Below are 103,636 nucleotides of genomic sequence, written 5' to 3' on the forward strand. Positions count from 1 at the left end.
CACGTCGGCCGGCTTCTTGTCGTGCTCGCTGCGATCGACAAGCTGCGTCCTGCAACAGCGACGACCGTTGCAGAGTTGACGGGCCTCAGCAAGGGTAATATCGATAGCTACGTGGCGTCCCTCAATGCTGAGTTGGGAGTGTCGATCACTAAGAGTGGTCCGGAGTACGTCATTCAATCTTGGGGCGATCTACTCAAGAAAGCCGGCGTAAAGAAGGCTTTGACGGTTCTAATTAACAGAACTAATATGGTTTCGTGACTGTCGCGAGGTGTCTATGGAAAGTGCAACTCTGTTGGTTATGCTGATCGCCCTGGTGGCGGTTACCTATCTGTTCCGCTCTGTGTTTTCGTTGGTCAAGCTTTCCGGCGATGTAGATTACGTCAACATTGTCATTGGGCTCGTGGGGGCCTGTATTGCTGTTGCCGGTATTCAGTCGGGGCTGAAGCCTGACTATGCCGCCAGCTTGGCCATCGTAGGGATTGCCATCTTGCTTTACTCGGCATTCGATGCTCGTGATTCTATCCGGGATGCCCAGCATGAGCTTTCGAGTCAGCGACAGAGCCTCGGCGAGTCGCACTGATTCCACTGGCGCCGCTCCTTGTCTTATACCGATTTGCCCAGGTAATCACTCATGGCTTTGATCACGGGTTTCGCAATTGACGAAGCTGCTGAGATGGAGCTCGCGGACGGAGGTCGCTTCGGCGACACGCTGTTTGGCAGCCAGGTTATCGAGGCCGCCCGTGAGCTCCTGCAGCAGTCGGAGCAAACGGATGATTCGCTCCCTCTCGGTGAGTTCTTCGAGCGGCGAGAGGACATGGGAAACGGCCGGCTGCGCCTGATCCTGGATGGAGATTCCGACGTGTGCGTAGCGGTCATCAACGACGAAGGGGAGATGGCAGATGTCGAGTTCTGCGTTCCCTTTTCAGGTGGAGGACGATCGCCGAAGGTGCGCCAGGCGCTGCTCGACCTCTGTCGCGCGATTCGGGATGAGAACGCGAGCAACCCGATTGGATAGGAGAGGACATATGTCAGCCAGTAACGTTACTCACAGCTTTGACGACGCCGCTTTGGAAGCTTTGCTGACCAAAACCTGGTGGGAAGGCTTCAACTCGTCAACGGAACGGTGCAATGGAGAGTTCCCCGATGGCGAACTGGAAGCCAGTTGTGCGGCAGATGTGCGCGTGCTTATGAACGAGCTAAGCGATCAGAAGGGGGATGCGGGTCCTTGCTAACGGCGAGGACTTTCGAAGCTTACGTCACGTAGACGAATTCAATCCGAGTCATTTCTGACTCAGCAGTACAGCCGCGGTGGGTGCGACAGAAGAATTGCACGAACTCGGCGGGCTCTCGCAGGGTAGGGTGATCACCGAACCCCTCTTTGATGCATTCCTCAAGCCCGTATGCCGGATTATCAAGCATTGCGCGAAGTGGCTCTCGGCGCACATCTACTACCTGGATTGTTCTCAGTCGGTTGAGTTTCTCGCCGGCGCGTAAGCCCTGGCATTTCTCAACCGCGCAAATGAAGTCACCGACTTTCAGATGGAGCCACCCTGCTCTGCGGGTGACCGATTTGGTCCCGCTTCGAACTTGGTCGGTGGTCAGCATGAAGCTCATGTTGCGCATGGCGAGCAACCTCAGAAGCGAAAATCGAAGTCGCTGTCTGGCGGGTTTTCACGAAGCTTCTTCTGGGCCCGCTCGATCATGCTCTCGGCTGCTTTTCTCGCGTCCTCGATCCAGTGTTCCGGATGATCTTTTCGGTAGGACTTGAGGAGCCTGTGGCGCTCGCCAGGTGCTGCCTGGGCGACTTCTCGCGCCATCTTGGAAACGCTCATGCCGCGTTGCACCGTTGCGCCCATGGTTTGATTCAAGCTGCGAAGGGCGGAAATGAGTTCGGCCTGGCTTTCGTGAATGCTGTCGACGCGTCGATGCTCCAGGTAATCAATCGCCGGCCCATGAAGGTACTCCGGTAGCGCCATAATCCGGCCGAAGAGCGTGATGGAGTTGACGCGTGGCGGCAAGTTGTTCAGCAGTCCCGCCAGGAGTTGCTTTTCAGCTGCAGCGGTGTCGAGCTCAATGGGGCTTCCGGACCTAGGGCTAAGGAAGTAGGTCGCGGTATCCTGCAGGCGGACAGACAGATACCAGTGACGTGACTCCTCGACTACGGGGAACAGCGACTGGTGCCCGTGCGGGATGTCGAAATCAACCGGGTGCATTTCTCGGTCTTTTGGTAGAGCGTTTCCCTTCTCAAAGGGGAACGACCAGGTGCTTGCCGGGTTCTTCATGCTGCGCGGCCTTTTCAATTGAGACTGCAATAGGAAAACATGAACAAAAATAGCACATCGTTACGGTGTTGCCACGTCTTGCCGCTGAATGATTGTGGGTGTATGCTCGCGGATATGCGTTAGTAAATAATCGGAGCTTGTCCGGTGATCAAACCCCTCGATAGCGCGCGCCTCTCGGACATTGAGAGGGCCCGCAAAGAGCACCAGAAAACGGCGGTGGCGCTGGCCAAGGCTGTTGCTGCTGCATTCCCCAGGGGAACGCGGGTTCGCGTGCCGATGGGAAAAGGAACTACCGAAGGGATTGTCTGTGGCAAGCCATCCCCGGAAGAGCCCATGCGGGTTCCGGTGCAGCTCGACTGCCGGCGCGACTTTCAGCGCAACATCCTCTTCCAGGAGGTAGAGCTGCTCGACGATCTCTTCGAGGGCCAAGGCGCGCCGGCTATCGCCCCACAGTGATAGTCGGGCAATGCATCCAGGTGCGGGGTGCTGGGCGGTGGGTCTTTCGTGCCGTTTCAAAGCCGTTCTTATTCAATTCTGTCTCTGTAGCCAGGTTGCGATTCTAATCGCTGTACAGAATGTCACAAGCCTAAAGCGACTTCGGTGGAATAAGGGCGGGATTGACACGGCGCCTGATGGTATAAAAAAGCCGCCCGGAGGGCGGCTTTTCTCATTCTCTGATGAGAGTGGAGAGTAACTACATCGAGACTCGGAAGTCGGCGGCGAACACTGGCTCATCCTGGTCAAGGATGCTGTTCCGCTCTACCACCTGATAAACCGAGTAGCGCAACTCGGGCACGTTGATGGTTTGCTCGTGCTCCAGGGGCACTTGGCTCAGGATCACTCCGCGGCCGGTGATCGCCAGGCCGTCGCTCAGATCGAAACCGGTTCTGATCTTGGAGTTCAGGGTTTCGTCCGTGGGCTCGAAGTTGCTCTGGTTGTAATGGTCGGAGAACTCGCCCGAGTACGAGCGAACCGCCACCGGAATGTTCAGGCGTCGGCTGAGCGTCAGTGCCTGGATTGCGGGGTTGGTGGCCACCTCGGTGACGCGCAGCATCTGACCGGCCATGCTGGTGAGCGATAGGCGGGTTGTCTCAACCTGAATGGCGGTCTGCACCAGGGGCAGGATGTTGCGAATGCCTGGTGCACCTTCTTCGGCGCCTTTCGCGACGTTGAAAGCAGCCAGCAGGCGATCGGGTTCGGGTGCAAACGAATGCAGCGCGAGTTCGGCCGAGCGCCGGGTGATCGGGGTCTTTCCGGCGTTGCGGAGTGCTTCAGCCATTTGATCAGCCATGGCGAAGATCTGACGGTCCGCCTCGATCTCGGTCGCTTTCGCCCGGGTGTAGTAGCTGGCCCGGGGCAGCTCGCCAGCCGCACAGCCCTGATGCTTCTGGATGTAGTTCAGGGTTGCGTTGGCGACCTGCCGTTCATGTGGATCCTCGGAGAGGTAGAGAGGGGTCAGTCGGGCGGCTATGTAAAGGTCCCAAGAGCCAGCCAGTTCGGCCTGCGCAGTGAGCGTATCGATCTCGCTTTCCAGATCCTTCTTGAAGCTGCTCTCAAGCGCGAAGGTGTCCCGCTGGAAGTAGCCGGTCTTGCCGTGCTCGGTGTCGACGGTCAGGTTGATATTGGCGATCCGGCTGATTTCTGCATCGTGAAATGTCAGGTGCCCGGGCGCCTGCTGAGCCTGCAGCAAGTCGGAAGAGTGGTCAGGGTTGAAGTGGCTGATGGTCAGGCTGGTCAGCCCCGCGACAACCGCTGCCTGGATGGCGCGCGATAGCGAAATATCGCCATGCCAGTAGCTTACGACCGAGGTCACCCCCAGGGTTTGCAGTATGCTCTTTTGAGGTTTACGCATTTCGTTTACCTGCTTACAGAGTTACTGGCACGAGGGCTTCATAGCTGGAAGCTTCGTGTTTCAGGACTAAGGGTTTCCCCGCCTGCAGCTCTTTGCAGAGGGCAGGCGCGAGTTTCGTGAAATTCAAGGTTTCGCTGCCATAAGTGACGGTCAGCTGGTCGCCGGTCAGGCGAGCGCTAACGGCTTGGTCCTTTTCAGGGGCCGTGGCGGCGATTCCGTCAGTAATCAGCATGACGCAAACCGGCACCTGGCTGTCATTCAGGCCTAGTTGGGCTGTGTAGCTGCTGATATTCATGGGTGAGCCTCGTAAAGGGGCAATATTCGTTTCGACATTGGGCAAGTATAGCTGATCAAGGGCCTACAGTGTCCATTGGTTGACCTTCCCGCTTGCAAAGCCAGCCATCATTGTGGTTACTGATCGCCGTTCGATTTTCTTTGAACATTGCGATACTGTAACCGCATAAATTCTGGCGAATACATCGAATGAGACAATCCACGCGCACCGCGGTGCTGAAGGCCTTGGACGCCTTTGCGACAAAGGGGGTTTGGGTATTTAACGTCCGGGCCCTGTCTCGCCTGAGCGGCGTAGATGAGCACGGGCTTGTTGTTTACCTTGGACGCAACGCCGATATCGTCGGCGTCCGTAAGGTTTTTCGAGGACATTATCTTAATCCTCGCGTAGATCCGCCTATCCATGGCCTCGCCCAGTTAGTCGCAATCCTTCGACCAGGATCGCCGTCGTATTTGTCCCTGGAGTCTGTTCTTCATGAAGTCGATTGGATCAGCCAGATTCCGAACCGCATGACCTTCGTTACTACGGGGCGTTCTGCCCTTTATCAGACCCCCCTGGGCATCATTGAGTTCAATCGTGTATCCGGCGATAAATTTTCGGAGTCGCGACTATCGCAAACACGATTCGATCCTATCCGTCAGATCCGGGTTGCAACCCCCGAGCTGGCTCTCGCTGATCTGACCGCGATCGGAAGGAATCTTGATCTGGTGCGTCCGGAAGCTGAACGCAACTACGACTATCTACTGGAGGAGCGGCACCCTTGAGCCCGTACACACTGAAGGACCATGTTGCGAAAGCGATGAGCTTGACTGACAACCAGCTGGCTCAGCCGGTTGTGCTCAAGGAGATCCTGCATTACGAGATACTGAATGCCTTGTCGAACTCCGATCTTGGCGATCGTCTGGTCTTCCAGGGAGGGACTGCGTTGCGGGCCTGTTATGACGGCACGCGCCTGTCCGAGGACCTCGATTTCGTGTGTGGAGCTGGCTCCCCGGAGCCGCTTGATGTTGGGCACCTGGCATCTGTCCTGCAGAAGGCTATGCAGACCCGGTACGGCATTGAGTTCGATGCCGTCGCAGGCCCCAATACCGATCTCGGCGATGGCGTTGGGGTCAAGCGCTGGACGTTCAAGATCAAGGTGCCCTGGGAATCGCAGATGCAGCGCATCAACTTCGAGGTATGCAACGTGCCCTCGCTCGATGCTGTCCCGGTTGTGTTGCGCAGCCCCTACGAGCATCAGCAGGGCCTGCAGGGGATCGTTGTCCTGGCCGAGAGCCAGGAAGAGATTTACTCGGACAAGCTCGTCGCGCTCGGGCTTCGCTCCCACCTGAAGGCGAGGGATGTATGGGATGTGCACTTCCTGGCGCAGAAGGGGATCCAGCCGAACTACGACTGGGTGGCGCAGAAGGTAGCGTCCTACGGACGTTCCGATGATGAGTTTCTCGCGGGTCTTGATGCCGCTGTTGAGCGCATGCAGTCGCCGGATGCTGCTGAGAAATTCTGCTCGGAGATGGTTCGCTTCGTAGACAGTCGGATGGCGACGATGTTTGCCAACAAGCCGGCATTCGCAGGAGCGTGGCTTCGCCATGCGGTTGCCGACCTGGTGAAACTCAAGGAAGCCTATCCAGATTTCGCCCGGGCACGGGATGAGCTGTTGTCCTTGGCGGGGCCTGGATATGACGGCCCATGATCAGGGCTGTTGGAGAATCCGCCGAAGTGCTTCTTCGTCCGGAACTGCTGCTCCAGGAGTTGTATCCCAGATGATTCGCGGCTCACCGTCGGACGCAGGGATGCCTGGGGCGCTCGGCGCGGCAGGTTGCTGAGCCGTTTCCAGTTCTCGGGGCGGCGCCTCGGCAGGAGTGAACGGCTCAGGTGTAACCGCAACGAGCATCTTGGTGTTCACGCGCGCAACAAAGGCTTCGCCGTTGGCAATTTCGGCGGGGAAGCTGGTTCTACTAATTGGCTCGGCCGGCCCCGCGTCGGCGCGTGAAACCTGAACCCCCACCCACACTTTGACCCGATCGCCTTGGATGCTTGTGGTCTTGGTGCGGATCAGCACGCCTTCACCGCCGATATAGGCCTCCAGCGCTGTATTTGCTTCTCGCGATGGGGGCAGAATTCTCTCGGCAAAGATTGAAGGATGGGTTGAGCCAAGGGCGGCGATGAGGCTTTCTGGACCCTGATCAACAGGGAATAGAAATGCGTTGCCTTCGCCGGCCGTGCTATGCAGCGCAAGGGCAGCGTCAGTTTCGACTGCATTGCTCGCTGTGCTAATGAGCATGACGTGTAAGCCTGGCAAGTCGGCTCCTTCCTCCACAGGGGCGGCGAGTGCGATGAATGGCCACGCAATGGCAAAGGCCAGGCCGGCTCTGACCTTCATTGCTTTGGTTCTTCCTCGGTTGGTGCTTGATTGACTTGGAGCTGCGCCATGGCCAGGCGTTTATCTGCGCACTCCGCGATGGAGGACATCGTGTCCGGCGTGATGCTCGGCGTGCTCACGTCGCCGAGGCAGCCTTGCATGGACTGCATCCACTTCAGCTGATCGAAGCCCTTATTCTTGGCGCGCTCTGCCAGCTCTTGTTGAAACAGTAGGTAGATGCGGGCGATCGCTTCTGCGCCGGCGGCGGCCTCATCTGCAGGCTCGGCCTGCGTGGTCACCTCCTTCGGCGGCAGCGGGGTTTCCAGGGGGGCATTCTCCGCGAATGCAGAGCCGGCAATGATCATCCCCAGTGCGACCGCAGCGAAGGATCCGCCAAGAACCAGCCATGGAGCAAACGGCTGCAAACCGCGGGGCAGCCTGGTGTACAAGATTTCCAGCAGCACGAAGATGCCGTACGCCAGGATGCCGCCCAGCGCGAAAACCGTTCCGAACTGACGGGCAAGCAGAACGGCCGTCAGGATGGCGGCAGCCATGTAGAGCAGGTTGAAACGCGTGGGATTCATGCGCAGGGTCATGAGCCGGTTCCTGTTTCGGTTGGTAGTCTCAAAAGAATACCATTGCTTATAGTTGCGCGCCATCTCGCTTTTCGTTAAGACTAGGCACGAGTGCCTATTTATCGAAGTCAGCGAGTGCGTGATGAGTGAGTTCAAACTGCCGAACTGGCTTGAGGCTTATCGTTCCGGGGCCAGACAGGGCTATGCGCAAGCGGTGTTGGCGTATGCCGATTACTACTGCCTGGATGGCTCGGCAGATAGTGATCCATCAATTGAGGAGAGGCTTGGCTATCAGGCCCCGGCAATGGCGGCCTACGCCAGTCGTACTGGCACGAGGAGAAATCTCGATGCCATGCGTGCCGCTGGATGGCGGCTGCTTGTTTCGGCCGCGGGCGTGCTGCGGACTGAGGGTTTCAGCCGCTATGCGCTTGATAACGGCGCCTGGTCGGCCTTCCAGCAGGGGCGGCCATTTTGTGAAATCGCGTTCTGCCGGGCTGTAGACAAGCTGGGAGAGGGCGCTGACTGGGTAGTCCTGCCGGATATCGTCGCCGGCGGCCAGGTGTCTCTGGATTTCACCTTGAGGTGGCTGGAGCGACTGAAAGGATTCCCGCGCACGCTGCTGATCGCTGTGCAAGACGGGATGCAACCGGATGAAGTTCGCGACTACCTCAATCCTTCGGTGGGAATCTTCTTGGGCGGCAGTACCGAGTGGAAGCTGCAGACGATGGAAGCCTGGGGGATCCTGGCGCGCCGTCGGAACTGCTACTTCCACGTCGGGCGCGTCAATAGTGCCAGGCGCATCGCGATGTGCGCCGCGGCGAACGCGAGCTCGTTCGACGGTACGAGTGTCACCCGGTTTGCCAATACCCTGCCCAGGCTTGATGGGGCGCTGAAACATCGCATCGATCAGGCGGACCTGTATGCGCTATCAATGGCGTCGATTGAAGACACGCCATACGACTGTCGGTGGCCCTTGAGGCCGGAGTGAACGAATGGACAACCAGGTGGCCGCCGGTCAACTCAACCTCTTCCACCATGTGGCAGAGGTCTACAAGGCCGCGCCAGATGTCGCTCTCGATAACGAGAGTCTGTACAAGCTCGTCGCAAAGCGTGCAGGTATCAACGACGCAACGTTGAACCACCGCATGCCGATTGGCACCGCGGGAAAGCTGCGCAGCAAGGCGAAGAGGGCTATTCGCTGGCAGCAGCAGCAACTCAAACATCTCCAGGTCATCGAGCGTGTCCCAGGCGAGCGAGGGGTCTGGCGGCTCACAGAAAAAATGCGCAGCGGCCTTCACAAGGCGCGGCCGGGGATGACGCTACTGGCATTCAGCACCGATCTTGGGATGGCTCTCTGGGGCACAAGCCCGCAATCGCTGGCAAAGCTGGATGAGCCCATCGAGTTGCTGCTCACCTCAGCGCCCTATCCCTTGCGAAACCCTCGGGCTTACGGCAACCCTCGCTGTGAGGAGTACGTCGACTTCATCTGCGCAGTTCTGGAGCCGATCGTGCCGAAGATCGCCCCAACTGGCTCCCTGGTCCTGAATCTGTCGAATGATGTCTTCCTTGAAAAATCACCGGCGCGCTCAACCTATCTCGAACGGGTTACCATCGCTCTGGAAGATCGGCTTGGGCTGTACCTGATGGACAGGGTGATTTGGGCAAATCGCTCGAAGGCGCCTGGCCCGGTTGCCTGGGCGAGCAAGGCGCGAAATCAGCTGAACGTGTGTTGGGAACCCTGTTTGTGGATGGCGCCGGATCCGCTGAGGTGTAAAGCCGATAATCGCCGCGTGCTGTTGCCGCATACGGAACGACACCAAAAGCTGATGGCCGCCGGCGGGGAGCGGCGCGATGCTGAGTATGGCGATGGTGCCTACAGGATTCGTCCGGGCAGCTATGGGAACCTCACCACTGGGAGAATCCCACGAAATGTCCTTGAAATGGGCCACGCCTGTTCGATCGGCAAGGCGCACCGACGTGTCCTGCAGGCGCTGGATCTGCCCACACACGGCGCCGGGTGGCCGCTATCGGTTCCCGATTTCTTCATTCGATTCCTGACCGAGCCGGGAGATCTGGTGGTTGATTTATTCGGTGGCCGTTGTATGACGGGCCTGGCGGCGGAGCTTAATGAGCGCCGCTGGCTGTGCCTGGAGTTGATGCTTGAGTACATCCGCGGGGGGGCCGAACTCTTCCGGCCGTTCAAGGGGTTCTGGATCAATCCCTCTCTGGGCGGCCCTGGTGAGCTTCACCCTCAGGGGTGATCGATTGGAGTTTCTGATGGCGAAGCAATCAGCCCGCGACCGGGCGAACAGATTGAGGAGCGGATGCTGTCCGCTGCACGGGCTTGCCATGTCGCAGGTAGGACTGACTGGCGATGAGGCCCGGCCGTTCTTGGTCGAGTGCACTCGGAAAGACTGCGGCATCCGAGGTACATCGGCTGAGCCGTACGGTGAGGTTTTCCTGCTCGATGATTTCAGGCACCTACTTGGGCCGCGTTCTGTACCTGGCTGAGGTCACGATCAGTTACTGTAGGCCGCAGTGGTTCAAGTCTGAGCCAGCCGACGAGCCCGCATAGGACCCGCAACATGAAGTCAGTCAAGCAGCCCTCACCGATCCCTTTCAGGCTCCCCTGCGTCATCAATGTGCGAGACCTGCCCCGCGAGCAGATCGATGCGTTGGTCGACTCCATGATCCAGGATCTTGGCGCCAAGTTCTTTCGCGACAAAGAACTGTTCATGGCCGTGCTCGACGATCACTTCGAGGCTGCGCGTCAGCCTTGTTCATTCCTCTATGGCCCTTTCATCCAGCTCGTGTGGGTGCCATCTGGCGATCTTCGAATCACTACCTGCGACGCTATGGTTGGCGGCGAGACTTGCTATGCAGTTGACCAGTTTCAGGAGCTCGTGAGTTCTGGAGCGGCCGGTCAGCATATCGGGTTTGAACCGGCCTCCGTTGATGAGGCGGCTCCTGGGCGTTGACTTGCTGACGTTAGGGCGGTGCCCGATCAGCGTCGTCTGTCGAAGAAATTGCCGCCCCGGCGAGGATATGGCGCTGTGGCCAGGCGTTGTGCGGCCGTGCCGGCCTGGGCCAGGCTGACTTCCTGCTGCTGATAGCCGACGTGCAGAACCTCATCGCCCTCGACACCAGAGAGGACGATCATGGCGGCGAGGGGAGGCCGCTCTATTTCGTTTCCCTCGATGTGCTGTGCGATCGCCCGGAACCACTCGGCGAGCCGTTTGCGCTCGGCCTGGTTGGCCATGACTTTGGCGTTGTGAGTTCGGGATGTCTCTGGGAAAGGGAAGATTTCTGCCATGGCGGTGGGTCTAGTCTTGGAGGGAGATATCAAGGCCGTCGACTTCCAAGAAGAAGTCTCGTTGACTGAAGACCTTGACCATTACCAGCTGAGGATCGTGTCGGCATGGCATGCTCAGGTCAAGCGCCTCGCCGCCGCGGGCGGTGACGGCTGCAGAAAGCACCACGCCGAGCTTGCGCCAGGCCTCGAACGCCACCTCAAGTAGATCTCGTCCAGGGAAGTCGCTGATTACCCAGGTACGCCAAATGGCAGGGCATGAATCGCAGTCAGGGCCTATGAGGCCTCGCATGAATTTGTCGGTGCGGCAGACCTGCTTGTAGCGGACGTAGGCCTCATCGCTGCTCTCCCAGGGGGCGACCTTGAACGGGAAGGAGATCTTGAGCTTCCTCCCCTCCATCGTGCCTGCGCTGCCTGTGCTCTCCAGTTCGAGCATGCCCTGGTGCACCAGATAGTTCCGCGTCTTGCTGAGCTGCTTGAAAAGAGCGCTGTTCTCCAGGTCGGTCAGTTCCGGTCGGATCAACTCCTTCAGCCCCTTCTCGTTCTGAATGGTCATCTTGAGTATCTGGGGAACTTCTTTCAGAGCCCGGATGAAGCTGTTGAGCGCGTAACGGAAGGCGTCCGGTTGGTGGTAGTGCGCCTCCATCTGATGCAGATGCCAATGGCACTCTGACCATCGGTCGAGTGCTGGGCCAATAAGGGCATGGGGGCAGGTCATTCCGAGGGCTCTGCTAGAACCAGAAAGTCTGGATTGAACGCATTTTCAGGAACGGCTACACCCCACCATTCCAGCGCCTTGTCCCGAAACAGCTGCCACTCAACAGCACCGGGGCGGCCGTGAGTGCATAGCCTGCATTGTGGCAGGCCCTGCATTTGCTCGCTGACGGTGTTGTGGAGGTCTACACCCATCCTGCCAAAGCGACCGACGGTTGAGCCATCCGAGGCGTGGATCCAGATCGCGTCACGCCTGTGGGAAATCTGAAGCTCGTACTCCACCGGCATTGTTCCCTTGTTGTTTGAAGTGTTCGACGAGCTCGGGCTCGGCTCCGGCCCATTCTAGCGCTTCGTCCATGTGCACAAACGCTCTCTGGCGGGGATCGGATTTGCTGATCCGAACCTCACGCTTCTCTACCTCCAGGATCCAGGCCTGGTTGGTTTCTTCGATCAGTTTGGCCGCGGATATTGTGCCGCTTCGGGATGCGATGAGCATGTGGCTCTCCCATGATATTGAGTGAGGCGTTGCTGATTTGTGCCTATTGCGCCTGTTGCCGCTGCTGTGCGGCCGGCGAAAGCGAGCGGCGAAACTCTTTCCCGCGTTGTTTCAGAAGGGCATCGAAATCCTTCGCATTGGCGTCGATCGGCGGGTTGAGTCCCTTGCCCCAGGCTTGATAGCTCGGGCAAGACGTTTCGCTGCACTTGGACGCGATCATCTCCAGCAGATACTGACAGTACAGCTTCTGGTTGTTGTCGGCCCGGACCGGCTGGGTCGGGTTCTGGACCTCACTGCAGCGGTACTCAATGAACTTCGTCGTGAGCGCATCGCGCTCGGCAGACGGCTGGTAGGAACTGGCGATCGCCGGCGCAGACATGGCGATCAACAGGGCGGTGATCATTAGGTTTCGAGCCATTGAATGCTCTCCTTCTGGTTGGTAGATCGGCTGCTGTCCAGCCGACAAATTGTCATGTGGGGCGCCGCCGGCAGCGCTGCAGTACCACATCTGCAGGTTCGACTGCGAAGCACTCGGCGCTGCAGAATTTCGCGATGGTTCCGTCGTCATGGTCGCGGTAGCTGCCGTACCAGATCCACGATGGCCCCCATTCTGCGCAGCAGTGGCAGACGCTGCACCGGTGTAGAAGTGGCTGACCGAGCTCGCGGCGGTTCAGATTCTGCTGGAACAATGACTCCGGATCGATCCGAACCTTGGTGATGCCTGTGCGGATCCGTACGACCGTCATCGCAGACGCCCTCTTGTGATCGTTACGCGATGCCGGCTCGGTTGGGGTGTTTGCCGGCGGTGCCTGCGAGGAGGTCCTGCTTGTATTGAGCTGAGCCATAAACCGGCGGCTGACCGCGGGAAATCTTGCGCAGATCCTCCGCGAACTCGGCGTGCTTGGCGGCGGCCGCCATGGCGGTCGAGTAGGCCTGCTCGCCCATCTTCCCTTGCCTTATGTTTTCGGCGTGCGCCAGGTAGCCGCGGCGCAGTTCTTCGTGATACTCGGCGGCGGTGGCGAAGGCTTCGGCGCGAGCGCGCTGTGCGAGATCGCCCGGATTCATCTCCAGGATCTCTTCAGCCTTCACGAGCTCGCAGCATTCGCTGCAGCTGCTCTTCAGCTGCGCGATATCGGCTTCGGTAGTGTCGGGCCCAAGAAGGTGGAGGCTCACTTTCCCATCGTTTTCTGCGGTGAGCATCAGGGCGGTTGGGGCGGGCATTCTGAGGTGCGTCGAGGTCATCGTTCTCTCCAGGCAAAGACGCGTCCTTTCGCTTTTAGGCGGTCGGCGCTATTCTGTTCAAGAATATACCGCATGTTGTGGTATTACAATTTTGAAAGAATATAGGTGGTCGGCATGGCGCAATCGTTTCGGTGGTCCCGCGGCAGCGAAGTATCGCCAGATCAGTGGCGAGTCTTCTGCCTGGCTGTGTCGGTGATGCTCTCCCGGAGTGCTTCCATTCCCCTGGGCGATGAGCATGGCAGCTTGGTTGAGGCGGACGCTGCCTTTCTGCGAACGCCCCCTCTGGTGGGCGGCGCCGATGCGTTTGATGCCCTGCCAGTCGCCGTTCGGATCAACGGTGTCGATTCTGAATCGGACGCCCCGTTCGCGCTGCAGCGCGATAGCTGTGAAGGCGCATTTTCAACAGAGCATGCGCATGGCCACCTGGTGTATGGAGCGTTGCTGCTGGCCGCCAGCACTCTCAGTGGCTTCGAGCTGCAGGTGGAATGCACGGAGCAGGAAGGCGGTTACGGGATGGCTCTTGCCCAGGCGGCGCTGGTTGAGGTTTTCCCGAACCTGCCGCCGGCGAGCGTCGAGAGTTTCTTCGCCTCTTTCCCCGGTGCCGAGGAAGCGCAAGCGATGGCCGGACGAGCCGCTGGGTATGGAAAGCTGATCGCTCGTGTCGACGAGTTGATTGCCTCCGTGGATGGCAAGGAGCCCGCTGGCCGATTTGAAGTGGTGACGCTGCGCACCGCGCGTGCCGTTCGCCATCGGCTGCAGATCGGCGTTGATCACAAGTTCGATGCCGAATACTCGTTGCACAGCCTGGAAGGCTTCTTCAACCAATCGAAATTTCTCGAACCCGCGCCCCAGTGGGCCGAACTGAATCCGTAATGTCGAGGGCGGGCCAATGAGAGCTATCAAGGTTTTTGAGCTGTACCACCTGGATGTATCCCTGTGGCGCGACGTGCCGCTTTCCAGCGCAACGGCTCAGGAGTTTCAGGCCTTCTATGAGGCGGCTAAGAGCGCTGGGAAGCTGACGCATGTTGCCTCAATCCGCGCGGCCGGTCTGTCTGACGTTTTCCGCCTGAGCAACACGGTCGATATGCCCTGGTACGAAGCAGCCGGCATCGCGATGCACGTCGCAGGTGGAGTTCGTTCCACGTCTGTTGGCGACCTGGTTGTTGCCGGCGGCGTGGCTCACCGTGTCGCCAGTCTCGGGTTCGAGCCGGTGGAAGGCCTTGCCATCGGCGAGCCGAGCCCGCGCAGAGGCTTTGCGCTTGTGCATGCTACCGATGGTGTGTTCCTGGGCACGGCAATGGGGTTGGCCTTCTGGAGCAACCTCGATCCTGTCGGGCAGGAGGCGGCCGTGTTGTTCCCGTCCGAACAAGAGGCTGCAGAGTTTGTGTCGACCTGGACGCTGGGCGGCATGACTGAGCAGCAAAAAGCCTCCTTTCTGGGTGCGCTGCGCGTGCATGAAGTCGAGGCAGATGCCTTCAATGGTACGGCCGCGTCGATCGCTGCTTGTGCCAAGGCAGGGCTACCGGCCTGGGATCCGGCTGTCGAGGAAGATCTCGCGCCGACGTTGCATTGATAAGGGATTGACCAAGTAGGCACAAGTGCCTATCTTGTTTCGAAAGCGATGAGGAGACGAGCATGAGATCACCAGAGCAGTCGCGCCGCCGTGAGGTTCGCGTGACTTTCGAGGGCGGTAAGACGCTGGAGACCGCGATCAACGGCACCGAGGAAGAGATCGTCCGTTACTACAAGGACAACTCCTTCAATGTCGGCGTGGCTGGCAACGACGACATGCAGGCGGTCACCTCCGTCGAGTTTATCGATGTGCAGCCAGGCATGAGTTGATACTCATGCCTGACTTCTACTATCAGATCAAAGGCCGCAGGCCGCCTGAGTTCGAGGGGGATTCGCCCTGGGCCTGGCCCCCGGTTTTCAGTGGGCTCGTTTCTGCAGCTGATCGCAAGGCTGCCAAAGCGATGATTGACGAGGAGTACGGCCGGGCGTTCCCGCTTCGAGTTCTTCGGGTTGACGTTGAGCAGCATGAGTACCTTCTCCACATCCAGGAAGTGGACCCCAGCAACGACTACATCCTTCGGCGGTTTCGCGATTCGGTATGCAAGGAGTGCGGTAGCACCTTCAGGCTGATCGACAAGTACAACGACCACCACGCCGATCACAAGGGGCCTGATTACTGCTCGCAGCGGTGTGCTGCGGATGGAAAGGCCCGTGAGGTTCAGGAGTTCCGGCTGACCCACGAAGGGAAGTTGCCTGCGGTGATCTACCAGATTCGGCAGCGGTCGACCGGGCGAGTGTACGTGGGGCAAACAACCCAGCCGTTTACGCTGCGCTGGTGGCAGCACATGACGAACCAGACAGGCTGCAAATTCCATGAGGCGATGCGATCGTCTCCTGTGACCGACTGGGAGTATTCGGTGCTTGAGGTGATTGAGTTTCCGAAGGGTTGCTCGACAGCCGATTACCTCACGGACCGCGAGAGCTACTGGATCGCGAAGCTGAACTCCATTGAAGCCGGCTTCAATACTGCCAGGCCCAGCGCGGTAGATCGCTACTCGGTGCAGGGCGATGCCTGTATCGAGGCTGTGGCTTGAGTACAATCCGGGCCTGAAATCCCCAAGGAACTGAATATGCCAACCCTCAAATCAACCCTGATCACCGGTTCCAAGCCTGAGGCCGGCACCTTGCTGCGCGTCCAGGAGCAGATGGGCCTGCGTCCCGGGCAGTCCATGCAGTTCATGGTCTACCAGGTCGAGTTCGACCGGAAGAAATACTACTGCTGCTGGTCTGGCGGTGAGATGAAGGGCGGTGAGCCGCACATGACGGTGGTCGGTCAGGCCGCGATGGAGGCGCTCGCCAACCTGCCGCTCGGCAGCAACGACGCACTGATCATCCAGGAACTGAAGCTGGGACCCACGCCGCTGCGGAACAAGATCAAGGCCACGCTCAAGCGTGCGCCGGCGAACTCGAAGATCTGCTTCTTGGGTGATATGCAGGGTGAGCTGGATGGGCACATGCATGTCGCCTTCAATATCCAGCCTGGGACGCTCGATGTCGCACACTAGCCCTCTGCAGCTGACTCTTGCCTACGTGGTGGCCACTGCCGGCCTGCAGGAGGTGGTCTTTGCCATTTCCTCTGGTCAGGCGCGGGAGCTGTTCTCGGAGGCGGCCGGAGTTGGATTGGAGGCTGTCACCAGCTGTGCGCGTGCCCCATGGGCTGACCAGTACGCAGCGGATCGGAGAGTCCCGGCGAGAGCTCGTGTTGCGCACGGTCTCCCGGTGGCCTGCGCCTGCTGCGGCGCCGCGGCGAATGATGGTCCCGGCGCCTGCTTCGATGAGTACCAGGCGTATTGCTCCCAGGCATGCCTGATCAAGCACGATGAACAGAACCAGGAGCGTGAGGTGGCCCTGCTGGAGGCGCGTGAGGTGGCCCTGGCCCTTTGGCCGGAGGCGAGGGTGGTCAAGGTCGAGGAGTTGGGTGGCCGATACAGGGTGCACTTCATGTTTGGTAGCCCTGAACGCCATGCATTTTGGTTCGCCGACGACGATCAGGTTCAGGTGGCCCCCGTCGACATCGAGGCATGGGCGGACTTCAATCGGCGCATGAGGTTGTCCCGCCAGATCTGACTGGGGTGGACCTGCTCACGTATATTTTTTGTGTTATGTCTAGTTGCCTGGCTGCGCCAGGCCATGGAGCGCGCCGCTACGCGGCAAGCAGGGATTGCCCCATCCCATGGCCAAGGTTGCCTCACCCCAAGGTGACTGCGTTGCTCCCCATCTGTTGATCAAGTTCCGCTGGATCAAAGCCCGGGTTTACCCCCGCCTCAGCCAGGTTTTCCAATGCCCGATCGCACTGCTGGCAGACCAGCTGGCGGACGAGTTTCACCTTGTCCCATTCGCCTTCGGCCATCCAGGCCTTTTCCATGGATTCGCGCAACTCATCGCTGTTGGCCAGTTCGCGCAGCTGCTGTGCCAGGCCGGCTAGCATGCGCAGCGCCCGGGATGGACTTACCCCCATGTCGGTGGCCAGCGCTTCCCAGTCTGCCGGGGTGATCCTCTCCGGTTCATGGTTGTCGGCCACGGCGAAGGCGAGATGACGATCATGGGTGAAGGGTAGGGTGCACATCAGGTCATAGGCCGGGGCGAGCGCCCAGTTGCCGCCGGCGTCCTGGATCACCGAGAGGTTCTTGGCGTGGCCATCGCAGTTGCCGGTCAGGACGTTGAACATTTGCCACTGGAGCAGCTGCTCGACCTGCTGATCTGGATGCTGGGTGATCCCGCGCAGGAGCGCCGCGCACGCGGCGAGGGAGGGGCCCGAGTTGGTCTCGCGCTTCTGGGCGGAGGATAGGCCCAGCGCCTGGCAGAGGTCCTCCTGATGCAGGCGCTGCAGGTTGCCGGCTTCGTCGTACTGGCGGTCGTAGCGGCGCACGAGGAGGTACAGACCCTGATCGGTGCGCCCGACCTGCGTCCATGCGGCGGGGACGCTGGCGGCACGCGCCAGGTGCGTCAGGTAGAGCTCGTTGATGATCAGCGAACTCCAGGGGGCGAACTTCAGCAGGTGCGATGAGGCCTGGCTGCCGGTGGGTAGGTAGAGTTTGCCGTTCTGCGCGAGCGCGGGGATCTTGTCCTGGTTGCCGGGGAGCGTCAGGCGAGTGTCGCTGAGGTTGCCGGCGCCGTAGAGCGCGTAGCGCTCTTTCCCACTCGCCCATAGGCCGAGGGCTTCGAGGTCGATCTGCCGGCGGCCTGCAGGTTCTTCTGGGGCGATCCCGTCCGGTATGAGGCGCACGGCGCCCGGGCAATCTCCGGCCAGGGTGGCGAGAAGGTCGAAGTCGGTGTCGGGGAGCCCGAGGCGTGCGGCCAGGGCCTGGCGGGCACCTTCTTCAGGCAGCAGGTTGGCAAACCAGTTGTGGGCGCGCAGATCCCAGTGGTCGAAGGATTTCGTGGCCAGGGGCAGGCTGTTCGAGATGGCCAGTCCAGGAACGGGGTCGGCGTAGGTGAAGGCCATGGTTCGCTTGTCACTGGTCAGCAGCAGTTCGCCTACTCGATGCGCGCCGCGCCAGACCTGCAGATGTTCGGCCATGATGATCCCGCTCCTTTCAATTTGATCCATGAAGAGTAGGTGAGACAATCCCGGAGATGAAGAGTTGGCCGCTAATGCGATCGGCGCCGACGGCGGGCGCCTGCAATTGGTGGACGAATCCTCGGTTCTGTCCACCAATGCGCCTGAGGGGGGGTGGCCGCTTGACATATAGGCACAAGTGCCTAATTATGAGCTCAAGACTACCTGCCGCTTCATCCAAGGATGAGAGTCATGCCTCGCACCATCGAAAGCATCGTCGAGAACCACCGGGTTGCAGCTGAGCGTCGTGCCGCCGGCAAGCCCGTGTGGGATCGCAGAATCGACATCAAGGCGATCCTGCGCGAAGACCAGGCGAACACCTCGAATGAGCATGCTGCACGGGTGGCCAACCGCATCGGCGCATTGATCCGTAGCAAGGTGCCGGCGAGCTGGTTGGATTGGGAGTCGTCCGATTTGGATGAAGATCTGACCAACATCGTTGAGGGGATGGAGGCACTGAAGCCTGATAGTTATCACGGCGAGGTGGAGATCACCCCGTTGAAAGACCTGAACGGCATGCTGGATCAACTCTACGACTGGGCTGATGGCAAGCGTGTTTGGCTCGGCCATTGATGAAAGGAACCAAGATGCAAATTTTTGGCGTACAGCTTCGCCAGCCTGGGCTTTCAGACCTCCCGTTGGTGGGATTTATTCTGGCCTTCGCTGCTGCCCTGGTCGGATTCTCGATGCTCGTCCTGGGATGGGATATCGGGCGATCAAGCGCGATCATCTACGGCTTTACAGCGGCAGCCATTGCAAGCGCTTGTGGTGTCGATTTTCGGGCGCACGGTCTCCGTGGCTTGCTCGTGGTCATCGTGATTATGGTCTCGCTGGTGGTATCCACCGTGGGGCTTCATTTGTTGTTCAACTAGGAAATCTCCGTGCATCCACTCCAGCGCATTTTAGGGCGCAAAGCCTACGGCGCTTTCCGCCGCGGTCTCTGCTGTCGACTGGGCTTCCACGGGCCGAAGGTCTGTCCGGATGGTTCTGCTGCAAACGTGTGCAGCTGGGGTTGTGGCTTGGTTTACAACCCGAATATGTGGCAGGACTACGTTGTGACACTCAAGGATGGCGAGAGTTATGAAGTTCGCGCTACCAACGAGTTTCATGCTGGTTCGGTGGTGGTGTATGGCCTGCAAAACGGTGGACAGGCGAAGCTCAATGGCCGCACCGGAAGGCCGTTGCAAGACGTTAAGGTGCATCGAGAAAACATAGCCAGCATCAAGCTCAAATTGATCGAGGAATCTAGCGGTGAAGAATGCACAGACCTTGTATCGCGGCCTTAACTGGCAACAATCGTGGGCGTTGCGACTGAAGCTGCGGGGGGCGGACCGTCTGCCGAGAGGCTTCAAGCCAATCACCATCGAGATCGAGGGTCCAGAAGAGCGTGCACTGGAAACGCTGGGCCGGTCGGTTGTCTCCAGCATTCGTGATGCGCTGAAGCCGGATGAAGCGGCAGCTCAGCAGAAGCCTGTCGGTGAAGCTCCTTTTCTACTCATCAAAGACGAATTCCATCTCTAATCTCACGCTGATCAAGGAGCTACCTGATGGGCGAACAACTCACACTTGATGGAGAGCCTTCTGTAAAGGCTCACAACCTGAGCGTCTATCAGGTAGGTGACCACGACTACTATGCGGCCAATTCGGCGACTGAGGCTGAGCAACTCCACCTGGATGTGAACGAGTTGGACGAAGTGGATCGTGAGCCTGCTCAGCTTGTGTCTGATGATGTTTTGGATAAGCCCTGGCAGGAAGAGGATCATCCAGGGGTTGCTGCAGGAACGCTCCGCGAGTGGCTGTCAGAGGCAACACAGCCGTGCTGGCTGTCTGGCACTCAGTAATCGACTGTTTGAGGAAAGCATCCATGAAGCAAGATCAGCATGAACTTCAGTCGAGCGAATCCGCGAATGATGCCACTGCCCGCTCCGCGGCGGCGCTGGCTTCCGAGCCCTGGGTCTTCTGGGCTCTGATGGGACGATGGGGCTTCATTGCGGCTGCTGTCCTGTACTGGGTCGGCGTGATCAATGTCAGTCCTCTGGATCTCGCCGAGTGGCTCGGCAGTTTGGCGCCCGGTACTCGTGTCGCTGAGGTAGAGCCATCCCAGTTCCTTTCCGGCCCGCTGACGTTTATTCACCGATTCGTGGGTGGCGTGAGTTGGGCGGCTCTGGTGCTCCCGTGGGTGGGCTATGTCCGCTATCGCGTCGGCATCATCGAGGCCGGCTCGAAAGAGGCATATCACCAGCGCCGCTGCGAGGAGGCGGCGCGCGCAGCGCGGCCTGCGCCGGTCGGTGTGCTGGTTGGAATTAGCATTGCCAAAGGTGGCTTCTTCTCGTCCAGCGAGACCCTGGTGGAGACCTCGGAGGGCTTCTTCCGCGTGTCAGGGCTGTTAGGCACCGTCAAAAAGGGCGAGCCCGTGTTCAAGCAGGGCGGCCAACTGCTGGTCGGCGCCGAGGGCGCCCAGAGGCGCTACACCGTAATCAGCTGATGCAGAGAGGTTCGCCAGCATGGCCGCGCAACTGATCCACAACGCCTTCGCCAAGGCGGGTGTCCCGCTTTGGGTCACCCCATACGATGCCCGCGTGGCCCTCCGGCTGCGGAACTACCATTCCTCGGTCGCTGATGAGCTGGCCGAGTGGATGGCCAGGCGGCTGAGCATGAGCTTCGCTGCGGGCTACCTGGGTCGCAAGCCGTTGCCGATTCGTGGCGAGGATGTCACTCGCCAGCTGGCGAAGATGGGCTATTGCGAGCAGAACGCGGCCGAGATCGCCGGGATGATGTGTGAAAGCCAGCAGCTCCTTCATCAGAAGGGGTGCGATCGCCGGTCGTTGTCCGCGAAGGACGCAGCCCTGTTCAGTCAAACGACTATCCAATAGACGCGGAGCGCAGTATGGAAAATCGACTCAGTTCGATGGTTGTGATGGGCCTGATGTTCACCGTCTTTGCCGGTGTGGTTGCAGCAATGCTCGGTGTTGCTGCTGTCATGGGCCAGGCCGAGGCGGTCCTGCGATTCCAGGGCGTGAGCGAGCTACTCAACCGTCACTGGGTGGATGTGATGATTCTGGGCCCCGGGATGTGTGTCGTCTTCGGAGCCGCCGGCGGAATGATGATCGGACTCGGCGCAAGTGCTCGTCGCCGTCCGCGGGAGTTCGCGTACGCGCTGCCCGCCTCCGAGAAGGCGGGCGCATGAAACCTGCAGACACGCAGATGCTCGGGTTGGTCAACGCCGTCCGGGAGTTCACCGGGGAAGGCATGATGTCTGCCAAAAAGGCGCTCGCCGCTACCGGTAATGACCCTCTTCTCGCCTGTGGCTATCTGAAGTACAGCGGCTGCCTGATCAATCTGAATGGCGGTGACCGTGAGGCGTGGACTCTGAGAAATGCTGAGGCGTATGCGAAGCTGCTGGCTCTCGCTGAGGATGGCCGGATCGTATGGCGCGCAGCGCCTGAGTCCGCGCCCGCCGACGCCTCAGTCAACCAAACTGATTTAGAAGGACCTGGCCAATGATGACCCAGCTCGAAACAGCCATCGTGAATGCTGCTCAAGGCCTTCTGGCCGATGAGGTGCGGTTCTACCTCATGCTCAAGGATAGGGCTGACACGGAAGAAGATCAGCGGGACTACGATCGGGCTCGCGGTGGCCTAACAGCTCTGCTTGCCCTGGCCCATCAGGCCGACAGCGGACTGTCTGCAGCTGCTGTCGAGGCGTTGCACGATATCGAGGCGAAGGAGATTGCCGCAACGAATGAAGCGCGCGAGGCGCTGGGCACGAGCCCGCTGCGCGTCGGGGATTGAGGGTGTTGCACACTGTAGTGCAACAGGATGCAACATCAAGCTCATGAGATAGGTGTCCAGCATGGCCGAAACCAAGACGAAGCCCTTCACAAAAGAGGACATGCTCTGGGAGTTGGATTCCACCATCAAGGATCTGGCTCGGCAGAACTCGACCGAGTTCCGCGGGCGCTACTTCGGTGAGTGCCGAGGGATTCTCCGCACGCTCTACCTGCTTGGCATGGTCGATGAGGTGGAGCACGCAGAACTCAAGGTCAAGATCGATACAGCTCACCAGCAGGCGATCGCACAATGCGAAGCTGCTGGCGAATCGCTGGATCCTGTCGTGGCCCAGAAAGAGGCTTTTCGGAGCCAACTCAACGTCGACCAGCTGGCCAGCCAAAGGGCAGGGGGCTGACATGGCGTTGATTGAGATCGCCCTGGAGCGCGCGTTGTCGGCTTACCGCGGCAAGCGCGACAAGGCTGGCCAGGCGTATGTGCTCCATCCCCTGCGCCTCATGGCGAAGATGCACGACGAGATCTCCCAGGTCGTCTCGCTCCTTCACGATGTCATTGAGGACTCGGATGTGACGGCCGAGGATTTGCGGGAAGACGGTTTTCCAGAGGTCGTGATCGAGGCGGTCGTGGCGTTGACGCGCCAGGCCGGCGAGTCCTACATGGCATTCATCGAGCGGCTGAAGCCGAACGACCTCGCGCGGAAGGTGAAACTTGCCGATATTGAGGACAACCTCAACGTGCTCCGCCTGGTCGAGCTGAACGAACAGGATCTGCGGCGCGTCCAGAAGTATCACAAGGCCTGGCATTACCTGCAGGCTGTGTGAGCCCCGGTGGCCGCGCCTGACTGCGCGGCTAGTTCCAGAAGGCCCTGGTGTCCCATCCAGGGACCAACCCGAGAATGGCCGGGGTCATCCCGGCCTTCGCTAGCGTTGCCGTCGGCAACGTGGCCATCAGCCCCTTGAACTTATCCTTCCAGTCCGCCGTCGGGTCGACGACCCGCAGCAGGGCCTGCACGGCTACTGCCCGGGCGAACACGCGCCCCCGGTCGGCGTGAGCCGGAAACTCCTGCTTGATCGCCTTCGCGAAGACCGGTGTGTCCGAGGTGATCGAGGTGTTCCACAGCCGGCCGTGGTGGGCGCTCAGGTTGCGCAGCAGCGTGAGGCTCTTCAGCCAAGAGCAGACGACCGATTCATCGTAGCCAAAGCAGGCGGCGATGCTCTTGCGATGATCCAGGTGCAGGCCGGCCAGTAGCCGGGACAACTGGCCGATGCTCATGGCCTCCAGCACCGCCCAGATTGGCGGAAAGGGCGGGCTGTTGTAGGTGTCGTAGTAGTGCCGAATTGGCGCGTTTTTGATCCTCAGCCCGAGGACGTTCTTCAGAAAGTCACGGTGCTCATCGAGCCCCTGGAAGTGAATCGCGTCGAGGTAGAAGTGGGGGCCGCAACTGCGGTCATTGGCCAGGGTGTTGGCGATCGCCGCGCGGAAGGCGACCTCAATACGGTCGATCGCGTCGAGGCAGACGAGTCGCAGGCGGCGGTCGAAGTCGTAGAGCGCCAGGATATCGTCGAATCGCACGCCCGGGTGAAACTGCTTGGCAGCGTCCTGGAGAGGGCGCATGTAGATCAGCAGGCGGAAATAGCCGATGAACTCCAGGGCCTTGATGGCCTTGTCGCGTTGGCCGCGGGTGTTGAGGCCTTTCGTTCGGAGGTGACGCAGCAGGGCGTGAGGGGTTTTCGCAGGCTTGGAATAAAGCGTGGGGGCATGCGGCATGCCGAAGCTTCCTGCTGGCAGTAGAAAAAACTAACCCCCTGGTGCGCAGTACGGGACGAGTCCCGCCCGAGGCGTGGGGGTTATTCTTGGGACGAAGTATTGCGCAATACTGCGCGTGATGCAAGGTGAAGTGCGGTTATCCGGCGTGAAGTCCCGTGAACCCCGTCATTGCACTTGCGGCGGTGCATAGCGCCATACGAGGCCAGCGATGGGCACGTAGAGGCCAATCAGCGCGAAGAATGCAGCCTCGTGCACTGTGGCTGACGGCACATAGGGCGCGATCACGGTAACGGCTGTGAAAGCCAGGCCGAGGCAGCTGAACAGCTTGAAGGCGGCGCGCTTGGACATGATAGACCTTTCGGTTGTGGTGATGCGTGGAATATAGCGGCCTGGGCGGCCGGTTCAATGACGGCGAACGATCTCGTAGCCGGCGCCAGTTCCGGCGCCGCGCGGCGCCGTCTACTGCGGCGCGGCCCTGGCCGTTCGTCGGGAACCTCCTCTGAAGCTCTCGGCGCCGGCCGTCGGCGCCGTGGACTACTTCGCCAGCCACCCACAAAAAAGCCGGCTTGCGCCGGCCTTTTACTGCACTGAAGGAGTTGGCTCAGAGTTTGCGGCTGAAAATCGGGGGGCTGGCTGGTGTCGGCTCGGCACCCTCCACTACATCCAGCGCCTGCAGGTCGACCAGCAGCGCTCGGCGCGGTGTGTTCGGGTTGTCGGGGTTGGTGTTGTCTTGGGTGGCGATGATCAGGCCGTAGAGCCATATGCCATGGTCGTTGGCCAGGAACGCGTCCTGCAGGCGGCGGGCGGTAGCTTCGTCTTCGACCTTCAGGAAGTTGGCGGTCGGGCCGTTCTCAAAGCCGAGGCTGTAGACCCGGTTGTCCGAGAAGGTGATGTAGGCCTTCTCCGGCGGCATTTTGCTGTACGCGTCCCAGCCGACGGTTGCCTTGCGCTTGGCGTTCTCCAGCTCCGGCCGGAACAGGCGGTTCTGGATCTCGAAGCCTTTGCGCTCGAAGTCGTAGGGTTGGAATTCCATCTCCTGAGCCGTGAAGAACATCTTCACGTAGCGGTCCTCGGGCGCGGCGAGGATCTGCTGCTGGATGAATGGCTGAATGGCTTCCACGGCATCGCTCTTGGTGAACGGATTGCCAGCGTTCTCGGCCTCTTCCAGCTGCTTGAGCAGCGGCTGGAGGTCGGGTTCGGCCTGCTCGATGTTGATCGACTTGGCGATGAACTCAATGCTGTCCATCTGCTCTGCCTGCTTGTTGTACATGAAGGCCAGCTGGTTGCCGGTGGTGATCTCCAGGTACTGGTCGAAGCTCGGCGCCGGCCCGGGCGCGCCCAGCCGGAATTTCGAATCGGCATTCACTTCGCGCGGGTTCTCCGCTACGGCCGGCTCGGCAACCTTGGTTGCCGCCGGCGCTGCCGGTTGAGCCTTGGCCTGCGGTGCTGGCGACTTGTCGTCGCCGCATGCAGAGAGGAGCAGGGCAGTGCAGAGCAGTGCGCCGATCGCGCGGCGCTGGTGGTGGTGGATCATCTGGGAGTCCTTGTTGGTTGGTCAGTTAGCCGGGGGCAGCGAGGCTTCGCTGCCCGTCGCCGGGCCATAGTTGAAGAGATCAATCCTCCCTTCGGCCGGAGTTTTGCAGTGGGCGCGAATCAGCTCACCAACGGCCTTGCGGTATTCATCCTGAGCGCCAAATCGTGGCCCAAAAATCGGGGCCACGCCGACCATAGAAATGACAAGTAGGATAGTGAGCGTCTGCAGCGTGCTTGTTAGCCCTGCGGTCAGCTGCGTCGTATCTGCTTGCACCATCTGGGCAGCTACCTTCTGCACCGATTCGGGGCTGATAACAAGCATCAGCACGGAGCCCCAGAAGAGTGCCAACGGAATGGCCGTCAGGTACATCGAGAAGACGTTCATCGCAACCTTGAGGAAGTTCTTGCCTTGGGCGACTGCTACTGCCGGCTCTTGATGAACTCGCTTTTGCAGCTTGGCGTAATCAGCATCGCTGAGGTGGCCCACCGCAACGCCATTCACCTTGACCTCCCAGTTGAGAGGTGCCTCCGCATTGATCCGTTTTTCGTAGCCGGCGGCGACACGACTTCGTGCATAGCCGATTGCCAGTGTGAGTGCTGCCGTTAGAAGTAGGGTGTAGGTAATGCCATAGCCGTTGCTCGGGGTGCCGTACAGTAGTACCAGCAGCAGTGCAACTGGGACGGCCATGCCGATGTTGATCATGAGCTTCTGGATCGCTGCTTTGGTCATGCTTGTGCCTGCTCTTCAGTGCTTGGGGTTAACGGGGTGGCGAGGCTGTAGCCACCCTCTTGGAGGCGCCGGTGGAGCATCTCTTGGGAGCCGCCCCAGAACCCGGTGTCCTTGGCCCACTTCACGCGGTGCGAGTAAACGGTGCGGCGCACTGAGATGCCCGGTGCGCCGCCGTCGTACTGGGGATTGCCTGGGAGCATGACGCGCTCGATGCGCAGCGCGTCAATGGGGCCCATTTTGCGCCAGACCTGGCCGACGGCCAGCGGGTGCGGCTCGAACTCGGCGACGTGTTCCCAGCCGCCTGGCAGATCATCGGGTAGTCGGTCGCTCATGGCGTGCTCCTGGTGTCAGTCGTGCTTGATGGGGTCAACGGCCTCCAGCTGCAGGAGCAGGGCGTACTGTTGGCCGTCGTGTTGCCAGGTGTAGGTGGCGTAGTCGCCGGCGCCGAGCGTCTTCTGGCCGCCGACCTTATAGGTGGCTACGCCACCTTTTTCAGCCTTGATGTAGTGGAAGAAGTTGATATCGGAGGAAATCTTCTTGGCCGTGGTGGCCACTGCGGGAGCGATGTTCATGACCTCGCCAATGGTTTCGGAGATCTGCCGGCCGCGCAGGCCTCCAGGGATCTCTTCAGGCACGGTGCGAGTATGGGTAACCAGGTCCTTATGCGTTGCCGGCTCGCCGTCAGTGGTGTGGAGACGCTTGTTCCTGAGGATGGTGTAACCATCGGCGCCGGCGATCGCGGCAGGCGCTTCATCCAGGGGCGTTCCGCTCTTGACGCGCAATTGCTCCTCGGTAACCGGCTTCTTGAGCTTGATCAGCAGGGCGCGGTATTGCAGCAGGTACTTCGAATTCAGGTGAGGGTTGACGCTGGGCGGGAGCTGGTCGGTAGCGCTGACCGGACCAGCAACCAGTGCCACGGAGGCGAACAGGGCGGCGCACAGGGAAGAAAGGGACTTTTTCAAGAGAAGCTCCATGTTTTCGGGTTGAGTCTCAATAATATAACGCGAAAGGCGTTCGCGCTTCTATTCAACTCGCTGCACTTTGTTCTTGCTCGCTGGCCTTGATCGCGTAGCGGTACTGGAGGCGCCATTCAATGGCGTCGTCAGGGCTGCCCAGCGAGCCGGTCACCTGCCGGCGCCTTACCATCGATGCAACCTGTTGCGCGGTGATTTCCAGGGCGCCGCGTTTCACTGCAAGCGCGCGCTTGGTCAGGGCGATGTCGAAGTGCGATTTGTAGGTGCCCTGGTACTGGTGATGCCTCAGTTGAACGCCAATGGCGGCCGCCATGGCGCGCAACTCGTCTTCGCCGTCGGCGATCATGTGGCACATGACATAGGTGCGATTGCCGACCTTCAGTGAGGCCCGCATATCGTCGACATAGACAGCCATTGGTCCCACCTCTTGGCATGACCGGCCGGAGCCATAAAGCTGCCGGTCTGTGTTTATTTGTGAGTCTCAGTAATATAGCATTGCGTGCATATTAAGGCGATTTGCTAAAGGTGCAGCCTTTAGGAAGGACAGCATGCAATTCCAAACCACTGAACAATTCAGCCAGGTGGCCACTGCGCTACTGCGGCATCACTACCTTGCCCAGCTGGCCGGCACCTACCTGGCCAACCCTGACGCCCAGCTGGCGTGCATTCATCAGGGCATTCAGCCATTCGAAGCGGTCAACGCCGTGGCTCGTGAGTACGGGCTGCCCCGTATGGAGATCGGGCTGTTTGGGCTGTCGCTGGCTTCGCCCGATCGCCCTCTGGTTGAGGGCGACCAGCTGAACGCCTGCGAGCGGCTCGGCCTGTTCGAGCTGCTGCAGGATGTCCCCCCTTATGCAGAGCGCGCTTCGGCGTAGGAGGTAAGGGATGCTGCTGGATGGAGCGGTGTCGGAGCTGGTTGGTCCAGGTGGTTCTCCGGCGGCGTCCGCCGGCGGCGCCGGGAATGATGCAGTCGCCGCGGTGGCGAACACCTGGGCTGACCATTTCAACGTCAATCCGGATGAGCGCGATGAGTTCATCGCGCGGTACGTTCGCCGGGTTCAGGAGCACCGCTTCTGGGCGGTTGGTGATCAAGTGGCAGGAAGGACGCATGCAGCGTGCCGCCTGGGAGAGATGCTGTTCTTTTACGACGGGTGCACCGTGCAGGTTAGGCGCCTCGGAGAAAGACCAAGGCCGACCTGGAACCGTCGATCTGACAGCATAAAGTGTGAGATTGAACGGTGGGGAGGTCAGCTGTACACGAAAGTGCAGTTGCCATCTGTGACGCCGGAGGGAGCGCATGTCGGCAAGTTGGTCAGGCGCCTGAAGCCAGTATTTGCGAAGAAGGTGGCCTGCTCTGCTGTCTTCGACAGCATGACTACCTTTAGCAAGGCCTATCGAGCTGTCGCTTACCAGCAAGTTACCGCCGATGTGGGGTCGAGCGGCCTTGCGTTGGAGAAAAGCCCAGACTGCCGATATACCAGGCCAAGGTTGCGTTTCTACATGCGACTCGGCGCCGGTACATTCAAGCGCTTCTTTGCGTTCCTCAATCAGGACATCCTTCGGACTGTCCGCGGTGTTGGATGCCCGAGCTTCACTCTCTACAACTGGATCGCAGCCGGCGATGTTGATCGGAGGATTCAGGCTGTCAGGGCATATCCACTTTTAGTTCCTTACATCCTTCTTCAATGGGAACAGCACAAGCACTCGTTCCTGAAAACCAATGCGGTTCAGCCATTCGGTATGCACGCAAAGTCCATGCGCCTCGGTGAGTTGGTCGATAAGGGCGAGAAGATTCTGCCGTTGCTGGCTGAGGCATATAGTTGGCCTGAGCGGTGGGTGAAATCTGCTAGCGCCTTCCCGTTGCGACATACCGGGTCCGCGCTGCGGATGATTGGCCAGCATGGCTGGGATGACATGCTCTCCCCCGTGATCAGGGCTACAGGCCTGGGTAACCGCAAGCCAAACGGCAAGTCAGAGTGGGCTGTTTGGTTCCGATTCCTGGAAGCACTGCCTTGGGCCCTCATGCATTCCGTTGATGAAGGCGACTGGGCTCGTTTTCTTGCGGGTTGTCCTGAGTGGTCCGCGCCGGAATGGGAAGAGATCCTCCCTCGCTGTCGCGACCTCGGGGATCTTAACTTTGATGACGCTGGCTTCGGGCACGACGATCTGGGCCTTCCTAAGCTTCCAGCGTGGCCGCTGCGTCGATATCTGAATCTCAGCGCCCAGTGGCACAAAGCGCGTGATGAACTCGTACGCGAGCTTGCGAAGGAAGATGAAGAACACGCTGCTAAAGGCGACTATGCATGGGCGCGCATGCTGCCGCAGAACCTTGTGCATGAAAGCACTGATGTTGAAATCGTCGAGTTAACTGTTCCGGAAGAGTTGTATCTAGAAGGGCGTGCACTCCACCACTGTGTCGACGGCTATAGCAGCTACTGCTACTCCGGAGACAGCAGAATTGTCTCTTTCCGGAAGAACGGCAAGTCGCTGGCGACGGCCGAATTCTGCCTTCGCCCTTGGAAGGACAAGCCATCTCTTCGAAATTTGTATTGCGCCCAGTTTCGCGGAAGTAGAAATGCCGTTGTTCCGCAAGCTAGTGATGCTGGCCAAGCATTTGCCTGGCTGATAAAGCAGATTCGTGTGCGCAAGGTTCCCGCTGAGGTCATCTGGCCAAGTGTGCCTGAGCATCTGAGGCCTGCGCGGATGCAAGATCGAGATGATCAGGTAAAGAAAAGAATGATTGTATGGCTGGGTAATGCAATTAAAAAATAAACATGGGGATTGCATTTAATGATGTGTTCTGATGTGTCACTCTGTGCTGTTTGCTCTTCTGAGTTAAAAGTGGCGGCAAACCTAGACAGCGTGGAATCCATGTATTGCAGCAACTGTATCGGCGAAGTCGGGTTGGATGAGGTTTTTATAATTTTTGCGAAGCGTTACTCGATGGGGGAGTTTCGGAAGTCAAGAGTCTTCAGCAACTCTTTACGAATTTTGGAGTTAGCCCGCTCGGGCCTGGACATGTTCTTTCGGGAAGAAACCCAGCTTTTCGATTATGATCCAGGGTTTCTGGCGATTTATGATGTGTATGGGCGATGCCATCGGCTGATTTCATCGACGATGAACTCAATTCTCAGGGATGATTTTGCTTCCGCAGAAATATTGGCTCGTGCGTCCACTGAAACCTGCGTAAATGCTCTTTACTTATTGAAGGGAGACAGAACAGAGAATGTCGTCGCTTATTTTAATCACCATTTGGCTGCCAAAAAGAATAATATAAATAAATGGGAGGAAAGCCTCGCCAGTGATGACTCATCTCAATATCAAAAATTCATGCGGAGAAAGATTAAGAAAGCGCGGGAAGATGTGGCGTTGTACAAGCGCCTTTTGGTCGACGCATTCTCTATGGATGGGGTTGACTTCAAAACTTATAAAGCATGGCCAAACCACCATGATAGATTTAAAGCGGTCGGATTCGCCACTCACTATAGGACAGTTTACTCGGCGCTTTCAAATCAAGTTCACGGTGATGCCGAAGACACAATAAACAGATTTATAGAGGCCGTGCTTAATCCTGATATTGCAAAAAAAGTTAAGGTGGTTCGCAATGCTGAGTCTGTGACTTTCGCTTATCTAATGGCCCTTGGCACTGTTCAGCTATTCGTCACGCTTACGCTGGCCTATATGAACGCATATATTTCTGAGGAAGAGCGTGCATGCGGCAGTAAATGGTCAGTGTTCTTTGAAGATCTTCTCGTCCAGGCAGAGGGGAATTCAGCATTAATAAATATGGCGCATGATCAGGTCAAGGGTCTTGGCTCCTAGATAGGAATTCCAAAGGCCACTACGGGTAGTGTACATATGCGCAAGGCTTTTCAGTCAACGCCGCCTCTAGGTCGATTTCAATCCATGGGTGATCGGCTGATGGGCACCCCAGGGCTTAGCGATCATGCGGCCGCCGCAACTAAGATCTGGCAGGCCCGCGCCAAGGCCAGTGTCGCTCTCTGGAACCGCGAGAATCCCGACAACCTGACCACGATTGAGGCTTGGGCGGCGCGCTACCCGGTCGAGATTGTCCGCGAAAGCTCCACCGACCCCCAATCAGGCGCCCGGGCGCTGTCCCAGTTCGCCGGCGCGCGAGCCCGGACCGCTGACCTTGCCCGGCTTTTGCTCGCGCAGGAGGCGGAGGACTCGGGTATACCGGCCGAGCAGATTCGTCTGCAGACTGGCTGGCACCGGGGTGTCGATCGCGCTTGGCGATTCGAACTCGACGACTCCGAGGCCTGCCTGGGGCCCCAGGTGCTGCAGCGTCAGCAGCAGGCCTCCGCCGAACTGAAAGCCGCACTGGCAGCGTTCAACGCCCGTGCCGATCAGCTGCGATCGCAGGTGCGTGCGGGTGAGTTGTCGGCAGAAGCTGCCGAACAGGCCTATGAGGTAGCGCGTGCACCGGTGCTCGCGCTCCAGGATCGACTGCAACCGTTGCTGGCGATCGCTCCAGGTGCAATGCGCGGCCTGACCGCCGGCGCAACGCGGCGCCTGGATGAGGTGCTCTTCCATCCAGCACTGTTTGCGGCCTATCCCGAGCTGGCCGTGCTTGAGGTCCGTGGCTTCGACGCGGATCCGTTCGACGAGACGCAGGGCTACTTCGACGGCCGCACGCTGCACGTTCGGGTGGGCGGCACGACGGCCGATCACCAACTCGACGTGATCATCCACGAGCTGCAGCACACCATCCAGCACATAGAGGGGTTCGCCAACGGTGGGATGGTCGAGTATTTCAAGGACATCTCCCTAGTCGAGCCTCTGACGGCACCGATCACCAAGCGCCTGCATGAGCTGCTGGATTCTGATCCTGAATTCGGAAGGCTCAAGCGCCTGCAGCATCGAACCTTTTCGTCGATCATCGGCGCCTACGGCACCGACGCGGCGCGTGGGCGCGCCCTGGACTGGGATCAGGTGCCGGATGCCGATCGGGAGGCCTACTTCGGCCTGGGCGAGCAGCTGCAGGCCTTCGAGCAATACTGGGAGTACATGGATCTCGAAGACCAGCGCAGCCGCATCGAGCGCGACAGGCCGGTGCTGAGCGCTGTCGAGCAGTACCGGCGACTGGCGGGAGAAGTGGAAGCGCGCAACACCGTTTCGCGCCGGCGGCTCGATGCGGCCGCTCGGCAGGCCACCCCGCCAGAGCAGACCGAAGATATCGCGCGTGACCTGCAGTCCGTCGATATCCCCGGGCGCCGGCCGCGCCTGGCGGCCGACCAGGCCCCAGATGGCGTTCGTGTGCTGTCACAGTCTGCAGCCCTGCCCGCGGCGACCCTGCGCGAGATGAGCCTGCAGCGCTGGAGCACGGAGCGCCCCGCGCTGCGCGCGGCCGATGGAAGCCTGCAGGTGCTGTATCACGGCACGCAGGCGGGCGAAGCCCTGACGCACTTCATCCCGGGTGGCGTCGATGGCGTTCAGCTGACCGGTGATGCATACGGCGTGGCCAGCTACTTCACTTCCAGCCCGGGCGAGGCCAGCGCCTACGGCACCGACGGCGCGGTATTTCCGGTCTATATCCGCGGCGAGCTCCTGGACCTGGCGGCGCCGGAGCTGCCGGCCGAAGAGGTTGCCCGTCTGAGCGCATTTGCCAACGAGGTGCTGCTGCCGGCCGATCGCGCCCGCTTCCCGGTGGGCCGGCGTGAGCGCCGCTTCACCGAGGAGCAGCTGGAGGAAGCGAAGGCCTTCTTCCAGTCCTGCCGAGATAGCTGGCAGCGCCTGGGCGATGGCATGGAGCGGGCCAGGCCCGAGGTGGACAAGGACGGTGATGAGTTCATCGTCCGGTTCACTGACTTCGATGCCCAGGTCGAGATCCGCACCGGTGAGCAAGCGCACACGCTGTTCAAGGCGATCGGCTGGGACAACCTGCCGGCCGCCGGCTACGACGGCATGGTGATGACGCGCGAAGGCGGGCAGAGGTGGGTAGTCATGCACCGTCCAAGCGGCAACGTGAAAAGCGCGATCGGCAACTCGGGCGAGTTCAATGGCTTCGACCCCCACATCCTCCACCAGGTGGCCGGTGGTGGAGTCGAGCGAGGCCAAATCCGCTTTGGTCGAGACCTGTCCTTCCAGATTGCGTTGTTCGAGCATGCCGACGCGAGCACCTTCATCCATGAATCAGCGCATGCCTATCTGGAGATCCTCCGTGATATGGCCGCGCGCACCCGCGCCGCTGATTCGCAGCTGCGAAGGGACTGGCAGACCGTCAAGGAATGGCTCGGCATTGCAGCGCTTGGCGATAACGAACCCATTCCCGAACAGGCTCACGAGCAGTTCGCCCGCGGCTGGGAAGCGTACATGCGGGAGGGTATCGCGCCGAATGATGACCTGCAGGGCGTCTTCGAGCGCTTCAGCGAGTGGCTGTGCGAGATCTACCGGTCAATCCGGGATCTGTTCGTCGAGCTGACACCAGAGGTCGTTGAAGTCATGGATCGGATGCTCGATGCCGGCCTTGATCATCCGGCATTCGGGGAGGACATCAGCTTGGCCTAAGGGCCAGGCGAAAGGCAGGGGCCTTCGCCGAGTGGCTCAGGCCAGGCGTAGCCGGGCTTGGGCTCCTCGTAATTCGCGCAGGGAACGCCGGCTTTCTCCTCTACTGCGGCATGAAGCGCGGGCATGTGGGGGAGCAGCCAATCAGGGTAGGGAAGGAACGCCCTGACGTTCTCTGGGATCTCGGCGCACATGTTCCCTTCGCCCCAGTTGTCGTAGACGATGATGCCCAGGTTGCTGAAGGAGACCGTCGCGTAGAAGCAGTGGCAGCTGGTGGACGAAATGCCGCCATCAGCAGGGTCTCTCTTCTGCGAAGCGAGCATGAAGGGCTCGTCGACCACTTTGTAGTGGCTCAGCAGCGCATGGCTGATCTGCTGCAGTGGGTGCTCCCAGGTGCAGTGTTCCTGCCGGGTGAGGGCCTCAGTCTGTGCCTGGCTCAAGGGGAATTCCTCCTTGTTTTCAGTCAGCACCGTTGCCCATTTCCGCATTGCTTCGCGCACAGCGGCACTTTGCTCGCCAATCCTTCTCATTCGGTGCCTCCGGCTTTCTTGATCAGTACGGGGAGGGGGCTTCGAGATAGAGCGCAGGCTCGTTCTCTAGAAGCCTTGCGGCTATCGCGTCGCACGTCACAACGCGGCCCGCTTCATCTGTGAGTTGCGTCGGTACTGGGATGCAGTAGCCCTTCCGTCGAACGGCTTCCAGCAGCTCGATCCCCTGTGTGCAGTGCAAGCGGCCGGCAGCATCGAGCACGAACGCCGAGTCGTGCTCCAGGTTGCCGACCTTCAGGCCCCAGGTCAGTTCCTCGACGCGCGCCGGATCCGGCGTCTCCGCCGGCGCCGATACCTCGCCGAGGGCGAGGCTATCCAGCGCGGTGGCCACCATGATCGGTGCATCGCCAGGGCGGCCGGCGATCGCCTGATCGAAGCGCTCCTGGTGGGCGGCGATGACCCCCGCAGGTACTTCATGGCCGAGGGCGAGAGCCCGGACGGTCTCGCTGAAGTGCCACTGGAGTAGATCCTCGGTGAGGTACTGCTCAGCTGTGCGCGGCCAAGTCGACGAAAAATCTCGATGCCTCGCCGGAATCACCCGGACAGCGCCTGCTTCATGCAGGGCCTTCATCGTGCTCGCCGAGAACCCGATCGAGGTGTGGCCGACGTTGCCCATGATGGGCGACTGGCAGAAGTCATGGATGCGCACAGCCTCCTTGTCGGCCTGGAAGGCCTCTCGGAACGCGTCGACCAGGTGGTACTGCGGATTGGTTAGGTCTGGGTCTTCGCCGGTGCTGAAGTCGTGGGCTGCTGCTTCATCAGGGCGGGGGATCATCACCAGGCGCCCATACGGTGTGGCCGCCGCGGCAACCGCGACATATCGCCTGCTGCCGTCCGGCATCTGCTCGAATGAGGTCTTCACACGAAAATTTTCGTTGCCGTAGCCGTCACCGATGTAGCCGAGGCCTTCAAGGTAGCTACGGACCTCCTGAAAGGTGACCTTCTTGCCGGAGCTCCAGCTCTGGGCCCGGCCGATGTTGTCCTTCTTGTGCACCGTCGCCGTGGCGCCCAGCTGCTGCGCCACGTCCCAGGCGAAGCTCTGCTCATCAGGCGGGACGGGAGAATCAAGTTGGTGGCTGCTGATGGTGAAGCCGATGCTGGAGTACCAGCTTGGAATGTAGATCTGCGCGATGAGCGGCTGCTCAGCTGTCCAGAACACCTTGTCGTATCCGCCGGGGCGAGGCACAGGGTTTTGCCAAGGCTCGCAGCTGCCGTGGAACAGGGCGGTCTCAGCGAATTGGAGTGGGGTCAACAGCCAGGGCTCAGAGAAGCTCATGGGGGCACCTTGTGGCAATCAGAGGCCGTACGCCGGCGCGGGATCGGGCTGGTAGTCTTGCTCCGCTTCTGCCTGGCACTGCTCGACCAGGGCATCGAAGGCGATCTGCAGGAGCGGCTTGTGAGCCTCGGCCGATTGGTCGGTGTCCATCTGGTCGAAAGCGGTGACGGTATCGAACCAGGTGAAGAAGGCCTCGAAATTCTGGAATGCGAGCAGCTGGCGGACACCTTCGTCATGGCCATCGGCATCGAGCAAAGCCTGAAGCGATTCGATCATCTCCTCAAAGGAGGGGAGAGGTTCATCGGCGGGGATCTGTGCGGCCGCAGCCTCGTAGGCTTCGCGGTAGCGAACGTCAGACATGGCGACTCCTTTGGTCAGAAAGCACAGGAGCGGCACATGGCCGCCCCTGAGGTTCGTGGTGGTTAGCGAGAAGGGCCGGCAGGCTGATCCCAGTTGTCAGGGATGAAGTCCTTCGGTCGATTCCAGTCTTCCGGAACCGGTTCGCTCGCCATCAAGGTCTCGGCCTGGTGGCCGAACATCTTGCCCTGCTCGACGATCGCGTGCCGCTTGTCCATGGACTCGGAATGGAGATCCAGGGCGCGTTCGGCGTTCTGCTTGGCGTCGGTCAGTCGGCGCTCGATCTCGGCGTTGCCTGGATCGTTGCGCAGGTCGGTCTGCAGCATGTAGACGATGTTCTGCGTCTCACGCAGTTGACGCTCGGTATGGCCGAACTCAGCGCGCGAGGCTTTCTCGCTACGTGTCCAGTCTTCGAAGGCGGCGTCCACGTTGCTGTGGGTCTGGGTGATCGGGACCGAATTGATCTGCAGCAGGCTCATCAGATCGGTGCCGGCCCGAGCAGGCTCGGAGGAAGGGTTCTGAAGCGCCTGAAGCTCGGTCTGCTTCTGCTGCAGCTTGCGGGTGTTGTCGGCGATCTGCGACTCAAAGTCGGCGATGAGGCCCGGATGAACGCCCGGGGTGCTCTTGGCCTTGTCGAGGTTGGCTTGAAGGCCGCGGCCCACGTCCTTGGCGAGCTGAATCTCCCATTCGAGATCCAAAACTTTTTCGTCAGCCGGGCTGCGCGGCGTGGCAGCGGCTGGAATGGCGGTCTCACCGGCCTTGATCAGGTCGCCGAGCGGCGTCTGGTTATGGGTTCGGGCGCTGGCTTCTTTAAGCGCCGAGGTCAGCCTGCCGAGCACGGTGATGGCCACGGCGAGGGCCGGGGCCACCACGAATGCGGCTTTCATCAGGAAGCCAGACTTGGCGTTATCGTTGCTCAGCAGGCTTTGCACGAAGCCGGCCTTGCTGCCATTGCTCAGCTGGTCCTGCAGCAGCGTCAGACCCTTCCGCTTGAAGAGGTCGACCAATGCATTCGAGGTGGTGGACTTGTCCGGGCCATCCGGAGAGATGAGGTCGGCGCCCTTGGCTACCAGGCCCTGGAGGCGAGGGCTGTCTTTGAAAAGGCCAGACATCCGATTGAAGATGGCGCGGCTGCCGGTGTTCATCAGGGATTTCGTGATGCCCATACTCAGGCCTCCTGCGCTGCGGTCTGTTCAACCAGGTCGCAGAACTCGTCGAGGTTGACGATGGCAGCGACCACATCCGGTTCCTCGTCAGTTGCGCCGTCGGCCTCAACGCCTTTGAGCAGGGCGGTGTAGCTGGCGATGTAACTCAGGCTTTCAGCCTTCGATTCATCGGTCTCGCTGCTGCCCTGGATGAGCTCAGCGCAGCGCTCCAGGCGCTGAAGGCGTTTTGCGGTTTCGATTTGCATGGTTCACTCCTTGAGGTCGCTTATTTAGGTCCGGCTTCAAGATCGCTGGCAGGGTATTGCTGATCTGGCGTTTCGAATAGTTGGGCTGCCGCCTCCTGGCTCTGATCAGCCGGGGTGGGGGCAATCAGAGAAGCGAGAGGGGTTCCCACTGTGTTTGGTGATGACGAGCGCATTGCATCGGCAAGCTGCTGCACTTCGGGAGTCAGGAGGGCACGAACATGGGAATAGGCAGGGTCTTGAATCAGTTGCGGGATGATCTGCTGCAACTCTTGAGGGCTCATCACATCAAACATAACGCGAAACTGCCCTCGGAGATCTTCGACTGCCTCGTGACGCGATGGGCCGAACAGCTTGGCTGCAAGCGACGGATTGTTGATCCGTTCTGCCTTATTCTTGAGGTCACTGAGCGCTAAGTCCCAGCCTGCGCGAGTGTGGGCGTATCCCAGGTAACTCATCGTCGAATCCCCTAGGCCGCGCCGCGGATCTTGTAGTGGTGGCGCTCGCGTGCTTCCTGGCGTTGCTTGGCTTCGATGCACAGCGTGGCGGTGGGGCGCAGCAGCAGGCGCTGCAGGCCGATCGGCTCGCCCGTTTCCTCACACCAGCCGTAGCTGCCGTCGTGGATGCGCTCCAGGGCCTTGCTGATCTTGCGGCAGAGCTGCTCATTGCGCTCTGCCTGACGCAGCGCGTTGGTGCGCTCTTCTTCGGAACTGGCCCAGTCGGAGATGTCCGCGATGTTGGGGCGGTCCTGCATGGTCTCGCGCGCGTCGTGGTGACGTTGGCGAGCTTCTTCCAGCTCGGACTGCAGCAGGGTCTCGAAGAACTTCAGTTGGGTTTCCGACATGTACTGATCGGCCGGCATGGCGAGCAGTGCTTCGCGGGTGAGGGTCGACATGGGAGGCGTCTCCGTATCAGCGTGGTGAGGCCTGGCTCAACTCTTCGTTGAACAGGCACTCAGGTTCAGGGATTGGGGTATGAAGCAAGGCCGCTTGCGGGTGCCGCTGCAGCTCCTCGCAGAATGCTTCCAGGGCGCGGAGCAGAACTTGTCGGGATTGCGCGGCCGTAGCGGCGCCCGGAACTGAGTCCTCAATCACCTCACTGGCGACTGTCAGGGCGCGGTCACCGCGGCGGGTGCGAAGGCAGGCGCTGAGATGATCGGCGAGGTGCGTCGATGCGAGCGCTTGCTGCAGGACGCCTTTCGCCGCTGTGCGGGCTTCGCGGCTCGGGTAGCTGCCCAGGCCAGACAGGTGGAAGTTCACTTCGAGAACAGCATGTGGAACCAGATCTTCGTGCTGACCCAGATCTGCCGGGTAGGCAAGGTTCTTCTGGAAGTCGACGTAAACAACTTGTCCCCTCAGCCCCTCTGGCGTGTGGCCCGCCGCAAGCGCCTCGTCCGCAAGTGCGACGCCCACCGGTTGGTCGTCATTCAGCACGACCAATTCTTCAAATTCGGTGAGCGCGCCGGCTTGGTGCTGGTTGCTTCCTGGCAAGTATGCGTTGGGTTGCCTCATTGCTGCTCCTGCGGGCTTCTCGCATGTTTACAAATAGGATTGCGGTAATATAGCAGCGTTGTTTGAGATAAACAAAACCATAAGGACGGCCAGAAATTACCACTAATCCAACAATCGCCTTCCGCGCTCTCCGATCCCCTCTGTTCAACCGGGCAAACAGAGGTGGTGGGGAGGATTAGCGAGCATAGTTGGATTAGTGGTAATCCCCTCCCTGGCCCGGGCGGGCGCCCGGGATTCGATGTCGTAGGGTGTATGGCGCAAAAGCGAGGCATAAAGGCGCATCGTTTGGCATAACAATGCGCGGTTATGCATCAGAGTGACGGCTCGGCCGAATCTACGAGTTCAATGGACCGCTCCTGTAGAAGGATCTGTCCGGCGAGAAAGTCCGCGAATGCGGCCCCCATGCCGCTGCTGCTGATGAACTGGTGCATCTCCTCGGCGTAGTCCGCTGGATCGATGTGTCGTCCACGAAAAATTTCGTCGGCCGGCGTATCCGGGTTCATGCCTTCGGCTTCTGCGAGCAGCTGCAGGTTGACTCGCCCGTCCCCGCGTGCGCGGATGACCTCGCACCACACGTGACCCGCGCCGTTGGCTGCGAACCAGTCCCGCTCAGCTTCTGGCATTGACTCCTCTTCACCCTCAGCGAACAACTCCCATGCGGTTTCCCAGCGAGCCAGATCGGTCTCGTTTAGCCCTGGTAACGGCCGTGGAACACCGTCGTTGAGGCCTGGCTTTGCCTGGCACATGGACCTGAAGTCCGCATACTCGGCGTCGAGCAGGTAATCGGTCAGCGCGGTGACGTTCGGGGCGCGAGCGGCTGCAAGCGCCGCTGCATGGTCGATTTGATTGCTCATGTGGCTCATCCTCGGGGCTACAGACCGCTGGGAAGTGGCTGGTGGTCGAGACCGATCTCTTCCTCTCCCGGTGGAATCATGGAGTCGGCAAAGAGATCCATGGCGCCGATCCAGTTTTCGAGGCTGTGCCCGACGTTCTGCTCGGCCTGGTCGCGGGTTTCATAGGGGCCACGCCAGACCCCGGAGTCGCTATTCCCCCAGTCCGTGCACTGGAGGGTGGCGTAATACACCCGAATGCCTTTCTCGACGCGCGAGCCCACCGCGTAGTTGCCTTTGTGTTGCTCGTCGAGGCTGGTGACTGAAGGGCTGACTGCCTCGACCTGGATACAGTCTTCTTCGGCGGCAAGGATCGCCATGGTCTGAGCGTCACGCTCGGCAAGAGATTCGCTGGAGTAAGGCTTGGTGCTCCAGCGAAGTTCGAGCGGCTCCCCTGGCCGAGACTTCTCGATGCCTGGGTAGAAGCGATCTTCTATTCGGCCAACGAGGGGTACGGCGTTCGAGCCAGGCGCGGCGGTGCCGCGCGCGATGCGATCTCGGTAGCGCTCAGGGCGGTGCCGGATTTCGCTGGCTGAGGCGTTCTGGTTGCGAGTGGCATCAGCTGCATCCTGGAGTTTCCGGCGCATGATCAGTACCGCCCGAAACTGTCGTATTGATAGCCGCGGATGGTGCTGTTGACCTCGCGAGTCGCCTCTTGGGTTGCGCCTCGTGTAGCGGTGGCCATGCCGGAGCGCAGTCCCGCGGCCGGGCCGTTGGTGATGGCTTGCGAGATGCCCTGCAGGAGGGAGTTGCTCAGGATCCGCTTGGAGGCGCTCGCGGTGTAGGGCGCCTGATAAACAGGTGCCGGCGTGTACTGGTAACGCTGTTGAGTCTGGGAAGGCCGGTACTGCTGCGGCTGCTGGTACTGCGTATGGGGTTGCTGTTGATAGACCGGCTGCACTGCGCCGGCGGCGCCAGGTGTCACGGTCATCTCGACTCGACGGTTGGCCGCTCGCCCCTGGGCATTGTTGTTGTCGGCGATCGGTGCGCTGTCGCCAGCGGCCAGGACAGTCAGGCGATAAGGCTCCACGCCTTGGCTCTGCAGGTACACCGAAACCGCATTCGCGCGCAGCTGGCTCAGCTGCAGGTTGGACTGAGGCGTGCCGGTAGCATCGGCGTGACCGGTGATGATCAGGCTGCTGCCCGGATAGCGCTGCAGCGAAGCAGCCACTTCGTTGAGCGCTTGCTGTACCTGGGGAGTGAGGCGGTAGCTGCCGGTCTCGAAGGTGATGCTGTCGGGCAGCACAAGGTTGATCTTGTCACCGTCGCGCTTAACGGTGATGCCTGTCCCGAGCATCTTCGAACGCAGTTCGGCTTCTTGCTTGTCGACATACAGGCCGTAGCCGGCACCGCCCGCTCCACCCAGCACCCCACCAAGAAGAGCCCCCTGGGCTCGGTTGTCATGGTTGATGACTGCGCCGGCGACCGCCCCGGCAAGCGCGCCGATGCCGCCGAACTTCGCGGTGTTCTGGTAATCCTGCGGAATGCTGGAGCAGCCGGTAAGGATCGTGAGCATCAGGGCAGGGGTGATGAGCTTCTTCATTGGAGCGGTCTCCGCGCATGTTTGATGGGCAGAATTTACGCTTCGCTTGCGCTTTAGTCCAATGTTTTGCTATTGATATTGCGTTAGCAAACATTCAGGGCGCATAAGCCCGCACCGAAGGGGATACACCATGTGGTTCCGCAACCTGCTCATCTACCGCCTGACCCAGAACATCAACCTCGATGCCGAGGCACTGGAAGCCGCGCTGGCCACCAAGCCCGCGCGCGCTTGTGCCAACCAGGAGTTGGTGACCTACGGTTTTGTCGCTCCGGTCGGAAAGGGCCCGGACGCCCCCTTGGTTCATTCGACCAATGGATTTCTGCTGATCGCGGCCCGTAAGGAGGAGCGAATTCTGCCGGGCAGCGTGGTGCGCGATGCGCTGCAGGAGAAGGTCGAGGAAATCGAGGCCGAGCAGATGCGCAAGGTGTACAAAAAGGAGCGCGACCAGCTGAAAGACGAGATCGTCCAAGCCTTCCTGCCGCGCGCGTTCATCCGCAAGAGCGTCACCTATGCCGCAATCGACGTGGCCTCCAACCTTATCTACGTCGATGCCTCCAGCACCAACAAGGCTGAAGATATTCTGTCCACCATGCGCGAGGCGATCGGCTCCCTGCCGGTTCGTCCGATCAGCGTCAAAATCGCCCCGACAGCGACGCTTACCGATTGGCTCAAGACCGGCCAGGCCAGCGAGGGCTTTTTCGTCCTGGACGAATGCGAACTTCGCGACACCCACGAGGACGGCGGGGTGGTCCGCTGTAAGCGGCAGGACCTCACCAGTGAAGAAATTCAGCTGCACCTTTCCTCCGGTAAGCAGGTCACTCAACTGGCGATCGCGTGGAGCGACAAGCTGTCCTTCGTGCTCGACAGCAAGCTGGCGATCAAGCGCCTGCGCTTTGAAGACCTCCTGCAGGACCAGGCCGCGCAAGATGGTGGCGACGATGCTGCCGGCCAACTCGACGCAAGCTTCAATCTGATGATGCTCACGCTGCAAGGGATGATGCCGGCGCTGCTGGAGGGCTTCGGCGGAGAGGAGATCCCGCAGGGCCTGGGCACCGAAGCGCCGGCATCGGTTGAGACGGACGATCCGCTCTACGACCAGGCTGTTTCGTATGTTCTCACTTCGCGTCGAGCAGGGGTCTCGGCTGTTCAGCGCAGTCTCAGCATCGGCTACAACCGTGCGGCGCGCTTGCTGGAGTTGATGGAGGCCGCCGGCGTTGTCAGTGCGGCTTCAGCGGAGGGCCGGCGCAGCGTGCTGATGGCGCCGCCGGCAGCTCAGGTGGCCTGAAATGAGTGACCTGTTCTGGCGTGGGGTAGCGTGTGCATTGGCACGCTACCCCCGGTTGCTCAATCGGCTGCTTCAGGTCGCCTATCGGAACCCGTACTTCCACCTTCCGGGATACATGGAGCGCTGGTGGTTATTGCCTGCCCCTCCGAAAGAGGACGAAGCGCACGACTATCCTGGCGCATTGCCGCGGCTGACTCGGCTGGCTAACAGGCTGGGGGTGGCGGCGCGATTCCATCGCATTCTGCGTGCAGATCAAGGCCGGCACGGGCATTCGCATCCGTGGCCGTTTCGAACGCTGATCCTGCAAGGCTGGTACATCGAAGAAATCTACAACCGCACCGGCGAACTTGTTGGTGAGCGCCGGCTCCGTGCGGGGATGACTGCATACAAAACCCCGGATGAGTTTCACCGGATCCGTGCGATATCTCCGGGTGGCGTCCTCACGCTTGTCATTCATGGTAAGCCGACGGGGAAGGGGTGGTTCTTCAACCGTGGTGGTGAGCTGATTCCATGGCGCGTTTATCTCGGGCTGGAGCGTAAATCATGAGTATTCCTGAGGATGTCATTGTGCTCGACGAGATGCGCTCTAAGGTGTACCAGGATCTTCGCCAGCTTTCCTTGCGAATGCCTGTCGGCGTGAACATTGAGTCATGCACTATCGCTGGTCAGCCCACTGGCCAGGGTTCGCTCTTTGATCCTCCCGCGGCGGACGTGGTTGCCGGTTATGAGTGGCCGACGGGTAGCGGGCGGTGCCTGACGGTTCAGCAGCTGATCGACAGCTGCCCCGTTGGCAGAGAGGGTGATCAGATCCCGGTAACGGGGCTCGATCGATACAACAAAGGCGCGCCTTTGGCGGTCGCGCGGATCTTGGCTGTCAGCCTCGGACGCCTGGAGGACATTTCAGATGACGAGATCCACGCTGAAGGCTATGCGAACTGGACGGAGTACGCGTTCCACTGGAATCAGCGCTACCCAAAGGCCCCCTGGGATCTGAATCCGCTGTGCTGGATTATCCGGGTCGTCCAGGGGTGAAGAAAAAAGGCCGGCTGATGCCGGCCTTTTCCGTTGTCACTGCTTTGCCAGTTCCTGCTCGAACGCGTCAGCGAGCTCGTCGTCAGTCACGTAGTCCGGGATCATGTTGCGCAGGCCCTGCATTGCGCGGCCGCACTCAGGGGACCCATGACGAAGGCCATCGGAGAGTGCCGGCTTGAGCATGTTCACCGCGCCTACAAAGCCGGTGTACTGGCCGACCGCATGCCCCTCGAAGAAGCCTTGCTGTCTGCCGGCCTCCAGCCCTTTGGCAAAGGCCGCCTTCGACGCATCACGCGCGAAGCGATCGAACAGTTCGTCAATTTCATCTGGTTTCATAGGATTCTCCATCCATTTCAAGTTGGATCGCGCCCCGATGCATCAGCGTAACCCAGCTTGCAATCAGGCCTTGAAAGCATAGCGCCGCGACTTGCGGCCGACCAGCGCGAGGGAGTGAGATGCTCTTTTTAGCCCAGGCATTGCATCGCAATGCCTGGGGCCCCGCGGGAGCGCTCAGGTTGTGCCTGCTGCAGATCCACTGTTGCCGAGCGCTTGAAGAAGCTGTCCTGCTTGAGCCTCAAGCATGTGCATGGCCACCTGGCCCACGTTGCGGGCATCGTCGATGCCCCGATGATGAGTGCCAACCCATTCAAGCTGCAGCTGGCGGGCGGCCTGGCGCAACCCAACCATCTTGGACCTGTGCTCCTTGGCAAAGCATCTCTTCAGGTTGATGTGTCTCGCCGGCGGTAGAAGCGGCGCAAGCCCATGAAGCTGCCCGTCCTTGATCAGCTGGTTTCGATCGTAGTTCCCCCAGGAGCACCAGAGCCACTCATCTCCGAAGGGCTGGAGGAAGTCATTGACGGCGGCCAGGACATCCAAATACCCAGGGGCCGAGTCCACATCCCGCTGAGTGATCGTGGTGAGCTCCATGCAGAAAGGGGTGAGTAATGGCTTGATCGTCGGCCGTATGAAGCTGCTGAATTCAGCAACAGGCTCGCCCTTGGCCAGGTCAAGCATGACGGCGCCGATCTCGATAGCTTCCATGAACTGCTCGAAGCCTGGGCTGCTGTCGCAAGTAGCCTCCAGGTCAACGCACAGCAGGTAGCGTACCCCCATCTTCATATCCTAGATGCCCATAAACGTGTACTCTCAGGCTAGCAATAATACACAAAGATCAACGGATTCGATCAGATGGCTGCGGTGGATACGGCCCGTGTAGACCCGGTGGCGATAATTGAGGTGCTTGAGCAGATCGAGCACTTCAAGTCGGCGCTGTGCGCGTGGAATACAGCTCACCAGGAGTTGTTTGCCGGCGCGCAGGCCAGCCATCGGGGCGGCTGGATTTCCGGTGCCCGCGGCCTTCAGCCGTTCCAGCCGAACGAGGCGATTCCTGATGATCTGCGCCGCGCTCTATGTGGCCTTGAATCAGACGAGCCAAGCTTCTTCCGCGCCAGTGGCCCTGTTTTTGTCGGTGGTGAGCTGGCAAGCCTGGTGCAGCAAGCACACCAGACTCGGGTTGCCCTCGATGCTGCCAGCAGGCCGCTGCGCCGATTGCGCGCTGGCTTGCTGGCCCGCCTTCCTCAAGGCGGGGAGATCGGTGGCGGCAACCTGCAGCACTGGCTCAAGCTCAAGCCGCACCAGAGCATATGGCGCGCTGTCACTGCGACATGCGGTGTTCCTCGCCTGCAGATCAGGTATGCGGTTCGGCCGCTTCTGCTCGCCGGCGCACAGCCGGTTCTTCCGCGCAAGGCCTCGTTCAGTCTCACTCCGCACCGGGTCATCAGCCGTCGGCATCCCGAAAAGGTTCTACGGGCACTCGAAGAGCAGCTTGAATCCGCTGAACGAGCGGATGCGGCCAGGCGAGACCTTGACCGATTGGCTTCTCTGCTTCGCGCACCAGTTCAGCCAGACCTGGCCTACATCTACAGCGGAGACATCATCCACCATGTCAACTTCACCTGGGGCGATGGCAGTCGCCGCAAGGTGAAGACATCGCTTCCGCTGTTCTGGTGTGGCCCACCGATAGACATCCCTCCGCCGGATCCGGCAGCCGTGCCTCGGCGCCGCCGGTCGGATATCAAGTACAGCAATGTCCCGATCCTGGAAACCCTGCCGATATACGGCTCCATCAAGGGTGTCGATAGGTTGAGCAGTTCCACTGCGCAGCCGGTCGACCGCCCGGTCATGATTTCCGACTAAAGTCGGAATGACGGAGCGGCATGGATCGGTTTCTTTGAATGTGGCGGTTTTACAGCGCCAAACATTTGTAACAAATCGAATTTTTGAATTTATAAGCTTGTTAGAATGTGAGACAGTTCGCACATGGCAAACAGCCATCACTGTCCGCTCCTAGCAGTTTTGAAGCGCCTCTTTATGGATAAAGTATTACCGGTCAGCACCAGGGCCTGGCGCGAAGCTGCTGAACAGCGCTTTGCGAACGAAACAAGCTCTTCCGCACGTTTCACCGCGTACACCAATGACAACTGGATTGCCGCAGAGCCCCCTCTGAAGGCATCGGGAAGCTGCTGGGGCAATGTCCTGGTGCAGTCACCGATTGCTGATGAGGCGGCGCATGATGCCTGGCCGTCTATTCGCTTCCTGTCGACTTCCGGGACCGTTGTGTGGGTGTCTCGCCCAGATGAGCACGGCATCGGACTGAAGCTGCACGACGATGAGTCGAAGGAATTTTTCGTCTCTTTGCCCGTGGCGCATGACGCATTCGCTTTCGGCGAGCGGATCTCCATCGTGCATGCGATCCACCCCGCCACGGCGCCATTGCACCTGGCCAGCGTGAATCTGACGAAGGGGGAGTGGTGGGAGCACCAAACGTCCCGCGGTGTCGCCAACTTCTTCGACGTTGACTCGCCGGCCTTCAGCGATCGGATGGATGCGCGCATCCGCGATCTGATCGGCTCAATGGCGCCTGGGGCGCCGATGAAGCTTGTAGGTGCCAGGGCGAATCTGCGGCTTGCTTGAGTAGAAAGACCAGGGGCTACCTGGCCTTTCTTCGGTGCGTGGGCTAGGTCAGAGCCTGCTTTATCTGGTCAACGCTCTTGGCCATGGAGACCAGCGAGTCCTTGAGCTTCTGCACTGAAGCGCTATCTGCTGGGTAAAGCTGCGGGTTCTTCTCGATCGCTTCGAGGGTTTTGGCGCGCGAGCTCATCAGGTCATCAATGCTCTGCTGTAGCCCTTGCTCAAGATCCTTGGCGGCCAGGGGTGTAATGGTGCCTGTCAACATCGGCGGAATGCCCGCGATGACCCACATCGGATTGATCCCGGCTTTCATCAGCGATTTCAACTCCTTGGCGCTTGGGTCTGAAAACTCCGTTTCCAGCCGCTTGAGCCTGACCAGGCCGATTTCAGGGCACATTGAACACAGCTCTGACTGGGTTCGGTGCAGGGCATAACGTGCTAATTCTATGCGCTTGCCTGGTGTCGAATTGTCAGCCGATTCGCCGGGGGCAGGAGCGAGTTGGATCACTGTCTGCACGTTTGCTTGGATCGCCTCGCCGAAAGCGGTGGACTTGAGAGCATCTCGCTGTCCGGTTGCTTCATCTGCATTCGAGGTTTCAGCTGGCAGCATGGCTTCAGCCGTGCGCCAATTCTTGAATGCGTGCGAAGCGGCTACTGCCTCCAGGGCTTGCGAGTGAGTTATCTCAATGCCTTGGCTGGAGAAGTGTGCGCGCAGGAGTTTTGCCTGCGACTTGAGAGATTTAGTCGTGTGCATGGTGTGCCTCTACGATACTGGCGCGCATGAGAGCGTGTCGCTCCCTCCGTTACGACGTGCCAGCCGTTAAGACCACCACGAAGAGAAGAGCTTGCTTTCGCCATACCTGAAGAGGCGGAGGGGGGAGGCAGCAAGCGGCCTCCGCATAGCCTAAACAGGTCGATACCGTTTGTCACCCTTGAGCATTTGGGGGGGATGTCTCCAACTGCTCGGCGGTCCGTTGCAGCGTTGCGATCCGTTCCGTCAACTCGGCCAGGCGTGCGGACGCGGCGATCGCCTCGGACTGGAGCGCCTGGTTGCGCTGCTCCAGTGTTGATCGCTGAGTCGAAAGGTCCTCAACTTGCCGGCGAAGAGCGGCGTTCTCTCCCTCGGCCTGGGCCGTCTTCTGCTTTGCATCACTGAGCTGCGTCTGCAGACCGGAAACCGATCCGTTCAACACCTTCAGTTCCTTGCGATGTTCGGTGCGCTCCTGGTCGAGCTGCCGCATGAACTTGGCGGTGTCCTTCTCGTAGCGTTCCAGTTCGTTTCTGATCTCCAACTCAAGCCGTGCGACCTTGGCCTGATGCTCGGTCGCCATCTCGGCCACTACCTGGTGGCGGTGCTGGGTCTCTGTATCCAGCTTGCCCTGCCAATGGCGTATCTCTTGATCTTTCTCCGCAAGGGCTTGCTGGTGAGCCAAGTGTGCAGTCGAGAGTTTCTCCTGCTCCTGGACGAGCCGCGCGCCCAGTTGGCGCAACTGCTCTGTAAGGCCTTCCTCGCGCTGCGAGGCCATATCCAGCTGTTGCTGCAGCAGCTCGACCTGCCGGTCTCGTTCCGCGAGCTTTTCCCTGGTCTGCGCGGCCAGCTGCTCAGCCTGGCTGGCTGTCTCCTGGGCGCGCCGGTTCTCCTCATGGAGGAAGGTGCGTAACTCGTCGAGCTCGCCGCGGGCGGCCGCTTTTAGCTCCAGCCAGAGGGTGCAGAACGCATCCTGTACCGGCTTGGGGTAGTCGCCGGCGGAAGCGCGCTCCGCCACCTCAGCGAGGATCTGCTTGACCTCCATGAGGATCGTGTTGCTCGACCCCTTGCCGGTGATCTCGCGAACGCGCCGCCAAGCCGGGGTCTCCCCGGCGCGCAGAAGGGACATGACAGCTTCGAAGGTTTCAGGGCTGTACTTGTTGCGCATCGGAGTCACTCCCGCGCGGGCACGCTGCCGGCGACGCTTGCATTTGGGTGAGGGCGGCCTGCAGCCGAGCGACCTTGCGCGACACTGCATCGAAGTCGGGTGCTGGCATCCTTGGGTAGGTGTTCCGCCAGTCCTCGCCATAGAGCATCTCCAGAATCGCTTCCGGCATCTCGTCGACTTGCTCTATCAGCGGTATCGCTTCAGCGGCTCGGTAGAAGACGCGGGCAGTCGTGAGATCAATGCTCCGCAGGCGACGCCGACGGATGATCATCGACTTCGCCTGGCGTGCGATTTCAACTCGATCAGGAGACGCTCCGCTCCTCTGCGTGAGCAGCTGAGCAAGGTGTTCTGGGGAAGCTTGTGCGATGAATTCAAGAGGCGAGACCGGCACGCTGTGCAGACATGTCCATGCCTCGGACGCCGCGCCATCAGCGATCGTCAGCAGTAGCAGGCTCTGCCCCGGCTGATCGATATAGGCGGTGAATGGTTCACCGCCTTCTATCGAGATGGCGGTGCATTGCTTGAGCCTGGCAGTCATCGGGAATCCTAGTTTTCACGTCATCCCAATATATGCTTTTGCAATGCACAAAATCAATATTTCGGAGTTAGAGGCTGGGCGCGCTGTCGCCGCCCTGAGGTGACCGAGGGTCAGGAAGTTCGTACATGTGTGCAGGAACTTCACTGGCCGCCACAGGCACGTTGGACTTGATACAGGCGGGATTAAAGATCACGCCAAGCACCTCATTGCCCTCTGCGCTCTCAAAGCTGGCATCGATCCCGTTTGCCAGGAAAAGCGCAGCAAGCGCGAGCCCCCGGGCTCCATGGGCCAGGTCAGCTTCCACGCAGAGGTTCAATATCGACTCGGCCAGGCAGTGGGGGGCATCGCCTACCAGAATCCGGGAGGCGAGGTCCCGCCGGCCAGACGCAGCACGGAGCTTGGTCAGGAGTTCCGCCTGGGCACGCTTGGGAATCTGCTTGCGGACGAAGTTCTCCACTTCCGCAATGGGAATAGCTGCGGATTCAAGCAGTAAGCGTGGCTCCAGTTCGAGTTTGCGAACCTGACCATCACCCCTGGCGTTTTTCTGCGCACTGAGGAAGTGGGTTGTGCAGTAGATGCCCGGCGCTCGCTCGTTGCGGCCTTTGCGGCCGGGGTGAATGTCGGCAGCGCCGTCCCACTGCCGGCCGCCATGCCACATGACAATACGGGGAAGCTTTGTGCTCGATGAGTGCATTGTGACTCCTTTCTTGGGCCAAACAACGCGTAATCATCTCATGGAGTCGCTACCAGATCATTGGCCGGAGCTGGGGAGCGCTGAACGAGTTGACCCATCACTCTCTCGGCGCCGTGTTCCCACAGCATGGCCTCAAGAATTCCTGCCGCGGTGATTGCGTCACCGTCGGCGCGGTGCGCCGTCCCTTGCGTCACATCATAGGCCTTGGCGACCGCGGCGAGCTTGCCGCGCTGGGATCCGCTGACTTCAATCCAGATATCCCGGACATCGAGCTGCATTTCAGGCTCACAGATCGGGAGGCCGTACCGAGCCATGCAAGCCTGCAGCACGCCTACATCAAACGCCCGGCTGTTGAAACCTGCAACGACATGCCTCTCGAATACGGTGGAAACCCAGGGGTGAAGGCTTGGGTAGTCACGGGCCCCGGAAACCATCTGGTCCGTGATCCGGTGTACGTCTGTTGCGCTTTCAGGAATAGGGAAGCCGGGGTTCACTAGGGTGGCCTCGCGTTTGATCACTCCGCTCGGCGAGACGCCCAGGTAGCCCAGCTCGACGATTGCGACATCCGGGTCCAGAAAGCCTGTTGACTCACAGTCGATGATGAAGATCGATCGCTTGAGCTCGCGAGCAAGCTTTGTGATCAGAGGGTAAGGGTTCATGTCGCGCCTTGGGCTTATGCTGGAAAAGATTGCTTGATATTCTATCGCAATATCATAAAGCAATGCTGCAGGGCCTTCGGCGCCTTGCGCGACGGTGGATCATGAAGACGCTCAATGCTCAGTTGCCGATTCAAGCAGCAGTCGACGCAGGTAGCTCTGTGCGCATTCGATCGCTTGATCTCATCAAGTGGATGGCCATCGTACTGATGGTTCTCGACCACTTGCGCGCCGTCTGGCCTGCAGCTGAACCGCTAACGGTTCCAGGCCGGATGGCGCTGCCTCTTTTCTGTCTCGCGATGGCGGCGAATGTCACTCGGCAAGCCCAGGGGGAAAATCCCTGGGCGCAGAACCGGCGCTATGCCATCTCATTGATTGTATTCGCAGTGATCAGCCAGGCTCCGTATCAGGCCCTGTTCGGCCCAGGGCTGAACATCATGTGGCTGCTTCTTCCTGCGCTCCTCATTGCCCTGGCAATTCATCACCAGGGGCACGCGGTTTGGCTAGGAATCATTGGTTTCGCGTTTACGATCGCCGCCAGCAGCCGGCTTGGCTACCACGCGAGCGCTGTGCTGATTCCCGCGGCTATGGTGGGAGCCATCACGGCTACGGGCTGGATCCGTGTTTTCTGGATCTGCTGCGCCGCGACCCTCTGTGTAACGGCCAATCTGTTGATACCAGGTGTTCCTGCGTTGGCGTCCGAGGGCGAGCCGTTTGTTCTGCTAATGATGGGGGCGGCCTTTGTAGCCCCGATGTTCGGCTTGTGGTTGCTGCGACAGCGCGTCCAATTCCTCCTGCCCCCGGTTGGGCGGTGGGGTTACCTATTCTACCCAGCGCACCTCGCAGCCTTTGCGCTGCTGCGCCTGCTCACACACTAGGAGTTGAGCGCCATGAAAAAACAAAAGCCAATGCCGACCGAGAAAATGGATAAACCGAAGGGTCAGCCAAAAAGGCGAGATAGTGAGCTTCGCGAGCAGATGGGGCCTTGGCTTTCCTGCCCGCCGGTCATTGATCCCTGGGAGGATGGCCAGGTCGTTCGCTGAAAGCGTGCTCGTGTCTGCTCATCTATGCACGGTGCATAGAGTGCTGGCAGATACAAAAGCACGATTTGCGCAGTTATTTACTATTGCAATTGCGTTGCGATACTTCTAGTCTACTCCTGACCATTACCACAGGAGTTGGCAGCATGCCCATCCGCCACAGCATCGTTCACCTGATCGACAAGAAGCCCGACGGCAATCCTGCAGTGCTGCATGCTCGCGAGAACGAGTTGGCCGCATCGGAAGCCATGGAGAATCTGCTGGCCGACCTCAACGAAAGTTACAACGCCAAGCAGGGCAAGGCCTGGGGCTTCTTCCACGAGGAGTCCGGCGCATACCCGTTCAGTGGCTGGCTGAAGGCCTACCTCAATAACGAGCAGGACTTCACGACCTTCAGCCGCCAATCTGTCGAGCAGCTGCAGAAGCTGATGGAAGAGTCCAACCTGTCCACCGGCGGACACGTTCTTTTCGCCCACTACCAGCAGGGCATGACCGACTACCTGACCATTGCTCTGCTATTGCACAGCGATGGGGTGGTGGTGACCGACACGCTCGAACTCACTCCGTCCAAACACCTGGACCTCGGCCAGCTGCACCTGGCCGCACGCATCAACCTCAGCGAGTGGCAGAACAACAAGCAGTCCAAGCAGTACATCTCGTTCATCAAAGGGAAGAACGGGAGGAAGGTATCGGACTACTTCCGCGACTTCATCGGCTGCCAGGAGGGCGTTGACGCCCCCAGCGAGACCCGCACGCTGCTCAAAGCCTTCAGCGACTTCGTGGAGAGCGAAGATCTCCCAGAAGACGCAGCCCGCGAGAAGACCGGCATCCTGGTCGACTATGCGTCCTCGCAGGCCAAGATGGGCGCACCGATCACCCTGGATGAGCTGTCCGGCCTGATCGATGAAGATCGTCCTCGGGCGTTCTACGACCACATCCGCAACAAGGACTACGGGATGTCTCCCGAGTTTCCAGCGGATAAGCGCACTCTCAACCAGTTCCGGCGCTTCACCGGAAGGGCCGAGGGCTTGTCGATCAGTTTCGAAGCGCACCTGCTGGGTTCGAAGGTCGAGTTTGACGCGGAGCGCAATACGCTCCTCGTCCGCGGCCTGCCGACCCAGCTGGTCGACCAACTCAAGCGTCAGAAGGGCTGATTCCCATGCATCATGCAGTCCTGGCAACACGGTCGCTCTGGCTGAAGCTGAAGTCTCACCAGCGTGGCGAGGTAGTCACCTTGCATCGCGACGAGTTCTCGGCCCGTGAGAAGGCCCGCAAGCTGAACACCCAAAGCAACGCTCGCTGGAAGGAGGATGATTTCGTAGCCGTCCACTGCCCAGATGGCTTGAAGAAAGGTGATATCCGCGAAGATCTGATCGTTGAATGGGAGAAGAAACAGGTCCGCGACAGAGGCTTCCGTCTGATGCAGGCGATCCTGGCGGAAGAGTTGACCGGGAAGCGCGACATGCATGCTGAAGACGCTGGAGTGATCCTGTACGACCTCGGTCTCACCCTGGAGCAATTGCGCGAGATGTACGAGGTTGAAGTACGGGAAAAGCACGCCGTGCAGGTCCAGCAGATGCAGGAAATGGCGCAACGCAAGGCTCGTGGCTTCGAGGCGCAACAGAGCGTCAACTCGCTGCGCAACCAAGTCACCTTCAGCGTGCCCGCTGTGCGCGGCGTCCAGGCAGGCAAAGAGTTCTACCTGACCCAGGTGCCCTACGGCGTGCTGGCGAAGATGTTCGTATTCGATGACGAGCAGGTGCCCGCGGAGCTCCGCGCGCAACGCACTCTGAACCCCAAGCGGGCCCAAGGCATTAGTGAATACATGCTGTCGAATCGGGATGACTATGTGCTGCCGTCCCTGACGGCCAGCGTCGACAAGGCCATGTGTTTTGAGCCGATCGAGGGTAACGACCGCCTGGGGACTCTCTACATCCCCATGGACGCTACCATGCTCATCAACGACGGCCAGCACCGTCGCTACGCGATCGAGTTGTGCCTGAAGGCAGACGCTGGCTTCCAGCATGAAACCGCGCCGGTGCAGATCCACTTCGACCAGGGGCTCAAGCGCAGCCAACAGATCTTCTCGGACATCAACAGCCGCCAGGTGAAGCCGAGCAGCTCGATCAATGCGCTGTACGACCACCGCAATCCATTCAATGCCTGGGTGCTGGATTTGCTGGCGGCCATGCCGGATGTGAAACGCCGGATCGACTTTGAAAACGCGAACCCCGCGGCTCGCTCTTACAAGCTGTGGAGCCTCGTCTCCTTCAAGCGCTTCGTCACCCTCCTGACGGGCGTTGGCGACAAGACGATTGGCTTGATCGATAAGGACCGCCTCGGCGAGGTCAGTGGGTTCGTCGTCCGCTTCATGGAGGAGTGCAGCAACCACATCCCTCAATGGAATCCCATGCTGCAGGCCCAGATCCCCGCGTTCGATGTACGAGAGCAATTCGTTATCGGGCATGCAGTGTTTCTTGAGGCCCTGGGCATGTTCGCGCGCGTGGCGCTGTTCCATGGCACCTACCTGACGGCCGCCGAGCGGGATGCGAAACTGATCACACCGGATCGAGCCAAGTGGATGCGCCTGGCAATGCTGCAGGGTATCTCGCCGGCCAAGGACCATCCTGACTGGCAGGGACGCTGCGTACACCTGGGCAAGATGCAGAAAACCACTGATGGTGTGAAGTCGACCGCAGCGTTGCTGCTCAAGCTGGCCAGCATCGAGCTGCCAGCTGAGATGGCTCAGGTTGATGCCCGCGTGCTGGCAGCCAGGGACGGGAGTTGAGTATGCCCACCTCCGACAATGACGAGACGCTGTACCGCGTTGGAAACTTCCTCCAGCCTCTGCCAGGCGACCCCACGGTAAAAGGGATCGTCATGGCAGGGGAGGAGGCCCGACGCATGGCCAAGGCCGCGTCGTGCACTCCGATCGCCATCTGGGGACAGCATGACGAAACCATCGCGCTCTTCCTCAACGGGGAAGAGTTCCGGCCTGTTTGATCACCAGGGGAACGCTCTCAGTGAAGAAGGGTGATCCGATTTACTGTCGTTGCCCAGCCTGCCGCTCAACGGACGTTAACCTCTATGAGCACTTCACGGTGAGCGACCTGTATGAGGTTCGCGGCGGAAAGCTCGCGGATCGTCTGAGTGAGGAATCCCCACAGGCGACGGGACAGGTTGATGGTCGGTGCGTGAAATGCGGTCACCGGTGGCGGCTGCGGAAGAATGTGATCCAAGAGGCTTACTTTGCAGCTGACGACAGCAGGAAAACAAGCGATGACGACGCCTGACAACATCACGAAGGAAGGGGTTGAGGTTAAACCCGGTCAGGTCTGGAAAGACCTGGATAAGCGCTCCTATGGACGGCAGTGCAAGGTGATTACCGTCGAAGACGGGAAGGCCAAGATGCAGCATTACGCTCGTGGCCAACTCGGAAGCAAGACCACCGTCTCCATCCGTCGCATGTACAAGCACAGCACCGGCTGGGAATTGGTCAGCGAATAAGGAGGGTCGACTTGCTATGAGCCAGCCGACAGCACGTCAACTAGCCGTTATGCGATTTCTCGCACGGAGCTATCCGGGCCCGTGCCTGCTGAATGAGCTTGACCAGTTCAGCCCTGAGCACCCGGAGATCATCACAGCTCGGCGGCATGTGCCGGCGATCCGGGCGCTCTACCGCAAAGGCTGGGCCGCTCCATGGAAAAACTGGGGGCACTGGGCGTCAGTTATGACTGACGCCGGCATGGCAGCATTCCGCGAAGCATGCGAGCCCGCGGGAGAACCTAATAATCAATCGATTCGAGGCAACCAAGAATGGCCGCAGCCACCAAGAAGCTGAGCAAAGCACAGCAATTCATCAAAGACATGATCCGCCACCGCGGTATTGAGTTCGCTCAGATCGGGATGATGGTCGAGGTTGATGGTGGCATCGGTACGATCCAGGGCATGAACGACAGTGCGAATCTGGATGTTGTGTTCAGCAATAAGCTCAAATACGGCAAGCATGCACACAACTGTCACCCTACGTGGCGAGTGAAGTATTTCGATGCCGACGGCAAGCTGATCGCCCATCACGATGGCGATCGCTGGCTGATCAGGCCGGACCAGAAGGCAGCAGCAGTTTGAGTGCGCCCCTGAAGGATTCAGGGGCTGAAGGAGCTGTGGGGGGCGCTAAGTGCAGCCTGACCCAAAGCTATCTGAAGAGCGATCTCGATCACCTTGTCTGCAGGGATCGTGACTGCCGTATCCAATAGCCCCTCAGGGCTCTCGTGCTCTTCAGCCCTTATTGGACTGTGCGTAGATGGGATGCGGTAGGTCTGGATTTTCCGAGGTAGTGATGGAAGCAGGCACTCCTCGACGAGACGAATCAGCACTGCATGGGCGAACGAGAATGAGCGCCCATCGCCATTGCCCAGTGCTGCATCAGAAACCAGGGAAGGGCACTGATCCTCAATGTCATACAGCACATCATCCAGAACGCTGCCGTCGGCGAATCCCCAGTTGTTGAACAGATCAGCCGCGCTGAGGGTTACGCTGGCTTGATGTGCGAGCCTCATGGCTGCTCCGGAATGTCGTCTGGATGGATCCCATAGAGCCTGGCTACAGGCTCGCGGAGCGCATTACGCAGGCTGGCCAATTCCTCTTCCAGGTACGCGATACGGGCCTGGGCTTCGGAAACACCGGTCTCGGCCATGAGCGCCGCGGCGGCATAGGTTTCCATCCGGACGTAACTCAACTCACCAAAACCACTGAGGCTGTAGCCGGTCAGCTGAGCGAACTGCTCGCGATCTTCAGCGCTGAAGTCTTTGCAGGCCAGCATGTTCATGTCGATGCCGCCATTGTCGAGCAAGTAACTCACGATCGCATTCGACTTGAAGCGCAGCGTGCCTTGCGAGTCAACGACCAGCGGTTGAATCGGGTGGTTCATGTGCGGGAGCTCCTCTGTTTGACCGCTGCATAATAGGCACATGTGCCTACTTGCGCAACGGTGCTCCGCCGGCACCGGCCGGCAGTGCCGTTACGCATCGCTGCCTCAAGGGTAGGATGGGGAAGCGGATTGCAGGTCGATCTCCTTGCGCTCTTCCTTCGCCAGGATCGCCCGATCGCGCACCACGGCTGCAGCCTGCAGAGCAAGCTCCAGATTGTCCGAGGCCTCCTCCTCAACAGTGCGACGGTAAACCGGGCTCGCATCCATGCCATCCAGGATGACCTGCAGCATGTCTTGCTCGCTTGGCGTCCCGTCGAATCCGTAGTATTGAACCAAGTGCTTGCGGGCCAGCGCATACGCGCTGTTATCGCGGCGCATCTGGTCGGTGATCTTCTCCAGCCTGATGATGGAGTCGTTGAACTGGCCGATCTCCTCAAAAGCGTCGAGATCATGCTCCCGTGCCGCCTGGGCCTGCAGCTCAGCGATCTTCGCCTCGATCTCGGCCGACTGAGGGCCGGTTCGAAGCGGGGTAGTAGGACCCGGGTTGATCCAGACGGGCTCTTGCGCTGGGGTGCGGTCATTTCGCATGGCGTCGGTCTCCTGACCTTGGGTTGGCAACACGTTGGCGGCAGGCAGCTGAGCGCTGTCCTGCAGATATTGGGAAATCTTCACGTAGTCCTCTCGACCGAAGATGGTCTGGATCTCAGCGAGGCGCTCGGCTTCACAGCGGAACAGCTCGCAGATGTCCGAAGGCGAACTCTGGGACAGCATGCGAGGCACTTCGACGGCAGGGTTGTCGCCGGCGAGGTCGGCATCGAGTGGGGCGGGCACATACAGGCGCCGTCCGTAGCGCAGTGCAGCTTTTGCAGTGTGCATGCTCCCACCGTCTGGCTTGCTCTGAACCATGACAACCGCCTGGCTCAATCCAGCCTGGATTCGGTCTCTTTCGAACAGGCGTCTTGGCACAAGCGGAGTACCAAAGGGGTATTCGCTGACCAGGGCGCCGCCCTGATCCAGGATCCGCTCAGCAAGTGCCGCGTGCTCGCGCGGGTAGATGGTTTGCAGCCCATGCCCGAGCACCGCCACGGTGTGTCCACCGGCTTCGAGCGCGGCGACATGCGCCGCAGCATCGATACCAACGGCCAGGCCGCTCACGATGGATACGCCAGAGGAGGCGAAGTGGCCCGCGATCTTGCTTGCCACAACAGAGCCCCGCGGGGTTGGAGCGCGTGTCCCGATTACAGCGAGGGTGTTCTGCAGGGGCAGCGTGCCTTTCACGTAGAGAAAGAACGGAGCGTCTGCGGCCATCCCCAGCAAAGCTGGGTAGCCTGGCCCACCATGGGTGAACAGCTGAACGCCTGCTTTGATGGCTTGCTCGCGATCGGACTCGGCTGCACGCATTGCTGCATCCCACGCTCCGGCCTCGGCCAGCGCGCGGGAAATACGCGGGTCGATCGCGCCCAGGTCAGCAGCTCCCATGGACTCAATACCGTCATGGGCTGCAGCTTTGCGCAGCGTTGCAGCGCCTACGCCTGGAAGCCAGCCAAGGGCGATAAGGGTGGTCAGTCGATCAGTCATGGGGCAGGACCTCCTCCAGATAGGATTGCCGACGGCCAGAGGGGTACTCAGAAACACCGTCGCGCGGAAACTCAGCGCTCAGCTGCCGATGCAGCCCTAGAAGCTCAGCCAGGCTGCCAATAGCGACGAATTTCACTTCCTCTGGGTCGACGAGCGACTCGCGCAATGCGATGTAGCCTCGGTCGACACAGGCGACCTCGGCGCTGCAGCCGCCGCAGTCCAGGTGGAAGAAGTGCTCCTTTGCGCCCTTGGCCACCTGATCGGTGCCAGTGATCGCGAAGAAGCAGACGGATTCGGGATGCATCGTGCTCATTTGCCAGAAGCGCTCCGTAGTGACAGGCTTATCAAGGTCCCTCTGGATCTGCAGGAGAGAGCGTGAGGAAAGACGAATTGCGTGAGCTTCTGGAGAAGCGCACGAAAATTTTCGAAGACGTTTACGGCGGCTCGGTAACCACTTATGCGGCAGAGCCCACGCCAGAGCGTAAGCCCTGGCGAAAGAGGCCCAGCCTGCTCGATGAGGCCTTTCAGGCCGAAATCGACAAGGAAGAGAAGCGCCAAGCATCGCTGCCTGAGCCGTAGCAAGACGGCAGGCCTCACGCCGCCGCCTTGCGCTTGAGGAATTGCTCGGCCAGCGCCTGGATCCGGGACTTGTCGGAATGCCGTTGGGTGAGAGGAGCGTTCGGGTCGACGATGCCGGAGGACTGAGACGCCTTGAGACCAAGCAGCTCGACCATAGGCGGGTCGGACCCGTCATCGCTATTGAGGTAGATGGCTGTGACCTGCTCTTCCTGGCCTTCCCGCTCCAGGCGGCCGATTACCTGCTCATGGATTTTCGGCGACCAATCAAGCTCCCCGAAGATAATCGTCGAACAGCGGTACTGCAGCCCGTCCAGTCCAGCGCCGGAGCGCAAGCTCATGATGAACAGGTTGGTCTTGCCCGAGACGAAGGCCTCTTTGGCTTCGTTTTTCTGCTTGTCACTCTCACTCCCGGTGTACATCACCGGATTGAAGTCGGCCAACTCCCGGAGCCAGATGTCGTAGACATCGCGGTGCCAGCCCATCAGCATGACGGGCACATCGGCTTCCAAGAGCAGCCTGGCGTACTGAGCCACAAAGCGCGCCTTGGCCACGCCTGTGATCCGACGCATGAGCAAGTCGAGTTCCCGACCAGCGCGACCGCGCTCCATGAAGGAGCCCTCCGTCGTCCTGATGGCCAACTGGCGGGCCAGTTGCTCGACCGACCGAAGCGTCTCCGAATCGGAGCCAACTTCTTCGACGATCACATTGAGCGGTGGCATCTGCTGGCCAACGTCGCGCTTGGTCCGACGCAGGAAGACTTTCTGCTCACGAAGATAGGTGCCGAGGGCTTGAGGGTCTTTGACCTTCTTGTCGCCATCTGTCCACTCGCGCATGAACTCCTCGTGGTTGCCGAGCAACCCGGGGTCAACCGCCTGCATAATGTTCCAGAGTTCGACGCCGTAGTTGTAGATCGGGGTCGCAGACAGCCCAAGCCGGTATTCCACGCTGTTGGCCAGCGCATGCGCTGCTTGTCCCTTACCACTCTGGGCTCCGGTTCGGAGCTCCTGGATCTCATCGAAGATGGCCGCCTTGAAGAAGCCGTCCTGGAAGGTGTCGATCCAGCCGAGCAGCTGGCTGTACTTGAAGATGTAGACATCCGCCGGCGGCAGGTCATACGGCCGGGTGCCCTTGATGCAGTGGATGGTCAGCTCGGTGAATCCGCCAAGCTTCTCGGCCCACTGCCGTTGCAGGTGGGTCTGAACAACGACCGCTGCAGGTCGGGTCTCCATGTGCAGGATCAAAGCGGCGGCCGTGTAGGTTTTTCCAAGCCCTACGTCGTCGCCCAGGAGCAGCGACTTGCGCGCAAGCGTGAGGTCGACCGCTTGGCTCTGGTAGTGCCGAATCACGCAACCGGGACGCAGGCCGACAGTTTCGGAGGGGCTGTATTCGGGGCGGAGGATCTCCTCCATCCGAGCCTGCTCTCGCTCGAAACTTTGCCTTCCCCAATCCAACGCCGCGGCATCTGCCGGCGAGATGGTCAACGGGTAGCGAGTCGTGAACCAGGAAAGATCTGCGCAATGGGCAAGATCATTGGGGAAGAAGTATTCTTCGGTCACCCACTTCGGGATGCGCGGGAAGAGTTGCTTGAGACGGATCGCCACATGCGGCGCGACGCCACGCATGACCCACTGGGAACCATCCACCAGGGCGAGGTGGCCATAGCTTCGATTCATAGCCAGCCACCTCCCATGGAAACAACGGCAGCCGGCTTACCGTTGATCGCCGAGGGCAGCCCCATGGCCGTCCCTGTCATCAGCAGCAGACAGTCGACGCTGCCATGTTCCGCGTAACGCTCCAGCTGCCGGAAGATGGCTTTGCGCTGCGCCCGGGTCTTCAACTCCAGTGCGACGGTGATCCCCTCGACCTTCACGAGGAAATCCGGGATATCGCTCTTCGACAGAGGCTTTTCGCGCTCGAACTCAAGGCCTGCAGCCTGCAAGGCTGATTCGAGGTCGGCCTGGGCGCGTTTCTCCAGCGCCATATCCAGGCGCAGCCTGGAACAGAAGTCCCCCAGCTTGGCCAGGGCACGCTCTTGCGGTGAGTAGGTTTTCTCGGCGTTCATGGGTGTCCCGGCCCTCAGTGCTTGGTCTTTCCTTCAGCCATCAGTGCGGCGATCTCCTCAGGCGGGACCGCAACAAGCTGGACGCCAAACGGTAAGGAACCGGTTCCTTCGAGGAAGGCCAACAGCATGTCGAGCTGTTGCGCCTGAGAGTCTGGAAGGGTTTCGAGCAGTCGCTGGCAGCGCTGCAGCGTGTGGACGCGCCGACGCATGTTCTCGTACTGGCCGCGAACATCGGCATGCCGCTGCTTGAGATCCTCGTTGCTGCATGCCTCCAGCTCTCGGCGGTCTTCTTCAACCAGGTGGTAGATCGTGGGTTCCTTGTGCGAGCACCCAACGGTGCCGCTTCGGGCCCACATCGTCCGCGGGGTCATTTGGGATGCCAGTCCGAGGAAGTTCAGGCCAATGGCCAGAATCTGGTCACGCTGGATGTAGAAGGATCGATCCTCAATGGGGCCAACACCGCCTGACGCGTTCTTGCCACGGATGACCACATTTACGGTGTCGAACATCGGGTCCTGGGCATCGGCGATATAGCCGGAACCACCCTCGACGGTGACGAACTTGTTGCCGATCGCGAACTTGAGGTGCACATCGCGCTTAGCCATTGGCTTGCTCCGAATCCAGGGTGGTGGGGTAACCATCGAACAGCTGGCCGTCCAGCAGGCGTCCAGCGGCTTGCTTGCCTACGCGCAGCATGGGCAGCGCACCATCGGCGGTTGTGGGGCTTTCGAAGCAATGCACGGTGCCATTCTTCGCCACGATGAAGGCGGGGACACGTTGGGCGCGGCCCATGGCGGTAGAGAACACCTCCCCGTCAAGTGGCGGACGCCATTCGCCCCACTGCTTGAACAGGAACGGCACGCCATTGGCGCTGCATTGATCCCTCAGGGCGGCAACCCAGTTCGGGTTCATCGGGCGCGCATCGCGTCCAGACTCACCACCAACCACCACCCAGTCGATGCGCTGCAGGCCTGCGTGGCTGGGATTTACTCGGGCCATACCCGTGCACCCGCCGCATCGGCACAGGATGTCGCCCGCCGGCGTCGCCAAAAGATCGACCGGGCCAAGCAGCGGCTCCATCGACAGCCAACGAACGGCCGCCGGCGATTGGAGCAGCAGCGGGATGCGCTCGTTAGCGGTTTCCTGATTTTCAACAGAGACGCCCAGCCAGACGTTCTTCACGGGCCAACTGCTGCGATCGGCCTCACTGGGGCGGCGGGGGCGGAGGCCGAAGCTACCGCGCAAGGCATCCAGGGAGTGGCGCAGGATGTCGGAGACACCATCCGCGCCGCGGCAGTTTTCGACTGCGCGCTCCCACGAGAAATTGCAGAGGTAGTCCTTCATGCGCTGGGGGCGCTTAGTCAGCACCTGAAAGGTGTGCTGAGCGGCCAGCGCCATAACGACGAAGATGCGGTCAATGGCCTGTTCCGAGACATTCTCGTGGAACAGGTCCGACATGCTGTTGACGAAGATCAGGCGACTTTTTTGCCAGCGCAGCGGTTGATCGAGAACGCTGTCGACCGTCTTGATAGCGCCGTTCCACTGGCCCCCTTTAGCCAGCAGGCCGTCATAGGCCCCATTGCCTTCCGGCACCTGGCGGCCGCGATCCATTGCAATGACTCGCGCCGCCACATTTTCGGCGTAGCAGTACCGGCAGCCTTCACTTACACGCGAGCAACCGCGGATAGGATTCCAGGTTGCATCAGTCCATTCGATGTTCGTCTTATCAGCCATGGCTCACCATCGGAATATGCCAACATATAGCCGATAGTAAAGCACGATGATTTACAAAATGCGATATGTTTTGACGCTAGATTGAATCTTCTACAGCCTGAGCATCAGCCTTCCATGCCCGCACTTCAGGATCTCCAAAGCCGTAGCAGCAAGGGGGTTCGACTTTGCTCTTGAAGCCGCCGAGCCAGAAAAAGCCTCCGTGCCTGGTTGCTCCGCAGACGTTGCATTCACGCCAGCGGCCGAAACCAGGGGCACTTGTCCAGCGGAAGCTGTGCTTGCGTGCCGCAGCAGGAGCCAGGTCAGGAGAAGGGGATGTCACGGCCGGTTATCCGCGCCGCAGTTAGGGCAGTCCTGATAAACCTGAACCTGACTCAAGAAGCGGCCGCAACCTGCGCAGTTCGATAGGTAGCGGCGCAAGCGCTGCCGTTTGATTTTCGGCAGTTTCAGGTTCACGCCCCGCAAGGCCTCGCGATGATTCATGGAGCTCACCGAAATCAGGCGCCGGGCCTTGCCTTCAATGTAAGAGGCCTCCATCGGAGTGATGTGGAACTCGTCCGCGAGCAGATCGCTGATCTCCTCACGGGTGAAGGTTCTGGCCTTGCCGAGGTCACTGGACCGCGAGAGGCTCCTGGTGAGCCAGATCAGATCGTTTCCGTTCCAGTCCCCTGCGATGAAGGCGTAGAACGCTTCACCCTCGGCGCCCTCGTTCTTGTGCACGGCCTGGCAATCCACGCCACGATGCGCGCGCTCATCGATGTATGCCGCCGGCCAGGGCAGATCCGTTTCACGGCTCTCGAACTGCTTTAGGGCACGCTCGCGCGTGAAAAGCTCCGCGCGATCGAGGCTGGTGGTGTAACCAGCTCCGTCCTTTGCCCACCACATTGCGCCCGTCCCGACATTGCTGCGGCTGTCCTGCAGGTAGAAAAAGTCAGACATTGGTGTTCACCTGGTAGTCGATATCGAAGAGGCTAAGACGGCCTTTGCACGGCATGAATGGAAGAGGGGCGGCCTCGCTCATCTCCCACCCATATTTCCCGGAAAACCACGGCGAGTCGCTTTCATCTACGCAGCCGGTGACGGTGACCCGTCCTACGACGCCGCCACGCTCCAGCGCAGAAAACTCAGGGAGCTCAACGCCAAGTTTGTTGCACAACGAAAGCGCTTCGGCGTATTCGTCCTTCGTCATGCCTTGGGATGCATGGATCAGCAGATCACCACGGTAGCCGGTCTTCCAGGAGCGGTTTTCTATGGGCTTGTGGCGATGGACAATCAACCAAGCCCAAGGCTGCCGAACGCTGAGCGCCTTCATGCGATAGCCTCCTGCTGCGGGGTGGCGACAGGCTCTGCAGGGGCGGAGACCAGCCCGAGACGAACTCCAGCCGCGCGGACGAGCAGGATGTCTTCTTCGTAACCCCAGGGGTTGTTGAAGCCGTTGTCCATCACCGGCTGGAAGTAGCCATGGCGAAGGCGGGAGCCAGCCAGCACATGCCGGCCGATGGACTGCAGCAGTCCCTTGAGCGTTCCTCCATGCGAAAATCCAGCCCAGTCTCCCTCCTTCGAGATGTTGATCCGCTGTCCGGTGTAATCGTCATGGAACCAAACGATCGTGCCCCGCGGATTCAGGCTGAGGAAGCCGTTATGGCCAGCCCCTCTATCTCGGAAGAAGTGGCGCCCACAGCTAGCGATCACCTGGATGAATTCGTTCGCCGCGTTGCAGCGTTGTGCGCGCATCTGCAGCGCAGTTTGCTTCTTGCCGTCGTGCACGCTGGTCATCCGTTCGCTCCTTCTTTCACCCACCGGCGAACCTTGAGTTCGCACCCAGAAATCAACGCAACACCATTGGCCATGCCAATGTGCGTGGCGCGGCGCTTGCAGCCACAACCGCACCGCCGGCGCGACGTAGACGCCACCGGCTCCGCGTAGCGGATATGCCCCGGTAGCCCGCCTACTTGCCCCCAGCCACTCGTTCCGCCGCGCATGGCGGCAGAACGGGCAGCGGGGGAGAGGTCGTTGAGATTCATGCGGCGATCCTCGCCTGTTGGCGAGCCTTCCAAGGGTCGTTCGCGCGAGCGATGGCAGCCATTGGGGGAGGGCTGACACTGTTGCCGCACATATGCACCTGCTCGGTTTTGTTGAATGTCTTTCCGTCGGCGCCGCGGTCGATGATGTAGTCGGACGGAAAGCCTTGTGCGCGATAAAGCTCCGGCGGCTGAAGCATACGCAGGCAGATATCGACGATCACATACGGGATGCCGTTCACGAACACCGTTACGAGCGAAAGAAGCTCATCGTTGGAGAGGTGAGCACTGCGATCACCGTCGTAGTCGACCAGGAACGATGCAACGCGAAGAGCGCCTTCTTCGTGTTCCGGCGAAAGCTTGTACTCCACCAATGCATGATGCTCAGCGCCGGCAGTCATCGTCGGAACAGGCTCGTCTACTGGGCGGCCGAGGCAGTTGCGGCGCAGCGTCACAAGACTCGCCGAGGCGAGGCGCTGCTGACTGCCTGTATTTGTAACGGTGCTCATCGGGTCATCCATGCTTCGACCAAAGGTCGTGTTGAAGCCCGAGTTGGCCTGCTCAATGAAAGCAGTGCAAATTCCCATAGCATGGGCCGCGCCCGCAGGGCGCTTGTAATCGCCGCCGCTCGTGACGGTCGGCATGGGGTCAGCGATGTTCGCGCCCTCACTGTTGAAGCGGAACTTGACGAGGTGTGCCGCGGCCAATGCTCGATGACTCTGCGTCAGCAGGGTGCCTAATGGCTGATCAGCAGGAGTTGGCTTGCCAGCGTAGATCGGTCCGCCGGCGCCAACCATCATCGGGCTTGCAAGCATCAACTCGCCACGATTGGCCGCTGTAACGGTGGGCATCGGATCTGCCGGATCGTTAACCCGGTCTGCACCCTGATGAGTCGCCGGAAGAATGACCGCGCTGGCCAAGGCATGCTTTACGCCGCCGGCGACGACCGTGCCAAGCGGCTGGTCCAGTCCTGGAACGCGAGGCTGTTGCCCCTCGCGCTCGCCATAACCCGTCTGCACAAGCGTAGGGCTCGCCACCGCAAAGGTGCCGCCGCGCGGCCAAGCGGTAATTGTCCGCAGAGGATCCCCGATACTTTGGACGGCTTCACCCGACCAATTGGCAATAGGCACGATGAAGGGGGTGGGGTTGTTCAGTACAAATTTGCGCACCCCCTTTGCCACTCGACGGAGGGTGGCTACTGCCAATGATTTCTTGCGACCAAAAATGCTCTTGGTGGGATACGACCAGTCGATACAGTCGGCAGCAGTCTTCCACTTCTGCTGGCCCTTAACCGGTTGCTTAGCGTGAGTCGGCTCCGGCCAAACAATCGGGTGCCCATCTGAGCGGGCGATCATGAAGAGTCGCTCGCGGCTCGTTGGCGCGCCGAAATCACATGCTTTGATAACGCGCCATTCGACCTGATAGCCCATCCCTTCCAGCAGCTGGACAAAACGGCGCCAGGTCTGCCCGCGGCGCTTGGGATCAGGCACCAGAAATTGCTGTTGTACAGGAACACGCTCACCTGGTGCAGCAATCGTTCCGTCGAGTTTCACTACTCGACCGGTCGTTTTGTCCCTTTTCGCGATCAGCGGCCCCCATTGCAAAATCTGCTTAACATTTTCGAGGCTGATGACCCAGGGGCGTTTCTTGCCAGCCCATTTCAAGCCGATCCATGACAAGTTGCGGATCTCACGCTTCCTCGGCTGCCCGCCGGCAGCCTGGCTGTGATGCGTGCAGTCGGGGCTCATGTGGAACCAGCCTACCGGACGACCCTGGCACTCATCATCAGGCTCGCCCTCAAAGACATCGGTGGTGTAATGCGTGGCATGAGGGTGGTTCGCCTCATGCATTGCGATCGCTGCCGGACTGTGGTTCTTGGCCACAGAGACACGGCGGCCGAGGCCCATCTCCAACCCTGTACCAGCGCCACCCCCGCCGCAGAAGTAATCTGCAAGAATCGCGTCGTCAGTGTCCTCCAAGGCCAGTCCGTATTGGGTCTTGAAGTCCATCGGGAAGGGTTTCTTCATCGAAGTCATAGGGATTTCCTTGTTAGACGAACAGCAATGGCTGCACCGAGCCATCGGCGTTGATTTGATCCATAGGGGTGTCAGCAGTCGGTTCGTCACCATCCCAGCCCTGCGGCCATGTCTCAGCAGCGATCAGCTCACGAATGCGCGCTTCTTCTTCTGCGTTGATCAGGTCAACACGGGGGCGGCCGAGGCGATCGGCTGCATCGTTGATTTCTTTCTGGATATTGAGGATTCGTTCGAGGCCCATCAGACGGGCTTCGAAAGTGATCGGTCCCATGCGCTGCGGGTTTGCGGCGGTGCTGCCATCCTTCAGATACTCATAACCAGCCTTGCGGAGACGGTTGTGCGGCTCCCGCAGCTCCCGCCACAACTGCTTGATACCCTTCAGTGGCGCCAGGTAGGCCCAGGACGGATTGAGAAGGATGGTGTCGAGTGCGGTGTCCTTGCTGGCAAGCGGGCAGCCTGTACAACCGGTTCGAGCGTTGACTTCCTCGGCTTCGTCGCCGCCGTAGGCGTCTGCGATGGTCGCCGTCGACCAGTCGCCGAACTCAACCAGGGGAGCCCAGTGCTTCAGCCATTCCCAGACGTGGCAGACCCGCCAGTGCAGGAGCGGGGCGAGGGTGGCCAGACGCCCCTTTAGCCCTTTCGACTCCGGCAGGACTTTCTGATACCAGCCCTGGCCACACTCGGCGCCATCCTTGCCGCAGGACATTTCGATGCGCTTGTCGCGAATTGCACTCTCACCCTGGCGCACACCGGTGATCATCAGGACATTGCCATCGAGCTCGGCCAGGCGCTGCTCAAGCGCGGCCTGCATCGGGTCGATCTTGATTTGACGAGTGCACCACCGCAGCGTGTTGTTGTTTGGCGGAGGAACCCCGCGGCCGAGGATGTAGACCATGAAGCGCTTATCCAGCGGCGCAGTGACTACCTCGACATGGATCCCCCGCTCTTCGAGCTCGTCCATGATCTGCTTGGCGGCGATCGCCAGCGGCGGCAGCTCCTGGCGGGTGTCGGCGTAGAACACCGTCAGAGATTTCGGCGCCTTGACCTTCCCGGAGTCGATCAGCCACATGATCAAGGTCAGCGTCGAACTACTGTCCTTACCCCCTGACCAGGCGATCGCCCAGTGGTCGTGAGACTCGCCATATGCTTGAAGAGACTGGATGGTGAGTTCGATGCTTTCGGTCATCTGCAGGCGCTGAGCGCCTTCGGCGAAGATATCGATCTGCCGACTCATGCCTGCTGCCCCCAAGCGGTGGAGGTGAGCAGCGGCTCTGCGCAGTCGGGCGCGATCTCTTCAAGCTGCAGGCCCAGCTGCTCCTCAAGATCTGGACCGGGCGCGGCCGCCTGGCTCGCCGCGATATCCATCGCGCTGCCGAGGGCATAGCCTCGGCGGAGCTTCTGTGACCAGAGCCCCATGATGTGCGCCGGCGTGTACCAGTGCTCGCGCTCTTCCAGCGCCAGGGTATTACCGAGGATCACGACTGCAGGGATGTGGAGCAGGCTGAGTTGGACATAGGCCATGTGCACGGCGCGGGAGTCAACATCCTGCGCGGTGACATGCATGCACTGCTGGTAGTTCACGCCGCGCTCTTGCATGGCTTCAGCCATGGCAATGACCATCGCGCCGGCGCCGCAGGCCGGCTCGCTCACCCGAATGAACCCTTGTTTTTCGATCAGCCCATCCAGGTGACCGGCGCCATCAATCTGCAGGCGCGCCATCAAGGCGCAGACGTGATAGGGCGTGAAGAACTGGCCGCGCGCGGCGTTATGCAACTCCAACTCGCCGAATACGCGACCCAGCACGTCATCGGGCCCGTACTCCAGCGCGGAGGTGAGCTCGGCGAGCATCTGCGGGAAGCGAGCAACTTCGTCCGGCTCATAGCGCTTGACGATGGACATGTAGCGTTTTTCGCGCTGCTCGGCCTGCGCCCAATCCACAGCATTGGCGAGCGACAGCGCAGCCATCTCGATGAAGTCACCGAAGACATCCCAGAGATTCCGGCGGCGGCTGTTCGCCTCCAGAAGCTTGATCAGCTGCTTGCGGTGTTCTGCTGGGTTGCTGGGTTGGTTCTTCTTCGGCGCTCGCATAACTGCCTCGGTGTGTGCGTTTGTGATTGCTAAACTATAACTTGCTTGTTTTTGTGTCAACGCTGAAAATTAAGCACAGAAGCTAGCGATCACCAATTCCGAGGCGCGCTTCATGTTCTAAATCTGTAATGTGCAATACAGGAAATGGCGGGGAGGTGGACGGGTGAAATTCAAAAGACCGACAGAGGAGGCGTACGAGGAGCTACAGGCTGCCTACGACTACTACAATGACCACCTCTTCGAGGCGTTGCTGCCGCCGTGCCTGATCACCTTCCAACGCGAGAAGCGCTCGATGGGGTATTTTTCCAAGTCGCGCTTCATCCGCCGCGACGGTGTTCAAACCGACGAGATTGCGATGAACCCGGACTTCTTCGCGGTCGTTCCCTTGGTCGAGATACTGCAGACCCTGGTACATGAGATGGCCCACCTCTGGCAGGCCCACTTCGGCACCCCAAGTCGAGCCTGCTATCACAATCGCGAGTGGGCCCTGAAGATGGAGCGCATTGGACTGATGCCTTCGGATACCGGCCAGCCAGGCGGGAAGAAGGTCGGCCAGAGCATGAACGACTACGTGATCCCGGGCGGCCGTTTCGACAAGGTGACCAGGCAGTTACTTGAGCGCGGCTTTGCAATCTCCTGGATGGATAGATACCCCTCGCCCTATCAGCCCCCCAGTCAGCCCGCACAAGCCTTCGCGCCCATCGGCGCGCCGCAGCCGGAGCAGGGCGATGAAGTGGGCGGCCACGCCAGCGCGCGACTCGAAGCTGCCTTGCAGATTCCTGCCGCGAACGGTCTTGATGTCTCGATCCGCGAGGTTGGTGACAAGAGCAACCGGGTGAAGTATTCGTGCCCGGGCTGCAAAACCAACGTATGGGGGAAGCCGGGACTGAAGCTGATTTGTGAGCCGTGCGAGATGCGCCTGGAGTGAGCGCCCACAAAGGTGCTGACGCTTGACAGGTTCTGATTAACAGAACCATTATTCGCGCGAATAACTGACGCTGCCAAGGAGCACTTGCGTGGTATCCGTACATGAGACTCTGAATCCGTCAGGACCTGGCCAGCAAGATGCGTTCACCGAATGGATGCGTGGCCCCGAAGCGCGATTTGTAGGCGCCAAGCGGCTGCCAGATGGCTCCTACGCTGGCGTGCTGCCTCTCATGTTCACCTACGCCATTTGCCTGGGCGTCACCTACGAGCAGGCGTACCAGAAGCGGTTTTGCTACGAAGACACCCCCGCATGCCTCCACGAGTACAACAAGCTGACTTCGTTCGAAGATGAGCCTGAAGGGTGGGTTGCCAGGCGGCCGCTGGCATAGAAGAGAGACTGAGGATCTAAGCATGTCGCGTAAAAGCAAGTACGGAAATATGCCGCCGGCGCCGGAGTATCGGGCGCGGGTTAGGGGCGATGCCGGTGTGTATAAGGTGTGGGGGGTCGACTGGCTCAACCATAAGGTTCTGCTGGATCGCGCAGGCCTTGAGTGGACGCCGATCAAGAACGTGGCGTTCGAGTCCTTGCCAGAAGAGGCCGCCCAGCAGCGCCTGGGGGCAGAAGAGCTTCGCCAAGCGCAGGGCTTCTCTGCCGAGGCCCTCATCACCGCCGGCGCCGGCGAGAAACAATCCAGCTCAGAGGAATAGGCGATGGCCACCAGTGCTGCCAGCTACGCGACTGACGCAACCGAACTCCTGACAGCCCTGGGTGTTCATCAGGCATCACCAGGGGTATGGGCGTTTACCGACATCCAAACGGCCAGCGGAACCTACATCCACCACTCGCAGCAGCCGGTCGCACTGGCGGCGTACGCCGCGGTCAACGCTACGTTCGCAGCCGGCCGGTTCCCGAGCTACGCCCTGGTGAACCTGGTCGACAAAGTACCGAGCATGGATTACGCGGAGTACGCGGCATTAGCCATGGTGTGCGGCGCGCCGATGCCCTCTTTTGAAGGGGCGGACGCGCGAGCTCGCATATTCGGCAAGGCCGCCTGGGATATCGTCGAGAAGTACAAGCTTCAGGGGTGTTTCGAAAGACACAATCAACAGCACCCGGGTAACGGCGATCATTACAACATGCGACCTCGCGGCTACGACTGGGCAGGGAGCTGGGACGCGGTTCCGGCCGACCTCAAGGCTATGCGCAAGTCCTATCGAACAATGTCGCTACTCCAGCAGGTTATGACACTGACGATCCTGCATCTGTACTGCCAGGGCCCGGACAAGTTTTTCCTGACTGGCGGGTGCCCAACGAAGATCCACGCTGCCGACGCGATGAGCGTACTTCGGGCACATGCGGCACTGCCTGACTGGGCCCAGCTGGTGACGAACTACGCCGGCTGGTGACGAAGTGAACCTCAGCGATCAAGGCATGCAGCTGCTCCGCGAAGGCGGACTGTCGATTGAGGTCGAAGCCGTTGTGCTCGGCGCCAGAACATTCCGCGCAGCCGGCGAACTCGTTGCGAAAGTGACAGTCATCGGATCCCCAGGCGGCCCGATGGGCCAGGGCGTGAACTGCAAACCCTACGGCATCTTCGAACTGGATGCTGATCTCGATGTGTACCGCGCGCTGGAGGGTATGCTGGCAGAGCCTGTTCGGGTTCGGTTCCAGGCTGACCTGAAGCCGATCAACTCTTTCGGGGGGTATGTAGTTCACCTGCTCAAGGTGCTGGCGACGTGCATAGAAAAGTGAGGTTTTCTATACATGTCAGGGGTACGTGCATAGACAACAGGCCAGATCAACGCACATCCGCTACCTGATGAAATTCCTATAGAAGCCGCGAGAAAACTATATTTTTGGCGGTTTTCTCCGAAAAACTTATACCTGATCAAGCAGCCTCGGAAACGGCGTACCGTCCGCGGCCGGTTCTCCGCGCCCGGGCTTGGCAGATCTTACGAACTTGCTCCTTCCAGTGCGGATTCGTGGTCGGCCGGCGCGCGCACACATAGTCGTAGATGTCGGCGAGGGCCGCCTCGCCGCCGGCGGCCGTGATGGCGCTGATCACAAGTCCTCCCCATGTAACCGGCCCTTCGACGAGGGCCTCCTGCAGGTCATCCGGCAGCGCCTGAACGAAAGCGGCTTCGTGATAGAGCGATAACCCGATCATCATCTGGCGCCGATCCTTCCTGAAGATGGCGAACATCAGCGGCTTCGAGAGCCCTGGGTAGATCGATCGCGGAATCATCTGCTGCTGAAGACTCCAGTCGGAGCTGTATCGCACGACCCGTCCCGCAGTCTGGAACGCGTAACAGGGCAGAATCAGTCCGACCCGACCTTCATCCTCCAGGAGGTCATGAGCGCGATCGAGGAGGCGATCGACCAAGGCCAGCTTGAATGGCGGGTTGCCGATGAACGCTGTTGGCCGGGCCGGGAGTTCAACCTTGAAGAAGTCGCCGGTAATCACCTGGCGGCCTGTCAGGCTGCGCGCAATGCCGGCCAGCTCTGGATCGATCTCGACCCCAAATGCACTGACATGCGACGGCACGGCCTGAAGGAATCGCCCAGGGCCGCAGGTTGGGTCCACAACCACATCAGCGGTGCTCAGATCCGCGAAGTGCTCCCGAACCAAGCATTCAGCGACCCACGCCGGCGTGGGGTACTGATCCAGCGCTTTCTTCTGACTCATCTCTCGGCCTCGATTTCGTTTTGACATTGCAAAACTAAACGCGCAGTCGCGAGGCGTCAACCATGATTGCATGTGTAACGGCGCTGAAATTGGCGAAATTAGCGGAAAGCCACGCTGTGAAAGGGCTTTACGCGCACTGCCGCCACCTGCAATGACAATACCAATTGCAAATGCAACGTTTTCGGCAAAAGAAGGGCGCTAAATTGCTGATAACCGTACTTATCAGCATTTCTATAGCCCTAAGGGGAGGGCGCGCCTGGCGGCGGCGTCGCTGTCCGTACAACTAATTCTTGGAAAAAGAGAATCTTGGCGCCACAGCAAGTAGCTAAGTCACTGAAATATCGATGGATATAGACATAGATAGGCAGCTGCGTTTGCCCAATTTTCTGGAAGTAATTTCTGGAATTACGAACGCGCAGGCGTGAGTAAGGAGCGGCGAGATGAGGGACAATGGGTGGCCGGTGACGATGAACTTCCGGCGCAGCCCTCGCCGGAATTCTTTAAGGTCACGTTACTTTTCAACAAGATAGCTGCACTTATGCCGCCAAGAGCCTCGCCGCAGCAGACGCCATTGCGCGACTCTCGTCGAGATCAGTCGGATCGATCAGGTCCCGGGCGACAGCTCGCTTCGCTGCCAACATTTCCCACAAACCCTGGTCGATGGAATCTTCAACCAGCGGGATCTTGACCACCACCATCCTGAGCTGGCCATTACGGTAGGCCCTATCCTCTGCCTGATCCTGGAGCGCCGGCGTCCAGGGAAGGCTCGCGAAGATCACATAGTTCGCCGCGGTGAGATTGATGCCGGTGCCGGCCGCAGAGGTCGTACCGATGAACACCCGCACGCCCTCGTCCGACTGGAAGCGATCGACCGATCGCTGACGCTGTGTTCGGGACATCTTGCCAGTGAGCGTAACGACGCTGATGCCGCATGCCTCCAACTGCTCTTTCAGCCAGTCGACGGTCTCGATGAACTCGCAGAAGACGATCGCCTTGTCTTCTGCATCGAGATCTCGAACCATTTCGAGACAGGCATTGGCCTTGGAACGCTCAAGAAGCGACCGCAGCGCGCCGATGCGTGCAAGCGGTGTCTTGTCGCCAGACAGGATCGCCTTGTAGGCGTCACGATCAGCTGCAGAAAGTCGCGCCGCGACCGTCTGACGCTGCTTCCCTTTGAGGCCTGTGAGCACGTCCTTCGAGCGGCGCAGCATCCAATCGGAAAGGCGGGCCCGCAGTGTCGTGCGGAACTCACTGCTGCCGGCAAACTGCTCGCAGAAGGCCTTGAGCGGCATCTGGCCGATCGGGTGTCCGGACAGACGAAGCAGCGTATGAAGCTCGCTCTCCCTGTTCAGCACCGGGGTGCCGGTCAGCAGGTAGCGATTGGGGATCTGCGAGGCGATGTCAAACGCATGCCGCGTCCACTCGGCCGTGGGTTCCTTGAGGCGATGCGCCTCGTCGATCACCATCACCGCGAAGTGCCCGGCCAGTTTGACGAATTGGCCAAGCCGCTCGTAATTGATGATGACCCACTGAGCCTCGGGATCGTATTCCTGGATGGCCACACGATCGCCCGGCTTCACCGCGGCGATCTCGCGGGCCCAGTTGATCACCAGGCTGGCCAGGCAGATGATCAGCGTCGGCCGGCCCTGCGCCTGGATGTCAGCAGCAACGATGGACTGGCGGGTTTTACCGAGGCCCATATCGTCAGCGAGAAGCGCGCTGCTCCGTCGCACCAGGTGCGCTACGCCGGCACGCTGGTAGTCATACAACTCATACCGCGTCAAAGCTTCGGCCAGGGCAGTCTGGGTCCAGTTGGTGCGAGTGATCTCAGGAATACTGGCCAGATAGACTTCGTTTTCGCTCAGGTCATCTTCTTCGCCAGTTGGCTCCGGCCTTGTGCCGCCGACCGCGATGGAATCCCATTCACGAGCCTGAGTCAGGGAGCCGTCCTCCAGCAGCTCGTGCACGCCTTCAAGTATCTCGACCTGATCCTCGCTGAGGCCAAGGCCTTCAATGAGGTTACTGCGCAGAACTTCGGGGGTGCAGTTGATCTTCCAGGCCTTGCTCGGCCCCAGAAATACACCGCGCATGCGCCGGTAAATCGCCACCAGCCCGGGGTGATAGTCGCCGCGGGCGAGCACCTTGCCGTCGACCATGGCCGATAGCCGAACGCAGATGCCGGCAGTAAAGGCGTCTGCCACCGGCGCCGCCCTGGCTTGATCGAGCTTGCGGGTGAACGTCTCCAGCGTTTCGGGGAAGGCATCACCAGCAACTGCCTGGATCGCCGCAAAGAACTCGCTGAGATCTTCGTGCACGACCGATTTCGGCACTCGCCACGCGTTGTGAAGGCGATGGCCGGGCCTGCGAAAGCATCGGGCCTTATGAGCGCCGAGCGCCCGGCCCAAGCCCTCGACATAGGCAAAAGAGAGCCCGTAGTCATAGCCGTCAAAGACAGCTCGACCGAGTAACTCCTGTGGCTGAGTTGTGCGGCGCTTGAACATAGTGCGCGGGCACCGTGGCGATAAGTGTGTTGCTATCGTAATCGCTTTTGCACGTTTTGCTAGCCACCAATCGAATATGCTCTGTTATTCTATCGAAAGCACAAACAGATGCTTAGGGGCTGCCCATGAGTAACGACGACGCTGCACAGAACTCTGCCGTCCCGATATACCGGGGCCAAGTGGTTGTTTACCCGAGCCTGAAGGCCAAGGAGATCTTGCTGGTGGACGAGGCAAGACCTGGAGACTCGGGCCAACTCGAATGGCAGCCGGTCAGCGACCCTCACCTCATCAAAGCCGCCCTCGCCGGCTACCGCAGCATTCCAGAGGAAGGCGACTTTTCGGGTTACGTGCGTGTTTCAACGCTGCGGCAGTACGCCGCAAACCTGATGACCCGGGCGCAACTGTCTTTCTCGATCGTTGGCGACGGGCTCACCCAGCAGACCGCATCGGGAGTCGCCGACCTGCTAATGCACAAGCACTCCGGCTACGGGATTGTGCAATTTGCTGTCGAACAGGGCCTTGAGGCCGACCGCCCCTGCCTGACCCAAATCGAGCACGCGCTGGCGATCGCAACTGCGGCATCCCTTCCCTCCTCCACGACCCAGGCACTGGAGCGCCTGCGAAGCGGTGAACCCTCCCCCTCGATGTTCACTGTCGACGAGGAACTCTCATCGATCCTGCTTCAACATCATGAGCTGCACGCCGTTGATTTGCATGGCGCGTGCACGCTCAGCAACCAGGTGGCATTGCCAGCCGCATAGCGTCAAAAGGAGTCCCATGCGTATCGAAACTCAAGAACGGACCAAGCGCCTGGAAGGCGCCGCGAAGCTTCTCCTGGACAGCCAGGAAAGCGCCGAGGTTAAAGCCGAGGTCGCGCTGCAGATCAACGTCTATCACACGATCCTGGTGCAGCTGGAAAACGCGCCGGACCACACACCGGACATGGAAAAGGTCGTCGAGCCGATCGACGAATTCTGCACCCTGACCGAACGCACCTTCGCAGCGGCACGGAGACACTGAGATGAGCCAAATGCTTCCCACCCAGGGCACGAGCCTGTACCAGGTGATGTCCCGCTCGATCTTCGAGAAATGCACCGAAGCGCTACGCAACACCCCCACCCTGCAGACCCTGGCCCTGGCTGCGGCCCCGGGCCTGATGATGTTCATGGGTGGCGCGGCGATCGACTCCATGCACGATATCAACATCATGACCGAGGGCGGTGGCATCGGTGCCCGGGTCACCAAAGATGGCGCCATGGCCTACAAGGAGTACGTGGCGAGTGTCGAGATTCTTCCCCTGTGGGATGCAGTCAAACATGGCCTTTCCGGTGGATATGAGTCTCTCGGCAACAATATCGCCATGGCCGGCGCCGGCGTAATTCCTGCGTTGCCAGCACTGGCAGCCATTGCCAAGGCGGCCGCGCACGTCGAGAAGTTCGTGCGTGATCGCCTTGGTCTTGCCAAGGAACAAGACCAAGCTCAAGTGGCCGACTACTCTCCTGCCCCCCGCTAAAAAGGAAGGCGCCAGTCAACTGGCGCCCATCCAAACCACCTGGCTTGAAATACCTCATTGCTTCACTATCACAACTATTTCATATAGCCTCCCTGCGCTCGGGACCACCGGAATAGACGCTCCGTCTCTATTTCAGGCCAGGGTAGCTTGCCTACTGAAACTCCGTTTATAAGCGGAAGACGACTATAGTCGGAACCGCTGAGAATCCCGGCTTTTATCATGTGTTGACGCCGGGAAAGCAGCATCCGCAAGCATAATCAGGCCTTCGGAAAGGCTCTCCGCGAACTGCGCAAGCAGAAACGCCTCACCCAGGAAAAGTTGGGGTTCGAGGCCGGGCTTGACCGCACCTACATCTCTGTCCTGGAGCTCGGGCAGCGCTCTCCTACGCTCGACACATTGTTCTCCCTTTGCGAAGTGCTTGATGTGTCTCTGGTCGACCTGGCTGCGAGGACGCAGGCGCGACTGGACGATATGCATGACCGAGATGACGCTGAAGGAAGCCCTGCACGAGTACAAGACTAGGGTTTCGATCCTCAAAAAAGGCTACCAGCAGGAGTGCTACCGAGTAGAGCACCTGGCCAACTCCATCCTTGGCAGCAAGATCACCAGGCAGATTACGTCGGTCGACATTGCAAGCTACCGAGATCAGCGCCTGCAGCAGGTCAATTCGAAAACCGGTAAACCCCTCTCGCCGGCGACTGTTCGGCTGGAAATGTCGCTGCTGTCGAACCTTTTCGAACTGGGCCGCATTGAATGGGGTATCTGCGACGACAACCCCGTTCTGAAGGTACGCAAGCCCAAGAGCCCTCCCGGTCGAGAGAGACGGCTGACGCCCCGCGAGGAGCGCCAGATCATTCGCTATGCGCACAACCACCGGAACACCGAGTTGTACTCGATCATCGTCATCGCGCTTGAGACAGCCATGCGTCAGGGCGAGATCCTCAAGCTGCAGTGGGAGAACATCAACCTGAAGTCGCGCGTTGCGCACCTCCCAGATACGAAGAACGGGACCAGGCGCGACGTTCCGCTCTCGCTGAAGGCGAGAGACGCCCTGATCCGGCTTGGCGTCCAGTCCAAGGGGCCCGTGTTCTCCTACCAGTCCCAGGGCATCAAGTCGACCTGGAGGGTGATGCTGCAGCGCCTCGGCATTGAGGATCTGCACTTTCACGATCTCCGACACGAGGCGATCAGCAGGCTTTTCGAGTTGGGCACCCTGGACATGATGGAAGTGGCCGCGATCAGCGGACACAAGTCGCTCAGCATGCTGAAACGCTACACGCACCTCAAAGCACAGCGCCTGGTGAAGAAGCTCGAAGGCGGCAAGAGCAAGGGTCGCCAGGTGGTGATCAACCATTTGATCCCCTATCCTGCGGCCGTGACGCAAACGAGCACCGGGGTAACCATCAGGCTGCTCGACTTCGAAGACTTGAGTGCAACCAGCGAATCGCGAGAAACCGCGCTGAGCATCGCCCAAGACCAGCTGCTCAGACGCTTGATGACTGCGCTCCGCGACGCTGACCCCATTCCACCTCCGGACCAGTACCTGGAGATGATCGACGAGAGGCGCGTGGTGATGGTGGATCCGCTCGCGGCCGCATGCTGAGACAATTTTTTCAATAAAGTATCAGGAGAAAATGCTTGGAGGCCGCGCGGTAGCTGCCGTTTTGCCAATCCGGTCGCTGGGAACCCAAAAGCAGGATAAAACATGGCTGAGCCCTGCTTACACCCTGGACAGCGCACCTTCTGGCATGCCGGCGTCTCCGAAACAACTATTTGGTGAGGCGCTGACTATCGGGTGCTTCTGCGCAATATTCAGAAACTGCTTTAGAAGCTATACAGATAGCTGGGTGGTAGTTCTTGCCATGCTCGCAGAATGCAGCGTTATGCAGGGGAAGCACTAACTGGCAGTTGAGAGTTGCCAGACATAGGTGTTGCGCAGTGCCAGGTAGCTGATGCTGATTAGATTGCCAATCCGGTGTGTGGAGGCGGGAGCCAGGAGTAAGAAAGATTCAAAGCGGTGAGGCTTATACATCGAATTGCTCTTCCAACGTACTGGGTTTCTGCGGCGCAATCAATTTGTTATGGCTACCCTCATGTTGATATTGCATTGCCGCCATGTTGGTGGCCTCCTGTTTGTAAACGGCAAATTATGCAATGAGCGTTGCCGCTGAACAGTAAGTATCATTGTTGGCGCCCACCGTTATGAAGCCGTGTTTCTGGGCGGCAGCCAAGACACTAATGTATCTGATAAGAGCTTGTTCCCTTTTACTCCATGCGCAGCTGGCGCCGCTGATGCAATGACCATATATACCGATATGGGATTGTTGGGTTGTATCAAATTCTGGCAAGCCGCAGCAGTTGTGGCTTGCTATAACTAAAAAATAGTCTTGCCAATCCGGTTTGTGGCGGAGCTGGCGCCGCTTCATTGGAAATTCATGTACAGATTGCCATATTAGTTACAAGCGTGCACTAGATATGCCAATCCGGTGTGTAAATGGGTGGTGATCGCGCTGATTATCACATTCGGTGTGGGCGCCGCAGCATCAAACTCGGATTGACTCCAGTGGAGTTTGCCCGGTCGAATGGCTCTGCTATAACTAAAAAATAGTGATTGCCAATCCGGGGTGTGGGCGCGTTCGAATGATGATGGCGGCGGTTACATGACATTATCCGGTGGCTCTTTGGCTACAAGCTCGACGTACGGAGGGTGTATACCAAATTTGAGAACCGGAAGTTGCTCTTGCCCTTCTGGTTTTAGTCCGCGCTGGGCATCATATGGATGGGATAAGCAACCAAGCTCATCGTCTTACGCCGGCTATATTTGCCATCGAGTTGAGTAAATTGCCAATCCGGTCGTTTAAAAAAGACGACCAACGCACGGCGATTTGATACCACGGCGCAAACTATCAAAGACTGGTGTACCCAGGGTGGGTCGGACACCGCGATGCAGTATGCCGACTTCCGATGTAATGTTCGGTATTCCAATACTTGTGGCAGCAGGTTCTGCCTGGGGCTCAACCAAGTTTATGGACTAGGTTATGCGTGCCGGAATAGTCAATGAGATGCGGAATAGGATTTAACTACCCAGAGCCATAAGAACTACAAGACCCCCGGCAACGTGAGTGTCACCGTTGCCAATCCGTTGTGGTAGATTGCCAATCCGGTGGGCTGTGGTCTGGGGCTGGTTCAAATTGCCAATGTATACGTCGAAACCATCCGGGCTGATAATTATAGTCTTTAGCTTGGATGCGGCTGGAATATTGTGGATGCGCAAGTTTTCGCGACGGGCAGCGATATACCAGCATTTTTATTAACGGAGTGCTATAGCAATCGTGACCGAGGCACATGACTCACCTAGTTGGCACTCCTGCAAGCGTCTTGCCAAACCACCCGGGTTATGTTGTGCAGGTCATATGAGCGAGTTCGTCAGTCGCCGTCACAGTGCTCAGGCTATTGACTAATTGCCAATCCGGTCGCTGGAAGACACCTGCAGAATTCTCCTTTGGGGGCGGATTTATGACCGCATCTTTCAGTGGGTGCCACATAGCGAACCCTAAGACAGGTGGGTGCTCGCCCTGCCGGATTTAATTCAGCTGCTAACTTGTGCAATTGCGGTAAGTGGTTGCCAGCCATGCATTATGCCTATGCATTATTTACAATCCGTGAGGGCACGCCCGCATCTGTATTCATCGGGCCAATCCGGTTTGTGGAAAAGGACTACCGTTAGTTTTCAATTTTGTTGGCAAGGTTCTGCCTGGGGCTCTCAAGAATTGACTAGTTTACAATCCGGAATAGTCAATGGACCGGTGACAGGCTCGCCCGCATTACCAATGAGGACCTAACTTCAATGCGATTGCTTCAGCTACGCAGGTGCAAGCCATATATCTGGTACTACCTTTTAAGCTGCCAAAACAGCTTACTGAAAATGGGTATTCTGCAGCGTTCCTGGAAGGCATAACGGGCCCTTATCAGGTTTTAGGTGACATGCAAGCCTGCTGGAAAGTGCCAGGGCGTGCTGCGATCCCTTTCCGTCCATGTGATTGCCAATCCGGTATGTGGCGACATGGCGTAGGATATGGTGGCTCCTACATGACGAAGTATGGGTTTGTAATGTGGCAAACACCGTCACCGGGGACTGCTCTTGCCCCATCGGGTACTCAAGAAAACAATCAGCGTCAAGGAGGGTATTATCACTACTCTCCCTGGGATACATATTACTTCGGGTATGTGTGCGAATTGCTTTGATTGCAGCCATTACATTCGGCGATACCATGCGGTGGGTAGTTTGCTATTGGCCGTAATGGTTCTAATAACGAAGCAATCGCTAGAGCCTAGAATAGTGCTCACTGATTCGAAGCTATACCATCCTTCACTATCTGCTTTCGATGCAACCTCTTGAGTCCCGTTAACGATAATCTCAACCCCCATTGAGTCTCGGACATCACCGCGGATCTGAGCATATATTGAGAGCATTGAAACCCAGGCAGTAATTAATATTGAAGGCAAGGGCAGATCTTGGGCCTGGATCGATCATTGATGCGCTTTTCCAACGACCGGATTGGCAAACCACAAAGCTACATCGGAAGAGCGGCATACCCTGCTCTGAAGGCGGCAAACCATAACGGTGGGGCCAACAATCCTGATATCCTTACTGTTGCAGCGGCCGGGAACAATGCAACTTGCGGAAGCGGATCTGATTTGCTCCACACCAATTTCGGCATTGCCAATCCGGGTTGCCGTTTACAAACAGAAGGCCACCAACATTCCCCACTACGTCGGCAGACCCCATATAACCATTTAGCAGCAGTAAGCTGTTTGAATCTAACTCATCTTTGTGTTCCAGATGCGAGTATTCAACACGACTGTACATAGGCCGTCCGGTCCTCTATATAGCGCTCTGATCAATACTGGCGCATCGGTTACTTTCGATAGCATGTCCAGCTACCGGATTGGCAAGCTAGTCAATGCAGGTCACCCTTGATGGCCTTGCAGTACCCGTTCCATGATGCTTGAAATAGGTATCTTCCGGGCAGGCTTGAGCGACTACCAGTGCTGGATTTGTAATTCGTTCCAATGAGGCCGGTCACTCCCCAGCGCATCCTGCTATGGAGCAAAGTTTGTTGACGCCAAATTAACGGCAGCTACACCTGACATGGATGGACATTTAATTCAACAAATCAAACATTTCAAACTGCTGGGACCACGCACCGGATTGGCAAGCCTAAGAACAAAAGGCCCATACCCGTACTGCCTGGGTTGCTAATAATGCAGGCTGAATACATGCGAAGATCCGGGAACTAATGTGCGAGCGCTCAAGGGGGTTGATGCTATCGTTGCAGACTCAAGAGGTTGCATCGAAAGCATATTCAGGATGGTGCCACCCCAGCCACAACACTTTTTGGCTCTAGCGAGCCGTTATTAGCTTGCCATTACGGAAGAGACTACCCACCGTGGTATCGCCGAATGTACCGGATTGGCAATCACAACCGCTGGCAAATACCCGTAAACCTCCATGTTATCCCAGGGAGTGGCGAGATTAGATGAACCCACCGGAAGCTCTTTCCTGGAGTCCGCCTGATGAAACCGGTCTGCTCGCTGTGAACGCTGTAAAACGGGCGCCCATCTCTGTCATGTAAAGCCCGGAATATTCGCACAGCCAGGGATATTGCCTACAACAGCTCCACCACCGGTAACTCGTTCATTTGTGCTGCACCAAGCGGTGATACTATTTCAGCGCCACAACCGAAACTGGTAACAATCGGATTGCGCCTCCAACATTTCTCCAGCGACCGGATTGGCAAGCAATTGGCGGGCACTGTGCCGTTTGAACCAACCTGTTTTGCACTAGGTATGGCTGCGCCACTAGCAGCCGAACCATATCCCAGATATGTGCAGGGCGCTATGCATGCTGTTCGATAAATCGTCTAAACAGAATTCCAGGGTTTGCATCCGGTTGGCAATCCCGTCGAAAGCTTCCGAAAGACCCGTATTGAATAGTCAGCCCTCCACTTTTTGACCGAAGTAATGCCTGGGGTTGCAATGCTACAAAACCGGATGTGAATAATGATGCCCAGTAATTGCGGAACCTTGTCCTGCACAGACCATGCGAGCAAGCTCCATCACCGCAATCGTTGCGATGGAGGTACAATTCCGTTGACGTCAGCGTACGTACAAATGGTCCAAGCGACTTGCATTTCCCGATAGCACTCCACAATTAAAAATGCTGGTATCACACATCGACTACCTGGCGAAAATATTGTGCGCATAACAAACCTATGTCTGCCGCATCCAACTAAAGCTATCATCCCACCGGATGCAATTGCATCTGGCAAATAATTTCAATCCGGTGCCAGCCGAGACCAATCAAAGTAGTTTCATATTTGTATTGCGCCCCACTCATCCACGATGCCGATCATGCTGGGGTGCAGCTTCTGCCTGATTGAAAGGAGAATGCGCTGTCCAGGGTGTACCGAAGCCATGTTTTATCCTCTCCCGTGCTGCCAGCGCGCACAAACCGGATTGGCAAGAAAGTAGCAGACCTGTCGAAGAGAACCCCGTCGCCCCAACACCCGGGCAGGCGGCGCCTTCTACAACGATGTTCTGGGTGACGGTTGGCGCCGTCGAGGACGCCATCAGATCCGCGGCCGAAGCGCTGATCGCGCAAAGCGAAAGAACAACGAGCCCGAGAATTTTCTTCATGACTGACAAACTCCTGTGTCGAGGCTGACAAGGGTGGTTTCTGCGCGCTTGCGCCTGTGAGTATTGCACACTCGAAAGAATAACATTAGGCGCAACCGTTGTCATTGCCTGACATCGGCACTATCCTGCAACGGATAGAGACTATCGTGTTTTACTATCGCAATTCGCTATGAATATTTTCGATAGCTATTGCGAAGCGCCTCGAAGGGATATCGCCATGGAATCGTTTGAACCACTCTTCTCGCAGGCTGAGCGCGCCCTCTCGGACGGCGCCGAATTGCTCGGCATGATCGGCAGATCATCCAAGCTCGATCCTGGGCAGAAAGATCGCCTTTCAACGGCAGTGTCGCGCCTGGTTGAGCGCATCGCGCTCAACGGAAGACTGCTCATCGAGAGCATGGGCAGCGGCGACACGGCAGCTACTCAGAAGGCCGCAGTCATCCTGGGGCGACACCTCGAACTCGCTCAGCAAACGCTCCCGGCGATCAGCAGCCGTATTTCTGGAGTCCTTCATGCGTAAGAAGAACGGACTCGTAGATTGCTCCGATCTGGCACACCAGATCGAGGAAGGGCTCAACACCATCGACGCCGAGCTTGGCATCGTTGCATTTCAAGCGACCGTTGCCGGTCCGGCTGAGGCGCTTAAAGCCTCCACGCGAGCCGTTTCGAAGGCTGCCCATGAACTGACAGACAGCAAACTGGTGAGGCTCTATACCGCCGAGGAGAGAGCCCGCTGGCACCAGTTCGCACAACTCCCACCGATGCGCTTCTTCCTCGACAAGCTGGGCCCAAAACAGAGCGACGCTCTGGCCACCGTAATGAGCAAATGGGTTGGGTTTCCGACGCTGCTCAGCCAGGCGACAACCCTGCGCAAACTCTGCGTGACGACCTCGATCGCATCCAGCGGCCTCGCTTACGTCCTGAGCACCGATCTTGGGCAGGCGATGGTTGCCAACTGCGAGGGCCTGCTGGATCTCGCCCCCTCTGAAGCTCACACCGTCACGGGCATCACCATGGTCATGGCGGCATATGCAGTCTCCACCCTACTCAAGACGGCCGTCTGCTTCCGGGCCCACGCGAGGCATGACGAAATCGTCCGCAGGGCCCAGGAGTGGAATGACAAGCTCGAACGAGGCTGGCGGGATGTGTTGCCAAGACTCCTCACCCTGGGGCTGCAGAAGGTGATCTCTCCCTACCCTGCGTACGACGAAAACGCACTCCAGAAGATTCGCGCCGCCGCGGACGGCGGACTCTTGAAGGGGCTGAGTAAGGCCGAGCTCGCCCCACTGCAGGCGGTAAGGACCCACCTGGTGCAGCACTATGGCATCGACGAGCTGCAGGCTCCTGCCGTTGCCATCAATCTCCTCGCTCACGAGGAATCGAACCCAAACCGCTTACTGAGCACCCTGCACACCAGAAGCCTGCCGGCCGACTGGATATCCAAGTACCAGATAGACCCGCGATATTGCGTTCTAAGCGGTGATGATGCACCGGCCACGCCGGCGGTTGATGCGACCCCTCAGGAGATGAGCCGATGACCGAGCCAGAGTTGCTGTATGAGCTGATTGGCTACCTGGGGTCAACTCTCATTGCTGCAGCATTCCTTGGAGCCTGCCTCGGCCTTACAGAGAGGCGTCCGCGCTGGTTCCTGATGGTCAACCTGGTGGGCGCCACAGCGCTCTGCTTTCCCGCATACCAGAGCGGCACAGCCGCGGCGCTGGCAATCAACGGCTTCTGGATATTGGTTGCATTTTCTGGCCTGGTGGCAGCTTGGCGTCGGGGGATCTCCCCCTCCCCACTAAACATCGCGCTGTACGCCTACAGCGCAGCGGCGATCGCACTGCTACTGGCTGACTGGATCATCCATCGAAATCTTTCGATGCCGGCGCTAGGCGGGATCGTCGCCATGATGCTGTTCATGAGCGGTTATTGGGGCCTGGCTCGAAACCTCAAATCTGCACGAACCTTAGAAACTTACCTCTGGACCGCCCTGGCGGGAAACCTCCTGTACATCCCCCTCCTTTTCTGGGACGGCAACCTTCCAATTCTTGCCCTGCAGGTCGCATGCACGGCAATCGCCATAGGAAGGCTCTCCCATATCCACGCCAGCCGATATCGGCAGCGCCAATCCGCGCATAACGGTGCGTAGTTATGCAAAACAATGGAAAACGAGGCTTTCCCATGCAAACAAATGCCGAATCAGTAGAGCTTCATGTCATCGTTACCACCGAGCTGCCCCAGGGCGCTCTGCATCAACTCGATCAAGATGTTGCCGGGGTCTACTCGGTGAGCGTGGATTCGGGCCTCTCGCAGGGCATCCAAAGCGGGGTCGCCCTGGACGTGTTCCATGACAACCTGCCAATCAAGGTGCTGGATGACTTCAACATCACGGTGATCGACCCCGTAACCGGCATGGAGTTGAGCGAAGCTCATGACTATGAGCATGGGTCACAGCGCAGTGCTGGCCGCTACAACGGCAAGGTCGACAGCGGAGAGATGGGCCTGAACGGCCCTCAATTCTGAATCTGGCCCGGCGCGGGGCCCGGGCTACGCGCCGGATCCACAGGAGAGGAACTGCTTCTGCGCGGAGAGGGACTCCGGCGAGAGCAGATCATCATGGCCAACGGCGCCCACCCTCGCCAACCAGGCCGAATATTCGGGCCAACGGTCCCTGTCTACCAGCGGCGCCGGCGCCGGCGAGAAGCCGAGGGCGGCTTGCCCACCCCACCGTTGCGCGACATCTTCCAGGCCGCATCCGCCTCTCAGAATGCAATGCTCAACCGCCTGATCCAGCCAGCCCTGCCAACGCTCGAAATCGACGCAGTGCACACGGCCGTCAGCCTCCGACAAAAGGAAGCGCAGAGATCGATCAGGCTCTCCTGGCCATTGGCCCAGCGTGAACGCGAGGCGATCCTCATCAGGAGCATGCTCCTCAGCCAGAAGGGCAATCACCGCTACCCGCGGCGGGATCACCAGGTGAACGGCGTCAGGATGCGCCCCATCAATGACCACCACCGTGCCGGCACCAAGCCGGAGACCAGCAGCGTCTGTTGGTGAACAGCGCTGCAGCTTCCCAGGAAACTCGCTGGACACCGCTAGCCATAACTCCTGAAAGCCATCATCCCAACCATCGGCACCCAAACACCAAACGACCCGCCGCAGGCCCAGCGACAGGGCCAGACGCAGAACCTGAAGAATCACCGATCGCTTGGACGCGATATCAGCGCCCAGGAAGTAGGCGTGACGCCTGGCGGCAGACAGCTGTACACCGACCAACCCAGAGGTCGTAGGTAGAGGCAGTCGAAAGAATGGTTCGTGACGGCCGCGGATCTCATCTGGAACATCCGTCCACGGGCCTGTATAGCGACGTATACCGTGACGGAGTGAGGCGACATCGAGCGCACGATGCAAGGGCGCACCTTCCGCTCTTGCGATCCTCTTCGCATCCTTCTTGACCTGGGCCAGGGTGGCCCCAGATGGGAACCGGAATACCGACATGGTGGATCCTTATCAGCAGAGCGATCACTCCCCCTGCATGCATGAATCCACAGCTTGATGCTGCATATCCAGGACCTAAACCGGTCTTCGCGCATAACGCGCAAACGCTGGGGGCGCTTCGAAATAATTCAACGCAACGTTAGCGCATCGCAGGCGCCGGAAACTCCACAACCGGGGCTTGTGGCAGCACACCGATCAGCGAAGCGAGAGCAGCTTCAGTGAAGGGTGACTCGCGGCAGTCCAGCGCAATCGCCGAGCGGATCACAGAATTATCAATGAGTCCTGCTGAGCGGCGTGGGGTGCGGAGCACCGCCTGGCTATCGACAGACGGCAACTCATGCACCCGAGCGCTCACTCGCGGCAGCAGCCCATGGTTTGCTGCCACCGCCATCAGGTGCTCATCGACTGTGAGGGTTCTTGCCTCTGGTCTGAAGATCAACTCATCGAAGGCCTGGCTTTCAGCCATCGACAAGGCCTCGCGCGCCGAAGCCCCTGCTGCAATCTGAGGATGAACATCGGCCAAAGCACGGGCGATAACCTCCTGATACACCTCATCAGTCAGCCCATCAAACAGGCACGATGCAGCGACAACGGTGCCGTGCGGGCAACCAGCGAACACTGGAGATTGATAATCCAGCAGGAGGTTTGCACGGATACCTAGATCTGGCGAGGTCTGGTCATAAACCTGACCTCGCACAGACACCGACGTGATCACGTCAGCAGCGCAGAGCAGCAGGAAGACATCGCGCCCGGTGAGGCGCACTTCTGATCGGTACATTCCTAGAGCCGCCCGAGTTGGTACTCGACCTCAGTGGCCAGGTCAACGACGGCTTCGCCGGCGCTCACCAGGGTACGCTCCGCAACGTCCTCGAACAGAGCCACCACCGCCCCCTCGGCAGATACCGCATCGGAGAGATGCAGCGCCTCGCGGATCTCCTCGGCTACCGTTTCCTGGAGGTATTCCTCCGCGGCGTCGAGCCCCATCTTCAGAGGGTTGAGGTCATTCAGTTCGCGCTGGATACGCTCTGCCTGTCGGCGCTCAGCCACCAGCTTCTCCGGGCTGACGACCATGCCCGATACCTTCACTTGCGCAGGGCGCGGGTGGGGTTGCGGCTCTTTGTAGGAGACCTGACGCCGCATGACTTCCAGACGAAGATCCATCGGCAGCCGGAGCATGGACTGGAGCGGATAGGCTTGGATCAAAAATGCATTGGGTTTCGCGAAGAGCTCGCTCAGCTTCTGGCTTTCGCTCTTGGGGATCATCGATGGCGATCGCATAAGTGCTCTCCTGTTGGGCCATGACAACATCTTAGCGGCGATACGCCATCAATCAAGCTGTTTCACTATCGCATATGCATTAGGATATATTCGCAGCGGCGCCAGGAGCCAGAACCTGGAGCTCGTGGAAGTGACTGGCAAGCTGCTCGTCGACCCACGCCTCATAAGGCTCATCGACCCCAGAAGCCAGCCACTCACTGCGGGGATATTCTGAAATCTCCGCATCATCGGGCACCTCCCCCTGCAAAAGGATCGGACACTGGCCGGCAACGGCCGAAGCATGATTGACCTCGGCGATCGCCTCCTGGTTGATGAAGAACCCACCGTCACCGTCCCGAACGAGCACATTCAGGAGCCCCTGCAGGGCACCAAGGGCAGAAGGCTTCGTCTCCGACTCAGCTTGCACCCAGATGCCGCCGCCTTCTGGTGATGATTCGTTGAGCCTGACCAGCAGCTGCCCATCATTCGTCGGTTCAACTTCACCACCACATTCATCCGCAACAACCTGGGCCAGGCGCGCCAAAAAAGATCGATGTCGCTGCTGATCCCACCCCTCGCCCATCGCCGCCGGCGAGCGAACCAACCCGACAAGGATCCTCAGTAGATCCTCCTCGCCCAGCAACATCGGCTGGTCAGACATTTGAAGCTTGCGCATACCCACTCCTAACCTGCACGCAGCTGCAGCACCACCGCGGAGGTGATGGCAGCTATGGCGACATATTTGCAAAAGACGAAGAACTCTCGATATTTCTTCTCGTTATCGCGCCGATCGTAGTGATCGATCAGCGCGCTGAAGCATGCAACTCCACCCGTGAGCGCGCCGACGACACCCAGAACCACCGCCAAGCCGTCCCGCAGGTATATGCCTTCCTTGCGGCCAGGCAGATACATCTCACCGTCCAGGAAGCCATCAAGAGCCCACCATGTGAGCGCCACACCAATGACCAGGAAAATGATCCTCTCGGCCGGCGCATACTGATTAGGTACGAACACTATTCCCCCTTCTTTTCAGATAACCGGCTGTCCAAGCCCGAAAGCAAACTGATGCACTGCTGCCGCCCATCACCTGTACCGACACGCTGAAGCAGCGTGGCGTGCCGCTCGACAAACTCTCGCGTTTTTTCACTCCAATTGATCGGCAGCGCCTGCAGATGCCTCGCGTCGACCATCCAAGCTCGCCCGCTCCTGCGCTGACTCACATCGAGGGCATGCTGCAGGTGCTCGCGAAACTGCGCAGCACCCCAACCGTTCACCCTGCACATGTGCGACGCCGCGAACCGAAACTCGGCCTTGCTGCGCGCAGTACCTACGTGAGTCGCCAGGTGACACCAAGTACACAGCGCCTGCAACGAGGTCAGCCGTTGAATGCCAGTCACCTCGTCAAATGACCAGCGCTCGTGGCATTCCAGACGCCCGCTACGAGAACCGCAAACTTCGCATTGATGAGCCGCTCTGGCGGCCACAAAAGCGGAACAAGACCGCCACTCAAGCCCGGTCAGCTCCGCCTGCAGGTTCGACAGCCAAGCCGAAGTGGGTACGAGATCCACATAAAGGCGGCCATCACTCAAACGGCCACGAACCGGCCGCGTAGGACTCGCGGCACGCAGCTCGAAGCCATAAGGATCGTCACCACCTCTTGTCATTGAATATCGCTCGCCATCGTAGCTATCGTTATTCTATTGGAACTACTTTAAACTAATTCGCACGATCAAACAGCCTGCATGCCGATGAAGAAGAAGCTCGACCATCAAGAAGCACTTCGCATGAGCGTTTTCGCCTACCGCGAACAGCTCAAGCTACTGCGCGAGCACGAAGCTACGGCAAGCCGCGCCCCTGCACTGGACCTTAACCCGCTCGGGACAGAACCAATCGCGCACGAAGCGCAGAGACGCTATGAGCAGCTGCAGCAGGAGACCTACGAGGCCCTGACTAAAGCGCTCTACTGCCTCGGCATGGCCTCCGTTGAATGGATAGCGCCACGCCCAGACCTTGGGCGATTCAAGGGGGTAATCCAACCAGCGTTCGCAGCCGCCAGCACCTATCGAACCATGAATATCGACGGTATCAGCGTCCTAACCTCTGATGGCCCCTTCATCAGCGGCCTTGCAAAACGCCTGGGCATCACTTCCGCCGAGATCTATCAAGAACCGGTGAAGCGAGTTTCTGCCTTTGAGAAAGCCTTTTGGCTGATCACCGAGCGAATGCACGAGACCAACAAGGAGGCGTCTTTCCAAGACGGGAGATAGATGCTGACCAGACGAAGCTTCATCCAACTCGCCCTATCCTCTTCCACTGCCCTGGCCTTCCCAGGTCTGGCCGAATCGCAAGAGACCGACTGGCGCCTAAAGGCACTGGATCGTGATCGATATCTGAGCCTGGTGCGACCAGACAGCGGTGAGCGCGTGACGGCTTGCTACTGGCGACGGAATAGCGGCTGGAACCTGGAAGGCTACCGACAGGCGTGCTGGCTGCTGCGCGACGTGAAGTACAAGCAGGCAGTAGCCATGGATACCGGCCTACTGGACACGCTTTTCATCATGCAAATGTGGCTGGCCACATACGGCAAACAACACGATATCCACGTCCTCTCTGGCTACCGAACTGCTCAGCACAACGCGACACTGGAGGGAGCTGCCAAGAATTCGATGCACCTCTACGGCAGAGCTGCAGACATCCATATGCCAGGGGTATCACCCGTCCTCCTCTCGAACATGGGGAAGATGCTAGGCCTCGGCGGTGTCGGCCTTTATGCGAAAAGAGGATTCATCCACGTTGACCGCGGCTCCGTAAGGAGTTGGTCAAGCTGAGCCTGCAGCCATGAAAGGAGCTCACATGCCCGACCTGCATAACACCGCGAATCCTGAGATCCAGAACCCATTCAAGCCAGATGAGAAGATTCGGCTCTCTGAGCTCATGGGCATCATTGATGAAAAAAACGAAGCGTTCGTGGCGGCCGATGCCGCATCTGAGCACGGCACCGACCCTACGGGGGACTTGAATCGACTCCTGAACCAACTCACCGCCGCTTTCACCAACGAGACCGACAAGGCGATCTTCACCGCCGAAGCGATCTGGCGCTACATCGGCGAACAGGATGACATCGAGATCAGCTTCGCCCCAGGAATGTAGTCCCCCACCCATAAAAAAGCCCCTCAAACGAGGGGCCAATCACAGCACAACACCTACCTTGCAAATTACTCGTTCACCGAATCTTTCAAGGCCTTGCCAGGCTTGAAGCTCGGGATACGGCTGGCCGGGATGTCCATCGACTTCCCGCTCTGCGGGTTGCGCCCGGTACGGGCCGCACGAGTCTTGACGGCGAACGTGCCGAAGCCGACCAGGGATACGCTTTCGCCACGCTTGAGCGTGTCGGTGAGGGTATCCAGTACCGCCGCCAAGGCTCGGCCGGCGTCGGCCTTCGAGAGACCCGCTCGATCAGCAACAGCGTTGACGATATCCGATTTGGTCATGTAACCACCCTTCTGTGTTGTTTACCTGTAGAAACCTATGGATTTATTCTGCCGTAATTGCAAAGAAAAGCAAACTACAGATTTCACAAACGATTGTCTGAGCAGCTACAGCTTGATTCTTGGCCAAAACGCGCGTTTTTGCTATCGTTGGCCTATTGCAATCTCTAATATATACACCGATGCGAAAACGCGCCGCAGATTCATCACATCGCACGCAGGCGAGCCTGCTCACCGAGGTGCTAGACCAGGCCAGCAAATCTGCTGCCGGAATGGTTCTACTCCAGATATCACCCGACGGCATGGATGAAATCGCCGCACTTCGCGACCTCTTGTCCGGGCGCGCAGCAACCGCATCCATACGCATGCGCTCCGATGCCCTGGCCGACCAGTACGGGCTGATCACACCTCCTGCGCTCCTGGTCACCCATCAAGGCATCCGGATTGAAGCGCGCCTCTGCGAGAGCGGAGAGGCCGTGTTCAGCCCAGAGATCAGCCACGACCAACTGCTTGCCGCAACGCAGCACGACATCGCCACCGCACTCATCACAGAGGGGCCGCACCCGTGAGAAAGGGACTTTCCGCCACCGCCATTACCCAAGTGCTTGATGAGTGCTTCCAGCAAGAGTACGGACGCCCCGCCAACGACCGGATGAGGGATAAATTCGTCAATGCAATTCTCACCAGGGACGCCGTGGCGCTGGAGTTCATTTCAAACGGACTCAACGAGGCTTCCAAACGCGCGTTCTGCAGAGTGACCGGCATCGCCCTACCACCCCAGCAGGGCCTTACCTGGAAAGCCATCAGGGCCTGGGGCGGCATAAGCGATGAGCAAGAGCGACTGCGAGTTGCCACTGATCGACTTGAAGCGCAAATGGAACGGCTTCAAGGAAAGATGGATGTCGAACAGTCAATGGCAGCGCTGAACGGCCTTCTCGACCAGGGCTACAACCGCGTTGTACACAGCGACCGCAAGTACCTGCTGGTCAACGAAGAAGGCCGCGGTTACAACCTAAGCCAGCGCGGAACCCTGCTCCCTCAGGCGCGCCACCTGCTTGAAGCAATGATCGAGGAGCGAGAGGCGCGCGCTGCGCTAGCAGCAAGTACCGCGCCGGCGGCCACCGGCGATCACACCGAGCTCTGCACTGCCCCCGACTTCAGGATGTAGCGAAGTGAGAGCCCCGCACACCCTCGAAATAGCCGCCTTCCACGGCACCAAGCATCACTTCGAAACCTTTGAGGCATCGCCGCGCGGTCATTTTGGCTCGGGAATCTACATGGCGGACCGCAAGGCAGCCGAGGAATATGCCGGCCCAGACGGGATCGTCATGAGCCTGGCGGTGACCCTGGCCAGGCCCTATCACTACGCAGCGACATTTGACCACGATCTGGATTTTGACTCTGCAGCGGTAGACCTTGTGCGCCAGGTGCTCCCTGACCAGGCTGACGCACTGATCCGCGCATCCATGCATTCTGACGGCTTGCTGGACGACAGCATCCAGACCGCCCTGCAGCTGCTCGGATTCGACGGACTCATCGTCACGTACGAGGATGGCTCTCAAGAGATCGTTGCATACAGCCCGCATCAGATTGAGGTGCTGCACTCGACAGGCGAGCCGTACAGCTCACCTCACATCGAAGCCTCAGGCGCCATCTCCAGGTGATACCCAGCGACAGGAAGCGGCGCACGCGCCATCTCAAGGAGATGCTCAAAAGTAACCGGTGCTGACCTCAACTGGCGGCCGTCAGCTTCGATCACCAGCGCGAACTGGCGCTCGTCACCTTTCACAAACCCCTCGACTCCAACCAGGGCTACCTCGCCAGACCCAAAGGTTGCGCGAGCAACCGCCCCTTGCGGGCACTCAATGGCGACGCCTTCCCAGTCAGTCTGCAGCAGCCGCGGGCGATCGCCAAAATTCATCCAGTGGCCACCACCGACGAGCCAGCATACACCTGCGGTATTTGCCTCAACGAAGCACTCGCGCCCGCCGTCGAAGTGGAACACCAACGAATGCGCATGAGGCTCCTCGGAATAATCCATGACGGCCAGATTGACGACATCTCGATTCTGGACAACCTCGCGCGCGGCCGCCTCAATGACCTCTTCAGGCGTTCCGGGTTCGGCCATAAGCGTCACGTTGACCCCCATCGGCCCGGCCAACTCGCTCCAGTAGGGAATGCCCTCGGCGATCTCGTGACCCGCCCCCCTGGCCCAACGCATCGCGTCGATCAGCGTCGAAGCATTGTGAAAATCGGCGAAGGTTTTCCGGATGCTCATGGCAAGACCTCTGAAAAATGCTGTTATCCTCTGGTCATTCTACATTATGACACTTGTTATTCCATCGCAATTGCGTGCGAATACTTGCAGAGAGATTTTTCAGGAAGGTGAACGACATGCGATCTACCGGCAGCCCAACAAACATTAACTTCGGCGCCCACATCAAACCAGGAGCTCCAGAAACGCTGCAGGCGCAGCGGATTGAAATCGAAGGCGTAAAGCGCGTGCATACGCCCGGCCACGGCTGGGGCATTGAAGTTGACAACGAGACGCCCGAATTTTTCTCTGTCTACTTGCGATCCAAGGAGACCGGCCTCGCCACCTGCGCCGGCGACTTTCAGCACTATCGCGAGGCGCACGAGCATGCTGAAGAGACTCGATACTGGGCAGCCCAGAAGACAGTCACACTCGATCTCCATGATGGCTACTTCAGCCATCTGCGTAGTGGCTTCGACGGATCCATCAGGCACCGCGCGCTGGCGATGGCCACCGCTAATTTCTATTCGGTCGACACCCCCAACACCGAGACACTCTACGCCGCCTACCAATGCCACCTCGCGGCCGATGATGCAGATGAACTGCCGCAATGGCTTCAACTGAGCTCGGCCCACGAAAGCACATCCCTGGAGGGGATCAATGAAATGATTGAGGCCAACGCCGACTTCATTGAGGAACACCTTCAAGCCGTTACAGCCCAGGCCATTCACCAGCTACGGCTCGAAGGGCATGCGATCGTCCGCTTCCAGCCCAGCGAGCTTCATGGTGTCGAACCGCGTTTACTGCAGAACAGACTTGTCGAACTCGGCAATCAGGCAATTGAAGACCTGCGCGAGGACAGCCCGGACGCTCAACTGGACGATGCCGGAGAGGCACCCGCCTACCCTTGAGGCACAAAAAAGCCCGGCAATGCCGGGCTTTTCAAAGCGGGCAACTCACTTGCAGAGCTGCTTGACCTCAAGCCGGCCACACGCGTGATTGGCGGCGACCTGCTTCCAACTCGAACCGCCTACTAACACCCAAAGCCTGGGAGTGAACGTCGTAGCAGTCTGGGCTGCATCGACGTAGAACCCCTGAATGTTGTTGGCCACACCACTGTCGCACATCGATACAGGCGTCGCGTAGACCTCCAGCACGGCCGGAGCCGTACACACCTTCTTGGTGATGGCTACCCCCGTATTGCTGATCTGGAAATCAATATCCGCGCCGCCAGCCATCAACAGCACCGGTGGAGTCGAAACGGTGTCATTGGTCATGTTCGGCGTCGTGCCAACATCGTAGCGTGAGAAAGGGCTCCCGCCGGCGCCACCATTGAGGTTGATACTGCCTGAATAGAAGCCGGCCGCCCCAGCATCATTCCACTGCCAGTCGAGGTCAGCGGCAAAGGCCAAGGCCGGAGTAGAAAGCGCAAGTGCGACAAGCGCGAATACAGTTCGTAGCATCGACATGTCGTCCCCCTCTTGATGTAATTTCAGATACATGTTCCTAGTCTACGCCCAAACGGCGCCCGCGTCAGTCACGATCACCTGAAGCGCGCAGGAAAACCCATCCGCTGCGCATCCACCTCGGTGGCCCTGGCCTGAAACCATTCCATCTCACGCGAATGAACGCCCTCGACTTGTCTCTGCAGGTCGCCGCAGGATGGCGCACCTGGCATCTCAGCCAGCGTCTTCAGCAGGCGCACACCCACATCCAGCGCATCTTGAGCGTGGATCCGTTCATGTTGCGCCACACCATCGGCATACTCCTTCCATAGAGCCATCTCCTCAGGACCCAGGCGAGACCGGACCAACTCCGGCAACACCACAACGAGATCGAGCGCCAGATCAAACCCGCGAATCGTGCACAGCCTGTCCTGCTCCAGTACCTGATACGTCCACTTCCATCCTGCCCGGGTCAGCCCATATGCAATCGAGCCGTGAACATCAAGGGGGGATCGCCTGAGGGAGGCCATCACAGCAGTCCAGCTGTCACCGCTGACCGGATAGGTCTTGAAGGACTGGGTAACAAGGAGCTGCATCCCATCACCCACGGGGATCGAATAGGCCGGGGCACTTCCCCTATCCAAGAGGCGATCACCGAGCTGTTCAATGAGCTGATCATCCTGGCCGGCGAATAACGATGCAGAAAAGAGGCAGAAGGCCGCGAGCGCCACCTGCCTCGGAAAATCTAGCCTCACAGAACCGTTCCGCGCGCTGCCACGGCCCGAGAGGTTTCGGGCAACTGGGCAATGGTCTCCCGGGCGATCGCATCGAACTCCCTGGTAAGCCACCCCGGAGTGCTCTCGGCGATCGCCTCGGAGGTGTTGGAGCCATAGACCTGCAGGCCAGCGTCGACTGCATCGACGGCACCGGCAGGGAGACGCCCCCCAAGACGCGAAATCTCGTGCGCTGCAATCCGCGCGCTTCCACCAAGCGCCTTGGCGATGTTGCCGGCAACCGGGACCATACCAATGGCAGCCGATGCATAGTCGTAGCCATTCATGTCCGAACCATCCAGATTCTTGCCAGACAGAATCATCCCCAGGCTCACCACATTGCCCAGAACAGGGACGCTGGTTACCAGATCTTGGGTGACCTTCGACTTGAAGAGCCCCTTAGCAAAGCCCAGCAGATTGCTGTTGGGGTTGGCGAAAGCCTGGAATGCCTTATCCGCCGCGAAACCCCGCAAATCCTCGAACAGCGCTTGGCGAATCGCACTGTCCCCAGGGTTCTTCACCACCTCAACGGCATTGGCCATCTTATCCAGAGCCCAGTTGGATAGACCTACTGGCTGAGTGTTCGACCTGGCATTGGCGACGTACTGACCGGGAGCCATCGTGAACACCTTTCCGGATAGGTTCGTGACCTGGATCTTCCCCGCGAGTTGGCCTGTTGAGATCGTCTGGGCGGCAACGCCGGGAGCCAACAAGCTGTATTGATCCAGGGCATCTGGCGTAGTTCGAACCTGCTGTTCGGATGGCGCGGATGCCCAGCTATTCAGGTTGGAAGCCAGAGCAGCGGGATTACCCAGCACCTGAGGGTTGGTGAGTAACCTGGGAATGTCGATAAAGCCTTGGGTACTTCTCATTAGATCGGAGCCGCCGGCCTGGCTCATGGCTTGGCGGCTGAGCGTGCTACTGATGGCGTTGACAGCGCCACCAATACCCTGCCCTTGCATGCTGGCTCCAAAGCCTGGCAGGGCGGTCTCTACCAACGATGTACCCAGCTGCTGTACAGCCAGCTTCTGTGGCGGCAAACCCGCCTGAAACAGCATCTGCTTCTGCTTGTCGGAGAGCGCCTTGGACAGGTTCGGGTTGAGCAGGCCATCGTTCAGACCTTGCAGCGTCCATATGGCAATCTGCAAATCACCCTGCTCACCTTGATAGCGCTTTGTCGGGGTAGGCTCCCCCAGCCGGTTCTGCTGGATGAGGTTGCGGTAAATGGTCTCGTATTCTGGCGACCAAACAGCATCAGGGGCGATCAGCTGCATCGCTTCGCCAGCGTAAGGACGATCAGGACCTGCCTTCAGGCAATAGCCGTTGAAGCTCAAGTAGGCTGTCTGCCCCGGCTGAATCTGATACGAGGACTGGATCCGCTGAGGCTTCATGCCTTGCGCTGAACGGACGGAACCGGACTCAATCAGGTCGACGTACTGCAGCAGCTCTGTCAACGAGGTGGAAAGCTCAATGAACTGTTCGCGGGTGTAGTTCGTGCCAGCCAATTCGACAGCGTTGCGGGCGCTATTGAAACGGGCGAGACGGCGCTGATACTCCGGCTGGGAATAGCCGACTTTGCCGGTGGCCACGCCCTGGGAGATCGATCGCGCAATGCGTGCCTCAGTTTGTTGGGCGTCAGACAAAGCCCCCTTGTGATCCGGGCTGGTCGGCAACAAACCGCCAAGCCCGCCGGACACCTGCCCCATGGACGTGCAGCCCACCAGCTGCAGGGCCATCAGCGTCATAGCCACCCCTTTCCGTACTGCGCCGTTCAGCATCTTCATTCCTGACTGCTCCTGGTGTCGATCACTGCCCATCCTCGTGGGCGGCACGATTGTCAGCGCTTTCTCAGTAGCCGACAACCTCACGCGATGTTATATTTCCATATACACGCTAGCAAACAACCGAGCCGACCGCAATATGCCCGCGAACCCGCCGCCGCTCATTCAGCTGATCATCGGGATTGAGCCTGAAGATCTGGGCGCCCCGCGTTTCAAACGGTTCTGGTCAAACCGCACAGGCTTTGTCGATCGCCCATGCGATGCATCGGCGTTTCTCGAAGAGTCGGCAGCGGTTCATCGCGCAAGGCGGCTTCGCCAGCTGGGCGTAAAAGCGTTTGTCGTCAGGGAGGTTTCGGCGCCCTGGCTTTTCACTCCACTTCGCCACACAAACAATCCCGAGGACTCGATATGAAAAAAATCCTGATGGCTGCGCTGTTGAGCATCGCAGCGAGCGCCCCCCTGGTGCAGGCCACCCAACCCGCTTGCGGAACCGCAAGCGAGTACGCCTGGCTAACCGCAGCGCTGAGTGCAAGCGCCGGCCAGGCCAGCGAGGTCACCACCGTCACGCCGGCGGGAGAACTTGACCTGTGCGAGATCAGGCTGAATAGCGGAACCATCGTGTATAGCCGCCCGGGCACCCAGGCCATCCTGCTCGGCCGGCTCTTCTCTGTCGCCGGAACGGAGATCACCGACAAGACCCAGGCATCCATGGATCGCGCAAACCTGGAGCAGCTCGGCAAAATCCAGCCCAACGACTACATCACTTACGCCACTGCCGAGCCGGCCAAGAGCCACATTTACGTCATGACTGACGTGGACTGCACCTACTGCCAGAAACTTCATGCCGAGGTCAGCAAACTGAATGCCGCCGGCATTGAAGTTCGCTATCTGCCCTTCGTACGCGGCGGCCGACAAGGCAGCGCCTGGAACACGATGAGCAATATCTGGTGCTCCACCAGTGACCGGAAGAAACCGCTCGATGAGGCTTTTGCAGGCAAGAAACTGGAAAAAGCTGAGTGCGGTGAAGAGATCCTGGATCGGTATCAAGTCTTCGGCCGCGACGTTCAGCTACAAGGCACTCCGCACATCCTCTTTGCCGACGGAACCTCTCAATCCGGGAGCTCTGACGATCTGATCGATAAGGCACTGAAAGCAGCAAACCGCGGTACACCCGATGCGCCGACCCATTGATCAGAGATCGCTTTCACTCCTGATGAAGCGCCCCGGTGCAATGAGCCGCTTTCTGGCCACGGGGACGCTTCCCTCCGTGGCCAAGCCTTCATCCCCTCTGATCACACTTCTCGAAAGCCTAAGCCCCCGCGAGCGATCCCGCATCGTGGGGCTAAAGGTAGGCCCTGCGCTCGGCTACAACGGCTCCCGTCAGTTCCACACAGCTCACCAGGCGCTGAGCTGGCTGATACCAGCGAACCTCTCGACCATTCCAGCCAGTCAATCCTGGCAGGATCGACGATTCACGAGGAGGCTGACCATCGGTGATCTCCAGGCCTGCGCAAACGTGCCTGCAGACATCGTTCGCACCTGGTGGCAGAGACACCCCGGCCTGCGCCAAGACGAACACACCCAGGACGCCCCTCCGCCACCATTGGCACCTGAGCCAAACTGATTCCAGGCAAAAGAAAAGGCCCCGGACCGGGGCCTTTTTGCGTCAGTCGGTGGGCACTAAGCCGCCGCGGACTCTGGGGGAATCACAACCCAACGCCAGTCATTCTTGGTTTCACCCGATGTCTTCATCTGTACCAGCATGGATCTCTTCGGCTTCACCCACTTCAGCGCGTCCTCGGATACGCGCATCTTCGTCGCCGAGCTACGCCAGTACATCTCGTCGATGCCGAGAATCACCTTGGTCGCCACTGATGCAATGAAGTCATCCGGAAAGTGCGTGGGCGATTGACTGGCGCACACCATCGCAACGCCAAACTTCCTCGCCTCCTTCGCGATCGTGTTGATGATGTTGTCGGGGTCATCGTCCGCGTAGATGTGGGCCTCGTCGATGATGAGCACGTCGTGGATGTACTTCGTCTCGCCTCGCTGAACAGCCTGCAGAAACAACTCCTCCAGGCGGAACAGGACAAACAGTTTCCGCTCTTCCATGGACAGCGGCTTGATGTTGTAACGCCAGACATTCGCATTCGGGTCAAAAGGTGGCGGCTCCGCCTTGAAGATCCCGATGCTGTCGAGATTCTCCAGGCGATCGACGACCGACTTCAGCACGTCAGTGCTGTCGTACTTCATCACACAATCCAACTCGCGCCCGGTAACGATCGACTCGGCGTACTCGCTGAAAGTCTCGATCGCCTTGGCCTTCGCCTTTTCAAGGTCAGCCTTCAGCTTTTCATCTTCGAAGGCCTTCTCACCGCGGCGAAGGGCCTCAAGCAGCTTGCGCTGATAAGCCGCTGCTGCGCGGTTGGCAACCTCCAGGTTGGTGATCGCCTTCATCCCGGTGCCGAGGAAAAGCTGCTGCAGAACGTTGCGAGCCATCCTGAGCACGTCCGTGATCGAGGGATGAACCCTGTCTGTCATCTTCGGCGGCCAGCGAGTGATAGCGCCGGTGTATTCACCAGACGGGATGAACCATGACTTGGCGATGCCGTCCCAACGGGCACCAAGGGCTTTCGCCTCATCCTTCTCATCGATCGGCACGTCGATGTAGAAGCGGTTATCCCCGCCCTCGGAGACCAGCTGCTTGGCGTCATCCTTGATCGCCCAGGTGGAAGGATCATCCTGATTGAAACCGTGCTTGGCGTACACATCGTGGAGGATATTGCGCAGCGCCGCTTCTTGCTTCGGGCCAAGGGTTCGCATGACGCGATTCACGGTTGAGACGAAGCCCTGCACGCGCTTGCGGATTCCCCCGAAATGGGGGTCTGGATTAACCCTCAGAGGGTTCAGGCCCCACTTGGTCTGCTCGCTGAACAGCACCGTCGATGCGTCAGGGATATCGATATCGCCATGGACATCGAAGACATAGAACTTTGGGATCGGCTCACCGGCCTGCTCAGCCGAGCGCGACATTTGCCGCACCATCTTCTTCAGCTGGAACGTCTTGCCAGCACCGGACATGCCCACCAGAAGCGTATGTCCGTTCACTGCAAGCAACGTATCCAGCGACACCTCCACCTGCTGGGAGGGTTTCCTGCTCAACGCGCCGGCATCTAAGCCCCAATTCACTTTCATGGATCACCCCTTGAGATAAAAAAATGCCCGCCGGGGGAAAGGCAGGCACAAGGGCGCACTTGGTGATGGTTGGGTGAGCCCCGGGAACGCGGCGGGGAGGGTCTGCGTCACATCCAGGGACAACCACACACCAAGAACACTACACAGACCTTATACTATTGCAATGCGTAAAGCAAACAATTGAAGGTGAATTACGGCAATCAGAGCCCGAAGTCGAACTCAGCTCCAGCTGCTTGTTTGGGGGCCTCCTGCGCGATCGGAAGATCATCGTCAAAGCCCGGCACCTGGCCATCCAATCCGTCGGCAATCTGGTCGTTCCCGGCACTCAAGGTGTCGAACCCTTCAACCTCATCGACGCCCCCGTAAATCAGCTCCGGGTCGCCAAAACCAGGCATGTCATCAAGATCATCCGCGGCAATAGGTTGAGGCGGTTGAGGCACATCCAGCGAGGCCGGGGCAGCCTCCTCGCTTGTAGTGGGAAGAACAGCAGACGACGTGAGGGGACTGTCGACATCTGCGCGCTCAAAGACCTGCCGCAACTCCTCTGTAGCGCTCAGGGCTTCAGGTACAGGCCCGGCATTGATCGCGGCCTCAACGCCGCCGGCGCTCGCAGAGGCAGCGACAGCAGAGTTCAATGACACCTCCAGAGGAGCGCTGTCGAAGCGAGGATTCGCTTCCAGCCACGAATGCACCTCCTCACGAGAGGCGGCCAGCTTTGCCAGCTCCCCCCGCATTTCCACCAGGCGCTGCTGCAGAGCCTCGACCATCTCGATCGTGCGCTCGACATCCTTCTCGACATCGCCACGCCGGGCGTCAATGGCCGACAGTCGGAGCTCCGCCAGGGACACGTTCTGATTGTGCTGTAGCGCCTCGACTAGCTTGGACACCGCATCGACGGCGATATCGGATCGATCACGCAGGTTGCGTGGCTGCTTGCTCACGGAAGCCTCCTTCAGCTGAAGTCAAAGTCATAGATCGGGGCCAGCTCAGGCTCAGGCTCCGCCGGCATCTCCAGCGCTGCAGGCGGCGCAGGAGGCTCGTAGCCTGGAAGAGGCCGCCCCACCTTGATCGAGTAGTCGTGCAGGGACTCCACCACCGGATGATTGCCCTCGCCATAGAACCAGGTGCGCGCTGCGCGAATCGCCTCAGGCTCCAACTCCTCCAGGAACCGGCTGGTGATCCCATTGGCCTCTTCGCGGCCTCTTGATTCCTTGGGGTTGACCGGGATCTTCCAGCGATTGGCGAGCTCCAGGTCATTGGGCGCCACAAGAATCACCCGCTCCTTGCCGCGGGTAATCCCGACGTACGCAAGACGGCGCTCGGCCTCCATGTCAGCAGGTCGATCGGGCAGTTGATGAGGGAACTGACCCTCTACCATGCCCGGGATGATCACCAGCGGCCACTCAAGCCCCTTGGACTTGTGGATGGACGTGATAAGCAGCGGGTCGCGCATGGTTTCCGGCTGATCCTGCTGCTCCATACGCTCGGAGAATGCATCGAGCATGGCCTCGACGTTCTCGTAGCGGGAGACCTCTCGCGCCATCAGGTTGATGACGTTCAACCGGTCCGCCTGCTTCAGCGGGTCAGTGATCTGACGCTGCACATCCGCACGCCAATCGAGATCGTTCCATATCATGGCCGCGAGGTCGGCCATCGAGCGACCAGGCTCAGCCAGGCGCTCCAGTACAGTCGCTCGCCGACGCAGGCTGGACAGCTGGCCAGGGCGGAGCCCATCCGATTCACTCGCCGCACGCAGAAGCTTCGGGATTTCGCTCAACTCGCCGCCTGCGAGCTCCTTCGATACCTTCTGGATGTACTTGCGAGGGAGGAACATCCCCGGGGCCCCGAGGACGGAGGCAATCATCTCCTCCCGACCTTCCTCCCCGCAGGCCTCGAACATCTCGGCATCGCTCATCACAGCATACGCGTTGATGGCCTTTACCTCCGGCATCGCCATGATGCCGCGCCCCTCAATAACATAGGGGATCCGCTCACGGATCAGGTGCATCTCCAGCGGCGCAGCCAGCTCGTAGGTCCGCACGAGGACTGCAGCCTCGCGCATGTTGCGCCCTTCGTCCTTCCACTCCTTGAGATCCTGCATGATCGCCTGGGGCCAGTACCGATCCCCCGTGCGAGACGAGGCCATGCGCATCTGGACAGTCGATTTCGGCGTGGCCTCATGGGACACGCAGAGCTTCATGGGGCGGTCGGCGTTGTTACGGATGAGGCTGTTGGCTGCAACAGCCACTTCGTGCCCGTAGCGGAACGTGAGGCTGAGCTGATAGCGGGTGACGTTACCGGCGCCGAGGCGCTCTTCCAGCCCGCTCATCATGTAGGCCAGGTTCGCACCGCGCCAACCGTAAATGCACTGATCTTCATCGCCCACCACAAAGAGGCGACCGCGGGTTCCGAGCAGGGTCAGAATCACCAGCTGCTGAGCATCATCCACGTCCTGATATTCGTCGACGATGATGTGAGCGAATTCGTTCGCAGCCCATTGCCTGGCCTCGGCCGAATTTTGAAAGAGGCAGGCGAGGTCGTAGATGAGGTCATCGAAAGTCCGCAGCCCCTCTTCACGACGAACGTTTTCGTGGATGAGCATTGCACGAGCCACCTCTTCGTCGCCTTCGGCGAACTCCAGCAGCACCTCGTGATTGTCGATTTGCTCCAGGGGAACCATGCTCGCTTTGGCCAGAGTGAGGGCCTGGCGCAGCGCTCCAACCTTCAATTCGTCCACGTCGACGGCGTTCTCATCACCGCCAGCCAGGGCTCGCCGAGCGAGCGCGGCGGCCTTCCAGTCCTCAGCGACCAATTGGCGCGCCGGGAGAAGACCCTCCTCCTCGGCGACCTGAAGCACTTCTTTGCAGAAGGAATGGATCGTCCGGAACTTCAGCTTGTTTGCCCCAGGAACCGGGAGGGCAGCCAGGCGCGCGTTCACTTCGCGAGCTGCATCGACGTTGAAGGCGAGCCCCAGAACCTCGTCGGCCTTCACGCCACGCGACAGCAGGACACCACAGTAGCCGATGACCATCTTGGTTTTACCAGAGCCTGGCGCAGCCGATACCAGAGCATGCCCTTGGCTATGCGTGGCGGCCTGAACTTGCTCGTCAGAAAAACCTGCCAGCCAAGGATGCTCTTGCCGAGGTTCGCTCATGACGGTCTCTCCCTGTTGATGTATTCTTTTGTATATGCCATAGTAAAATTATAGCACGAATGGCTTTTGACGGATAGATCATGCCACACATTGACGTAGCGGTTTTCTGTCCGCTCGACCAGACCTTCACGTATGAGTGGCCCGAGTCGCTTGGGGAAATGCCATCAGCCGGTTGCCGAGTGAAGGTTCCATTTGGCAGGCGAAC

General features: G+C 59.5%; 136 protein-coding genes and 1 pseudogene (1 of these 137 cut by a window edge). 69 read left to right on the forward strand and 68 right to left on the reverse strand.

The annotated features are described in order from the left end of the window. The 4 genes from ACUTAF_RS24280 to ACUTAF_RS24295 form a co-directional block, all read left to right on the forward strand. Positions 1-258, forward strand: a 258-nt coding sequence (locus tag ACUTAF_RS24280; protein ID WP_445582507.1) for a hypothetical protein, incomplete at its 5' end; no start/stop codon positions are given. Positions 259-274: 16 nt separating this feature from the next. Further along, positions 275-580, forward strand: coding sequence for a hypothetical protein (locus ACUTAF_RS24285; RefSeq protein WP_445582508.1), 306 nt, complete (start codon positions 275-277; stop codon positions 578-580). A gap of 51 nt (positions 581-631) precedes the next feature. Then, on the forward strand, positions 632-1,015 hold the full coding sequence (locus ACUTAF_RS24290; RefSeq protein ID WP_088192430.1) for a hypothetical protein: 384 nt from the start codon (positions 632-634) through the stop codon (positions 1,013-1,015). A 10-nt stretch (positions 1,016-1,025) separates the two neighbouring features. Beyond that, entirely contained in the window at positions 1,026-1,232 is a 207-nt protein-coding gene (locus ACUTAF_RS24295) for a hypothetical protein (RefSeq protein ID WP_445582509.1), read from the forward strand. Between the two features lie 19 nt (positions 1,233-1,251). Here the strand turns inward: ACUTAF_RS24295 and ACUTAF_RS24300 are convergent, their stop codons facing one another. Together ACUTAF_RS24300 and ACUTAF_RS24305 are read right to left on the reverse strand one after the other, a co-directional pair. After that, a complete protein-coding gene (locus tag ACUTAF_RS24300; RefSeq protein WP_445582510.1) occupies positions 1,252-1,623 on the reverse strand; it encodes an ASCH domain-containing protein in 372 nt (123 codons plus the stop codon). An 11-nt stretch (positions 1,624-1,634) separates the two neighbouring features. Continuing rightward, positions 1,635-2,282: a hypothetical protein gene (locus ACUTAF_RS24305; protein ID WP_445582511.1), complete on the reverse strand. Its 648-nt coding sequence runs from the start codon at positions 2,280-2,282 to the stop codon at positions 1,635-1,637. 144 nt (positions 2,283-2,426) lie between these two features. On the opposite strand from ACUTAF_RS24305, the gene ACUTAF_RS24310 reads away from it, so the two are divergent. Beyond that, entirely contained in the window at positions 2,427-2,738 is a 312-nt protein-coding gene (locus ACUTAF_RS24310; RefSeq protein WP_445582512.1) for a hypothetical protein, read from the forward strand. A gap of 238 nt (positions 2,739-2,976) precedes the next feature. On the opposite strand, the gene ACUTAF_RS24315 is transcribed toward ACUTAF_RS24310, so the two are convergent. Further along, positions 2,977-4,134, reverse strand: a complete 1,158-nt coding sequence (locus ACUTAF_RS24315; protein ID WP_140422148.1) for a hypothetical protein — start codon at positions 4,132-4,134, stop codon at positions 2,977-2,979. A gap of 13 nt (positions 4,135-4,147) precedes the next feature. Then, positions 4,148-4,429, reverse strand: coding sequence for a hypothetical protein (locus ACUTAF_RS24320; protein ID WP_088192434.1), 282 nt, complete (start codon positions 4,427-4,429; stop codon positions 4,148-4,150). A 188-nt stretch (positions 4,430-4,617) separates the two neighbouring features. Between ACUTAF_RS24320 and ACUTAF_RS24325 the strand changes: the two genes are divergently transcribed. Together ACUTAF_RS24325 and ACUTAF_RS24330 are read left to right on the forward strand one after the other, a co-directional pair. Beyond that, entirely contained in the window at positions 4,618-5,190 is a 573-nt protein-coding gene (locus tag ACUTAF_RS24325; RefSeq protein ID WP_045665634.1) for a hypothetical protein, read from the forward strand. Then, positions 5,187-6,116 (forward strand): nucleotidyl transferase AbiEii/AbiGii toxin family protein, encoded by a 930-nt coding sequence (locus ACUTAF_RS24330; RefSeq protein WP_088192435.1) that lies wholly within the window; start codon positions 5,187-5,189, stop codon positions 6,114-6,116. Before ACUTAF_RS24325 ends, ACUTAF_RS24330 begins: the two co-directional genes overlap by 4 nt. On the opposite strand, the gene ACUTAF_RS24335 is transcribed toward ACUTAF_RS24330, so the two are convergent. Both ACUTAF_RS24335 and ACUTAF_RS24340 read right to left on the reverse strand, forming a co-directional pair. Beyond that, on the reverse strand, positions 6,117-6,806 hold the full coding sequence (locus ACUTAF_RS24335) for a hypothetical protein (protein WP_088192436.1): 690 nt from the start codon (positions 6,804-6,806) through the stop codon (positions 6,117-6,119). It lies immediately after the preceding gene. Further along, positions 6,803-7,381 carry a hypothetical protein gene (locus ACUTAF_RS24340; RefSeq protein WP_140422149.1) on the reverse strand — a complete coding sequence of 193 codons (579 nt, stop codon included), beginning with the start codon at positions 7,379-7,381 and terminating at the stop codon, positions 6,803-6,805. Before ACUTAF_RS24340 ends, ACUTAF_RS24335 begins: the two co-directional genes overlap by 4 nt. A gap of 121 nt (positions 7,382-7,502) precedes the next feature. Here ACUTAF_RS24340 and ACUTAF_RS24345 point away from each other — a divergent pair, with 121 nt between their 5' ends. The 3 genes from ACUTAF_RS24345 (at position 7,503) to ACUTAF_RS24355 (ending at position 10,338) form a co-directional block, all read left to right on the forward strand. Beyond that, positions 7,503-8,348, forward strand: coding sequence for a hypothetical protein (locus ACUTAF_RS24345; RefSeq protein WP_445582513.1), 846 nt, complete (start codon positions 7,503-7,505; stop codon positions 8,346-8,348). Between the two features lie 4 nt (positions 8,349-8,352). Beyond that, positions 8,353-9,621: a DNA methyltransferase gene (locus tag ACUTAF_RS24350; protein ID WP_445582514.1), complete on the forward strand. Its 1,269-nt coding sequence runs from the start codon at positions 8,353-8,355 to the stop codon at positions 9,619-9,621. A 324-nt stretch (positions 9,622-9,945) separates the two neighbouring features. After that, positions 9,946-10,338: a hypothetical protein gene (locus tag ACUTAF_RS24355; protein ID WP_445582515.1), complete on the forward strand. Its 393-nt coding sequence runs from the start codon at positions 9,946-9,948 to the stop codon at positions 10,336-10,338. A gap of 26 nt (positions 10,339-10,364) precedes the next feature. On the opposite strand, the gene ACUTAF_RS24360 is transcribed toward ACUTAF_RS24355, so the two are convergent. The 5 genes from ACUTAF_RS24360 to ACUTAF_RS24380 all read right to left on the reverse strand — a co-directional run bounded on the left by ACUTAF_RS24360 (position 10,365) and on the right by ACUTAF_RS24380 (position 13,122). Next, positions 10,365-10,673 (reverse strand): hypothetical protein, encoded by a 309-nt coding sequence (locus ACUTAF_RS24360; protein ID WP_445582516.1) that lies wholly within the window; start codon positions 10,671-10,673, stop codon positions 10,365-10,367. Between the two features lie 10 nt (positions 10,674-10,683). Then, entirely contained in the window at positions 10,684-11,388 is a 705-nt protein-coding gene (locus ACUTAF_RS24365) for a hypothetical protein (RefSeq protein ID WP_445582517.1), read from the reverse strand. 243 nt (positions 11,389-11,631) lie between these two features. Then, complete coding sequence (locus tag ACUTAF_RS24370; protein WP_445582518.1) at positions 11,632-11,880, reverse strand: hypothetical protein; 249 nt, start codon at positions 11,878-11,880, stop codon at positions 11,632-11,634. Positions 11,881-11,923: 43 nt separating this feature from the next. Continuing rightward, positions 11,924-12,283: a hypothetical protein gene (locus ACUTAF_RS24375; RefSeq protein WP_445582519.1), complete on the reverse strand. Its 360-nt coding sequence runs from the start codon at positions 12,281-12,283 to the stop codon at positions 11,924-11,926. Between the two features lie 365 nt (positions 12,284-12,648). After that, positions 12,649-13,122: a hypothetical protein gene (locus tag ACUTAF_RS24380; protein WP_445582520.1), complete on the reverse strand. Its 474-nt coding sequence runs from the start codon at positions 13,120-13,122 to the stop codon at positions 12,649-12,651. 114 nt (positions 13,123-13,236) lie between these two features. Between ACUTAF_RS24380 and ACUTAF_RS24385 the strand changes: the two genes are divergently transcribed. The 6 genes from ACUTAF_RS24385 (at position 13,237) to ACUTAF_RS24410 (ending at position 16,761) form a co-directional block, all read left to right on the forward strand. Continuing rightward, on the forward strand, positions 13,237-13,995 hold the full coding sequence (locus tag ACUTAF_RS24385) for a hypothetical protein (protein ID WP_445582521.1): 759 nt from the start codon (positions 13,237-13,239) through the stop codon (positions 13,993-13,995). A gap of 16 nt (positions 13,996-14,011) precedes the next feature. After that, the gene (locus ACUTAF_RS24390) at positions 14,012-14,695 is read left to right on the forward strand and encodes a hypothetical protein (RefSeq protein WP_445582522.1); all 684 of its coding nucleotides are present in this window, start codon (positions 14,012-14,014) and stop codon (positions 14,693-14,695) included. A gap of 62 nt (positions 14,696-14,757) precedes the next feature. Further along, positions 14,758-14,964, forward strand: a complete 207-nt coding sequence (locus tag ACUTAF_RS24395; RefSeq protein ID WP_445582523.1) for a hypothetical protein — start codon at positions 14,758-14,760, stop codon at positions 14,962-14,964. 5 nt (positions 14,965-14,969) lie between these two features. Continuing rightward, positions 14,970-15,728 (forward strand): GIY-YIG nuclease family protein, encoded by a 759-nt coding sequence (locus tag ACUTAF_RS24400; RefSeq protein WP_088192449.1) that lies wholly within the window; start codon positions 14,970-14,972, stop codon positions 15,726-15,728. A 36-nt stretch (positions 15,729-15,764) separates the two neighbouring features. Continuing rightward, entirely contained in the window at positions 15,765-16,199 is a 435-nt protein-coding gene (locus ACUTAF_RS24405) for a hypothetical protein (protein ID WP_045666324.1), read from the forward strand. A 337-nt stretch (positions 16,200-16,536) separates the two neighbouring features. Beyond that, positions 16,537-16,761, forward strand: a complete 225-nt coding sequence (locus ACUTAF_RS24410) for a hypothetical protein (protein ID WP_445582524.1) — start codon at positions 16,537-16,539, stop codon at positions 16,759-16,761. A gap of 121 nt (positions 16,762-16,882) precedes the next feature. On the opposite strand, the gene ACUTAF_RS24415 is transcribed toward ACUTAF_RS24410, so the two are convergent. After that, on the reverse strand, positions 16,883-18,214 hold the full coding sequence (locus ACUTAF_RS24415) for a HipA domain-containing protein (RefSeq protein WP_445582525.1): 1,332 nt from the start codon (positions 18,212-18,214) through the stop codon (positions 16,883-16,885). Positions 18,215-18,445: 231 nt separating this feature from the next. On the opposite strand from ACUTAF_RS24415, the gene ACUTAF_RS24420 reads away from it, so the two are divergent. The 12 genes from ACUTAF_RS24420 (at position 18,446) to ACUTAF_RS24475 (ending at position 22,862) form a co-directional block, all read left to right on the forward strand. Then, complete coding sequence (locus ACUTAF_RS24420; RefSeq protein ID WP_073666245.1) at positions 18,446-18,826, forward strand: hypothetical protein; 381 nt, start codon at positions 18,446-18,448, stop codon at positions 18,824-18,826. A 14-nt stretch (positions 18,827-18,840) separates the two neighbouring features. Continuing rightward, positions 18,841-19,125: a hypothetical protein gene (locus ACUTAF_RS24425; protein WP_073666244.1), complete on the forward strand. Its 285-nt coding sequence runs from the start codon at positions 18,841-18,843 to the stop codon at positions 19,123-19,125. A gap of 9 nt (positions 19,126-19,134) precedes the next feature. Beyond that, entirely contained in the window at positions 19,135-19,539 is a 405-nt protein-coding gene (locus tag ACUTAF_RS24430) for a hypothetical protein (protein WP_445582526.1), read from the forward strand. Further along, the gene (locus tag ACUTAF_RS24435) at positions 19,505-19,774 is read left to right on the forward strand and encodes a hypothetical protein (RefSeq protein WP_445582527.1); all 270 of its coding nucleotides are present in this window, start codon (positions 19,505-19,507) and stop codon (positions 19,772-19,774) included. Before ACUTAF_RS24430 ends, ACUTAF_RS24435 begins: the two co-directional genes overlap by 35 nt. Positions 19,775-19,800: 26 nt before the next feature. Next, positions 19,801-20,094, forward strand: coding sequence for a hypothetical protein (locus ACUTAF_RS24440; RefSeq protein ID WP_445582528.1), 294 nt, complete (start codon positions 19,801-19,803; stop codon positions 20,092-20,094). A 23-nt stretch (positions 20,095-20,117) separates the two neighbouring features. Further along, a complete protein-coding gene (locus tag ACUTAF_RS24445; protein ID WP_445582529.1) occupies positions 20,118-20,738 on the forward strand; it encodes a hypothetical protein in 621 nt (206 codons plus the stop codon). A gap of 19 nt (positions 20,739-20,757) precedes the next feature. Continuing rightward, positions 20,758-21,126: a hypothetical protein gene (locus tag ACUTAF_RS24450; RefSeq protein ID WP_279648997.1), complete on the forward strand. Its 369-nt coding sequence runs from the start codon at positions 20,758-20,760 to the stop codon at positions 21,124-21,126. A 14-nt stretch (positions 21,127-21,140) separates the two neighbouring features. Then, positions 21,141-21,440 (forward strand): hypothetical protein, encoded by a 300-nt coding sequence (locus tag ACUTAF_RS24455; protein ID WP_445582530.1) that lies wholly within the window; start codon positions 21,141-21,143, stop codon positions 21,438-21,440. Then, complete coding sequence (locus tag ACUTAF_RS24460; protein WP_445582531.1) at positions 21,437-21,757, forward strand: hypothetical protein; 321 nt, start codon at positions 21,437-21,439, stop codon at positions 21,755-21,757. Before ACUTAF_RS24455 ends, ACUTAF_RS24460 begins: the two co-directional genes overlap by 4 nt. Beyond that, positions 21,754-22,044, forward strand: a complete 291-nt coding sequence (locus ACUTAF_RS24465; RefSeq protein WP_445582532.1) for a hypothetical protein — start codon at positions 21,754-21,756, stop codon at positions 22,042-22,044. The genes ACUTAF_RS24460 and ACUTAF_RS24465 overlap by 4 nt, the downstream gene beginning before the upstream one ends. Before the next feature lie 61 nt (positions 22,045-22,105). Beyond that, complete coding sequence (locus ACUTAF_RS24470; protein ID WP_279649001.1) at positions 22,106-22,438, forward strand: hypothetical protein; 333 nt, start codon at positions 22,106-22,108, stop codon at positions 22,436-22,438. Between the two features lies 1 nt (position 22,439). Beyond that, positions 22,440-22,862: a GTP pyrophosphokinase gene (locus ACUTAF_RS24475; protein WP_445582533.1), complete on the forward strand. Its 423-nt coding sequence runs from the start codon at positions 22,440-22,442 to the stop codon at positions 22,860-22,862. 28 nt (positions 22,863-22,890) lie between these two features. On the opposite strand, the gene ACUTAF_RS24480 is transcribed toward ACUTAF_RS24475, so the two are convergent. From ACUTAF_RS24480 to ACUTAF_RS24510, 7 genes are all read right to left on the reverse strand, one after another. Continuing rightward, positions 22,891-23,808 carry an Abi family protein gene (locus tag ACUTAF_RS24480; RefSeq protein WP_088192465.1) on the reverse strand — a complete coding sequence of 306 codons (918 nt, stop codon included), beginning with the start codon at positions 23,806-23,808 and terminating at the stop codon, positions 22,891-22,893. 165 nt (positions 23,809-23,973) lie between these two features. After that, a complete protein-coding gene (locus ACUTAF_RS24485; protein WP_279649004.1) occupies positions 23,974-24,156 on the reverse strand; it encodes a hypothetical protein in 183 nt (60 codons plus the stop codon). A 253-nt stretch (positions 24,157-24,409) separates the two neighbouring features. Further along, positions 24,410-25,342 carry a hypothetical protein gene (locus tag ACUTAF_RS24490; protein ID WP_279649005.1) on the reverse strand — a complete coding sequence of 311 codons (933 nt, stop codon included), beginning with the start codon at positions 25,340-25,342 and terminating at the stop codon, positions 24,410-24,412. Positions 25,343-25,363: 21 nt separating this feature from the next. Beyond that, on the reverse strand, positions 25,364-26,071 hold the full coding sequence (locus tag ACUTAF_RS24495) for a hypothetical protein (protein WP_445582534.1): 708 nt from the start codon (positions 26,069-26,071) through the stop codon (positions 25,364-25,366). Then, positions 26,068-26,403 carry a hypothetical protein gene (locus ACUTAF_RS24500; RefSeq protein WP_034023683.1) on the reverse strand — a complete coding sequence of 112 codons (336 nt, stop codon included), beginning with the start codon at positions 26,401-26,403 and terminating at the stop codon, positions 26,068-26,070. The genes ACUTAF_RS24495 and ACUTAF_RS24500 overlap by 4 nt, the downstream gene beginning before the upstream one ends. A gap of 15 nt (positions 26,404-26,418) precedes the next feature. Next, complete coding sequence (locus tag ACUTAF_RS24505; RefSeq protein WP_279649007.1) at positions 26,419-27,033, reverse strand: hypothetical protein; 615 nt, start codon at positions 27,031-27,033, stop codon at positions 26,419-26,421. A gap of 64 nt (positions 27,034-27,097) precedes the next feature. Further along, positions 27,098-27,460, reverse strand: a complete 363-nt coding sequence (locus ACUTAF_RS24510) for a DUF4031 domain-containing protein (protein WP_270031601.1) — start codon at positions 27,458-27,460, stop codon at positions 27,098-27,100. Between the two features lie 133 nt (positions 27,461-27,593). Between ACUTAF_RS24510 and ACUTAF_RS24515 the strand changes: the two genes are divergently transcribed. From ACUTAF_RS24515 to ACUTAF_RS24530, 4 genes are all read left to right on the forward strand, one after another. Further along, complete coding sequence (locus tag ACUTAF_RS24515; RefSeq protein WP_445582535.1) at positions 27,594-27,920, forward strand: hypothetical protein; 327 nt, start codon at positions 27,594-27,596, stop codon at positions 27,918-27,920. Between the two features lie 10 nt (positions 27,921-27,930). Further along, positions 27,931-29,817, forward strand: coding sequence for a PcfJ domain-containing protein (locus ACUTAF_RS24520; protein WP_445582536.1), 1,887 nt, complete (start codon positions 27,931-27,933; stop codon positions 29,815-29,817). Positions 29,818-29,835: 18 nt separating this feature from the next. Continuing rightward, complete coding sequence (locus ACUTAF_RS24525) at positions 29,836-30,867, forward strand: DUF5677 domain-containing protein (protein WP_445582537.1); 1,032 nt, start codon at positions 29,836-29,838, stop codon at positions 30,865-30,867. Between the two features lie 84 nt (positions 30,868-30,951). Then, positions 30,952-33,573, forward strand: coding sequence for an LPD23 domain-containing protein (locus ACUTAF_RS24530; protein ID WP_445582538.1), 2,622 nt, complete (start codon positions 30,952-30,954; stop codon positions 33,571-33,573). On the opposite strand, the gene ACUTAF_RS24535 is transcribed toward ACUTAF_RS24530, so the two are convergent. The 11 genes from ACUTAF_RS24535 to ACUTAF_RS24585 all read right to left on the reverse strand — a co-directional run bounded on the left by ACUTAF_RS24535 (position 33,570) and on the right by ACUTAF_RS24585 (position 41,103). Next, positions 33,570-34,100: a hypothetical protein gene (locus ACUTAF_RS24535; RefSeq protein WP_445582539.1), complete on the reverse strand. Its 531-nt coding sequence runs from the start codon at positions 34,098-34,100 to the stop codon at positions 33,570-33,572. The two genes, ACUTAF_RS24530 and ACUTAF_RS24535, sit on opposite strands and share 4 nt — an antisense overlap. A 22-nt stretch (positions 34,101-34,122) precedes the next feature. Then, complete coding sequence (locus ACUTAF_RS24540; RefSeq protein ID WP_445582540.1) at positions 34,123-35,394, reverse strand: hypothetical protein; 1,272 nt, start codon at positions 35,392-35,394, stop codon at positions 34,123-34,125. An 18-nt stretch (positions 35,395-35,412) separates the two neighbouring features. Next, complete coding sequence (locus ACUTAF_RS24545; RefSeq protein ID WP_052161955.1) at positions 35,413-35,754, reverse strand: hypothetical protein; 342 nt, start codon at positions 35,752-35,754, stop codon at positions 35,413-35,415. Between the two features lie 62 nt (positions 35,755-35,816). Beyond that, positions 35,817-36,917: a hypothetical protein gene (locus tag ACUTAF_RS24550; RefSeq protein ID WP_445582541.1), complete on the reverse strand. Its 1,101-nt coding sequence runs from the start codon at positions 36,915-36,917 to the stop codon at positions 35,817-35,819. Positions 36,918-36,919: 2 nt separating this feature from the next. Further along, entirely contained in the window at positions 36,920-37,162 is a 243-nt protein-coding gene (locus tag ACUTAF_RS24555; RefSeq protein WP_311188706.1) for a hypothetical protein, read from the reverse strand. Positions 37,163-37,182: 20 nt separating this feature from the next. Then, a complete protein-coding gene (locus tag ACUTAF_RS24560; RefSeq protein ID WP_311188705.1) occupies positions 37,183-37,617 on the reverse strand; it encodes a hypothetical protein in 435 nt (144 codons plus the stop codon). Positions 37,618-37,628: 11 nt separating this feature from the next. Then, positions 37,629-38,054 (reverse strand): TraR/DksA family transcriptional regulator, encoded by a 426-nt coding sequence (locus ACUTAF_RS24565; protein ID WP_073666219.1) that lies wholly within the window; start codon positions 38,052-38,054, stop codon positions 37,629-37,631. A gap of 16 nt (positions 38,055-38,070) precedes the next feature. Beyond that, entirely contained in the window at positions 38,071-38,670 is a 600-nt protein-coding gene (locus ACUTAF_RS24570; RefSeq protein WP_311188703.1) for a hypothetical protein, read from the reverse strand. 311 nt (positions 38,671-38,981) lie between these two features. Then, positions 38,982-39,524: a hypothetical protein gene (locus ACUTAF_RS24575; protein ID WP_311188701.1), complete on the reverse strand. Its 543-nt coding sequence runs from the start codon at positions 39,522-39,524 to the stop codon at positions 38,982-38,984. Positions 39,525-39,541: 17 nt separating this feature from the next. After that, a complete protein-coding gene (locus ACUTAF_RS24580; protein ID WP_311188700.1) occupies positions 39,542-40,147 on the reverse strand; it encodes a hypothetical protein in 606 nt (201 codons plus the stop codon). A gap of 2 nt (positions 40,148-40,149) precedes the next feature. Beyond that, a complete protein-coding gene (locus ACUTAF_RS24585) occupies positions 40,150-41,103 on the reverse strand; it encodes an OmpA family protein (RefSeq protein ID WP_311188699.1) in 954 nt (317 codons plus the stop codon). A gap of 130 nt (positions 41,104-41,233) precedes the next feature. On the opposite strand from ACUTAF_RS24585, the pseudogene rdgC reads away from it, so the two are divergent. The 4 genes and pseudogenes from rdgC to ACUTAF_RS24605 form a co-directional block, all read left to right on the forward strand. After that, positions 41,234-42,151: pseudogene (gene rdgC / locus ACUTAF_RS24590) on the forward strand (recombination-associated protein RdgC); the annotation flags it as partial. Continuing rightward, positions 42,149-42,388 carry a DNA translocase FtsK gene (locus tag ACUTAF_RS24595; protein WP_279649062.1) on the forward strand — a complete coding sequence of 80 codons (240 nt, stop codon included), beginning with the start codon at positions 42,149-42,151 and terminating at the stop codon, positions 42,386-42,388. The pseudogene rdgC and the gene ACUTAF_RS24595, both read left to right, overlap by 3 nt. 1 nt (position 42,389) lies before the next feature. Continuing rightward, entirely contained in the window at positions 42,390-42,935 is a 546-nt protein-coding gene (locus ACUTAF_RS24600; RefSeq protein ID WP_279649019.1) for a hypothetical protein, read from the forward strand. Continuing rightward, positions 42,932-43,420, forward strand: coding sequence for a hypothetical protein (locus ACUTAF_RS24605; protein WP_279649020.1), 489 nt, complete (start codon positions 42,932-42,934; stop codon positions 43,418-43,420). Before ACUTAF_RS24600 ends, ACUTAF_RS24605 begins: the two co-directional genes overlap by 4 nt. A gap of 36 nt (positions 43,421-43,456) precedes the next feature. Here the strand turns inward: ACUTAF_RS24605 and ACUTAF_RS24610 are convergent, their stop codons facing one another. Together ACUTAF_RS24610 and ACUTAF_RS24615 are read right to left on the reverse strand one after the other, a co-directional pair. Further along, the gene (locus tag ACUTAF_RS24610) at positions 43,457-43,756 is read right to left on the reverse strand and encodes a hypothetical protein (protein WP_034023994.1); all 300 of its coding nucleotides are present in this window, start codon (positions 43,754-43,756) and stop codon (positions 43,457-43,459) included. 174 nt (positions 43,757-43,930) lie between these two features. Continuing rightward, entirely contained in the window at positions 43,931-44,533 is a 603-nt protein-coding gene (locus ACUTAF_RS24615; protein ID WP_445582542.1) for a 3'-5' exonuclease, read from the reverse strand. Positions 44,534-44,608: 75 nt separating this feature from the next. Here ACUTAF_RS24615 and ACUTAF_RS24620 point away from each other — a divergent pair, with 75 nt between their 5' ends. Then, entirely contained in the window at positions 44,609-45,616 is a 1,008-nt protein-coding gene (locus ACUTAF_RS24620; protein ID WP_311188697.1) for a hypothetical protein, read from the forward strand. 174 nt (positions 45,617-45,790) lie between these two features. Continuing rightward, positions 45,791-46,393 carry a hypothetical protein gene (locus ACUTAF_RS24625; RefSeq protein ID WP_445582543.1) on the forward strand — a complete coding sequence of 201 codons (603 nt, stop codon included), beginning with the start codon at positions 45,791-45,793 and terminating at the stop codon, positions 46,391-46,393. Between the two features lie 43 nt (positions 46,394-46,436). Here ACUTAF_RS24625 and ACUTAF_RS24630 read toward each other — a convergent pair whose 3' ends face one another. The 5 genes from ACUTAF_RS24630 to ACUTAF_RS24650 all read right to left on the reverse strand — a co-directional run bounded on the left by ACUTAF_RS24630 (position 46,437) and on the right by ACUTAF_RS24650 (position 50,197). Then, positions 46,437-47,144, reverse strand: a complete 708-nt coding sequence (locus ACUTAF_RS24630; RefSeq protein ID WP_088192493.1) for a glyoxalase superfamily protein — start codon at positions 47,142-47,144, stop codon at positions 46,437-46,439. A 172-nt stretch (positions 47,145-47,316) separates the two neighbouring features. Beyond that, the gene (locus ACUTAF_RS24635) at positions 47,317-48,306 is read right to left on the reverse strand and encodes a DNA-binding protein (RefSeq protein WP_445582544.1); all 990 of its coding nucleotides are present in this window, start codon (positions 48,304-48,306) and stop codon (positions 47,317-47,319) included. Further along, positions 48,284-48,844 carry a hypothetical protein gene (locus ACUTAF_RS24640; protein WP_311188690.1) on the reverse strand — a complete coding sequence of 187 codons (561 nt, stop codon included), beginning with the start codon at positions 48,842-48,844 and terminating at the stop codon, positions 48,284-48,286. The genes ACUTAF_RS24635 and ACUTAF_RS24640 overlap by 23 nt, the downstream gene beginning before the upstream one ends. 67 nt (positions 48,845-48,911) lie before the next feature. Further along, positions 48,912-49,538, reverse strand: coding sequence for a hypothetical protein (locus ACUTAF_RS24645; RefSeq protein WP_445582545.1), 627 nt, complete (start codon positions 49,536-49,538; stop codon positions 48,912-48,914). A 38-nt stretch (positions 49,539-49,576) separates the two neighbouring features. Then, positions 49,577-50,197, reverse strand: a complete 621-nt coding sequence (locus tag ACUTAF_RS24650) for a 3'-5' exonuclease (RefSeq protein WP_445582546.1) — start codon at positions 50,195-50,197, stop codon at positions 49,577-49,579. Between the two features lie 101 nt (positions 50,198-50,298). On the opposite strand from ACUTAF_RS24650, the gene ACUTAF_RS24655 reads away from it, so the two are divergent. The 7 genes from ACUTAF_RS24655 (at position 50,299) to ACUTAF_RS24685 (ending at position 55,362) form a co-directional block, all read left to right on the forward strand. Beyond that, entirely contained in the window at positions 50,299-51,072 is a 774-nt protein-coding gene (locus ACUTAF_RS24655) for a TraX family protein (RefSeq protein WP_445582547.1), read from the forward strand. 12 nt (positions 51,073-51,084) lie between these two features. Then, entirely contained in the window at positions 51,085-51,237 is a 153-nt protein-coding gene (locus ACUTAF_RS24660) for a hypothetical protein (protein ID WP_445582548.1), read from the forward strand. Between the two features lie 143 nt (positions 51,238-51,380). Then, positions 51,381-52,388 carry a nucleoid-associated protein YejK gene (gene yejK, locus ACUTAF_RS24665; protein ID WP_445582549.1) on the forward strand — a complete coding sequence of 336 codons (1,008 nt, stop codon included), beginning with the start codon at positions 51,381-51,383 and terminating at the stop codon, positions 52,386-52,388. Positions 52,389-52,393: 5 nt separating this feature from the next. Continuing rightward, the gene (locus ACUTAF_RS24670; protein ID WP_445582550.1) at positions 52,394-54,022 is read left to right on the forward strand and encodes a DNA sulfur modification protein DndB; all 1,629 of its coding nucleotides are present in this window, start codon (positions 52,394-52,396) and stop codon (positions 54,020-54,022) included. Positions 54,023-54,024: 2 nt separating this feature from the next. After that, positions 54,025-54,237, forward strand: coding sequence for a hypothetical protein (locus ACUTAF_RS24675; protein WP_445582551.1), 213 nt, complete (start codon positions 54,025-54,027; stop codon positions 54,235-54,237). Positions 54,238-54,513: 276 nt separating this feature from the next. Continuing rightward, positions 54,514-54,741, forward strand: a complete 228-nt coding sequence (locus tag ACUTAF_RS24680) for a DUF6354 family protein (protein ID WP_279649031.1) — start codon at positions 54,514-54,516, stop codon at positions 54,739-54,741. A gap of 309 nt (positions 54,742-55,050) precedes the next feature. After that, positions 55,051-55,362, forward strand: coding sequence for a hypothetical protein (locus ACUTAF_RS24685; RefSeq protein ID WP_445582552.1), 312 nt, complete (start codon positions 55,051-55,053; stop codon positions 55,360-55,362). A gap of 17 nt (positions 55,363-55,379) precedes the next feature. Here the strand turns inward: ACUTAF_RS24685 and ACUTAF_RS24690 are convergent, their stop codons facing one another. The 4 genes from ACUTAF_RS24690 to ACUTAF_RS24705 form a co-directional block, all read right to left on the reverse strand. Further along, positions 55,380-55,793 carry a hypothetical protein gene (locus tag ACUTAF_RS24690; protein ID WP_445582553.1) on the reverse strand — a complete coding sequence of 138 codons (414 nt, stop codon included), beginning with the start codon at positions 55,791-55,793 and terminating at the stop codon, positions 55,380-55,382. Next, a complete protein-coding gene (locus tag ACUTAF_RS24695) occupies positions 55,790-56,164 on the reverse strand; it encodes a hypothetical protein (protein WP_445582554.1) in 375 nt (124 codons plus the stop codon). Before ACUTAF_RS24695 ends, ACUTAF_RS24690 begins: the two co-directional genes overlap by 4 nt. Positions 56,165-56,269: 105 nt before the next feature. Further along, complete coding sequence (locus ACUTAF_RS24700; protein WP_445582555.1) at positions 56,270-57,742, reverse strand: DNA-processing protein DprA; 1,473 nt, start codon at positions 57,740-57,742, stop codon at positions 56,270-56,272. Continuing rightward, positions 57,735-58,055, reverse strand: coding sequence for a hypothetical protein (locus tag ACUTAF_RS24705; protein WP_445582556.1), 321 nt, complete (start codon positions 58,053-58,055; stop codon positions 57,735-57,737). Before ACUTAF_RS24705 ends, ACUTAF_RS24700 begins: the two co-directional genes overlap by 8 nt. Positions 58,056-58,117: 62 nt before the next feature. On the opposite strand from ACUTAF_RS24705, the gene ACUTAF_RS24710 reads away from it, so the two are divergent. Continuing rightward, positions 58,118-58,321, forward strand: a complete 204-nt coding sequence (locus tag ACUTAF_RS24710; RefSeq protein ID WP_311188678.1) for a hypothetical protein — start codon at positions 58,118-58,120, stop codon at positions 58,319-58,321. Between the two features lie 14 nt (positions 58,322-58,335). Here the strand turns inward: ACUTAF_RS24710 and ACUTAF_RS24715 are convergent, their stop codons facing one another. From ACUTAF_RS24715 to ACUTAF_RS24760, 10 genes are all read right to left on the reverse strand, one after another. Next, positions 58,336-59,994: a DEAD/DEAH box helicase gene (locus ACUTAF_RS24715; protein ID WP_311188676.1), complete on the reverse strand. Its 1,659-nt coding sequence runs from the start codon at positions 59,992-59,994 to the stop codon at positions 58,336-58,338. Next, positions 59,991-60,383 carry a hypothetical protein gene (locus ACUTAF_RS24720; protein ID WP_311188675.1) on the reverse strand — a complete coding sequence of 131 codons (393 nt, stop codon included), beginning with the start codon at positions 60,381-60,383 and terminating at the stop codon, positions 59,991-59,993. Before ACUTAF_RS24720 ends, ACUTAF_RS24715 begins: the two co-directional genes overlap by 4 nt. Positions 60,384-60,397: 14 nt before the next feature. After that, complete coding sequence (locus tag ACUTAF_RS24725) at positions 60,398-60,988, reverse strand: hypothetical protein (protein WP_088192509.1); 591 nt, start codon at positions 60,986-60,988, stop codon at positions 60,398-60,400. After that, positions 60,981-62,117: a DUF5131 family protein gene (locus ACUTAF_RS24730; protein ID WP_445582557.1), complete on the reverse strand. Its 1,137-nt coding sequence runs from the start codon at positions 62,115-62,117 to the stop codon at positions 60,981-60,983. The genes ACUTAF_RS24725 and ACUTAF_RS24730 overlap by 8 nt, the downstream gene beginning before the upstream one ends. A 315-nt stretch (positions 62,118-62,432) precedes the next feature. Further along, on the reverse strand, positions 62,433-63,053 hold the full coding sequence (locus ACUTAF_RS24735; protein WP_311188670.1) for a hypothetical protein: 621 nt from the start codon (positions 63,051-63,053) through the stop codon (positions 62,433-62,435). Beyond that, positions 63,046-63,426 (reverse strand): ASCH domain-containing protein, encoded by a 381-nt coding sequence (locus tag ACUTAF_RS24740; RefSeq protein WP_445582558.1) that lies wholly within the window; start codon positions 63,424-63,426, stop codon positions 63,046-63,048. The genes ACUTAF_RS24735 and ACUTAF_RS24740 overlap by 8 nt, the downstream gene beginning before the upstream one ends. Then, positions 63,423-63,890 (reverse strand): hypothetical protein, encoded by a 468-nt coding sequence (locus tag ACUTAF_RS24745; RefSeq protein WP_445582559.1) that lies wholly within the window; start codon positions 63,888-63,890, stop codon positions 63,423-63,425. Before ACUTAF_RS24745 ends, ACUTAF_RS24740 begins: the two co-directional genes overlap by 4 nt. Positions 63,891-64,134: 244 nt before the next feature. After that, positions 64,135-66,171: a DNA cytosine methyltransferase gene (locus ACUTAF_RS24750; RefSeq protein WP_445582560.1), complete on the reverse strand. Its 2,037-nt coding sequence runs from the start codon at positions 66,169-66,171 to the stop codon at positions 64,135-64,137. 13 nt (positions 66,172-66,184) lie between these two features. After that, positions 66,185-67,405, reverse strand: a complete 1,221-nt coding sequence (locus ACUTAF_RS24755; RefSeq protein WP_034023469.1) for a phosphoadenosine phosphosulfate reductase domain-containing protein — start codon at positions 67,403-67,405, stop codon at positions 66,185-66,187. Then, on the reverse strand, positions 67,402-68,259 hold the full coding sequence (locus tag ACUTAF_RS24760) for an N-6 DNA methylase (RefSeq protein ID WP_445582561.1): 858 nt from the start codon (positions 68,257-68,259) through the stop codon (positions 67,402-67,404). The genes ACUTAF_RS24755 and ACUTAF_RS24760 overlap by 4 nt, the downstream gene beginning before the upstream one ends. 163 nt (positions 68,260-68,422) lie before the next feature. Between ACUTAF_RS24760 and ACUTAF_RS24765 the strand changes: the two genes are divergently transcribed. The 5 genes from ACUTAF_RS24765 (at position 68,423) to ACUTAF_RS24785 (ending at position 70,939) form a co-directional block, all read left to right on the forward strand. Further along, entirely contained in the window at positions 68,423-69,187 is a 765-nt protein-coding gene (locus ACUTAF_RS24765) for a SprT-like domain-containing protein (RefSeq protein WP_445582562.1), read from the forward strand. An 88-nt stretch (positions 69,188-69,275) separates the two neighbouring features. Beyond that, positions 69,276-69,575 (forward strand): hypothetical protein, encoded by a 300-nt coding sequence (locus ACUTAF_RS24770; RefSeq protein WP_279649048.1) that lies wholly within the window; start codon positions 69,276-69,278, stop codon positions 69,573-69,575. A 22-nt stretch (positions 69,576-69,597) separates the two neighbouring features. Further along, a complete protein-coding gene (locus tag ACUTAF_RS24775; protein ID WP_445582563.1) occupies positions 69,598-69,894 on the forward strand; it encodes a hypothetical protein in 297 nt (98 codons plus the stop codon). Positions 69,895-69,897: 3 nt separating this feature from the next. After that, the gene (locus ACUTAF_RS24780) at positions 69,898-70,593 is read left to right on the forward strand and encodes a hypothetical protein (protein WP_445582564.1); all 696 of its coding nucleotides are present in this window, start codon (positions 69,898-69,900) and stop codon (positions 70,591-70,593) included. 4 nt (positions 70,594-70,597) lie between these two features. Next, positions 70,598-70,939, forward strand: coding sequence for a hypothetical protein (locus ACUTAF_RS24785; RefSeq protein WP_445582565.1), 342 nt, complete (start codon positions 70,598-70,600; stop codon positions 70,937-70,939). Between the two features lie 136 nt (positions 70,940-71,075). Here the strand turns inward: ACUTAF_RS24785 and ACUTAF_RS24790 are convergent, their stop codons facing one another. Both ACUTAF_RS24790 and ACUTAF_RS24795 read right to left on the reverse strand, forming a co-directional pair. Beyond that, a complete protein-coding gene (locus ACUTAF_RS24790) occupies positions 71,076-71,873 on the reverse strand; it encodes a class I SAM-dependent methyltransferase (protein ID WP_311188660.1) in 798 nt (265 codons plus the stop codon). Between the two features lie 536 nt (positions 71,874-72,409). Continuing rightward, positions 72,410-74,374 carry a DEAD/DEAH box helicase gene (locus ACUTAF_RS24795; RefSeq protein ID WP_445582566.1) on the reverse strand — a complete coding sequence of 655 codons (1,965 nt, stop codon included), beginning with the start codon at positions 74,372-74,374 and terminating at the stop codon, positions 72,410-72,412. Positions 74,375-74,499: 125 nt separating this feature from the next. On the opposite strand from ACUTAF_RS24795, the gene ACUTAF_RS24800 reads away from it, so the two are divergent. From ACUTAF_RS24800 to ACUTAF_RS24820, 5 genes are all read left to right on the forward strand, one after another. Then, complete coding sequence (locus ACUTAF_RS24800) at positions 74,500-75,135, forward strand: hypothetical protein (RefSeq protein ID WP_445582567.1); 636 nt, start codon at positions 74,500-74,502, stop codon at positions 75,133-75,135. A 16-nt stretch (positions 75,136-75,151) separates the two neighbouring features. Next, positions 75,152-75,394, forward strand: a complete 243-nt coding sequence (locus tag ACUTAF_RS24805) for a hypothetical protein (protein ID WP_445582568.1) — start codon at positions 75,152-75,154, stop codon at positions 75,392-75,394. Position 75,395: 1 nt separating this feature from the next. Then, positions 75,396-75,887, forward strand: coding sequence for a hypothetical protein (locus tag ACUTAF_RS24810; RefSeq protein WP_445582569.1), 492 nt, complete (start codon positions 75,396-75,398; stop codon positions 75,885-75,887). Positions 75,888-76,130: 243 nt separating this feature from the next. Next, complete coding sequence (locus ACUTAF_RS24815; RefSeq protein ID WP_079390344.1) at positions 76,131-76,409, forward strand: helix-turn-helix domain-containing protein; 279 nt, start codon at positions 76,131-76,133, stop codon at positions 76,407-76,409. Next, positions 76,363-77,490: a site-specific integrase gene (locus ACUTAF_RS24820; protein ID WP_445582570.1), complete on the forward strand. Its 1,128-nt coding sequence runs from the start codon at positions 76,363-76,365 to the stop codon at positions 77,488-77,490. Before ACUTAF_RS24815 ends, ACUTAF_RS24820 begins: the two co-directional genes overlap by 47 nt. A 4,793-nt stretch (positions 77,491-82,283) precedes the next feature. Here the strand turns inward: ACUTAF_RS24820 and ACUTAF_RS24825 are convergent. Continuing rightward, entirely contained in the window at positions 82,284-82,586 is a 303-nt protein-coding gene (locus ACUTAF_RS24825; RefSeq protein ID WP_445582571.1) for a hypothetical protein, read from the reverse strand. Between the two features lie 217 nt (positions 82,587-82,803). Here ACUTAF_RS24825 and ACUTAF_RS24830 point away from each other — a divergent pair, with 217 nt between their 5' ends. The 4 genes from ACUTAF_RS24830 to ACUTAF_RS24845 are packed head-to-tail and all read left to right on the forward strand — an operon-like array spanning position 82,804 to position 85,109. Further along, positions 82,804-83,106: a hypothetical protein gene (locus ACUTAF_RS24830; protein WP_445582572.1), complete on the forward strand. Its 303-nt coding sequence runs from the start codon at positions 82,804-82,806 to the stop codon at positions 83,104-83,106. Continuing rightward, the gene (locus ACUTAF_RS24835) at positions 83,099-84,124 is read left to right on the forward strand and encodes a hypothetical protein (RefSeq protein ID WP_445582573.1); all 1,026 of its coding nucleotides are present in this window, start codon (positions 83,099-83,101) and stop codon (positions 84,122-84,124) included. Before ACUTAF_RS24830 ends, ACUTAF_RS24835 begins: the two co-directional genes overlap by 8 nt. Further along, positions 84,121-84,735 (forward strand): CBU_0592 family membrane protein, encoded by a 615-nt coding sequence (locus ACUTAF_RS24840; RefSeq protein ID WP_445582574.1) that lies wholly within the window; start codon positions 84,121-84,123, stop codon positions 84,733-84,735. The genes ACUTAF_RS24835 and ACUTAF_RS24840 overlap by 4 nt, the downstream gene beginning before the upstream one ends. Before the next feature lie 32 nt (positions 84,736-84,767). Further along, positions 84,768-85,109 carry a hypothetical protein gene (locus ACUTAF_RS24845; protein WP_430281814.1) on the forward strand — a complete coding sequence of 114 codons (342 nt, stop codon included), beginning with the start codon at positions 84,768-84,770 and terminating at the stop codon, positions 85,107-85,109. A 24-nt stretch (positions 85,110-85,133) separates the two neighbouring features. On the opposite strand, the gene ACUTAF_RS24850 is transcribed toward ACUTAF_RS24845, so the two are convergent. From ACUTAF_RS24850 to ACUTAF_RS24875, 6 genes are all read right to left on the reverse strand, one after another. After that, the gene (locus ACUTAF_RS24850) at positions 85,134-86,084 is read right to left on the reverse strand and encodes a hypothetical protein (RefSeq protein WP_445582575.1); all 951 of its coding nucleotides are present in this window, start codon (positions 86,082-86,084) and stop codon (positions 85,134-85,136) included. Between the two features lie 139 nt (positions 86,085-86,223). Continuing rightward, entirely contained in the window at positions 86,224-86,862 is a 639-nt protein-coding gene (locus tag ACUTAF_RS24855; protein ID WP_445582576.1) for a hypothetical protein, read from the reverse strand. A 2-nt stretch (positions 86,863-86,864) separates the two neighbouring features. Next, a complete protein-coding gene (locus ACUTAF_RS24860) occupies positions 86,865-87,362 on the reverse strand; it encodes a hypothetical protein (protein ID WP_045666987.1) in 498 nt (165 codons plus the stop codon). A gap of 79 nt (positions 87,363-87,441) precedes the next feature. After that, positions 87,442-88,017 carry a hypothetical protein gene (locus tag ACUTAF_RS24865; protein ID WP_445582577.1) on the reverse strand — a complete coding sequence of 192 codons (576 nt, stop codon included), beginning with the start codon at positions 88,015-88,017 and terminating at the stop codon, positions 87,442-87,444. Between the two features lie 8 nt (positions 88,018-88,025). Further along, positions 88,026-88,355 carry a hypothetical protein gene (locus ACUTAF_RS24870; protein ID WP_034023975.1) on the reverse strand — a complete coding sequence of 110 codons (330 nt, stop codon included), beginning with the start codon at positions 88,353-88,355 and terminating at the stop codon, positions 88,026-88,028. Next, on the reverse strand, positions 88,355-89,005 hold the full coding sequence (locus ACUTAF_RS24875; protein ID WP_445582578.1) for a hypothetical protein: 651 nt from the start codon (positions 89,003-89,005) through the stop codon (positions 88,355-88,357). The genes ACUTAF_RS24870 and ACUTAF_RS24875 overlap by 1 nt, the downstream gene beginning before the upstream one ends. 78 nt (positions 89,006-89,083) lie before the next feature. Here ACUTAF_RS24875 and ACUTAF_RS24880 point away from each other — a divergent pair, with 78 nt between their 5' ends. Genes ACUTAF_RS24880 through ACUTAF_RS24890 form a run of 3 tightly spaced genes read left to right on the forward strand, consistent with a single transcriptional unit; the run spans position 89,084 to position 90,491 of the window. Next, positions 89,084-89,608, forward strand: coding sequence for a hypothetical protein (locus ACUTAF_RS24880; RefSeq protein WP_445582579.1), 525 nt, complete (start codon positions 89,084-89,086; stop codon positions 89,606-89,608). Beyond that, positions 89,609-90,169, forward strand: coding sequence for a YcbK family protein (locus ACUTAF_RS24885; RefSeq protein ID WP_445582580.1), 561 nt, complete (start codon positions 89,609-89,611; stop codon positions 90,167-90,169). A gap of 25 nt (positions 90,170-90,194) precedes the next feature. Continuing rightward, positions 90,195-90,491: a hypothetical protein gene (locus ACUTAF_RS24890; RefSeq protein WP_445582581.1), complete on the forward strand. Its 297-nt coding sequence runs from the start codon at positions 90,195-90,197 to the stop codon at positions 90,489-90,491. A gap of 65 nt (positions 90,492-90,556) precedes the next feature. Here ACUTAF_RS24890 and ACUTAF_RS24895 read toward each other — a convergent pair whose 3' ends face one another. Further along, positions 90,557-90,832 carry an HU family DNA-binding protein gene (locus ACUTAF_RS24895; RefSeq protein WP_034023968.1) on the reverse strand — a complete coding sequence of 92 codons (276 nt, stop codon included), beginning with the start codon at positions 90,830-90,832 and terminating at the stop codon, positions 90,557-90,559. Positions 90,833-91,011: 179 nt separating this feature from the next. Here ACUTAF_RS24895 and ACUTAF_RS24900 point away from each other — a divergent pair, with 179 nt between their 5' ends. From ACUTAF_RS24900 to ACUTAF_RS24910, 3 genes are read left to right on the forward strand one after another with little or no spacing between them, the layout of a single operon-like run. Continuing rightward, complete coding sequence (locus ACUTAF_RS24900; protein WP_088192344.1) at positions 91,012-91,398, forward strand: hypothetical protein; 387 nt, start codon at positions 91,012-91,014, stop codon at positions 91,396-91,398. Beyond that, complete coding sequence (locus ACUTAF_RS24905; RefSeq protein ID WP_311188640.1) at positions 91,395-91,997, forward strand: hypothetical protein; 603 nt, start codon at positions 91,395-91,397, stop codon at positions 91,995-91,997. The genes ACUTAF_RS24900 and ACUTAF_RS24905 overlap by 4 nt, the downstream gene beginning before the upstream one ends. Positions 91,998-92,001: 4 nt before the next feature. Then, the gene (locus ACUTAF_RS24910; RefSeq protein WP_311188639.1) at positions 92,002-92,493 is read left to right on the forward strand and encodes an ADP-ribosyltransferase-containing protein; all 492 of its coding nucleotides are present in this window, start codon (positions 92,002-92,004) and stop codon (positions 92,491-92,493) included. Here ACUTAF_RS24910 and ACUTAF_RS24915 read toward each other — a convergent pair. Continuing rightward, the gene (locus ACUTAF_RS24915; RefSeq protein WP_445582582.1) at positions 92,460-93,107 is read right to left on the reverse strand and encodes a hypothetical protein; all 648 of its coding nucleotides are present in this window, start codon (positions 93,105-93,107) and stop codon (positions 92,460-92,462) included. The two genes, ACUTAF_RS24910 and ACUTAF_RS24915, sit on opposite strands and share 34 nt — an antisense overlap. 116 nt (positions 93,108-93,223) lie before the next feature. On the opposite strand from ACUTAF_RS24915, the gene ACUTAF_RS24920 reads away from it, so the two are divergent. Then, positions 93,224-93,994: a hypothetical protein gene (locus ACUTAF_RS24920; protein ID WP_445582583.1), complete on the forward strand. Its 771-nt coding sequence runs from the start codon at positions 93,224-93,226 to the stop codon at positions 93,992-93,994. Positions 93,995-94,039: 45 nt separating this feature from the next. On the opposite strand, the gene ACUTAF_RS24925 is transcribed toward ACUTAF_RS24920, so the two are convergent. From ACUTAF_RS24925 to ACUTAF_RS24935, 3 genes are read right to left on the reverse strand one after another with little or no spacing between them, the layout of a single operon-like run. After that, positions 94,040-94,585, reverse strand: coding sequence for a hypothetical protein (locus tag ACUTAF_RS24925; protein WP_445582584.1), 546 nt, complete (start codon positions 94,583-94,585; stop codon positions 94,040-94,042). A 41-nt stretch (positions 94,586-94,626) separates the two neighbouring features. Further along, on the reverse strand, positions 94,627-95,283 hold the full coding sequence (locus ACUTAF_RS24930; protein WP_430281571.1) for a DUF922 domain-containing protein: 657 nt from the start codon (positions 95,281-95,283) through the stop codon (positions 94,627-94,629). Continuing rightward, positions 95,280-97,085, reverse strand: coding sequence for a hypothetical protein (locus tag ACUTAF_RS24935; RefSeq protein ID WP_430281570.1), 1,806 nt, complete (start codon positions 97,083-97,085; stop codon positions 95,280-95,282). The genes ACUTAF_RS24930 and ACUTAF_RS24935 overlap by 4 nt, the downstream gene beginning before the upstream one ends. 405 nt (positions 97,086-97,490) lie before the next feature. Between ACUTAF_RS24935 and ACUTAF_RS24940 the strand changes: the two genes are divergently transcribed. Then, positions 97,491-98,273, forward strand: a complete 783-nt coding sequence (locus tag ACUTAF_RS24940; RefSeq protein WP_445582585.1) for a DsbC family protein — start codon at positions 97,491-97,493, stop codon at positions 98,271-98,273. A 489-nt stretch (positions 98,274-98,762) separates the two neighbouring features. On the opposite strand, the gene ACUTAF_RS24945 is transcribed toward ACUTAF_RS24940, so the two are convergent. From ACUTAF_RS24945 to ACUTAF_RS24955, 3 genes are all read right to left on the reverse strand, one after another. Beyond that, positions 98,763-100,277, reverse strand: coding sequence for a DUF5710 domain-containing protein (locus ACUTAF_RS24945; RefSeq protein WP_088192353.1), 1,515 nt, complete (start codon positions 100,275-100,277; stop codon positions 98,763-98,765). A 200-nt stretch (positions 100,278-100,477) separates the two neighbouring features. Then, positions 100,478-101,218: a hypothetical protein gene (locus ACUTAF_RS24950; protein WP_445582586.1), complete on the reverse strand. Its 741-nt coding sequence runs from the start codon at positions 101,216-101,218 to the stop codon at positions 100,478-100,480. An 11-nt stretch (positions 101,219-101,229) separates the two neighbouring features. Then, positions 101,230-103,431 carry an ATP-dependent helicase gene (locus tag ACUTAF_RS24955; protein WP_430281567.1) on the reverse strand — a complete coding sequence of 734 codons (2,202 nt, stop codon included), beginning with the start codon at positions 103,429-103,431 and terminating at the stop codon, positions 101,230-101,232. A gap of 80 nt (positions 103,432-103,511) precedes the next feature. Here ACUTAF_RS24955 and priA point away from each other — a divergent pair, with 80 nt between their 5' ends. Further along, positions 103,512-103,636, forward strand: the start of a protein-coding gene (gene priA, locus ACUTAF_RS24960) for a replication restart helicase PriA (RefSeq protein WP_445582587.1). 2,017 nt of this gene lie beyond the right edge of the window; 125 of the gene's 2,142 nt are visible here — the first part of the coding sequence; it begins with the start codon at positions 103,512-103,514; its stop codon lies beyond the right edge, outside the window.

The organism is Pseudomonas sp. SP16.1 (assembly GCF_052682975.1).

Bases quoted from the DNA above. Each gene is read 5' to 3' on its own strand.
- ACUTAF_RS24565 (WP_073666219.1), bottom strand. From the start codon at position 38,054: ATGTCGACCCTCACCCGCGAAGCACTGCTCGCCATGCCGGCCGATCAG.
- ACUTAF_RS24650 (WP_445582546.1), bottom strand. From the start codon at position 50,197: ATGAACCCTTACCCTCTGATCACAAAGCTTGCTCGCGAGCTCAAGCGA.
- ACUTAF_RS24535 (WP_445582539.1), bottom strand. From the start codon at position 34,100: ATGAGAAGGATTGGCGAGCAAAGTGCCGCTGTGCGCGAAGCAATGCGG.
- ACUTAF_RS24775 (WP_445582563.1), top strand. From the start codon at position 69,598: ATGTCGCGTAAAAGCAAGTACGGAAATATGCCGCCGGCGCCGGAGTAT.
- ACUTAF_RS24615 (WP_445582542.1), bottom strand. From the start codon at position 44,533: ATGGGGGTACGCTACCTGCTGTGCGTTGACCTGGAGGCTACTTGCGAC.
- ACUTAF_RS24750 (WP_445582560.1), bottom strand. From the start codon at position 66,171: ATGACTTCGATGAAGAAACCCTTCCCGATGGACTTCAAGACCCAATAC.
- ACUTAF_RS24695 (WP_445582554.1), bottom strand. From the start codon at position 56,164: ATGAACCACCCGATTCAACCGCTGGTCGTTGACTCGCAAGGCACGCTG.
- ACUTAF_RS24800 (WP_445582567.1), top strand. From the start codon at position 74,500: ATGAGTAACGACGACGCTGCACAGAACTCTGCCGTCCCGATATACCGG.
- ACUTAF_RS24790 (WP_311188660.1), bottom strand. From the start codon at position 71,873: ATGAGTCAGAAGAAAGCGCTGGATCAGTACCCCACGCCGGCGTGGGTC.
- ACUTAF_RS24645 (WP_445582545.1), bottom strand. From the start codon at position 49,538: ATGCACTCATCGAGCACAAAGCTTCCCCGTATTGTCATGTGGCATGGC.
- ACUTAF_RS24490 (WP_279649005.1), bottom strand. From the start codon at position 25,342: ATGATCCACCACCACCAGCGCCGCGCGATCGGCGCACTGCTCTGCACT.
- ACUTAF_RS24825 (WP_445582571.1), bottom strand. From the start codon at position 82,586: ATGAAGAAAATTCTCGGGCTCGTTGTTCTTTCGCTTTGCGCGATCAGC.
- ACUTAF_RS24625 (WP_445582543.1), top strand. From the start codon at position 45,791: ATGGATAAAGTATTACCGGTCAGCACCAGGGCCTGGCGCGAAGCTGCT.
- ACUTAF_RS24895 (WP_034023968.1), bottom strand. From the start codon at position 90,832: ATGACCAAATCGGATATCGTCAACGCTGTTGCTGATCGAGCGGGTCTC.
- ACUTAF_RS24400 (WP_088192449.1), top strand. From the start codon at position 14,970: ATGCCTGACTTCTACTATCAGATCAAAGGCCGCAGGCCGCCTGAGTTC.
- ACUTAF_RS24335 (WP_088192436.1), bottom strand. From the start codon at position 6,806: ATGAAGGTCAGAGCCGGCCTGGCCTTTGCCATTGCGTGGCCATTCATC.
- ACUTAF_RS24720 (WP_311188675.1), bottom strand. From the start codon at position 60,383: ATGAACGCCGAGAAAACCTACTCACCGCAAGAGCGTGCCCTGGCCAAG.
- ACUTAF_RS24840 (WP_445582574.1), top strand. From the start codon at position 84,121: ATGACCGAGCCAGAGTTGCTGTATGAGCTGATTGGCTACCTGGGGTCA.
- ACUTAF_RS24545 (WP_052161955.1), bottom strand. From the start codon at position 35,754: ATGTCTGACGTTCGCTACCGCGAAGCCTACGAGGCTGCGGCCGCACAG.
- ACUTAF_RS24360 (WP_445582516.1), bottom strand. From the start codon at position 10,673: ATGGCAGAAATCTTCCCTTTCCCAGAGACATCCCGAACTCACAACGCC.
- ACUTAF_RS24860 (WP_045666987.1), bottom strand. From the start codon at position 87,362: ATGCGATCGCCATCGATGATCCCCAAGAGCGAAAGCCAGAAGCTGAGC.
- ACUTAF_RS24375 (WP_445582519.1), bottom strand. From the start codon at position 12,283: ATGATCACCGCCCTGTTGATCGCCATGTCTGCGCCGGCGATCGCCAGT.
- ACUTAF_RS24680 (WP_279649031.1), top strand. From the start codon at position 54,514: ATGACGACGCCTGACAACATCACGAAGGAAGGGGTTGAGGTTAAACCC.
- ACUTAF_RS24510 (WP_270031601.1), bottom strand. From the start codon at position 27,460: ATGGCTGTCTATGTCGACGATATGCGGGCCTCACTGAAGGTCGGCAAT.
- ACUTAF_RS24830 (WP_445582572.1), top strand. From the start codon at position 82,804: ATGGAATCGTTTGAACCACTCTTCTCGCAGGCTGAGCGCGCCCTCTCG.
- ACUTAF_RS24630 (WP_088192493.1), bottom strand. From the start codon at position 47,144: ATGCACACGACTAAATCTCTCAAGTCGCAGGCAAAACTCCTGCGCGCA.
- ACUTAF_RS24920 (WP_445582583.1), top strand. From the start codon at position 93,224: ATGCGATCTACCGGCAGCCCAACAAACATTAACTTCGGCGCCCACATC.
- ACUTAF_RS24780 (WP_445582564.1), top strand. From the start codon at position 69,898: ATGGCCACCAGTGCTGCCAGCTACGCGACTGACGCAACCGAACTCCTG.
- ACUTAF_RS24935 (WP_430281570.1), bottom strand. From the start codon at position 97,085: ATGAAGATGCTGAACGGCGCAGTACGGAAAGGGGTGGCTATGACGCTG.
- ACUTAF_RS24635 (WP_445582544.1), bottom strand. From the start codon at position 48,306: ATGCGCAACAAGTACAGCCCTGAAACCTTCGAAGCTGTCATGTCCCTT.
- ACUTAF_RS24390 (WP_445582522.1), top strand. From the start codon at position 14,012: ATGAGAGCTATCAAGGTTTTTGAGCTGTACCACCTGGATGTATCCCTG.
- ACUTAF_RS24480 (WP_088192465.1), bottom strand. From the start codon at position 23,808: ATGCCGCATGCCCCCACGCTTTATTCCAAGCCTGCGAAAACCCCTCAC.
- ACUTAF_RS24460 (WP_445582531.1), top strand. From the start codon at position 21,437: ATGAAACCTGCAGACACGCAGATGCTCGGGTTGGTCAACGCCGTCCGG.
- ACUTAF_RS24585 (WP_311188699.1), bottom strand. From the start codon at position 41,103: ATGAAGAAGCTCATCACCCCTGCCCTGATGCTCACGATCCTTACCGGC.
- ACUTAF_RS24470 (WP_279649001.1), top strand. From the start codon at position 22,106: ATGGCCGAAACCAAGACGAAGCCCTTCACAAAAGAGGACATGCTCTGG.
- ACUTAF_RS24515 (WP_445582535.1), top strand. From the start codon at position 27,594: ATGCAATTCCAAACCACTGAACAATTCAGCCAGGTGGCCACTGCGCTA.
- ACUTAF_RS24500 (WP_034023683.1), bottom strand. From the start codon at position 26,403: ATGAGCGACCGACTACCCGATGATCTGCCAGGCGGCTGGGAACACGTC.
- ACUTAF_RS24740 (WP_445582558.1), bottom strand. From the start codon at position 63,426: ATGAAGGCGCTCAGCGTTCGGCAGCCTTGGGCTTGGTTGATTGTCCAT.
- ACUTAF_RS24675 (WP_445582551.1), top strand. From the start codon at position 54,025: ATGCCCACCTCCGACAATGACGAGACGCTGTACCGCGTTGGAAACTTC.
- ACUTAF_RS24340 (WP_140422149.1), bottom strand. From the start codon at position 7,381: ATGACCCTGCGCATGAATCCCACGCGTTTCAACCTGCTCTACATGGCT.
- ACUTAF_RS24850 (WP_445582575.1), bottom strand. From the start codon at position 86,084: ATGTCGGTATTCCGGTTCCCATCTGGGGCCACCCTGGCCCAGGTCAAG.
- ACUTAF_RS24325 (WP_045665634.1), top strand. From the start codon at position 4,618: ATGAGACAATCCACGCGCACCGCGGTGCTGAAGGCCTTGGACGCCTTT.
- ACUTAF_RS24805 (WP_445582568.1), top strand. From the start codon at position 75,152: ATGCGTATCGAAACTCAAGAACGGACCAAGCGCCTGGAAGGCGCCGCG.
- ACUTAF_RS24810 (WP_445582569.1), top strand. From the start codon at position 75,396: ATGAGCCAAATGCTTCCCACCCAGGGCACGAGCCTGTACCAGGTGATG.
- ACUTAF_RS24875 (WP_445582578.1), bottom strand. From the start codon at position 89,005: ATGACAAGAGGTGGTGACGATCCTTATGGCTTCGAGCTGCGTGCCGCG.
- ACUTAF_RS24550 (WP_445582541.1), bottom strand. From the start codon at position 36,917: ATGGGCATCACGAAATCCCTGATGAACACCGGCAGCCGCGCCATCTTC.
- ACUTAF_RS24925 (WP_445582584.1), bottom strand. From the start codon at position 94,585: ATGTATCTGAAATTACATCAAGAGGGGGACGACATGTCGATGCTACGA.
- ACUTAF_RS24355 (WP_445582515.1), top strand. From the start codon at position 9,946: ATGAAGTCAGTCAAGCAGCCCTCACCGATCCCTTTCAGGCTCCCCTGC.
- ACUTAF_RS24760 (WP_445582561.1), bottom strand. From the start codon at position 68,259: ATGCGAGCGCCGAAGAAGAACCAACCCAGCAACCCAGCAGAACACCGC.
- ACUTAF_RS24440 (WP_445582528.1), top strand. From the start codon at position 19,801: ATGGGCGAACAACTCACACTTGATGGAGAGCCTTCTGTAAAGGCTCAC.
- ACUTAF_RS24445 (WP_445582529.1), top strand. From the start codon at position 20,118: ATGAAGCAAGATCAGCATGAACTTCAGTCGAGCGAATCCGCGAATGAT.
- ACUTAF_RS24530 (WP_445582538.1), top strand. From the start codon at position 30,952: ATGGGTGATCGGCTGATGGGCACCCCAGGGCTTAGCGATCATGCGGCC.
- ACUTAF_RS24475 (WP_445582533.1), top strand. From the start codon at position 22,440: ATGGCGTTGATTGAGATCGCCCTGGAGCGCGCGTTGTCGGCTTACCGC.
- yejK (WP_445582549.1), top strand. From the start codon at position 51,381: ATGCCCATCCGCCACAGCATCGTTCACCTGATCGACAAGAAGCCCGAC.
- ACUTAF_RS24880 (WP_445582579.1), top strand. From the start codon at position 89,084: ATGCCGATGAAGAAGAAGCTCGACCATCAAGAAGCACTTCGCATGAGC.
- ACUTAF_RS24865 (WP_445582577.1), bottom strand. From the start codon at position 88,017: ATGCGCAAGCTTCAAATGTCTGACCAGCCGATGTTGCTGGGCGAGGAG.
- ACUTAF_RS24660 (WP_445582548.1), top strand. From the start codon at position 51,085: ATGAAAAAACAAAAGCCAATGCCGACCGAGAAAATGGATAAACCGAAG.
- ACUTAF_RS24755 (WP_034023469.1), bottom strand. From the start codon at position 67,405: ATGAGTCGGCAGATCGATATCTTCGCCGAAGGCGCTCAGCGCCTGCAG.
- ACUTAF_RS24955 (WP_430281567.1), bottom strand. From the start codon at position 103,431: ATGAGCGAACCTCGGCAAGAGCATCCTTGGCTGGCAGGTTTTTCTGAC.
- ACUTAF_RS24795 (WP_445582566.1), bottom strand. From the start codon at position 74,374: ATGTTCAAGCGCCGCACAACTCAGCCACAGGAGTTACTCGGTCGAGCT.
- ACUTAF_RS24890 (WP_445582581.1), top strand. From the start codon at position 90,195: ATGCCCGACCTGCATAACACCGCGAATCCTGAGATCCAGAACCCATTC.
- ACUTAF_RS24700 (WP_445582555.1), bottom strand. From the start codon at position 57,742: ATGACTGATCGACTGACCACCCTTATCGCCCTTGGCTGGCTTCCAGGC.
- ACUTAF_RS24320 (WP_088192434.1), bottom strand. From the start codon at position 4,429: ATGAATATCAGCAGCTACACAGCCCAACTAGGCCTGAATGACAGCCAG.
- ACUTAF_RS24605 (WP_279649020.1), top strand. From the start codon at position 42,932: ATGAGTATTCCTGAGGATGTCATTGTGCTCGACGAGATGCGCTCTAAG.
- ACUTAF_RS24395 (WP_445582523.1), top strand. From the start codon at position 14,758: ATGAGATCACCAGAGCAGTCGCGCCGCCGTGAGGTTCGCGTGACTTTC.
- ACUTAF_RS24525 (WP_445582537.1), top strand. From the start codon at position 29,836: ATGATGTGTTCTGATGTGTCACTCTGTGCTGTTTGCTCTTCTGAGTTA.
- ACUTAF_RS24295 (WP_445582509.1), top strand. From the start codon at position 1,026: ATGTCAGCCAGTAACGTTACTCACAGCTTTGACGACGCCGCTTTGGAA.
- ACUTAF_RS24685 (WP_445582552.1), top strand. From the start codon at position 55,051: ATGGCCGCAGCCACCAAGAAGCTGAGCAAAGCACAGCAATTCATCAAA.
- ACUTAF_RS24580 (WP_311188700.1), bottom strand. From the start codon at position 40,147: ATGCGCCGGAAACTCCAGGATGCAGCTGATGCCACTCGCAACCAGAAC.
- ACUTAF_RS24735 (WP_311188670.1), bottom strand. From the start codon at position 63,053: ATGTCTGACTTTTTCTACCTGCAGGACAGCCGCAGCAATGTCGGGACG.
- ACUTAF_RS24705 (WP_445582556.1), bottom strand. From the start codon at position 58,055: ATGAGCACGATGCATCCCGAATCCGTCTGCTTCTTCGCGATCACTGGC.
- ACUTAF_RS24725 (WP_088192509.1), bottom strand. From the start codon at position 60,988: ATGGCTAAGCGCGATGTGCACCTCAAGTTCGCGATCGGCAACAAGTTC.
- ACUTAF_RS24350 (WP_445582514.1), top strand. From the start codon at position 8,353: ATGGACAACCAGGTGGCCGCCGGTCAACTCAACCTCTTCCACCATGTG.
- ACUTAF_RS24285 (WP_445582508.1), top strand. From the start codon at position 275: ATGGAAAGTGCAACTCTGTTGGTTATGCTGATCGCCCTGGTGGCGGTT.
- ACUTAF_RS24915 (WP_445582582.1), bottom strand. From the start codon at position 93,107: ATGAGCATCCGGAAAACCTTCGCCGATTTTCACAATGCTTCGACGCTG.
- ACUTAF_RS24300 (WP_445582510.1), bottom strand. From the start codon at position 1,623: ATGCGCAACATGAGCTTCATGCTGACCACCGACCAAGTTCGAAGCGGG.
- ACUTAF_RS24835 (WP_445582573.1), top strand. From the start codon at position 83,099: ATGCGTAAGAAGAACGGACTCGTAGATTGCTCCGATCTGGCACACCAG.
- ACUTAF_RS24575 (WP_311188701.1), bottom strand. From the start codon at position 39,524: ATGAGCAATCAAATCGACCATGCAGCGGCGCTTGCAGCCGCTCGCGCC.
- ACUTAF_RS24380 (WP_445582520.1), bottom strand. From the start codon at position 13,122: ATGACCTCGACGCACCTCAGAATGCCCGCCCCAACCGCCCTGATGCTC.
- ACUTAF_RS24345 (WP_445582513.1), top strand. From the start codon at position 7,503: ATGAGTGAGTTCAAACTGCCGAACTGGCTTGAGGCTTATCGTTCCGGG.
- ACUTAF_RS24415 (WP_445582525.1), bottom strand. From the start codon at position 18,214: ATGGCCGAACATCTGCAGGTCTGGCGCGGCGCGCATCGAGTAGGCGAA.
- ACUTAF_RS24655 (WP_445582547.1), top strand. From the start codon at position 50,299: ATGAAGACGCTCAATGCTCAGTTGCCGATTCAAGCAGCAGTCGACGCA.
- ACUTAF_RS24420 (WP_073666245.1), top strand. From the start codon at position 18,446: ATGCCTCGCACCATCGAAAGCATCGTCGAGAACCACCGGGTTGCAGCT.
- ACUTAF_RS24385 (WP_445582521.1), top strand. From the start codon at position 13,237: ATGGCGCAATCGTTTCGGTGGTCCCGCGGCAGCGAAGTATCGCCAGAT.
- ACUTAF_RS24670 (WP_445582550.1), top strand. From the start codon at position 52,394: ATGCATCATGCAGTCCTGGCAACACGGTCGCTCTGGCTGAAGCTGAAG.
- ACUTAF_RS24465 (WP_445582532.1), top strand. From the start codon at position 21,754: ATGATGACCCAGCTCGAAACAGCCATCGTGAATGCTGCTCAAGGCCTT.
- ACUTAF_RS24485 (WP_279649004.1), bottom strand. From the start codon at position 24,156: ATGTCCAAGCGCGCCGCCTTCAAGCTGTTCAGCTGCCTCGGCCTGGCT.
- ACUTAF_RS24885 (WP_445582580.1), top strand. From the start codon at position 89,609: ATGCTGACCAGACGAAGCTTCATCCAACTCGCCCTATCCTCTTCCACT.
- ACUTAF_RS24600 (WP_279649019.1), top strand. From the start codon at position 42,390: ATGAGTGACCTGTTCTGGCGTGGGGTAGCGTGTGCATTGGCACGCTAC.
- ACUTAF_RS24370 (WP_445582518.1), bottom strand. From the start codon at position 11,880: ATGCTCATCGCATCCCGAAGCGGCACAATATCCGCGGCCAAACTGATC.
- ACUTAF_RS24820 (WP_445582570.1), top strand. From the start codon at position 76,363: ATGACCGAGATGACGCTGAAGGAAGCCCTGCACGAGTACAAGACTAGG.
- ACUTAF_RS24405 (WP_045666324.1), top strand. From the start codon at position 15,765: ATGCCAACCCTCAAATCAACCCTGATCACCGGTTCCAAGCCTGAGGCC.
- ACUTAF_RS24495 (WP_445582534.1), bottom strand. From the start codon at position 26,071: ATGACCAAAGCAGCGATCCAGAAGCTCATGATCAACATCGGCATGGCC.
- ACUTAF_RS24290 (WP_088192430.1), top strand. From the start codon at position 632: ATGGCTTTGATCACGGGTTTCGCAATTGACGAAGCTGCTGAGATGGAG.
- ACUTAF_RS24690 (WP_445582553.1), bottom strand. From the start codon at position 55,793: ATGAGGCTCGCACATCAAGCCAGCGTAACCCTCAGCGCGGCTGATCTG.
- ACUTAF_RS24900 (WP_088192344.1), top strand. From the start codon at position 91,012: ATGCGAAAACGCGCCGCAGATTCATCACATCGCACGCAGGCGAGCCTG.
- ACUTAF_RS24845 (WP_430281814.1), top strand. From the start codon at position 84,768: ATGCAAACAAATGCCGAATCAGTAGAGCTTCATGTCATCGTTACCACC.
- ACUTAF_RS24540 (WP_445582540.1), bottom strand. From the start codon at position 35,394: ATGAGCTTCTCTGAGCCCTGGCTGTTGACCCCACTCCAATTCGCTGAG.
- ACUTAF_RS24450 (WP_279648997.1), top strand. From the start codon at position 20,758: ATGGCCGCGCAACTGATCCACAACGCCTTCGCCAAGGCGGGTGTCCCG.
- ACUTAF_RS24610 (WP_034023994.1), bottom strand. From the start codon at position 43,756: ATGAAACCAGATGAAATTGACGAACTGTTCGATCGCTTCGCGCGTGAT.
- ACUTAF_RS24570 (WP_311188703.1), bottom strand. From the start codon at position 38,670: ATGAGGCAACCCAACGCATACTTGCCAGGAAGCAACCAGCACCAAGCC.
- ACUTAF_RS24305 (WP_445582511.1), bottom strand. From the start codon at position 2,282: ATGAAGAACCCGGCAAGCACCTGGTCGTTCCCCTTTGAGAAGGGAAAC.
- ACUTAF_RS24315 (WP_140422148.1), bottom strand. From the start codon at position 4,134: ATGCGTAAACCTCAAAAGAGCATACTGCAAACCCTGGGGGTGACCTCG.
- ACUTAF_RS24560 (WP_311188705.1), bottom strand. From the start codon at position 37,617: ATGAGTTACCTGGGATACGCCCACACTCGCGCAGGCTGGGACTTAGCG.
- ACUTAF_RS24745 (WP_445582559.1), bottom strand. From the start codon at position 63,890: ATGACCAGCGTGCACGACGGCAAGAAGCAAACTGCGCTGCAGATGCGC.
- ACUTAF_RS24715 (WP_311188676.1), bottom strand. From the start codon at position 59,994: ATGAATCGAAGCTATGGCCACCTCGCCCTGGTGGATGGTTCCCAGTGG.
- ACUTAF_RS24620 (WP_311188697.1), top strand. From the start codon at position 44,609: ATGGCTGCGGTGGATACGGCCCGTGTAGACCCGGTGGCGATAATTGAG.
- ACUTAF_RS24940 (WP_445582585.1), top strand. From the start codon at position 97,491: ATGAAAAAAATCCTGATGGCTGCGCTGTTGAGCATCGCAGCGAGCGCC.
- ACUTAF_RS24640 (WP_311188690.1), bottom strand. From the start codon at position 48,844: ATGACTGCCAGGCTCAAGCAATGCACCGCCATCTCGATAGAAGGCGGT.
- ACUTAF_RS24520 (WP_445582536.1), top strand. From the start codon at position 27,931: ATGCTGCTGGATGGAGCGGTGTCGGAGCTGGTTGGTCCAGGTGGTTCT.
- ACUTAF_RS24730 (WP_445582557.1), bottom strand. From the start codon at position 62,117: ATGGCTGATAAGACGAACATCGAATGGACTGATGCAACCTGGAATCCT.
- ACUTAF_RS24555 (WP_311188706.1), bottom strand. From the start codon at position 37,162: ATGCAAATCGAAACCGCAAAACGCCTTCAGCGCCTGGAGCGCTGCGCT.
- ACUTAF_RS24945 (WP_088192353.1), bottom strand. From the start codon at position 100,277: ATGAAAGTGAATTGGGGCTTAGATGCCGGCGCGTTGAGCAGGAAACCC.
- ACUTAF_RS24455 (WP_445582530.1), top strand. From the start codon at position 21,141: ATGGAAAATCGACTCAGTTCGATGGTTGTGATGGGCCTGATGTTCACC.
- ACUTAF_RS24365 (WP_445582517.1), bottom strand. From the start codon at position 11,388: ATGACCTGCCCCCATGCCCTTATTGGCCCAGCACTCGACCGATGGTCA.
- ACUTAF_RS24425 (WP_073666244.1), top strand. From the start codon at position 18,841: ATGCAAATTTTTGGCGTACAGCTTCGCCAGCCTGGGCTTTCAGACCTC.
- ACUTAF_RS24855 (WP_445582576.1), bottom strand. From the start codon at position 86,862: ATGTACCGATCAGAAGTGCGCCTCACCGGGCGCGATGTCTTCCTGCTG.